We start from the raw sequence: 113,970 nt of genomic DNA on the forward strand, positions 1-113,970 counted from the left end.
TGATATAGTTCGCCTTGCGGATCGCACGCGGATCGATCCCGATCTGGCGCGCGGCCGTGTCGAACAGGCGCTCGACGATGAACACCGCCTCGGGGCGTCCGGCACCGCGATAGGCGCCGACCGGCGCCGTATGCGTCATCACGGTCTTGACCTCGAAATGCACCAGCGGCAGGTCATAGACTCCGGTCTGCACGAACGGCCCGAGCACCAGCGGGATGATGTTGGCTGCGCCCGACGAATAGGCGCCGGTGGCGCCGATCGAACGCACGCGATAGGCCAGCACCCTGCCCTTGGCATCGAGCGCGAACTCGGCCGTCGAGGTGAGATCGCGGCCATGCGTGCCACCGACGAACTCGTCGGTCCGCTCGGCGCGCCAGCGGATTTTCTTGGCCAGCTTGGTCGCGGCATAGGCGACGATGCCGTCCTCCGGATAGAGGTTGGTCTTCTGGCCGAAGCCGCCGCCGATGTCGCCGACCAGCACGCGCACACTTTCCTTCGGCCGCTTCAGCACGGCTTCCGCAAGGACGTCACGGGTCGAGGCCGGCGTCTGCGACTGCACATGGAGCAACAGCCGGCCGGTCTTCTTCTCGATCTCGGCAATGGTCGAGCGCGGCTCCATCGCCGAGGGCACCAGGCGCTGGCTCGTGATGTCGAGCGACACTTTGTGCGCAGCGCTGGAGAAGGCCTCCTCCACCTTGGCGGCATCGCCATAGCTCATCGCGGCAACGATATTGTCCGGCGCCTCGGCCCAGACGACGGGCGCACCCGGCTCGAGCGCCTTCAGCGGATCGGTCACCGCCGGCAGCACCTCGTAGTCCACGACGATCGCTTCCGCCGCTTCCTGCGCGATCGTGCGCGAGGTCGCGACCACGGCGGCGACCGCTTCGCCGGTGAAGCGGACGATCTCGTGCGCCAGCAGGCGGCGCGGCGGCACCGTCATCGGCTTGCCGTCGGGACGCTTGAAGATCGCCAATGTCGGAATGGTGCCGACATCGTCGGCGACGAGGTCCGCGCCGGTATAGATCGCCTGCACGCCGGCGATCTCGCGGGCGGCGGCGGTGTCGATCGACACGATCTTCGCATGGGCATGCGGCGAGCGCAGCACGTAGAGCCAGAGCGCGCCGTCCTCCGCCTTGTCGTCGATGAACTGTCCCTTCCCGGTCAGCAGTCGCTGATCCTCCAGACGCTTGACGGGCTGCCCCGCACCAAACCGCATATTGTTTGGAAGAATGTTCATTCGTCAGTCCTTGGTCAGTTCAAATGCAATTGCATGCGTTTTAGCGGATCGCAGTTCCGCTGGCCAAGCCGTGATTGTGCTGGTGCGGCATACCACACTGTCATGCCCGGGCTGGACCCGGGCATCCACGACTTCGTTTCCGCTTGGCATGGATGGCCGGGTCGGCACGGCCATGACGGCAGTAAGGATCCTGGCATTACCCCAGGCTGCTGAGGACCTCTTCGACGACCTTGCGCTGCTCGAGCGTGAGCGGGGCCTGGGGCGGCACGGGATCGCCGACGTCGTAACCCTGGATCGACAGGCCGGCCTTGATGCAGGCCGCGAGGTTGAAGCGGGCGAAGGCCTCATTGACGCGCCACAGCTTCTTCTGCAGCAGCATCGCATCGTCCCAGCGGGACGCCTTGCAGAGATTGTAGAGTTCGACGCTCTGGCGCGGGATGATGCAGGCCGGCCCGGCCATCCAGCCCTTGCCGCCGATCAGCATCACCGCCGCCGGAATGTGCGAGGACGCAGCGAACACCTTGATGGCGTCGCCGCAGCGAGTGATGATCGACAACAGCCGGCCGGTGTTGGTGGACGCGTCCTTGATGTAGTTGATGCGCGGATGCTCGGCGAGGCGCGCAATGACATCGAGCGACAGGTCCGAGCGCTGGAACTGGGGATTGGTGTAAATGACGATGGGAACGTCGACCGCATCGGCAATCGCCCGGAAATACGCCTCGATGCCGGCGTCGTTGACCGGGAAGTAGGCTTCGAGCACCGCCAGGATGCCGGTTGCGCCGCGCTTCTGGTAAGCCTTGGCCTGCGCCACCGCGTCAGCGATCGCGGTCGAGGCCACGCCTGCGATCACGGGAACGCGGCCCTGGGCCGCATCGATGGTCGTCTCCACGACGGCCATGCGCTGGGCGCGATCGAGATAGGCGAACTCACCGGTGGAGCCGAGCGGCGTCAGGCCGTGCACACCGGCATGGATCAGGTCGTCGCACAGACGCCCCAGCACCTCCGTACGGATCGTGCCATCCGCGCCGATCGGCGAGGCCAGGTAGGGAAAGACACCGTGAAATTCAGCCATGCGGCCGGTATAGCGGCCGGGCCGCTGGTTCCGCAAGCAGGCGCCTGATCGCGGGCGGCTTCCGCTGCACGGAGCGTTTCCAAAAACGGCGTCCGCCCTGGCGGAACCTGGCTCGCGCGGGCGGGTGAGCGACGGTGCCACACTGCTGCGGCAATCGCATGTTGTCGCAAATAACTGACCTGCCAATCAGCTCCCGTTAAATCCGGCTTCAAACTTTCTCTTCACCATAGAGGAAGATCCGGCGGCGGAGGCGGCTAGAGAGCAGCGACTCAATCTGAGATTGCGCGCTCCATGACGAGGAAAGACGAGCGCGATGGCTCAAACACGGCAAAAATGGCTACGAACTTCGCCATTTTCAGTCATTTTTCCGCCGGATTGACCAACCATCATGCCAAGCGGAAACAGTTAGTACGAGTGCTCCAGCGTAAATTCGCCGTAGGAATTTCGATCGGAGACGAGGGAAGCCTGCAGCGAGAACGACGATGAAGACGCTTTACGATTTACTCGGAGCTCTTCCGGACGATGACGCTGACGATATCCGGGTGGCCTTCCGCAAAGCGGTCAAAGAGAGCCACCCCGACGTCAATCCCGGCGATCCGGACGCCGCGCTGCGGTTTCGACAGATCATCCGCGCCAACGACATTCTTGGCGACAAGGAGCAGCGCACGGCCTATGACCGGCTGCTCGGCGCCGCGCAGGACGAGCATCGGCAGGATTCCAAGCTCGCCGTCGTTGCCAAGGTGCACAAGGTCGCGTCCGGCGTGATGGCGCTGGCCGGCGCGTCCGCCTTGGCGCTGACGGGCTACCTCCTATTCACCCACATGTCCTCGGCATCCGTCGCGCCGCTCGAGCCGATCGTGGTTGCGACCAACAAGGTAAAGCCGAACCAGGTTCCCGCCAGGCCGATCGATAGCCTCACTGACGCGGCGACGGCCAGCGACGCGGCCGCGAATCCCGGTAGCGACCCGGCTGCCGGCACGACGGTCGGCAACGGCAATGCGTCGAGCAACAATGCCTCCGCTCCCGCCGAGCCGCTGCCGTTGCGGGTCAGCAAGGTGGACGTGGTCTATTCGGCCGAGCAGGAGCGTACGCCCTGCGCGGCGGGCGCGACCGCGCCATGCACGGCAGATGCAATGCTCGCCGGCGGCACGGCGTCGAGCGAGGCCCAGGCCCGTCACGATCGCGGCATGGCCGCGTTCCAGAAGGGCGATTTCGCGGCGGCGCTGGCCGATCTCGACGCCGCGATCCAGCTCGATCCCCGTTACCACGAGGCCTATATCGACCGCGGCATCGTGTTCTATCGCATGCGCAAGTTCGACCGCGCCTTTGCCGACGTCGCGGCCGCAAAGCGCATCGAGAAGACCAACCGCGCCGTGCTCGACGCGATGGCGAAGCGTCAGCCGCTGCGGCCGCTGAAGCTCGAGCCGCCCAAATCCGACATCAAGGCGGAAACGCCGAAGGCCGAGGCGCCGAAAGTGGCGGCGGCGGCGCCGATGCCCTCGCGAATGTCGACGGCGACGCCGATCTATCCGACCACCGATCCCAGCCGCGCGCCTTGAGCGATTGACGGATTGACGGATTGACGAAGATTTAAGGTAACTTCGAACCTTCGTCGCGCGAATCGTTCAAGCCCATCAACTGTTAGGAAAGGTGTCGCATGGTGTCCCCATGGGACACGGGCTGCTTTCCAGATTCATCCATCCGAACCCGGCGATCCGGCGCGAGCTCGTCGATCTCCTGTACACCTCTCTGCCGCAGGTCATGTCGATCAATGCGGCCGCCATCACCGGCTCGGTCACGCTTGCGGTCCTGCACGACGATCCCGGCTACATCGCGATCTCGTTCGCGATCATCGTCAACGCCATCGGTCGCGTCGTCAGCCTGCTGCGCTACAAGCAATATGCGGGGCGCCTGTCCGATCGCGACGTGATCCTCTGGGAGAAGGTCTACGCCGCGGGCGCCGCCGCCTTCGGCCTTGCACTTGGCGCTCTCACCTTCCGCGCGTTCCAGCTCAACGATGCTCCGGGCGCATGGATCGCCTTCGGCCTGTCGATGTCTTATTGCGTCGGCATGGTGTCCCGCGCGGCGATCCGCCCGTGGGTCGTGCTGACGACCACCGCCGTGCTGCTCGCCCCGACGCTGATCGCCGGATTGATGCGCCCCGAGCTGCCCTATCAGCTCGGCGCCGTTCTGCTGGTGCTGTTCTGGTTTTCGATCCGCGAGGCATCGCGTCATCTCAGCACCGCTTTCATCGAACGGCTCGAGGCCAAGCACGCACTGGCCCGCCAGGCCAACCATGATTTCCTGACCGGCCTGCCGAACCGCGCCGCCTTCCTGGCCGCGCTTGAACGCGCGGTCGGGACCATCGCGATCATTGCCATCGACCTCGACGGTTTCAAACCTGTCAACGACCGCCACGGGCACCACGCGGGCGACGAGCTGTTGCGGCAAGTCGCGACCCGGCTGTCGAGCTGTGTCGGCCCGGGCGGCCTCGCCGCGCGCTTCGGCGGTGACGAGTTCATGCTGCTGAGGCCGGTCGCGCGCGGCGCGAACGGACGCGACGAGGCGCTGGGGCTCGCGCGCGAGGCGGTCCGCTCGCTATCGATGCCGTTCCTGCTGTCCGACATACCCGTGGTGATCGGCGCCAGCGCCGGCCTGCTGGTGAACGACCGGCCGCTCACGGACGAGGCCATGGACGAGGTGCTGCGCGAAGTCGACAGCGCGCTCTACACCGCCAAGCGCGCCGGGGGCGGCTGCTGCACCTGGGCCGAAGCCGCCGACGGCGCATTGCGGCAGGCGAGCTGACGCGCGCCCTTCGATCTCAAACGACGACCATCTCGCGCAGCAGTGCGTCGATCTCGGCGGCGTCGAGCTCACCTTCGCGTCCGATCAGCACGAGCTGGGCCGTGAGGCCGTCCGCGGGCGGCACTGGCGATGGCGCCAACGTGCCGCGCGTCGCCACCGACTGAAACAGGATCGGCTGTCCCGGATGGTCGGTGAACAGCAGGATGCCCTTGATGCGCAGCGTGCGCGGCGCGAGCTTGCCGATCACCTGCTGAAAGCGGGCCAGCGACAGCGGGGCCTGGGAGGTCCAGGTCAGGGTTGCGAAAGGTTGCGACATCGTCGGCACCTGGTTGGGCAGCTCTCGCGGCGCGCGAATGTCGCGGCTGAACAGCAGGTCCGGCGCGACGATGCCATGGGCGATCTCGAAGATCGCCGATTGCGGCTTGGTGCGGCCCACGACGGCGCGGACCTCGTCGAGGGCGGCGCGGTCGAGCAGGTCGGCCTTGCTCAGCAGCACGAAATCGGCGGCGCGCAGCTGCGAGCGCCACAGCGCGTCGTGCTCGATCTCAGGATCGTCGCGCAGCCGCTGCGGATCGACCAGCGTGACCACGGTCTCGAGCGGCGCGACCTTGAAGATCACGGGATCCATCAGGTTGCGAATGATCTCGGCCGGATCGGAAATGCCCGAGGTCTCGATCGCAATCGCATCCGGGGCCGGATCGCGCTTGATGACCGACGACAGCGTGCGCAGCAGGTCGCCCTGCAGCGAGCAGCAGATGCAGCCGTTCTTCAGGCTGATCACCTCCTCCGTCACCGTGCCGAGCAGTTGGGCGTCGATGTCGACCGTGCCGAAGTCGTTGACGATGGCGGCGATGCGCCGCCCGTCCGGATTGGCGAGCAGATGATTGAGCAGGGTCGTCTTGCCGGCGCCGAGCGATCCGGCAACCAGCAGGACCGGGACGATCATGACAGGATCGGACGGCGCACCGCCTGTCCCGGCCTGACATCGCGAACAAGATCACCATTTGCGATGACGGCGCGGCCATGGACGAGCAGATGCCGCACGCCCTCGGACGGCCGGTTCATGTTGAGGAAGTCGGCGCGGTCGCGCAGGCTGGCGAGATCGAGCACCGCGATGTCGGCGTCGCAGCCGGCCTGCAGCCGTCCCTTCTTTCGCATCGCGGGCGTCGATGGTTCCAGAATCCGGGCCGGGATCAGCGTGCACTTGGCGAGGCCCTCCATCAGCGGCACCGCCTTGCGGTCCAGCACCCATTCGCGCAGGAATTTTGTAAACGTCGCCGACGAGCGCGGATGCGACACTGCGTCGTCCGGCAACGGCCAGGCGTCGCCGGTGTAGTCCGTGCCGTTGGACAGGATCCACGGCATCGCGTCCGACGCGATGGCGCCCCCTGGAAACAGCACAGAGACGTCGAGCAGGTCGCGGTGGCGCTGGTTGACGGCGACATCGAGGAAATGGATCAGCACCAATGCGCCGGGATCTTCCTGCTGCCGCGCGAGCAATTCGTCGCGGCTGCCGAGACGATGACGCTCGGCGACCATCTCGATCGCGTCATAGCCGGTGCCCATGCGCTGGCAGAACGCCGGATCGGCGAAGAAGCCGGCGCCGACCACCGTCGAGCCGGTCCCGTAGGGATAGGCTTCAGTCGTGACTTTGAGGCCCTGCGCCTGCGCGGTCTGCACCAGCTCGGCGCAGCGCTCGACATCCTGCAGGCTGGTGCTGTTGAAATGGCAGATGTGCATGTGGGCACCGGTCGAGCCGGCAAGCCCGATCAGCCGCGTATAGGCGTCGACCGAGCTGCGCGGATCGACATTCGACATGTAGGCAATGTGCGTATAGGTCGGCACGTTCTGCTTGGCAGCCAGGCTGCACAGCTCCGACAGCTCCTTCATGCCGGTGCCGGGCGCATACGCATTCGGGAAGGCGATGCCAAGGCCGCCCTGCTCCAGCCCCTGCCGGGTGCGCTCGACGATCTCCGCGGTCTCGGCCGCAGTCGCGACCTCCTCGACCCAGCGCTTGTCGCGCATCGCCTCGCCCATGCCGGCGATGCTGGATGCGGTCTGCTGCGTCGTCATCGTCGCGATGCGCGCGAACACCCAGCCAGAAGCGGCGCCATAGTTGAGAAGGCGGCCGATCGCCGCCTGCTCGTCATACCATCGTGCCACCGGCATGACGCCGATCTCGAGCTCGAGCGTCGTGGTGACGCCGTCGAACGCCTGCATGCGGTCCGCCGGGAGCGACTGGCCGTGCGCGTGCAGATCGATGAAGCCGGGCACGACGGCAAGGCCGGCCGCATCGATGACCTGATCCGCCGCTCCGGTGACGTCGCCGACGGCGGCAATCGCGCCATCCTTGATCGCGACGTCGGCGGTGACGTCGAGTTGCGTTTCGGGGTCGAGCACGCGGCCGCCGCGAATGATCAGATCGTAGTGAGGCATGAATCAGCTGGGCTCGCAAAGTGGAACTGCGCGCAGGCCTAACACAGATGCGCGGCGATGAGAACGCGGCGGGAGAGATCGATGCTCTCCGAGCCATGCGTGACGCACTTATCAGTTCGTCGAACTGGGGCGCCGCTCTTCCCCTTGCGCAAGGGATCGGTCAGGATTGCGAAAACGACCTCTCGGCATCCGCCGTTCGACAGAGGAGACCCGAATGGCTTCGCCCACACGGCGCATCGCCGACTTCACCTGCGAGAAGCAGCCGGCGACGGGCTCGCGCGGGATGGTCGTCACCAACCATCCGCTCGCCTCCAGCGCCGGCGCCGAGATGCTGATGCGCGACGGCAATGCGATCGATGCCGCGGTCGCTTCCCTGTTTGCGCTCACCGTGGTCGAGCCGATGATGGTCGGCATTCTCGGTGGCGGCCTGTCGCACATCCGCCTCGCCGACGGCCGCCACGTCGTGCTCGACGGCCTGAGCACCGCGCCGTCGCGCGCTGACCCCGGCATGTATGATCCGGTCTCCGACGAGATCGCGCTGGCGCGCGAGACCCGCGGCCGCCGCAACGTCGCAGGCGCGCTGGCGGTCGCCGTGCCCGGCGCGCTGAAGGGATGGTGCGAGGCGCTGTCGCGCTTCGGCCGGCTGCCGCTGGCCGAGGTGATGGCTCCGGCGATCCGGCTCGCCGAGCATGGTTTCATCGCCAGCCCCTATCTCAACGACTGCGTGCGGCTGGTCGCGGACGACCTCGCGGGCGATCCGCATCTCGCCGCGCTGTTCCTGCCCGGCGGCGCGCCGGTCAGGCCCGGCACGCGCGTGATCCAGAGCGACTACGCCGCCTCGCTGCGGCTGATCGCCAAGGAAGGACCTGCAGCACTCTACGGCGGAGCGCTCGGCGCCGCGCTGGCCAGCTACATGGCGGAGAACGGCGGCCTTATCGACGCCGCGGATCTCACCGCCTACCGCGTGACCGAGCGCGCGCCGATCCGCGGCCTCTATCGCGGCCATGAGATCATCGGCCCGCCGCCGCCCTCCTCCAGCGGCGTGCACATCGTGCAGATGCTGAACATCCTCGAAGGCTTCGATGTCGGCGGGCTCGGCTTCGGTTCGGCCGATGGCGTGCATCTGCTCGCCGAAGCGCTGAAGATCGCCTTCGCCGACCGCGCGGTCGCCACTGCCGATCCCGCTTTCGTCGACGTGCCGGTCGAGCGGCTGACGTCGAAGGCCTATGCCGCGGAGCGGCGGGCGCAGATCGACATGAGCCGGGCTCGGAGTTTCGCCCCGGGCCTTGCGCCAACGGAGTCCGCCAACACCACCCATGTCACGGTCGCCGATGCCGAGGGCAACGTCGTCGCGGCGACCCAGACCATCAACGGCCTGTTCGGCGCCTGCGTGCAGATCCCGGGCACCGGCATGACCGCCAACAACTACATGTACAATTTCGATCCGCATCCGGGCCGTGCGCTGTCGATCCAGCCGGGCAAGCGCGTCTTCACCTCGATGGCGCCGATGATGGCGCTGCGCGACGGCCGCTTGCGCTATGCGCTCGGCCTGCCCGGCGGCTTGCGCATCTTTCCCTCGGCCTTCCAGGCGCTGGTCAACCTGATCGACCATGGCATGTCGCTGCAGGAGGCGGTGGAGGCGCCGCGGCTGTGGACCCAGGGCGGCGTGCTCGAGCTCGAGCCGGCGTTTCCCGAAGCCGTCGCGGCGGAGCTTGCCGCACGCGGCCACGAGATCAAGCGCGAGCCGGTCGTGGCCGGCGGCATGAATGCGATTGCGTTCGGCGACGACGGCACGCTGACGGGAGCCGCGTGCTGGCGCGCCGACGGCACGCCGATCGCGATCTCCGGCGGGCGCGCCCGCGCCGGGCTTCGCTTCGCCATCGCGTGAGCTCTACAGGCGCTCTCGCATCATCCGCGCGATCGCCTCGCCGATCACGACGGTGGTGAAATGCGTGTTGGCGCGGCAATCGGACGGCATGATCGAGGCGTCGGCGACCCGCAGCCCGGCGATGCCCTTCACGGTACCATCCGGATTGACCACGCCATCGTCATCGTTGACGCCGCTCATGCGGCAGCTCCCCGCCGCATGCTGGATGTCGCCGGTGACCTGCCGCAGCAGCGCATCGAGCTCGACATCAGGCAGCGCAGCCGCCTGCGGCAGCGTGAGCTCCGTATCGCCGAGGCGAATCCAGTCGGCGATGTCGCGCAGCGCCGGCTGCACCGTGATCAGCGCCAGCCGCTTCACCGCGTCGCGCATCCGCGCGATGTCGCGCGGATCAGCCAGCATGTTCTCCTCGACGATCGGATCGTCGCTCGGATCGGCCGAGGCGAGCTTGAGCGTGCCGCGCGAGAAGGCGTTGAACAGTCCGGCGCCGATCGCGCCGGGCACGCCGATGCCGCGATGGTTGAACGCGATCAGGATCATGTCGCGCTTGCCGCCGCCGGCAAGGCCCGATGAGTAAGTGACGCAGCAATTGGTATGGCGCGTATCGCGATCGGTCGGACGCAGCGCCTCACGCAACTGAATGGTGGTGCGGAACAGCGGGTGATCGAAGAAGTACCGGCCGACGGGAAGATCGCGCACGACTGCAAGCCCCATGGCCTGCAGATCCGCCGCGGGGCCGATCCCGGAGCGCAGCAGGATCGCGGGGCTATGGATGGCGCCGGCGCACAGCACGACCTCGCGCGCCGCGATCTCCTTGACGCCTTCGCCCTCGACATGGACGCGCACGCCGGTGACCCTGTCGTCGCTGATCAGCAGCCGCTCGACCAGGGCCCGGCCGCGGATCTCCAGGTTCGAACGGCCGCGCGCCGGCTCCAGATAGGCCTCGTTGGTGGAGATACGACGGCCGTTGCGGCTGTTGATCGGATAGCAGGCGACGCCTTCGCCGTCGGGCCCGTTGAGATCGTCGCACCAGGGATAGCCGCTCGCCAGCGCAGCATCGCGCAAGCCGCGGTCGATCGGGCCCCACTTGTCAGGCGGTGCGCGGTAGACCGGAAGCGGGCCGCCGCGACCGTGCCCCTCGCGATCGCCAAGCGCGAGATCGTCCTCGATCACCGAGAACAGCGGCATGACCTCCTTGGCTGACCATCCCGTACAGCCATTGGCCGCCCATTCGTCGAACGCATCGGCCACACCGCGGATCGCGATCTGGCCGTTCATCATCGAGCTGCCGCCCAGCCCTTTGCCACGCCAGTAGAAGCGCATGTCCTGCCCGGCGACGCGGCGGGACATCAGCTGCGGCCACTGCCATTTCTCCTGGAAGGCGCGATCATGGATGATCGGAATCGGATTGGGCGTCACGATCTCCCACGGCGCGTCGTCCGCGCGCCAGTCGGCGCCGGCTTCCAGCAGCAGGACCCGCGTCTGGGAGTCTTCCGACAGGCGCGCAGCGACGGCCGCTCCCGCCGAGCCGCCGCCGACGACAATGACGTCATACATGGACTGAATTCTCGCTGTTCTCAGGCATCGCAACCATGACCACCAGCTTGCGCTGCCGGGAGCGATCCGTGAAGCCCTCGAAAGCTCAAGCCACCAGCATGCCGACGCAGAGCTGCGGCACGTCCTCGGGAACGAGACAGGAAGCGACGGCGATCACCTCGCGCGCCGATTTCCAGGCGCCGCCGCCGCCGGCCGGGCCATTGGTGTAGAGCGTCTCGACCTCGTTGCCGATGCGGACCGCCTCCGCCATCGTCTCGGTCCGCCCGGCGACGCGAACGCGCACCTCGTAGGGCTCGGCGACTTGTCCGCGATCGTCGCCATGCAGCGCATTCATCCCGATCAGGTCGCAGCGCAGCTCGCTCGTCGCCACGCCGATGAGTGCGAGGCGCTCACGGACGATATCGAGCGCGAGGCGGCCACGCGCGACTGCGCCAGGGCCGGCATAGGAGATCTGCCCCTCGCCGACATAGCTATCGAGATAGCCCACCGAGGTCTTCAACAGTCCCGTCTTCGGCCGGCCGCGGCCGCCGACCACCCTGACCCGGTCCGGACCAAGCTCCTCGACGGTCACCTGCGAGAAATCCGCCACGACGTCGGGTTGGAAATATTGCTCGGGATCGTGGATCTCGTACAGCAGTTGCTCCTTCACGGTCGCCGGCGTGACGCAGCCGCCGGAGCCCGCGACCTTGGTCACGATCAGTTCGCCATCCTCGCGCACCTCGCCGATCGGAAAGCCGAGCCGGGCGAGATCGGGAACATCCTTCACTCCGGGGTCCGCGAAATAACCGCCGGTGATCTGCCCGGCGCATTCGAGCAGATGACCGACGACGGTGCCCTGCCCGAGCCGGTCCCAATCATCCAGGGCCCAGCCGAACTCGTGGATCAGAGGTCCGAGAAACAGCGCCGGGTCGGCGGCGCGCCCGGTGATCACGACATCCGCGCCGGCCGCGAGCGCCTCCGCGATCGCGCCCGCCCCGACATAGGCGTTGGCCGAGACGACCCGATTGCCGAGGGCCCGGATCGTGTCGCCGGTGTCGAGCACGACATCCGCTGTCTTCAACGGCTCAAGAACATCGTCGCCGGTCACGGCCGCGATCTTCAGCCCCGCCAGTCCAAGCCGGCGCGCCATGGTGCGGGTGGCTTCGGCCGCGGCGACCGGATTGGCCGCACCCATGTTGGTGACGATACGGACGTTGTTGGCGCGGCAGATCGGCAGCACGGCCTGCATGCGCGCCGCCAGCAGCGGATCATAGCCGGCGGCCGGATCCTTCATGCGCGCCTGCTGCGCCAGCGCGATCGTGCGCTCCGCCAGGCACTCGAACACGAGATAGTCGAGGCCGCCCTTCGCCGCGAGCTCCACCGCAGGCTCGATCCGGTCGCCGGAATAGCCCGCTCCGGCGCCGATCCTGATGCTCCGCATCGGCCGCTCCTCCTGACATCATGCCGTTCGTCGGCTTCTGCCGATCACACTAGCGGCCGCGGTCCGACCTTGCCAGCGTCCGCATGGAACGGTCAGGCATGCTGCTAGTCCGCGAGCGCCAGCGTCGGCGCCTCGCTGCTTGCCGTGCATGTGACGGCAACGGCGATGTGCTCGTCAGCCCAGCACCATCGCTGGCCGCCGGCGCGCTTGGCCGCATAGAGCGCGCGATCGGCCTGGTCGAGCAGAGACTCCGTGTCGGCCTGCCGATCATCGGTAACCAGAATGCCGGCGCTGGCACTGATCTGAACGCGCATTCCGGTCAAGACAAACGGTTGCGACAGTGCCGTCACCGCGGCTTGCGCCAGCACGAGCGCGGCGTCGCGTCCCACCGCAGGCAGCAGCAGCATGAATTCGTCACCGCCGAACCGCGCCGCAAGGCCGGCGTCCCCGAGACAGTCCTGCAGGCGTGCGCCGACCTGACGCAGCAGCTCGTCACCGGCCTGATGGCCGAACTGGTCGTTGACGAGCTTGAAACCGTCGAGATCGACCGCGATGATGGCGACGGGGCGATCGCAACGGCCGAGTGCGGCGATGAACGCGGCGCGGTTCGGCAGGCCGGTGAGGAAATCGCACAGCGCCTGCCGCGCCAAGGCCTGCTGCGCCGTGATCCGCTCGGTGAAGGCAGCCGTGAGTCGATAGGACGTTCCGCGCAGTGTGATCCAGAACAGCACCACCATGCCGGCGCCCATCCGGTACACTGGCTCGGGCTGCATCAGGCAGGCCACCACGGTCGGAATCAGCAGCACCGCCGAGGAGGTCATGACGATCCATGGGCTGACACGCGACACGATGCCGACGCAGAAGGCCATCGACAGGCCGAAGCACATCCAAATGCCGGGCCCGTCGCCGATCTGAAACGCGCGTGCCGACAACGCACCGACGGCCAGACCGAAGGCGGCAGCGCCGAGGCCGTAGAGGCGTTCCCAGCGAATGATGCCATCGTGATCGAGCCGATCGAAGCGCGCCGCGAACATCCGCAGCTTGATCACACGAAGGGCACCGATCACCAGCAGCACCACCGTGATCGCGGCGTAGCCCGGATCGCGCGCAACCCAGGCCATCACGCTGCCGATCACGACGGCGGCGGCCGAGATCGTCCCGACCAACGGCATCGAGCTGTACAGCAGATGCGCGAGATCGCGACGAATGTCCGGGTCCAATCGATGCATCGCAATTCCAGTTCGCCAGGCGCGCGCACTCTCGTACCCACGCCTTAACGAAATCTCGCTGCACCCGCGAAGGGCTGCCATGCGCGGCGGATGCTTAAGAGAACCTCACCACGACGACGACAATGCGAATGATGGCAGGCGCACGGCGCGCAAGACCGATGCTGGCGCCGGATCAGCTCGCCCAATTGTCTCGGAATTCGCCGAACAGCGTAATGCCGCCGCACGCATAGATCGTCTGCCCGGTGATGTAGCTCGCCTCGGCCGAGGCGAGAAAGGCGAACACGCCGGCGATCTCTTCCGGGCTCGCCACCCGCCCCATCGGAATATGAGACTCGACCGCGGCGCGCTTCACCGGGTCCCCGGTCCAGGCCGCGTTGATCGGCGTGTCGACCGCACCGGGCCCGACCGAATTGACGCGGATGCCGCGCCCGGCGAATTCGAGCGCCAAGGTCCGCGTGAGGCCCGCCATCGCGCTCTTGCTGATCGAATAAGCGAGATAGCCCGGCTTCGGAATGATCTGGTGCACGCTCGAGGTGTTGATGATGTTGCCGCCGCCGCGCGCGACGAAATGCGCCAGCGCGTGACGCGCGCAGAGCACGGCGCCGTTGAGATTGACCTCGAGAATCTTGCGATACGTGTCGACGTCGAGCGCCTCGCTGGGCGATTCCCGCTGGAAGCCGGCATTGTTGACCAGGCAGTCGAGCCTGGGCCAGCGCTTGAGCACCGTCTCGAACATCTCGGCGATCTCGGCCTCGACGCCGATGTCGGCCTTCACGGCGAAATGATCACGTGCGCCGTGACCGTGCGCGGCGGAGACCGCCTGCACCAGCGCCAGGGTTTCGTCGCCGGACGGCGACGGACCGCCGAAATTGATCGCAACATGCGCGCCCTCCTCGGCGAACCGCACCGCGATCGCGCGGCCGATGCCTTGCGTTGCGCCCGTCACCAGCGCGTAGTGTCCGACGAGACGCGACGCCCGTTCGGCTGGTTGATCAGATGGCTCCATGTCTCGACTCCTTGAAAATGATCTCGCCTCGGCACGCTGCGATGACTCGCGTTCGGATGACAAGGCTATCAGGAGTCTGGTATCGCTCCACTCCGTATCCGTCATTGCGCACGCAGGCGTGAGGCGTCATGTATCTCGGCATCGATCTTGGAACATCCGCGGTCAAGACGATCATCGTCGATGACGCGCAGCGCGTCGTTGCGAGTCGCAGCCACGCCCTGGCGATGGACGTGCCGCGACCGGGCTGGGCCGAGCAGGACCCCGCCGCGTGGATCGCCGCGGTGTTCATCACGCTCGATGCGCTCAAGGTCGATCATCCCGGCGCGGTGGCGGCGGTGGAAGCCATCGGCCTGTCGGGCCAGATGCATGGCCCGGTACTGCTCGATACCGCCATGAATCCGTTGCGGCCGTGCATTCTCTGGAACGATGGCCGGTCGGAGCGCGAATGTGTCGCGCTGGAGCAGCGCTGGCCCGCTTTGCGCAAGATCACCGGCAACAAGGCGATGCCCGGCTTCGCCGCGCCGAAGCTCATGTGGATCGAGGCGCACGAGCCGGAGATTTTCGCGGCCACGCGGCTGGTTCTGCAGCCGAAGGCCTATGTCCGGCTGGTGCTGTCGGGCGAGGCGATCGAGGACATGTCCGATGCGTCCGGCTCGCTCTGGCTCGATGTCACCAGGCGCGACTGGTCGGACGAGGGCCTTGCCGCCACGCGCCTCACGCGTGCGCAGATGCCGCGCCTCGTCGAAGGCTGCGCACCGGCAGGTCGGTTGCGCAGCGACCTCGCGGAACGCTGGGGCATGACGAAGCGCCCAACCATCGCGGGCGGCGCCGGCGACAACCCGGCCGGCGCCGTCGGCATCGGTGCTGTCAGGCCGGGCGCCACGTTCATCACGCTCGGCACGTCCGGCGCCGTGATCACGCCGGTCGACACCGTCACGGCCAATCCCGAGCGGGTCGTTCACACCTTCTGTCATGCGATCCCAGCGATGTGGCTGCAGGCCGGCGCGATGCTGTCGGCGGCCTCATGCCTCGCCTGGGTCGCGCGGCTGCTCGGCGCGAGCGAGACCGAGCTGCTTGCGCCGCTGGGCACCCGGCCCGCCATGCCATCGCCGGTCAGCTTCCTGCCCTATCTTGCGGGCGAGCGGACGCCGCATGACGATCCCCATGTCCGCGGCCTGCTCGACGGCCTGAGCCATGCCACCGACCGCAACGCCATCGTTCAGGCGGTGCTCGAGGGCGTTGCCTTCGCCCTGGCCGACTGCCGCGACGCGTTGACGGAAACCGGCCTTGTGATTGCCGAGGCGGATGCGATCGGCGGCGGATCGCGCTCCGACCTTTGGCTCGCGATCCTGGCGAATGTCCTCGACATTCCCGTTCATCGGCTGGCCGAGGGCGAGACCGGCGCCGCCTTCGGCGCGGCGCGGCTGGCACGTCTTGCCGTCACCGGCGAGGACATCGGCGCGGTCTGCACGCCGCCGGCGCGCGTGCGGACCTTCGCTCCGGACGTCGCGCTGTCGGCAGCCTATGCCGAGCGGCGGCCGCGCTGGCGACAGCTCTATCGTCGGCCGAGCTGAACGCATCTCCGAGCTGCCGTCGCCGCGACGTGTTGCAGCGGCGTCTCTTTCATATTGTATTCGGCAACAGCCTCTAGTTTAATGGCTTCCCGCGCCAGCGATCAACGAGCCGCGGACGACAAGACGACGTGCATTGGGAGGCACGATGAGCGGTCCGATCCTCGAGATGCGCGGGGTGTCGAAGTCATTCTTCACCATCAAGGCCCTGCACAAGGTCGACCTCACCGTCTACGCTGGCGAAGTCCATGCGCTGATGGGCGAAAACGGTGCCGGCAAATCCACGCTGATGAAGATTCTCTCCGGCGCCTATCGCCCGGATCCCGGCGGTGAGATCCGCATTGAGGGCCGGCCGGTGCACATCGAAGGGCCGATGGGCGGCCGCAACGCCGGCATTTCGATCATCTACCAAGAGTTGTCGCTGGCGCCGAACCTGACGGTCGCCGAAAACATCTATCTCGGACGCGAGCTGTCGCAGAGCGGCCTGCTCGCGCGCAGCACCATGCGCGAGGGCGCTGGACCGATCCTGGACCGGCTCGGCGCCGATTTCACAGCCTCCACCTTGGTGGCCGAGTTGTCGATGGGCCAGCGCCAGCTGGTCGAGATCGCCCGCGCGCTGCATGCACGATCCAAGATCCTGATCATGGACGAGCCGACCACCTCGCTGTCGGCCGGCGAAAGCGAGAAGCTGTTCGCGCTGATCCGCCAGCTCCGCGCCGAAGGGCTCGCCATCATCTACATCTCGCATCGCATGGACGAGGTCTATGCGCTCGGCGACCGCGTCACCGTGCTGCGCGATGGCCGGCTGGTCGGGTCGCTGGACAAGCCGGAGATCCGCGCCGACAGCATCGTCCGCATGATGGTCGGCCGCGACGTGTCATCATTCTACAAGAAAGACCACGACCCGCACGCCAAGCGTGATCGCGCGGTGCTCAGCGCCGTCGATCTCGGCGACGGCCGTCGCGTCAAGAACTGCTCGCTGACCGTTCACGCCGGCGAGGTCGTCGGCCTCGCCGGGCTGATCGGCGCCGGGCGCACCGAGCTCGCGCATCTCATCATCGGGTCTGCGCCGAAGACGACGGGACACATCGAGCTCGACGGAGAGAAAGTCAGCATCGCCACGCCGCGCGATGCGCTCGATACCGGCATCGCCTATCTGACCGAAGACAGGAAGGCGCTCGGGCTGTTCCTCGACATGTCCTGCGCCGACAACATCAACCTTGCCGTGATCGGGCGTGACGCGAAGCTCGGCGGCCTTCTCGACCGCGACAAGGCGCGCGCACGCGCCGACGAGGCGTTCAGCGCGCTGGGCATTCGCGCCCCCAATCCGGGCGTCACCGTCGGCGGCCTGTCGGGCGGCAATCAGCAGAAGGTGCTGCTGTCACGCCTGCTCGCGACCGCGCCGAAGGTCCTGATCCTCGACGAGCCGACCCGCGGCGTCGATGTCGGCGCCAAGTCCGAGATCTACTCGATCATCGACAATCTCGCCAAGTCCGGCACCGCAATCCTGGTGATCTCGTCCGACCTGCCCGAGATTCTCGGCATCTGCGACCGCGTGCTGGTGATGCGCGAGGGACATCTGGTCGGCGACCTGCAGCAGAGCACGACATCACCCATCACCCAGGAAGACATCATGGCGCTGGCCACCGGGACGGAGCACGTCGATGCCTGACAACAGCCAAGCTCAAGCCAAGCCCGCGCCAGCGCAGATCAAGGCCGCGCCGGCACCGAGCCTCGCGGCATCGGACAACAAGCAGCAGCGGCTGCGGCTGATGATCCGCGCCGCCGGCATGCTGCCGGTGCTGCTCATCCTCTGCGTCGGCTTCCATATGCTGTCCGAAGGACGATTCTTCACCGGACAGAATCTCGGAATCGTGCTGCAGCAGGCCGCGGTGAATACCGTGCTCGCCGCCGGCATGACCTTCGTCATCCTGACCGGCGGCATCGATTTGTCGGTCGGCTCGATCCTCGCCGCGGCTGCAATGGCCGGCCTGACACTGTCGAAGATGCCCGATCTCGGCGCACTGTGGCTGCCGGCCGCGGTGCTGACGGGCCTCGCCTTCGGCGTCATCAATGGCGCGCTGATCGCGCTGTTGCGGCTGCCGCCCTTCATCGTGACACTCGGCTCGCTCACGGCGGTGCGCGGTCTCGCCCGCCTGATGGGTGGCGACACCACCGTGTTCAACCCATCGATTCCCTACGCCTTCATCGGAAACGCCTCGCTGACGATCATCCCCGGCGTCGTATCGATCCCCTGGCTGTCGGTGATCGCGCTGCTGGTGATCCTGGGCTCCTGGCTGATCCTGCGCCGGACCGTGCTCGGCGTGCACATCTATGCCGTCGGCGGCAATGAAAGCGCGGCGCGGCTCGCCGGCATCAAGGTCTGGGCCGTGCTGATCTTCGTCTACGGCATGTCCGGCCTGCTCGCCGGCCTCGGCGGCGGCATGCAGGCGGCGCGGCTCTATGCGGCGAACGGCCTGCAACTCGGCCAGTCCTATGAGCTCGACGCCATCACCGCGGTCATCCTCGGCGGCACGTCCTTCGTCGGCGGCATCGGTTCGATCTGGGGCACCTTGGTCGGCGCCCTCATCATCGCCGTGTTGTCGAACGGGCTCATCCTGGTCGGCGTGTCCGACATCTGGCAATACGTCATCAAGGGCCTTGTGATCATCGGCGCCGTCGCGCTCGACCGCTACCGGCTGCAGGGCTCGGCCCGCACCTGAGACAACATGGCAGGCATCACCAGAGCCCGCCGCAACGGATTCTTCCACGGCCACTGGTCCGCCGTGCGTAGACGAACAGGAAGGACCAGGGAGGAAACACATGGTCAAGTCGATGTTATCAGCCGGTGCCGCGCTGGCGCTCGTGATGAGCTCCGCGCCGTCATCGGCCAAGGAGCTGAAATCGGTCGGCGTGTCGCTGGGCTCGCTCGGCAACCCGTTCTTCGTCGCGTTGTCGAAGGGCGCCGAGTTCGAGGCCAAGAAGACCAATCCCAACGTCAAGATCACCGCGGTCGGCTTCGAATATGATCTCGGCAAGCAGGTCACCCAGATCGACAATTTCATCGCCGCCGGCGTCGACATGATCCTGCTCAACCCGGGAGATCCCAAGGCGATCGGCCCCGCCATCAAGAAGGCGCAGGCGGCCGGCATCCTCGTCGTCGCGGTCGACACGGCGGCCGAGGGCGCCGACGCCACCGTAACGACCAACAACGTGCAGGCCGGCGAGATCTCGTGCCAGTACATCGTCGACAAGCTCGGCGGCAAAGGCGACGTCATCATCGAGAACGGGCCGCAGGTGTCGGCGGTGATCGACCGCGTCAACGGCTGCAAGAGCGTGTTCGCCAAGGCTCCCGGCATCAAGGTTCTCTCCAGCGACCAGGACGGCAAGGGCTCGCGCGAGGGCGGCCTCACGGTGACGCAGGGCTATCTCACCCGCTTCCCGAAGATCGACGCCATCTTCGCCATCAACGATCCCCAGGCGATCGGCACTGATCTCGCCGCGCGTCAGCAGCAGCGCACCGGCATCATCATCACCGCGGTCGACGGCGCCCCGGACATCGAAGCCGCGCTGAAGGATCCGGCCTCGCAGCAGATCCAGGCCTCGGCCTCGCAGGACCCGTTCTTCATGGCGCGCCGGGCCGTGCAGATCGGCGTCAACATCCTCAACGGCCAGAAGCCGGCCTCGACCGTCGAACTGCTGCCGTCCAAGCTGATCACGCGCGACAATGTCGGCGAGTACAAGGGCTGGACCTCCGAGCGCAAGGAGTAGAATTCGGCCGCTTCGCTTCTACCAAGCCCCCCGGCAACGCCGCCCTCACGGGCGGCGTTCTTCTTGGAACGAACCGCTGGACGCGCTCTATCAGGTTCTGAACGGCGCAGGCCGTCGTCAAACTCGGCGACGACATCAAGGCCGGAACGACGAACCTGCCCTTGAAAGTCCGCTCAAGGTCGCCAATGCGGTGAATGCTCGACGAGCCCGGCGCGGAGCGCCTGTTCGGCAAGGGCGACCTGCTGTGCGACCTCGGCCGCGGCCTGGTCCGCGCGCCCAGGGCCTGTTTATTCCCCAAGCGGAATTCCTCGCCGCGCTCGGCCGCAAATAGGTCCGCGCCATCCACCGGTGTGTCGCGTTTGCGACAACGCCCCGCTGTTTGTTGCTGCTTTTCGCTGGTCCGGAATTTGCGTGAGCCTGCCTGACGGCACCAATCAGCAGGCGATCCGATGGCTTTCACCGCAGTCTGTCCGACAAGCGCCATGACCGAAGGCGGCATGGGCCTGTACCAGGTCGGCAAGAAGAGCGTGCTGCTGCTCTGGCCTCACGGCGGCGAGCTGAAGGCCTATCGCGGCCGCTGCCCGCATGCCGACGTGCCGCTGACCGAGGCGACGTTCGACGGCAAGACCATCACCTGCCCGCACCATCAATGGGGCTTCGACGGCGTGAACGGCAAGTGCGTCACGCATCTCGTCCGCAACGCGCTGCACGGCTATCCGCTGCAGGTCGAAGGCGGCGAGATTCAGGTCGACGTCGGTCCGGTCAAGCAGGCCCGGTCGCCGGCTTGATCGGCCCATCGAAGATGGGAACAAACGCCGGGCACTCCCCTGTCCGCGTTGCGGAGGGAGGCCGTATCGACGAGTTCAGCAGCATGACGGGCGCCGCCGAATGGGTGATCTGGAATGGGTCGATAGGGATCGTCGACACGGTCCGGCTCGGCTCCATCACCGACGGCGCAACGGGACGGCTCGCACGGCTCGCGCCACCCTACGACGTCGTCGGGCCGTTCAGCCTCGACGAATTGGAGACCCACGGCCGCATCGTCTTCGGCTCCTGCCTCGTCATGTCGCAACGACGCTGGCGCGAGGATCAGGATGCGTTGCGGATCGAGGCGCGGGCCGCGCGTCGCGCCCTGTGGGATCGGCTCGCGCGCGACCAGAACGACGACGCCTTTCGCGCAATCCTCGAACTACCCCTGCAGGGTATGCTGACGGCTACACACATCAAAGCTGCGTTCCGCCGGCTGGCCAAGTCCGCGCATCCCGACGCCGGCGGCAGCAATGAACTTTATCGACGCATTTCCGAGGCACGCGATGCGCTGCTGGCGCGGTTGGAGTGACGATCGCGAGCGATGACGTGACCGACAGCCACGAAATGACCAAGCGGAGCGAACCAGGAGCGGGATCCGAGCCGGCGCCCGAGCCAGCCGGACGCTCTCGTGCGACCGGCTGACATGCAGTCAAAAAGAGCAAGCCGGTCGGGGCGCTCATGCCCGACCGGCCCGGCTCCCAGCCTTTAGAAGAAGCCGAGCTTCTTCGGGCTGTAGCTGACCAGCATGTTCTTGGTCTGCTGGTAGTGGTCGAGCATCACCTTGTGGGTCTCGCGACCGACGCCGGACTGCTTGTAGCCGCCGAACGCCGCATGCGCCGGATAGGCGTGATAGCAATTGGTCCAGACACGCCCCGCCTGGATATTGCGGCCGAAGCGGTAGCAGGTGTTGGCGTCGCGGCTCCACACGCCGGCGCCAAGGCCGTAGAGCGTGTCGTTGGCGATCGCCAGCGCCTCGTCCTCGGTCTTGAAGGTCGTGACCGAGACGACGGGTCCGAAGATCTCCTCCTGGAACACGCGCATCTTGTTGTGCCCCTTGAACACCGTCGGCTTGACGTAGTAGCCGCCGGCGAGATCGCCGCCGAGCACGTTGCGCTCGCCACCGATCAGGAGCTGCGCGCCCTCGTTCTTGCCGATGTCGATGTAGGACAGGATCTTGGACATCTGCTCGGCGGAGGCCTGCGCGCCGATCATGGTCGCCGGATCGAGCGGGCTGCCCTGCACGATCGCGCCGACACGCTGCAGCGCGCGCTCCATGAAGCGCTCATAGATCGATTCGTGGATCAGCGCGCGGCTCGGGCAGGTGCAGACCTCGCCCTGGTTGAGCGCGAACATCACGAAGCCCTCGATCGCCTTGTCGAGGAAGTCGTCGTCCTCGGCGCAGACGTCCTTGAAGAAGATGTTGGGCGACTTGCCGCCGAGCTCGAGCGTGACCGGGATCAGGTTCTGCGAGGCGTATTGCATGATCAGCCGCCCCGTCGAGGTCTCACCGGTGAAGGCGATCTTGGCGATGCGGTTGGAGGAGGCCAGCGGCTTGCCCGCCTCTAAGCCGAACCCGTTGACGACGTTGAGCACGCCCGGCGGCAGCAGGTCGCCGACGATCTCCATCAGCACGAGGATCGAGGCCGGGGTCTGCTCGGCCGGCTTGAGCACGACGCAGTTGCCCGCGGCGAGCGCGGGCGCGAGCTTCCACGCCGCCATCAGGATCGGGAAATTCCACGGAATGATCTGACCGACGACGCCGAGCGGCTCGTGGAAGTGATAAGCGATGGTGTCGTGGTCGATCTCGGCGATCGAGCCTTCCTGCGCGCGGATCACGCCGGCGAAATAGCGGAAGTGGTCGATGGCGAGCGGGATGTCGGCCGCGGTGGTCTCGCGGATCGGCTTGCCGTTGTCCCAGGTCTCGGCGAGCGCCAGCCTGTCGAGATTGGCCTCCATGCGGTCGGCGATCCTGTTGAGGACCATCGCGCGCTCGGTGACGCTAGTGCGCGCCCAGCCGTCCTTGGCGGCATGCGCGGCGTCGAGCGCTGCCTCGATGTCGGAGGCATCGGAGCGCGCGATCTCGCACACCGGCTGGCCGGTGATCGGCGAGATGTTGTCGAAATATTTGCCGGCGTTGGGGGCCTTCCAGGCACCGCCGATGAAGTTGTCGTAACGCGCAGCGAAAGGCGGCTTGAACGCCGCATTGACGTCAACCTTGGTCATCTCTCTCTCCCATTCACGCCGATGCACACGGCGTTGGAGAGAGGCTCGATCAAACAGGCGCGACAGACCAGAGGCCGCAACGAGCGCGTCCGAGGAAGTGTCGCAGTTCTGCGACATGTTGGCTGCGATTCGACAGCCGCGGCGCGTTCACCGCTCGAGCCCGAGCCGCTTCATCTTCCGGTGCAGGGTGGCGCGCGACATGTCGAGCTCCTTCGCCGCCTTCGAGACGTTGCCGCCGGCGCGCGCCAGCGCGCGCTTCAGAACGGCACGCTCGGCGGCGTCAATGTCGTCGCCCCCGGTGGTTGCATCCTTGATCAGGTCGCCGGCCGGCACCGGACGCGCCAGCGCGGACGGAGAGAGGTTGAGCGCACGGCGCGCCGCCCGTGTGGCACCGACGACGAGGTCGTTGCGATCGACCGCCAGCAATGAGTTGATCTCGCGCTCGCTGTCCGGCGTGAGCACGATGCGGGCATGCGGAAAGGCCTGGCGGAAATTCTCCGCCTCGATCAGGCGCGCGGCATCCGCGACGGTGGTCGCGATCAGCCGACTGAAGCCTTCGGTCAGATCGGCGCGACAGGAGGAGACGTCGAGCGCGGCCTTGAGCTGGCCGTGCTCGTCGAAGATCGGCGCCGTGGTGCAGAACAGCCGCGCGTTGCGTGACAGGTAGTGCTGATCGCGGTCGATGGTCAGCGGCCGCTTCTCGACCAGGCAGGTGCCGATAGCATTGGTGCCCTCGTGCCGCTCGCTCCACACCGCGCCGGTCCACAGGCCCCAGGATTCGAAGGTGGCGTCGTCCCCGCGGGCGCCGCGGCGCTCGAGCACCGTGCCCTCGGCATCGGCGAGCAGCACCGAGCAGCCGACGCCCCCAACCGCCAGGAACAGCCGGTCGAGGCTCGCCTGTGCGATCGCGAGCAGCCGCCCGAGCCGGGCGCGCGCGTCCGCGATCTCGGCCGCCGTCAGGCGGGCCGGCAGCTTCGGCGTGGCGGGATCGAGCGCATGGAGATGGCCGGAGCGCCGCCATGATGCCGCGAGCGCCGAGACCGCCGGTGCGCCTCGGTCGGCTCGGCTATCGGCTCTACCGTCAGCGTCAGCCTTGGCATCCCCCTTGGCCAAGGCCTCCAGGACGCGATCCGAATGGGCATTCCCGGGCGAACGCCCCATGTCCCTCCTCCCGGCATTGCCCGCGTTGGCGCGGCTTGTTACTAGACTAGCGCAACTACAGCACCGCGGTTTGACCGGCGTCAAGGAATGCGGACCAATCGGTCACCCACCTGTCGCGTGACCGTAGCCGCCTGAGGGAGGACGTCGGCAAGTTCCTCAGCTCGGTGCGCGCGAGCTGAGCACCAGCCCACAAAACCGAAAAGGCCGCCTGGACGAACCAGGCGGCCTTGCCGTGTTGCGTGACCGGCGGCGTGGCGTCCGCCGCGGGCCTCAGCGGGCGCCGCGCGACAGCATCTCGAAGCGGTAGTTGACACCGATCATCGCCGTGTGGAGCTGGGTCTTCTGGCTGACGACGTTTGGTCCTCCTGTGATCGCGGCGGCGCCCGGCAGCGTGCCGGTCGCGGTGCCGAAATCGGCGTAGTCATATTCGGCGAAGGCCGACCAGTTGCGGGCGAACATCCACTCGACGCCGGCGCCGACCGTCCAGCCGCTGCGGTTGAACGCCACGCTGGCGGACTGTCCGGTGGCGGTGTTGACGACCGAAACGTTGGTCCGCGTCCACGCCGCGCCACCGCGCACATAGGCCAGGATCTCAGGCGTCACCAGATAGCCTGCGCGCACCGTGGCGGTGTAGAGGTTGCTGGTCCGCGTGTTCATCGTCAGCGCCGGCCCCAGCGGGCTCGACGCGTTGATGATGCCGAGATCGGCCATCGCCTGGATGCCGACGACGAAGCGGTCCATCTGGTAATCGCAACCGAGCTGCAGGCCGCCGACGACGTCGCTGCCATTGCTGGAGACGGCGGTCGGAATCTGCACGGCCGCGACGGGCAGCGGCGCCACGTTGCCGCCGCCGGTCACCGGCGGGTTCTGCGCCGGCGGATTGCCATTGTTGCCCTGCGGCGGCGGGTTCGGCTGGCCGCCGCCATTGTTCGGGGGTGGATTTTTCGGCGGCCAGCCGGGCTTGTCCGGATGATGCGGCCATCCGCCATGATTGTAGTTGCCGCCGTGCTGCTGCTGCCAGTGGTCCTTGTCGGGCTGCTTGTCGCCATAGCCGCCCTTGCCGTCATCATTGTCGTGCGGCTTGCCGCCCCAGCCGTAGCCGCCATGCTTGTCGTCGTTCCGGTCATCCGGCTTCAGCCAGGCGTAGCTGTCACGTTCGCTCTTCAGCGGCTGCTTCGACCACCCGAAGCCAAGCGGCTTGTCGTAGCCGTCGTCCTTCTTCGCGCCCCAGCCGGTGGCCGGCTTGTCATGATCGTTCTGCTGGTCATGTCGCAGCCAAGTATATTTGTCGGAGTAACCGTTCGAATGGAGCTGCGACCAGCCGCTCGACTTGCCATGGTCATCGTCGTGAGGCTTGTCGAACCAGCCGCTGCCATATTTGACGTCGTTGTAGTTGTCGTCCTTGGTCTTGGATGGCGCCGACGGCCAGGAAGACTTGTTGTCGCCGCCTTTCGATCCAACCTGTGGCCAATGATGACCGCCGTCGTGATCGGGCTTGTAGGACGGCTTGTCGTGCGGCCAGCCGTGATCCTTGTCGCCATGATACTGCTTGCCGGGCTGCCACCAGCCCTTGTCGTTGCGCTCACAGATCGGGGGCTTGCCCGGCGGCTTATGCGGCGGCGGCTTCCATCCGCCGTTGTTCCCGCCGGGGTTGTTCGGCGGCGGCGGGTTTGGCGCTGGATTTGCGACCACAGGCGGCTTGACCACAGGCGGGTTGTTTGCATTGCCGACCGGCTGCTGCACAGGCTGAACGGGCGCGGCGGCGGCATTGGCGACCTGGGTCCACGTCTGCTGCTGGCGTGACCAGGCCATCCCGGCGTTCGCGCCGGCATGGCAGCCACTCCACCTGTAGGCGAAGACGTCAGGCGGCGGGAGCGGGGGAGGCAGGGCGAGATCAGTCGCCCAGACCGATGTCGTACTTCCTGCGAAAGTAGATAGGCAAAGGCATACGCCAAATACGCGACGCATCGAACTCACAACTCCTGAACACGTGCCGCAACAAACGGCGGCCGCATCAGGAGGGTGAGATTGTGTCGCGAACTGAATTGAAAAATGTCATTCGGAAGGAATGCAGATCGCGACGCCGACGCGATCGAAGTTCAGCTTTGACTGTTGCACGCAAGATGCAGGATTCCGGCGAAAAGAAGCAGCGCGACACGATTGCGACAAACAGCGCAATGCGCGATGCCGCCGCGGCTCATGAGTTCATTAGTAGACGAATGTGCGCACCGAACTCACTGGATGCGCAGCGCGTCGGCGCCGCGCTCGACGGCATGCGTCCTGATCGCGCGCACCTCGCGATCGTCGGCCTTCGCGTCGACAACACGCCCTGATTGCATCACGTCGAACATGGCGGCACATCGGCTGCACGGCCGCCACCGCCTTCGACGCGCCGACGCTCGGCTGTCCACGCGTGTCGACAACCCCTGCTCTTGGTTTCGCCGTTATCGCGCGGCTTGTGCGACGTCATCGATCGGGAGAGAAAGCGGCGAATGCCGTCGCAATCGCGCTGAATGAGGCAGGGCTTCGTCAACGTTGCGGCAACTCATCGGGATCGCGCGCCGCGAAGCATCCATAATTGCGGCCGGTTGTGTCGTGCTCGCTCGCCGGGCTCGAAGGCCCGACCGTATCCATCGATCCGATCCTGCACTCCGCACAGATGCACCCCATTCCCGTTCGTTCTGGATTGCGATCAGGATGGAACGAAGCTAGGTCACGGCCGATCGCGACCGGAAATACGGATTTGAGCTCGCCGCCAAATCGTCCGGTCATCGGCACAAGCGCCGCCCGCAGCGCGCAGCATCATGGCTGGGCTCGCCTCAGCCACGATGACAGACTGAGGCCCGTCGGGCGGATCAGCGCAGCCTGATCCGCCGCACCGCGCGTCGCGCGTCACGTCATCATCACGGATTGCGCCGGGAGAACGAGATGGCGTAGGCGCCGTTGCGGATGTCGATCATCGGATCATCCGACGCCTCGACGCCGTCGGTGAGCTGGCCGGGCAGGAACAGCAGCTTCTTCTGCGCCCCGTCGCTGTCTTCGACCGCCTTGTCGATCGTCAGCACGCCGAGCTCGACCAGCTTGCGATCGCCAGGCCACGGCTTGGCCGGATCCTTGGTGTCGTCGCCGGCCGCAGCGAGCTGCGCCTTGAAGCGGAACGTCACCGGCCCCTGCTTCAGCCGCGCCGGCAGCTCGGACATCAGGAAGTCCGGCGCGCGTTTCGCCGCGTCCTCCTTGTCGATATGCACGACCTTCTCCGGCAGCATCTGCCAGCGCACCGCCTGCTTTTCGCCGGCCTTGTTGACGAGCACGAAGGCGTTGACGCCGAAATAGGCCTCGTCGGCAAGACTGTCCGGCGTCGCGATGGTACCGAGCGCCGCCGGCACCGAGGGATGGCTGGCGATGAACTGCTCGAGCCTGGTCGGCTTGGCCGCGTTCGGTCCAGAGTCCGCGATCGCCAGGAACAAATCGCGCAGCTCCGCGCCGGTCGAGACGGGGAAGAATTTCAGCGAGTTGATCACGAGGTCCATGTCGCTGCCGTCGGCGAGATGAAACTTCACCGCCATGCCATGCGGATTGGCGTCGCCGGAGCCGTCCGGCAGGTTCGGCACGCCGGTGGAGTCCGAGAACCGCACCGTCACGGGAATTTCGCCGCCGCTGAACAGCGAAGCCTTGCTCAAGGTCGCCGCCTCGGTCGACGGCTTGAACTTGCCCTCGACCACGACGCCCTTGGCGTGATTGGCGCGAAAGCCGGCGTGCACGCCGAACACCTTGTTCATTGCATTGACGAGCTGCTCCTCGACCGGCGGTTCCTGCGCGAGGGCAGCGGCGGGCAACGCGAGGGCAATCCCGGCCAGCGCGGCAACGAGCGTGCGTGTCGTCATGAGCGGCGTCCTCCTGTATGAGCGGTGCAGCATAGCAGCATGAATTGACGCGCAAGCGACTTTCGTGCGCGACCGATGGGGCGCCCATCACAGTCGCATGATTCACCTTGCCGTCTGACAGGAGACATTCCGCCCCGTCACCCGCTCCTTGCGGCGAGATGGCGAATGTCTCTATTGTAGCCGCGCGTGCCCGGTCTGCCTCCGCTCCGCGCTGCCGTGCGGATCGGGGGATCGTGCCCCCTCCGACCCTGGCGCTGGACGGCGCGCGCCCACGACGGAGTTTCGACTGTGTCCGCACCGGAAAGCTTCCCCATCGACAAGATCCACGTCCCCGACAGGAAGCGCAAGGCGCTGAAGCAGGACGCGGTCGACGCGCTGGCCGAAAGCATTTTGGAGGTCGGCCAGCGCGAGCCGATCCTCGTCCGCCGCGACAAGGACCATTTTGTCCTGATCGAAGGTCTGCACCGCCTCGAAGCCTGCAAGGCCCTCGGCGAAAGCGCCATCATGGGTCTGCTGATCTCCGCCGAGGAAGCCCGCCAGCGCGAGCTGCCACCGCCGCCCGTCGATCCGGAGCGCGAGAAGATGGAGCGGCTGCGCAAGCTGCGGCTGGAGAAGGAGGAAGCGGAGAAGCTCGCCACGGCGCCGAGAGGCGTCCCGGGCGCCCATGCCGCGACGCATCCGCGCGGGCCGACGGAGACGACGAACCGGAGCAACAGGACTGCCACCGCGAAACCATCGCGCCCCGGACAGGGATCGACGCCCCGAACCCTGTCGGATTGGATCAAGCAACAAGAGCGCAGCGGCGGGCGATACTGACGGTTTCGACGCGCGATTGCCCCCGGCCAAGGTTTGATTGAGCGGCAGTCCGTAGGGCGGATCAGCGCAGCGTGATCCGCCGCCACGCGCCGCATCCGCTGCGCAAATGGCGTGACCGACTGGACGGCGGCGAGGTCGCGATCGCTGGCGGGCACATCTTCATCCCTCCACTCGTCCGGCCGTCAGCACCAGTTTATGCGAGGTCCGCCTTCATCAGGTCGCGCAGCGCTCTCGGTATCGGCTGCGCCCTGCCGCCGCTGATGAACGCGACTCTCACGTCGGCCTTGACGAGCACCTCCTCGCCGCGCCTGACCTCCTGCGCCAGCGTGATCGACGCGCCCTTCACCGCCACGGGCCAGGTGACGACGTCGAGCACGTCGTCCATGCGCGCCGGCCGCAGGAAGTCGAGCGTCATCGAACGCACGACGAAAGCGAAGCCCGGCATCTCGCTTTCTGCCTCTGCGAACAGCGCGTGCTGCTCGGCGCCCATCAGCCGCAGATGATTGGTGCGGCCACGCTCCATGAAGCGGAGGTAGTTGGCGTGATAGACGATTCCGGAGAAATCCGTGTCCTCGTAGTAGACCCGCACCTGCATGTGGTGGCGGCCGTCGCGGATCTCGCCGTCGAGATGTTGGTGGGTCAAGGGAAGCCCTCGATCGTCGGAAATGGCGATCGTTTCGCCCAGTTCAACGGCCAGCGCAAGAGCAGGCTAGCAAGAGCAGGCTACGACGTCACCTCCACAGGTTCCCTGCCGACGGTGACCAGCACGATCTCCGGCGGCATGCCGATCCGGACTGGCATGATGCTGCAGCCGAGGCCGCCGGAAACGATCACGTCGCATTGGGTGCGGATGTGGCCGTAGGCCAGATTGACGCCATTGCGCGCGGGAACGGCCGGCGACCAGCCGAGCACACGAACCTGCCCGCCATGCGTATGCCCGGAGAGCTGCAGCGCCACCCGCGACGGCACCCGGAGCGCAACGTCGGGCTCATGCGCCAGCAGGATCACCGGCGCGCTGTCCGTCACCTTGCGCAGTGTGCTCGCGAGATCATCGATGCCGATCCGCGGCACGGACCGGAAGCGCCTGGCCGGCATGTAGGCCAGCTGATCGCCGAGGCCGGCGAGCCAGAAGGCATGACCATTCTTGCTGAGCCGCACCACATCGTTCTCATAGACGGGAATGCCGGCGGCCTCGAGCGCCTTCTGGGCATACGGCGCGCCGCGGCCATCGCGCTGCACGGTTCGATCATCCCAGTAATCATGATTGCCCAGGATGGCGTGCACGCCCAGCGGCGCCTTGAGGCCGCCGAGCACCGGCGCCCACTCCGAAGCGTCGATGCGTCCGATGTGATGCCGATGACCAGCGACATAGTCGCCGAGCAGAACGATCAGATCCGGCTGCAGCGCGTTGGTCCGCTGGACGATCCCGTCGATATGCGCCAGCGACATCCAGGGATCGCAAGCGTGGATGTCGGCGATCGCCGCGATCTTCAGCTTCAGGCCGGCCGGCCAGTCGTGCGGATGGATGTGATAGTCGGTGACGCCGAGGCGCAGCGGCTCGACGCCGACGCCGTAGGTCGCGGTCGAAAAACCGGTCGCGGCAAGACCGCCTGAGAATGACAGAAAGCGACGGCGTGACAGCATGGACGAACTCCTCGCACGCAATCCTTTTCTTCGATCATTGCAACCGATTTCGGGTGCGTCCGTGCAGATTGTCAGCAGATTCGTTAAGCATCGTCCTCACTGCCGAACAGGCCGAACTGGCTGGGATCGCGGTTCGGCTCGGCCATGCCGAGATGCCGGAACGCATGCGAGGTCAACAGCCGGCCGCGCGGCGTGCGCTGCAGATAGCCGCACTGGATCAGATAGGGCTCGATGATGTCCTCGATCGCGTCGCGCGGCTCCGACAGCGCCGCCGCCATGGTCTCGACGCCGACCGGCCCACCGCCGTAGTTCAGGGCGATGGTCGAGAGATAGCGCCGGTCCATTGCATCGAGCCCGGCGGCATCGACCTCCAGCGCGCTCAAGGCATGATCAGCGATGGCGCGATCGATCGCGCTGGCGTTCGCCGCCGAGGCGAAGTCACGCACCCGGCGCAAGAGCCGGCCGGCGATGCGCGGAGTGCCGCGGGCGCGGCGCGCGATCTCGTTGGCGCCGTCGGCGGTCATGCCAACGCCGAGCACGCGGGCACCGCGCGTCACGATGCCCTCCAGCTCCTCGACCGTGTAGAAGTTCAACCGAATCGGGATGCCGAAACGATCACGCAGCGGATTGGTCAGCAGGCCTGCGCGCGTCGTCGCGCCGACCAGCGTGAACTTCGACAAGTCGATCTTGACCGAGCGCGCCGCCGGCCCCTCGCCGATGATGAGGTCGAGCTGAAAATCCTCCATCGCGGGATAGAGCACCTCCTCGACCGCCGGGCTGAGACGGTGGATCTCGTCGATGAACAGCACGTCGCGCTCTTCGAGGTTGGTCAGCAGCGCCGCGAGGTCACCAGCCTTGGCAATCACAGGTCCCGACGTGGCGCGGAAGCCGACGCCGAGCTCGCGCGCGACGATCTGGGCCAAGGTGGTTTTGCCAAGACCAGGAGGACCGACGAACAGCACATGGTCGAGCGCCTCGCCGCGCTTGCGCGCCGCCTCGATGAAGATCGACAGATTGGCGCGCGCCTGCTGCTGGCCGACGAACTCGGAGAGCTGCTGCGGACGCAGCGCGGTGTCACCGACATCGTCGGAGCGCCGCTCCGGACTGACCATGCGCGCAGGCGGCTTCATTCGTTGCCGCGCCTGTATTTGTTCGGCAGCAGCTCGCCGATCGTCACCGCCGCAGGCCCCTTACCGTTCGACGGCACGATGACACGCGCCTTCGCATCGTAGTCATGGATCAGCTCGCGGCAGGTGCCGCAGGGCGAGACCACGGCGACCTCGCCGGGCTCACCCGGCTTGGGATGACGCACCGCGACGATGGTCTCGATGCCGTGATCGCCGTGCTCGGTGATGGCGCGGCCGATCGCGATCGCCTCGGCGCAGACGGCGTTGCGGCCGAGATAGGCGTCGATGTTGACGCCGGTGATGATGCGGCCGTCGCGGGTGCGCACGGCCGCGCCGACCTCCTGCCAGTCGTTGCGGTAGCGGCTCTTGACCGCTGATGCGGCCGCCTCGATCAGCTCCTTGTCCTTCTTGCTCACCATGGGGGAAATGATTGTCCTTCTGCTCGCCCGGCCGAGCGACGATAGCCTATTTCGCCAGCTCCTTGAGGCCGAGGCGGATGAGTTGCGCGGTCTCGGCCTTGTCGCCGGCCGCGCGAGATGCTGCCGCGATCGCGGCGGCCGCCTGCGGCTGGCCATAGCCGAGATTGATGAGCGCGGAGATGGCATCCGCGATGGGCTGCGGCGCGCGCTGCTCCTCGATCGCACCAGACAGCCTGACCACGCCGGGATCGACATCGGCGAAGGCCGGCGCCTTGTCCTTCAGCTCGGTCACGATGCGCTCGGCGACCTTGGGGCCGACGCCCGGCGTGCGCGCCACCGCCGCCTTGTCGCGCAGCGCGATGGCGTTGGCGAGATCGGCCGGCGGCAACGTGCCGAGCACGGCGAGGGCGACCTTGGCGCCGACGCCCTGCACCGTCTGCAAAAGGCGAAACCATTCCCGTTCGACATCCGAGCGAAAACCGAACAGCTTGATCTGGTCCTCGCGCACATAGGTCTCGATCGACAATGTGGCGGCTTCACCCGGCGACGGCAAGGCCTGCAGCGTCCGCGCCGAGCAGTGCACCTGATAGCCGACGCCGCCGACGTCGAGGATGACGAAATCCTCGGTGGTGGAATCGATCAGCCCCTTGAGCTTGCCGATCATAGCCCCGCCACCTTCATGCGCAGCGCCTGGCCCTGGCGGTGATGGGCGTGGGTGATGGCGATGGCGAGCGCGTCCGCCGCGTCGGCCGACGGCGGCTCGGCCTTGGGCAGCAGGATCTTCAGCATCACCGCGATCTGGCCCTTGTCGGCGTGGCCGGCGCCGACCACGGTCTTCTTGACCTGGTTGGGGGCGTATTCGGCCACCGAAATCCCGAACATGGCCGGCGCCAGCATGGCGATGCCGCGGGCCTGGCCGAGCTTTAAGGTGGCAACACCATCCTTGTTGACGAAGGTCTGCTCGACCGCGGCTTCCATCGGGGCAAAGCGGCCGAGCACGGCCGAAAGCCCCTCATGGATCGCCAGCAGCCGGCTCGCCAGCGGCAGGTCGTCGGGCGGCTCCACCGAGCCGCAACCGACATAGATCAGCCGGTTGCCTTCGCTCTCGATCACCCCCCAGCCGGTGCGGCGGAGGCCGGGATCGATCCCAATGATACGGACGGCTGCGCGAATCGGCTGGGCTTTCATGGGATAGAGATAGCCTTGCGCCACACCGATGGAAACATAAACGGAACGGACGAACGACGTGGTTAAGCGTCCGTCAACCGCCCATCTTCGCCATCAGCGCGTCCGAGATCTCGAAATTGGCATAGACGTTCTGGACGTCGTCGTGCTCGTTCAGCAGATCCATCAGCTTCAGCAGCTTCTCGGCGGTCTCGTCGTCGACCGCCACGGTGTTCTGCGGCTTCCAGGTCAGCGCCGCCTTGCGCGGCTCGCCGAACTTGGCCTCGAGATTCTTGGCGACCTCGCGCAGGCTCTCCGGCGAGGCATAGATCTCGTGCCCCCCCTCGCCCGAGATCACGTCGTCGGCGCCAGCCTCGATGGCGGCGTCCAGCACCGCGTCATCCGAGGCGACGCTGCGGTCGTATTCGATGATGCCGACGCGGTCGAACATGAACGACACCGAGCCGGTCTCGCCGAGATTGCCGCCGGATTTGGTGAAGTAGGAGCGGATGTCGGAGGCGGCGCGGTTGCGGTTGTCGGTCAGCGCCTCGACGATGACGGCGACGCCGCCCGGGCCATAGCCCTCGTAGCGGATCTCGTCGTAATTGTCGCCCTCGCCGCCGAGCGCCTTCTTGATGGCGCGCTCGATGTTGTCCTTGGGCATGTTCTCGGCCCGGGCGGCGACCACGGCGGCCCGCAGCCGCGGGTTCATCGCCGGGTCCGGCGTGCCGAGCTTGGCGGCGACGGTGATTTCGCGCGCCAGCTTGCCGAACAGCTTGGACTTCATCGCATCCTGCCGGCCCTTGCGATGCATGATGTTCTTGAATTGGGAATGGCCGGCCATGCGAGGTCTCTTGAAATCGTAGGGGATCAGGTGGGGGAAGCGCGGCCTTATAGGCCGGGAATCGTCAAAATCAAAGATTTGAGGTGGATTCAGGGTGGCCGCCCCCTTCGAAGAGCCGGTTGGCTGCCCTGCACCATAAGCCAAATGTTAACCACGGCTTCACAGTCAAGTGCAACGATGCCGCCCCTCTGCACCTTTTCACCGCACCGGGGCCGCCCCATGGCGTTTGGTTTCCTTGCAAGACGACCCTCTGCGCCCGATCCGGTGGCTGAACCGAAACCGGTGGCCGCGCCGGAGCCGCCGGCGTCGTCGGATACCGATTCGGCCAAGGCCATCCTCGACCTGCTGGAGCTGGAACTCGGCGGCATGATTCGCCAGCTCGAGCGCGCCGCCGATGCGGTCGCCAGCGGCGCCGAGGCGACGGCGGGGACGCTGATGGACATTCGCCAGCGCGCCGATGCGCTGAACGGCCGCAGCAGCGCCGCGCAAGGAACGGCGGCGACGTTCGCCCACGCCGCAGAGAAGGTGACCCAGTCCGCCCACGGTATCCGTGCCCAGGTCCAGGACGGCGGCCAGCTCGCCGACCAGGCCAGCGCCGCCGCCACGGAAGCCCGGGCCAACGTCGACCGCCTGCGCGAATCCTCGGCGGCGATCGGCAACGTCGTCAACCTGATCTCCCAGATCGCGCGCCAGACCACCCTGCTCGCGCTCAACTCGACCATCGAGGCCGCCCGCGCCGGCGACGCCGGCCGCGGCTTCGCGGTGGTGGCGACCGAGGTCAAGGCGCTTGCCGTCCAGACCCAGAACGCGACCGAGGAGATCACCCGCAAGATCGAGGCACTGCAGAAGGACGCCGCCGGCTCGGCCGACGCCGTCCACCGTATCGCCCAGGCGATCGAGGCGATCCGCCCGGTCTTCACCAACGTCAACGGCGCCGTCGCCGAGCAGAACCAGACCACCGGCGCGATGTCGAACAATGCGGCGCAGGCCTCGCAGTTCATATCCTCGGTGGTCGACAGCGCTGCTGACATCAGCAGCGCCACCCAGCAGGCCGAGAGCTATGGCGAGCGCGTCACGAACGCCGGGCGCGCCGTAACCATGTACGCCCAGAAGCTGAAGGCGCGCTGTGCCGTGCTGCTGCGCCAGGGCGATCGGCCCGTGCGCAGCGGCAGCGAGCGCCTGCCTTGCCATCTCAAGCTCGAGATCAAATCCGGCGCCCGCACGATCACGGCCGCGGTCTACGAGATTGCCAACGACGGCGTGCTGATCACCGGCCCCGACGCGAGCCGTCTCGCCGTGAACGAGGGGTTCGACGCCGTGCTGGAGGACGTCGGCCCGTGCCGCCTGCGCGTCACCGAGCAGGTGAAGGCCGGCGCCCAGGCGCGGTTCGATGCGCCCAATGCCGAGCTGCGCGAGAAGATCGAGGACAAGCTCTGGGCGCTGCACGAGGAGAACAACGAGTTCGTCACCCGCGCCATGGAAGCGGGCACCGAGCTGAACCGGATGTTCGAAAGCGCTGTCGCGCGCGGCGAGATCACGCTCGAGGACATGTTCGATACCAACTATGTCGAGATCCCCGGCACCAATCCGCAGCAGCACCGCAGCCGGATTCTCGACTGGGCCGAGCGCGTGCTGCCTTCGTTCCAGGAGGCCTTCCTCGCCAAGGACCAGCGCATGGCGTTCTGCGTCGCGATCGATCGCAACGGCTATCTGCCGGTGCACAACCGGATCTATTCGCATCCGCAGCGGCCGGGCGACGCAGCCTTCAACACCGCCAACAGCCGCAACCGCCGCATCTTCAACGATCCGGCCGGGCTCGCCGCCGGCCGCAACCAGCGGCCCTATCTGATCCAGAGCTACGCGCGCGACATGGGCAACGGCAACACCGTCATGATGCGCGAAATCGACGTGCCGATCCGGGTCCGCGGCCGGCACTGGGGCGGCTTCCGCACCGCCTACAAATTGTGAGCCGAGCGGTGATTTTCTGATCCTTTCGAGCCCGGGAGCCTGGACATGTCGGTCGCGCAACGCGCCATTCTGGAAAGTCACGACGCGCGCACCGGCGCCGAGCGGCTGATCGACGAGATCGCCGACCGCATCGGCGGCCTCGGCGTCGAGCTTGCCGACGTCGCCGGCAACGTCCAAGAGGTCGCCGCCCGCGTCAGCTACCAGTCGCAGCGGTTCGGGCATCTGCAGGCCACCGCCAAGACCATGGTCGCGGCCAATCACGACATCGCCACCGCCTCGCAGGCGGTGCAATCGGCCACCACCGCCGCAGTGGGCGACATCGCGCAGTCGCGCAACGTGGTCGACGCCGCGGTGCGGCACATCGCCGAATTGGTCGACTCCGTGGAGCGGATCGAGCAGCGGCTCGGCTCGGTCGGCGATGCGCTGTCGCAGGTCGCCAAGGTCTCGGTCGCGATCGAGGCGATCGCCAAGCAGACCAACCTGCTGGCGCTGAACGCCACCATCGAGGCAGCCCGTGCCGGCAGCGCCGGCCGGGGCTTCGCTGTCGTCGCCAGCGAGGTGAAGTCGCTCGCCGAGGCGACTCGCCAGGCCACGCAGCAGATCGGCGACACCCTGCGCGGGCTCGACTCGCAGGTGAAGAGCCTGCTCGGCGAGAGCGGCCAGGCCTCGTCGCGCGCCAAGACGGCGGGTGAAGGCGCCCAGCAGATCGGCGGCATCATCGTCCGCGTCCAGGACGGCTTCACCAGCGTCGGCCAGGAGATCGACGGCGTGGCGAAGGCCGCGACCTCCAACCTCGCGCATTGCGACGCCGTGATCAGCGAGCTCAACGAGCTCGCCAAGGGCGTCGACCAGTCCTCGGTCGAGCTCAAACAAGCCGACAGCCGGATCGCCAAGCTGCTCGATCATTCCGAGGCGCTGATCGGGCTGATCGCCGAGAGCGGCGTACAGACCACGGACGCGCCGCTGATCAAGTCCGTCGTCGACACCGCCCGGCAGATCTCGGCGACCTTCGAGGCGGCGATCGACCGCGGCGAGATCACGCTCGCCGACCTGATGGACGAGAGCTATCGCGAGATCCCCGGCACCAATCCCAAGCAGTACATGACGCGCTACGTCGAGTTCACCGACCGCGTCCTGCCGGCGATCCAGGACCCGATCCAGGGCAGCGACCCGCGCATCGTGTTCTGCGTCGCCTGGGCGCGCGGCGGCTATCTGCCGACGCACAATCCGAACTACCGCAAGCCGCAGGGGCCCGATCCGGTCTGGAACAACGCCAACTGCCGCAACCGCCGGCTGTTCGAGGACCGTGCGGTGAAGAAGGTGGCCGCCGCCAGCAACAAGCCGTTTCTGCTCCAGACCTACCGCCGCGACATGGGCGGCGGACAGTTCGTGCTGATGAAGGACCTGTCCGCGCCGATTGTCATCAAGGGCCGTCATTGGGGCGCGTTCCGGATGGGTTTTCGCCTCAAGGCCTGACGCAGGCTCTCATTCTCCCCAGAACGCCGGCCTCGTCGGCGACAGCCGGCCGCCGATGCGCACCGGCGCGACCTTGATCGCAAGCCCGGTGCCGTTGTCGGTCTCGACCGCCACACCGCTCAACGTCGCCTCGCCGGAGGCCGGCTCGAAGCGCGCCGACGGGATGCCCGACTGGAAGCGGCGCAGCGGCTCGTCCTTCTGCATGCCGATAATGGAGTCGTAATCGCCGGTCATGCCGGCATCGGTCATGTAGGCGGTGCCACCGGGTAGGATCCGGTGATCGGCCGTCGGCACATGCGTATGGGTGCCGACGACAAGGCTGGCGCGGCCGTCGCAAAAATAGCCCAGGCCCTGCTTCTCGCTGGAGGCCTCGCAATGCACGTCGACCACGATTGCATCCGCCGCCTCGCGCAGCGGACAGGCACCGAGCTCGCGGCCGACCGCCGCGAATGGATCGTCGAACGGCGTCATGAACACGCGCCCGAGCACGTTGACCACCAGCGCGCGGGCGCCGTTCTTGGCGTCGATCAGCGCGGCGCCACGGCCGGGCGTGCCTGCCGGATAGTTCGCAGGGCGCACCAGGCGCGGCGCGCGCTCGATGAACACCAGTGCCTCGCGCTGATCCCAGGAGTGGTTGCCGAGCGTGACCGCGTCGGCGCCGGCATCGACGAGCTCCTGATAGATCGCCTCGGTGATGCCGAATCCGCCGGCCGCGTTCTCGCCATTGACGATGACGAGATCGAGCGCCCAATCGTGGATCAAGCCTGGAAGGTGGTCCGAGACGGCGCTGCGGCCGGCCCGGCCGACGACGTCGCCGACGAAGAGAATTCGCAACTCAATTGCTCCGGAAATCCAAGGTCTCGCGCTCGGTTAGCACATAATCCAGCGCCGCGTCGTGGGCCAAGGCCGGGATGGCCTCGGTTTCCTGAATGGCGAAGCCGAGGCCGACGCCGATGACGTGATGCATCTTCCGCAGGTGCGAAAAGGTGTAGTCGTAGTAGCCCCCGCCGTAACCGATGCGGTGGCCGGTGCGGTCGAAGGCGGCGAGCGGCACCAGCATCACATCGGGCACCAGCTCGGCGGCTGCCGGCGACGGCTCGGGGATGCCGAGCGACCCGAGCGTCAGCCGGTCGCCCGGCGCGAAGGCGCGGAACGAGAGCGAATGGCCGCGCGCCAGCACGACCGGCAGCGCCAGCCGCGCCCCCTGCCCCGCCAGCTCACGCAGCAACGGCATCGGATCGAGCTCGTTGCGGACCGGCGCATAGCCGGAGACGACCGTGCCGGGCTCGAATGCGAAGGGGAGCCCGCGCGCGGCGATCGCCCGCGCGGCCGCGCTCCGCGTCTCGTCGCTCAACGCGTCGCGCGCGACAAGGGCTGCGGCTCGGAGCTGCTGCTTGGTGTGCTGAGCGGCCTTCATCGGCATGCGACGTGACCTCCGTGACGGGCGGGCGGACGCGGGCACGCAAACGTTGCAGAAACGCAGCAGGTCGGCAACCGAAGGGGAGAGGAGAGACGGAAAACAAGCGCGAAGCCGCAATCGCCGTTGAAACGCTCGATCCCGGAGTTCCCTACGAAAGTAGGTGGGCACCATATGTCCAGGTCCACAGACCTGGCCAGGGACAGTTCCCTAAAGGATCGATAAGGCCCCGGGGATATGTTGGTTCCGGACGCGCGTCGCAGCCTCGCAGTTGCAATGTAACCATCACGGGATGATTTTGCCAGCGGTGGAAGCGGATCGAGGCGCGACACGGTTGCCAACATTCGGCGTCGTCGCCCGGCCCGACCGGGCGCGCAGTACGCCGTGACGGCGATGGCGAAATCGAGGGACCGCGGCGCACACTGCGCCGGCGATGACAGCGATGGGGCGGCGGCAACACAACAGAACATGGCATGGGCTCGCGTCCTCGCGACGCGTTGCGTCCGAGCTGTTGATCTCGATCGCCCCCCTCAAGACAGAGGGCACAGGGAAGGCCGGGCGTCGGCTGACGCCCGTGGCCCGCCTGCTCAAAAAAATGCAGGCGGCAGGTACCACAGGTGCAGCCGGAAACACCCGGCCTTCCCTGCGCGACGGTTTGAACGGCTGCTTCGCGATCTCCTTGGTGCGCCGGGCTTGTTGGCCACCATGCGCGACAACGCGCTTGCGCGCATTGCGCGGGACACCAGCATCGGGGTGTCAGGACCACGCGACTTGACCGTACGTGCATCGCCGTTCGTCCGCGCGAAGTGACTCACGCTGCGGCAATTCACGCCCATCGCATCCCACTGCCAACGGTCCGTGACGGTCGCGAAACGCCCCTCATGCGGCAGCAGGACGGGCGGAAAGATCGACCTGATTTGCCCGACGTGACAAGCCGCGCAGCCTGCGACATCGTAACGCGACGGGCAGTTTGCGCATGATGGATATGTGCGGATTGCCCGTCATGCAGTTTACGACGTGCATCTGCGCGCGTGCCGCCAGCCCAGCATTCCGCCGTCGTCCCGGCCTAGCGCGCCCTTGCGCCCAAGCAATCCAGGATCTCTCCGCAGATGCAGTCTTGATTGCTTCGCTGCGCTCGCAATGATGCCGCGGCGATGACGGCGCTCCCGCGGCAGCGCCGTGTCGGCAGCGCATAGTGTCGCCACGATTGGGGCTCATCGGTCGAAGCTGAGGTTGTGGCAGATCATGCCCACATCCCAATGCCGTGTATCGTACATTGGAGTCCAGGCATGCGCTTCGATCTCAAAACTGTCACGGCCGCCTGCGCGCTACTGATCGCGTCGGCTGCCGCGAGCCTCGCCGCCGACGTCAAGATCCATCGCGTCTCGATCCAGGTCGATCAGAACGATCCGGCGATCATGAATCTGGCGCTGAACAACGCCACCAACATCATGGAGACGTTCAAGGAGAAGGGCGAGGAGGTCGAGATCGAGCTCGTCACCTATGGACCCGGGCTGAACATGCTGCGCGAGGATACCTCGCCGGTGAAGGACCGGCTCAAGCAGATCGCAGAGCTCAGCTTTCCCGCCAAGATCAGGTTCTCCGCCTGCAACATCACCAAACGCGGCATGGAGAAACGCGAAGGACATCCGATTGCGATCGTCGCCGAAGCGAGCCTGGTGCCCTCGGGCGCAGTGAGGCTGATGGAATTGCAGGAGAGCGGCTGGAGCTACCTGAAACCTTAGGTAGTTTTTGCCCCAAAACTGCCAGGTTTAGGGCTCATTGAGATACGATCTTGGATTGATCTGTGTCATCAGTCTGCTCGGGGGAATGGCGAGCAGACGCGATCGGGGACTAGTCACATGCACAGAGTACTCGCCCGGCCAGCGCTGCTGGTGCTGGCAACGCTTTCGGCTGCCTTGCTCACCCCCGTCGGCGCGGTGCGGGCGCAAGAGCAGTCCGCCGCTCCGCTCTCGATCAAGCCTGCGCGCGCGTCCGAACGGCGGGCCGTCCAGCGTCGGGTCTCCGAGACCCGCGCGCCCGAGCCACGGAGCACCTCGGATGAAGCCGCCATCAAGACGCGTATGAACCAATGGACCGTCGGCCTGGCCGCGGGCCTGCCCGACGGCGGCTTCGTCCGCCTCGCCAGCGAGATGGCGCGGACGATGGACGATGGCGACAACATGCGCCTGATCCCGATGGTGACGCGCGGCACCACCTCGAACATCGCCGATCTCCTGTATCTGCGCGGCGTCGACGTCGCCGTCACCTACGCCGATGCGTTCGACTTCTACGCCAAGCAGGCCGGCCTTTCCAACATCAACGACCGCATCCGCTACGTGCTGCGCTTCTTCATCTCCGACGTGCACATCTATGCGCGCGAGGAGTTCAAGTCGCTGCAGGATCTGAAGGGCCAGAAGATCGCGGTTGGAACGGCCGGCGTTGCCGCCGCGCATACGGGGCAGCTGATCTTCCGGCGCCTCGGCATCGACATCGAGCCTGTCGCCATCGGTGGTCCTGTTGCGCTGGAGAAGCTGCACAAGGGCGAGATCGCCGCGATGGTCTATGTCGCCTCCAAGCCCGGCGAGCTGTTCAGCGGCAAGAAGGCGGATCCTGGATTCCACTTCGTGCCGGTGCCGTACACGCAGCAATTCTCGGATTTCTACTATCCGACCAGCATCAAGGCCGACACCTATCCGGGGCTGGTCGCACCTGACACCGCCGTGGAAACCATCGCCGTGCCGTCGGTGCTGGCCGTCTACAACTGGAAGCCGGGCAGCGACCGCGCCGACCGCGTCAATCGCTTCGTCGATGCGCTGTTCACCAACCTCGCGCGGCTGCAGCAGCCGCCGTTCCATCCGGGCTGGAAGGATCTCAATCTCGAGGCCCAGGTGCCGGGCTGGCAGCGCTATCCCTATGTCGACGCCGTGCTGGAGCGGATGAAGAACGAGGCCAATGTCGGCCTGCCGCCCGCCGCGACCGGCAGTCTGTCGCAGCAGGAGCGCTTCGAGGCCTTTCTCGAATCGCAGGCCAAGGCGCCGACGTCGAAGGCGGAGAAGGAGGAGCTGTATCGCTCGTTCTTGGACTGGAGCCGCAAGCGGCAGGGGAGGTGAGGCGATCGGGCTCACAGCGATCGCCTCTACGCCGGATGACGTCATTGCGTGGTGGCACGCAGGCTGAGCGGGATCAGCTCAACAACAACACCATGCCCGGGTCCCCCTTGGCCATGGCGCGCTGATAGGCCGGGCGGGCGCCGATGCGCGCGAGGTAGGCGCGGATGTTCGGGAACGGCGCGAGGTCGTAGGGCAGGAAGTAGCGCATGGTGGTGAGTGAAAACACCGTCATGATGTCGGCGGCGGTAAGCGCGCCGCCTGCCAGATAGTCCGCCTCGCCGCAGCGCGTCTCGACGGCTGCAAAGGCGCGGTCGAGCCGCCCCCTGATAGCGCCGAGCACGGGATTGTCGTCCGGCAGATTGAGCCGGTTGAGGATCATGAGCCGGCCCATCGCGGCTTGCAGGGTGCCGTTGGCGAAATGAAGCCAGTAGAGGAACGGCGCGAAGCTCGGATCGTCCGGCCTGGGCCGCAACCGACCGTGGCCGTATTTGGCGATGATGTACTCGACGACCGCGCCGGACTCGGCGAGCACCAGCTCGCCGTCGGTGATCACGGGCGCCGCGCCGATCGGATGCAGCGCCTTGTACTCGGGCGGCGCCAGCATCGTCCGGGCGTCGCGCGTGTAGCATTTCAGTTCGTACGAAATTTCCAGCTCCTCGCAGAGCCAGACGATACGTTCGGACTGCGACTTGCCGAGGTGATGAACCGTGAGCATGCGCTATTTCACCATCGCGCCATAGACGATGTCCTGCACCTGCTCCCGATAATATTTGCGCAAGTCCCCAGGCGCCGCCGTGCCGACCACGACGACGAGACGCTCCCTGGGATCGCAGAAGAACTGCGTGCCATAGGCGCCGTTCCAGCTGAACTCGCCGGGATTGCCGGGCACCGCCGACAGGCCCTCGCTGACGCGCACGGCGACGCCGAGCCCGAAGCTGAATCCGGCGCGATGCGGCTCCACATTGGCGACGGTGTTCTTGATCTCGGGCCCGAGATGGTTGGAGGTCATGTGGTGCACCGTCTTCGGACTCAGGATCCGCGCGCCGTCGAGCTCGCCGCCATCGAGCAACATCTGGCCGAAGCGGACGTAGTCGCCGATGGTGGCGAACGAGCAGGCGCCGCCGCAGTCCGACCTGGTCGGCGTGTCCAGCAGCTTGATCGCCTGCGGCTTGCCGGTCAGCGGATTGTTCGGAAACGGATGCGCCAGCCGCGGGCGCTGTGCGTCGGTCGGCGCGAACGTCGCATCGGTCATGCCGAGCGGCTTCCAGAGATTGGCTGACAGATATTCCCCGAGCCGCTGCTCGCTGACCTTCTCGATCACGGCGCCGAGCACGTCGATGGAGAAGCCGTATTCGAACTGCGTGCCCGGCTGATGCGCCAGCGGCAGCTTGGTGATGCGCTCGATGAAGGCCTGGGTGTCGCCTTCGATCGCAGGCGCGGTGCCGTCGGGATAGAGCCGCGCCACCGCGCTCGAGCTGTCCGGCCGGCCGCCATACATCAGGCCCGAGGTGTGGCGGTAAAGATCGTGGATCAGGATGGGGCGGGCCTGCGGCACCAGCAGCAGCGCGCCGTTCTCCTGGGTGACGCCGACCTTCATGTCGGCGAAGGCCGGATAGTAGTCGGCGAGCCTGGCCTGCAGCGGCAGCCTCCCCTGCTCCATCAGCATCAGCCCGCCGACCGCAGTCATTGGCTTGGTCATCGAGGCCAGGGCGAATATCGCGTCGAGCGGCATCGGCGTGCCCTTGACCGGATCGAGCTGGCCGTAGGCCTTGTAATGCACGAGCTTGCCGTCACGCGCGATCGCCACGACCGCGCCGGGCACGCGCTTGGCGGCGATCTCGCGGGCGAAGAAATCGTCCATGCGTGCAAGACCCGCCGGCGAGAAGCCGACCTCGTCGGGCTTGGCCTCCGGCAAGGGCGCGGCGGCGAGCGGCGCAATGATCGTTGTGAGCGCGACGGCTGCCGCCGCGAGGATCAGCTTGTTCAAGTGCACCTCCCTGATGTGCGGACGATCCCGCTTATGGCTTGCGAGATTCGATAGCTCCGCGCGTCGAGGCTAGGTCAGCCAGCGGAGAACGACAAGCGCTCGCAAAGCGATCGCATCGCGATGAATTGATCGGCTTCGCTGCTGCACAATGGGCAGTGGTGAGACGTATGAAGAAGGGGACGGGCGAGATCGTGGAGGCTGCGAGGCCACTCATGCTGAGCAAGATCAAGCTCGTCATCCAGATCCTGTGGACCAGCAGCATGCTGATCCTGTGCACCGCAATCGGCGCCAGCTACGGCTTCAGCCAGCACGGCATCAGCGGCGCCATCGCGCTCGGCTTCGTCGGCCTGTGCATCGGCGCGCTGGCAGCGGCAGCGCCGGACGTCGCGCTGGAGATCTTGGTTTCGGGGATCTGGTAGTCCGGTCGTGGAGAGTGGGCAAAGGTGCGCTGGCACGCTGGCTCGGCTTGCACCATTGCTCGGCGCGCCGTGCCCACCATTGCCACCGCGCGTGATAGCGGTGGGCACAGCGCGCGGGAATCTGCGTATGACGCAGCAGCATTGCACGCGCGCCTTTGCCCACCCTACTACTACCGCACCTTATGAAGGAGAATGCGGTTTGATCAAGATCTCACGATCTGGCGCAAATCGATCGCCGGTGGTCATAGTTGGACCATGGGCCTTCAAGTTCGCGCGCAACAAATACGGGCGACGCTGCAATCAGTTCGAAGCGGACTTGTATGCGAGCTGCACCGAACAACAGCGAAGATCGCTGTGCACCGCAGTCTGGGTATCGTCAGGCGGGCTGCTGTTAGTCATGGCTGCAGCCAAACCACTAACTTCGCCACTGTCGCTCTCACAACTCAACGAGCTTTATCGCGATTGGGCTGAATGTCCGTTCGAACCAGGCGCACGGAATTGGGGCATCTACAAGGGTCGACACGTTGCTATCGACTATTCGGCAACCGTCCTCGAAGAGTGAATCAATAAATGCTAAAAAACTCCCACGGCGCTGGTTGAGCACCTCATGGAGTACGCCCTCACCCGATCGCCACGCCACCACCGATGGTGCGGTTCAGCACCTGCGTGGTGCGCTCGATGCGCTCGGCGGCAGCGTTCAGCGCTTTCGCCACCGCGACCTGAGTCGCACGAGCGCGGTCGGCGGACTGGTTGCGCACGTTGCGCAGGCCTTCGAGCTCCTGCTCCAGCACCTGCACGCGCTGATTGGCATCGATCAGCTCATCGCACACGGTGAGCGCGGCCATCACCGTGAGCCGGGCGTCGCCGATCTCGCCGAACTTGCCGCGCAGATTGGTGATGCGCTGCTCGAGACTCTCGGCGAGCTTGAGCAGCCTGAGCTCCTGGCCTTCCTCGCAGGCCATGCGATATTGGCGGCCGTTGATGGTGACGTTGATGTGGCTCATTCCTCGTCCTCATCGTCTTCAGCGGCGTTCTGCCCGTCGCCGCCAGCGAGCACGGTGCGGATGGTGCCGATCGCGGTGTCCAGACGTTCGGCGATCTCGCGATTGGTGCGCTCGAGCCGTCGCGTCTTCATCAACGAGCCGTCGAGCTCGTCGGCGAGGCGCGAGCGGTCGGCGCCGAGCGCCTGGATGCGCGTTGCGAGCTCGTCCTCGTCACGATCCGCCTCGCGCCGCCGCTCGACCGCGCTCTCCAGCGCGTCGAGGGCCGTCATCAGTCGCCGCGTCGCCGCCTCGAGATCGGCGGCGCCGGGTTCCACCTGGCCGGTAAGATTGGCAGGGTGATCGTTCATGGCACGGATGCGAGGCCCTCGGAGCCAGCGGGATGCGACAAAAGCGCTGTCCGGCAAGCGGTTACGGGCAAAATCTTACGTGCTGGGCGAGCCAAGCGCAACGCTCGGCCGAAACTATGCACTACTAAGCAACTTTTGGGAGGTTCCCGGCGTTGCAGAACCTTTGATTCCCGGAACCGAGGTGCTAATCAGCCCGCAAAATCCCGGCCCGCCAGCAATACCGGCGGCGCTCCTGTCATCAGCATTTCACGTTTGGACGGATTCCAGCATGACGCAGGTCGATCATTCCCGCATGGCCAACGCCATCCGCGGGCTCGCAATGGACGCCGTCGAGAAGGCCAAATCGGGCCATCCGGGCCTGCCGATGGGCGCGGCGGACGTCGCCACCGTGCTGTTCACCCGCGTGCTGAAATACGATGCCGCAGCGCCCGCTTGGCCGGACCGCGACCGCTTCGTGCTCTCCGCCGGCCACGGCTCGATGCTGCTCTATGCGCTGTTGTATCTCACCGGCAACGAGGAGATGACGCTCGACCAGATCAAGCGCTTCCGCCAGGTCGATTCGCTCACCCCCGGCCACCCGGAGAATTTCCGCACCAAGGGCATCGAGACCACCACCGGCCCGCTCGGCCAGGGCATCTCCACCGCGGTCGGCATGGCGCTGGCCGAGAAGATGCTGCAGGCCGAATACGGCAAGAAGATCGTCGATCATCACACCTATGTGCTGGCGTCCGACGGCGACCTGATGGAGGGCATCTCCCAGGAAGCGATCGCGATGGCCGGGCACTGGAAGCTCAACAAGCTGATCGTGCTGTGGGACGACAACGGCATCTCGATCGACGGCCCGCTGTCGATTGCCGACTCGGTCGACCAGGTGAAGCGCTTCAAGGCGTGTGGCTGGGCGGCCGAGCTGATCGACGGCCATGATCCCGAGGCGATTGCCGCCGCGATCGCACGGGCCCAGAAGTCGTCGAAGCCGTCGCTGATCGCCTGCAAGACCACGATCGGCTACGGCGCGCCGACCAAGGCCGGCACCTCCAAGGTGCATGGCGAGGCGCTCGGGGCAGAGGAACTGAAGGGCGCCAAGGAGAAGCTCGGCATTTCGCAGGAGCCGTTCTCGGTGCCCGACGACGTGCTCGCCGCCTGGCGCGAGGCCGGCCGCCGCGGCGCGGCTGCGCGCGGCGAATGGGAGACCCGGCTTGGCGAGATGGGCCCGCGCAAGCGCGCCGAGTTCGAGCGCCGGCTGCGCCACGAGCGGCCCGCCGCGCTGGCGAAGGCGCTGAAGGACCACAAGAAGGCGCTGCTGGAGACCCCGCTCAACGTCGCCACCCGCAAATCGTCGGAGGCCGCGATCGAGGTGATCGCAGCCGCAATGCCGTTCGAGTTCGTGGCCGGCTCGGCCGACCTCACCGGCTCCAACAACAACAAGGCGAAGTCGGCCGTCTCGTTCTCGGCCAAGACGCCGAAGGGGCGCTTCATCCATTACGGCATCCGTGAGCACGGCATGGCCGCCTGCATGAACGGCATCTTCCTGCATGGCGGCTTCGCGCCCAACGGCGCCACCTTCCTGGTGTTCTCGGACTATGCGCGCGGCGCTATCAGGCTGTCGGCGCTGATGGGCGCCGGCGTCGTCTACGTGCTGACGCATGATTCGATCGGCCTCGGCGAGGACGGCCCGACGCACCAGCCGGTCGAGCATCTGGCCGCGCTGCGCGCGATCCCCAACATGCGGGTGTTCCGGCCGTGCGATGCGGTCGAGACCGCCGAATGCTGGGAGCTGGCGCTGAACCGCACCAACGGTCCGACCGTGCTGGCGCTGACGCGGCAGAACCTGCCGCAGCTGCGCACTTCAGCGCCGTCGGATAATCCGTGCAGCCGGGGCGGCTACGAGCTCGTCGCCGCGCAAGGCGAGGCCAAGGTGTCGCTGTTCGCGACCGGCTCCGAGGTCGAGATCGCCGTGGCCGCGCAGAAGCAGCTCGCTGAGCGTGGCATCCCAGCCCGCGTCGTCTCGGTGCCGTCGCTGGAGCTGCTGCTGGAGCAGCCGGCCGAGACCAGGGCAAAGATCGTCGGCAACGCGCCGGTCAAGATCGCCGTCGAAGCCGCAGTGCGCTGGGGCTGGGACGCGGTCATCGGCCAGGACGGCATCTTCATCGGCATGCATTCGTTCGGCGAAAGCGGCCCGGCCAAGGAGCTCTACAAGCATTTCGGCATCACCGCCGAGGCGGCTGTCGCGGCGGCCGTACAGCGGCTGGCGTAAAGGCCCGCTCGAACCTGCGCGGCGGTTCACCAAATCAGGAGCGCCGCACGAACGTGCTTCGCGACGGTTGAGCGATCGCAAAAAAAGGACTACGAAAGGACCATATCGTCCGCTCCCGCCCGGCAGAACCGGGCGGCAACAGTTCCAAAACCCTCGTGGGGCCCGTGAGAAGGCTGCCGACGGGGATGAGAAACGTCATTGAAGGAGACGAAAATGGCAGTCCGGGTCGGGATCAACGGGTTTGGCCGCATCGGCCGCAACGTTCTGCGTGCCATCGCGGAATCGGGCCGCAAGGACATCGTGGTGGTCGGCATCAACGATCTCGGCCCGGTCGAGACCAATGCCCATTTGCTGCGCTTCGACAGCGTGCACGGCCGCTTCCCCCACACCGTGACCGTCGACGGTGACAGCATCGACATCGGCAACGGCAAGATCAAGGTGACGGCCGAGCGTGATCCGTCGAAGCTGCCCTGGAAGGATCTCGGCGTAGACATCGCGCTGGAATGCACCGGCATCTTCACCTCAAAGGACAAGGCCTCAGCGCACCTGACCGCCGGCGCCAAGCGCGTGCTGGTCTCCGCGCCGGCCGACGGCGCCGACGCCACCATCGTCTACGGCGTCAACCACACCGCGCTGACCAAGGAGCACCTCGTCGTCTCCAACGGCTCCTGCACCACCAACTGCCTGGCCCCGATCGCCAAGGTCTTGAACGACACGGTCGGCATCGAGACCGGCTTCATGACCACGATCCACGCCTACACCGGCGACCAGCCGACGCTGGACACCATGCACAAGGATCTCTATCGCGGCCGCGCGGCGGCGATGTCGATGATCCCGACCTCGACCGGTGCGGCCAAGGCGATCGGCCTGGTGCTGCCCGAGCTCAAGGGCAAGCTCGACGGCGTCGCGATCCGGGTGCCGACGCCGAACGTGTCGGTGGTGGATCTCAAGATCGTCGCCAAGCGTAACACCGATCCGAAGGAGATCAACGAGGCGATGAAGCGCGCCAGCGAGCAGGAGCTCAAGGGCATCCTCGGCTACACCACGGCGCCGAACGTCTCGATCGACTTCAACCACGATCCGCACTCCTCGACGTTCCACATGGACCAGACCAAGGTCATGAACGGCAACCTCGTGCGCGTGATGTCCTGGTACGACAACGAGTGGGGCTTCTCCAACCGCATGGCCGACACCGCCGTCGCGATGAGCAAGCTGCTGTAACTATCTCCACCGTCATTCCGGGATGGTCCGTAGGACCAAACCCGGAATCTCGAGATTCCGGGTTCGATGCTTCGCATCGCCCCGGAATGACGGGCTAAGGAAGCATCATGACCCTTCCGCACTGGCTCGGAATTCCGGGCGCGATCCTGCTGATCGGCTTGATCGTCTACGGTTTCCGTCAGGGCAGCAAGGTCACGTCCCAGCAAGAGGGCAACCCGCCGGAGAGTCTCCCCCCGGGCTCCTCATGATGTCGGCCAACAAGCGAGCATGACATGAAACAATTCCGCACCCTCGACGATCTTCCCGCCGATGTCGGCGGCAACGTTGCGCTGGTCCGCGTCGACTTCAACGTACCGATGGCTAACGGGCAGGTAAGCGATGATACACGCCTGCGCGCGGCTATTCCGACCGTGAAGGAATTGCAGGCCAAGAACGCAGCGGTTGTCCTACTGGCGCATTTCGGGCGTCCCAAAGGCAAGGTCGTCCCAGAGATGAGCCTTCGGCCGATTGTTGCGCCGCTTTCGACGCTGCTCGGCACTGAAGTTAAGTTCTGCGACGATCTTGATCAGCCGCATCTCACGACCGAGAATCTCGAACCCGGCGAAGTCCTGCTGCTGGAAAACCTGCGCTTCAAGGCCGGCGAGGAAGCGAACGACCCAAAGTTCGTCGATGTTCTCGCGCAGTGCGGCGACATCTGGGTCAACGACGCCTTCTCCGCCGCCCACCGCGCCCATGCGTCAACGGAAGGCCTCGGCCACAAGCTGCCCGCCTATGCCGGCCGCACCATGCAGGCCGAGCTCGACGCGCTCGACAAGGCGCTCGGAAAGCCGGCCAAGCCTGTCATCGCGATCGTCGGTGGCGCCAAGGTCTCGACCAAGATCGACCTGTTGGAAAACCTCGTCACCAAGGTCGATGCACTCGTCATCGGCGGCGGCATGGCCAACACCTTCCTGCATGCGCAGGGCGTGCAGATCGGCAAGTCCTTGGCTGAAAAGGATCTGGCTGCCACTGCTCTCAGGATCATGGACAAGGCGGAAGCCTCGAACTGCGCCATCATCCTGCCGGTGGATGCTACCGTCTCCTACCATTTCGCGGCCAACTCGCCGTCCTTCGCCTACGGGCTCGACGCGATCCCGCCTGACAGCATGATCCTCGACGTCGGCCCGCAATCGACCGCGCGCATCCACTCCGCGATCGACGACGCCGCGACGCTGGTGTGGAACGGCCCGGTCGGCGCGTTCGAGCTCGCTCCGTTCGACCGCGGCACGATGGTCGCGGCCAAGCACGCCGCCGAGCGCACCAAGGCCAAGAAGCTGATCTCGGTGGCCGGCGGCGGCGACACGGTCGCGGCGCTCAACCAGGCCGGCGTGGCCTCCGACTTCACCTATGTCTCGACCGCCGGCGGCGCCTTCCTAGAGTGGATGGAAGGCAAGCCGCTGCCGGGTGTCGAGGTGCTGAAGGCCTGATGTTTCGACGCTTGTCGGCCATGAATGTTTCTGTTATGTTCCACTTATGGCCGAGACACCGACAGACGCGGTCCACCATATCCTGATCAATATCCAGGAGAGCATCGCTGCGCTCCGGACCGAGGTCGGGCAGTTCAGGCAGGACAATCGCGCCGAACACGAGCGGATGGAAGCTTTGATCCGCAAGCAGCGTCGCGACTCCGCCGGCATGCTGGTCATGATGCGTGCGGCTGCCAGTGACTTCGACGAGCGCGTCAGCGACGTCGAGGAACGCATGGCGGCTCTTGAAGCCAGGAAGACCTGATCTCCCATCGTTGAGCTACCGGCAACGCGCCAGCCCTATGCGCTAACCCTAGACATATCCTGATCGCCGCCTCCTCCGGGCTGCGTCGCCGCCACCCTTGGAATCTCCCCACCACCGCGTTATGCACGGTGCAGCAGTTTCGGCGCGTGCGCATCCTGCCGCACGGTCCAATCCTTAATCTCAGGGAGTTCCAGCCATGGCTCGTATCACGTTGCGTCAATTGCTCGACCACGCGGCGGAAAATGACTACGGCGTCCCGGCCTTCAACATCAACAACATGGAGCAGGCGCTGGCGATCATGGAGGCGGCCAATGCGGTCGACGCGCCCGTCATCATCCAGGCCTCGCGCGGCGCCCGCTCCTATGCCAACGACGTCATGCTCAAGCACATGATGGACGCGGTCACCGAGATCTATCCGCACATTCCGGTGTGCGTGCATCTCGATCATGGCAACGGTCCCGACACCTGCATGACCGCGATCCAGTCCGGCTTCACCTCGGTGATGATGGACGGCTCGCTGAAGGCCGACGGCAAGACCCCGGCTGACTGGGACTACAATGTCGGCGTCACCAAGACGGTCGCCACCATGGCGCATCTCGGCGGCATCTCGGTCGAGGGCGAGCTCGGCGTCCTCGGCTCGCTCGAGACCGGAATGGGCGACAAGGAGGACGGCCACGGCGCCGAGGGCAAGCTGTCGCACGATCAGCTGCTGACCAATCCCGACGAGGCGGTGAAGTTCGTGCGTGAGACCAAGGTCGACGCGCTCGCGATCGCGATGGGCACCTCGCATGGCGCCTACAAGTTCACGCGCAAGCCGGACGGCGACATCCTCGCCATGAACGTGATCGAGGAGATCCACCGCAAGCTGCCGAACACGCATCTGGTGATGCACGGCTCATCGTCGGTGCCGCAGGACCTTCAGGAGATCATCAATTCCTTCGGCGGTAAGATGAAGCCGACCTGGGGCGTGCCGGTCAGCGAAATCCAGCGCGGCATCAAGAACGGTGTGCGCAAGATCAACATCGACACCGACAACCGCATGGCGATGACCGGCCAGATCCGCAAGGTGCTCTCGGAGCACCCGGAAGAGTTCGATCCGCGCAAGTACCTGAAGCCGGCGATGGAGGCGATGGCCAAGCTGTGCAAGCAGCGCCTGCAGGAGTTCAACACCGCCGGCCAGGCTTCCAAGATCAAGCGCGTGCTGACGACCGCCGAGATGGCCAAGCGCTACGCCAAGGGCGAGCTCGATCCGAAGGTGGCGTGAGCCGGCGTTTACAGCCCACTCAGCCCGCTGAGCTTGCTAGACCTCGGTGGTCACCGCGACGGCAGTGAGCTCCCCTCCCCCTTGCGGGGAGGGGTCGGGGGTGGGGGTCTCCGAGTGATCCTATCAGTGATGGGCTCGATAGCACGTGTCGGCGATCTTGCAGTTATGAGTTATGAGCGACACAGCGAAGGCCTGACCGCGCGCACCCCCATAGCGATTGACGAGGGACGATTGTAGACGCAACTCACTGAATTCAGCGCGCGTGGACCCCCACCCCCAACCCCTCCCCGCAAGGGGAGTCGGCTGCCTTTGACGCGACAGGTCGTCTGATCAGCAATCTCTCCTTCACCTCTGCGAGAGCCTGCCTTGGCTGTGGCCAATGTTTGCTCGGCATCCGCCCGAGAACCGTCTATTTTGATGGGCAGGGCAGGTGCGTCTGGAGCCAAGCATGAATCTCTCCGCACTGAACAGCACGGCCCTTGCCATGGTCACGCCGGGCAAGGGCATCCTCGCCGCCGATGAATCGACCGGGACGATCAAGAAGCGCTTCGATGCCATCAAGGTGGAATCGACCGAACAGAACCGCCGCGACTATCGCGAGATGCTGTTTCGCAGCGCAGGCATGTCGTTCATCTCCGGCGTCATCCTCTATGACGAAACCATCCGCCAGAACGCCGCCGACGGCACCCCGCTGGTGAAGCTGATCGAGGCGGCCGGCGGCATTCCGGGCATCAAGGTCGATGAGGGAACGCAGCCGCTACCCGGCTGCCCCGGCGAGCGGGTCACGGTCGGCCTCGACAGGCTTGCGGATCGGCTGGCGACGTACTACGCGCTGGGTGCGCGCTTCGCCAAATGGCGGGCCGTGATCGATATCGACAAGGACAATATCCCTTCGATGACAGCGATCCATGTCAACGCGCATGCGCTCGGCCGCTATGCCGCCCTGTGCCAGGCCGCGAACATCGTGCCGATCGTCGAACCGGAGGTGCTGATGGACGGCGATCATGACATCGGTCGCTGCTTCGACGTCACGCGCCGCGTCCTGAACGAGGTGTTTCGTGAATTGCGCATCCAGCGCGTCGCGTTGGAAGGCATGATCCTGAAGCCCAACATGGCGGTGCCCGGCAAGCAGTCGCCGGACCAGGCCGGGGTGCAGGAGGTCGCCGAAAGGACCGTCCAACTGCTGAAGGAATGCGTGCCCGCGGCGGTGCCCGGCATCGCCTTCCTGTCCGGCGGACAATCGGACGAGAGTGCCACCGCGCATCTCGACGCGATGAACCGGCTCGGGCCGCTGCCCTGGAGGCTGACCTTCTCCTATGGCCGCGCGCTGCAGGCGGCGCCGCAACAGGCATGGGCCGGCAAGGCGGCGAACGTCCCCGCCGGCCAGCGGGCCTTCACCCACCGCGCCCGCATGAACGCGCTTGCAAGCCGCGGCCAGTGGACCGCAGCGCTCGAGAAAGAGGCCGCATAGTGTCCGGCAAGACGACTTCCGCGCGGCCCGCACCGCGCCTCTATCTGGCAACGCCGGTCGTGACCGATGCGGCGGCGCTTGCCGCCGACCTGCCGGCGATCCTCGCCAACGCAGATGTCGCGGCGGTGCTGGTGCGGCTGAAGGACAGCGATCCGCGCAGCATGATCACGGCGGTCAAGACGCTGGCGCCGGCGATCCAGGGCGCCGGTGCGGCGCTGCTGATCGACGGCCATCCCGACATCGTGGCCCGCGCCGGCGCCGATGGCGCGCATCTGACCGGCGTCGCTGCGCTGGAGGAGGCGCTGCCGGGGCTGAAGCCGGACCGCATCGCCGGCGGCGGCGGCCTGTCGACACGCCATGATTCGATGCGTGCCGGCGAACTCGGCGCCGACTATGTGCTGTTCGGCGAGCGCGATGCGCAGGGACGGCGGCCGTCGCCGGATGCCGTCAACGAGCGCCTCGCCTGGTGGGCGGAGCTGTTCGAGCCGCCCTGCGTCGGCTATGCGATCTCGCTCAAGGAAGCCACCGACTTCGTCGCGGCCGGAGCCGATTTCGTGCTGGTCGACGACCTCGTCTGGAACGACGCCCGCGGTCCCGCCGCGGCGCTTGCAGAGGTCAGCACCGCGATCCGGAGCGCATATGCGGCCGCGCCGGCCGACGCGCCGGGACAGAGCTGAACGGGGCCGATGACGATCCTGCGCCTGACATGTGTTGTTGCTGCGCTCGCCATGGCGATGACGGGCGCGGCCGCGCAGATCTCGTTGACGCCGCCGGCTCTGCAGCCGCCGACGGAAAAGCCCAAGCCGATCGAACGGCCGGCGGAGAAGGCGACTGAGAAGCCCAGGCCGCCGGCACCGCCCGCGGCAAAGAAGCCGGCCCCTTCCCCCTCCGGCAAGCCGGCGGCTCCTGCACCGGCCACGACGCCGCAGCCCGCCGCCAATGATCCCAATGTCGACCTGGTCTACGGCGCCTATCAGCGCGGCCAGTACAAGACCGCCTTCGACCTGGCGTCGCCGCGCGCCCAGGCCGGCGATCCCAAGGCCATGGCGATGCTCGGCCAGCTCTACGAAAACGCCATGGGCATCCGCCGCGACTACGACAAGGCGGCGACCTGGTACAAGCGCGCCGCCGAGGCCGGCGACCGCGAGGCGATGTTCGCGCTGGCGATGATGCGGCTGGCCGGGCGCGGCGGCCCGATCGACAAGCCGGAGGCGGTGAAGCTGCTCGCTTCCGCCGCCAAGCTCGGCGAGCCCAAGGCTGCCTACAATCTCGCTTTGCTCTATCTCGACGGCCAGACCCTGCCGCAGGACCTCAAGCGCTCGGCCGAGCTGCTGCGCATGGCGGCCGACGCCGGCAGTCCCGAGGCGCAATATGCGCTGGCGACGTTCTACAAATCGGGCACCGGCGTCCCGCAGGACCCGGAGAAGGCCGCCCGCCTGCTGCAGGCCGCCGCGATTGCCGACAATGTCGACGCCGAGGTCGAATACGCCATCGCGCTGTTCAACGGCACCGGCGTGCCGAAGGACCAGCCCGCGGCCATCGCGCTGCTGCGCCGGGCCGCGCGGCAGAACAGCCCGGTCGCCCAGAACCGGCTGGCATGGGTGCTGCTGTATGGAATCGCCACCCAGATGGACAAGGTCGAGGCCTACAAATGGCACCTAGTGGCCAAGACGGCCGGCAAGGGCGATCCCAAGCTCGACGAGAAATTCGCCGACATGCCCCCCGAGGACCGCGCCAAGGGCGAGCAAGCCGCCAAGCGCTGGCTGGGCACCATCAAGTGATCGGCCGCTGATCCGGCCTTGACGCGGCGGCCCCGGCAGGGCACCCACAGCCAGCCATTTCACCCGCCTTCGTCCGCTTCCGGGGAAGGCGCGCACCGCAAGGTGCGGTCAGCCCAGCGCATCGAGCTCATGATCCATTCCGCCCTCATCAATGTCATGGTCAAGGCCGCGCGCCGGGCCGGCCGCAACCTCAAGCGCGACCTCGGCGAGATCGAGCATCTGCAGGTGTCGCTCAAGGGGCCTGCGAACTTCGTCTCGCGCGCCGACAAGAAGGCCGAGGAGATGCTGTACGAGGATCTCTCCAAGGCCCGCCCCGGCTACGGCTTCATCGGCGAGGAAGGCGGCAAGCGCGAAGGCAGCGACAAGTCGCACACCTGGATCGTCGATCCGCTCGACGGCACCACCAATTTCCTGCACGGCATCCCGCAATTCGCGATCTCGATCGCGCTCCAGCGCGACGACACCGTGATCGCCGGCGTGATCTACAATCCGGCCAATGACGAGCTCTACATCGCCGAGCGCGGCAAGGGCGCGTTCCTCAACGACCAGCGGCTGCGTGTCGCCGCGCGCCGCCAGCTCCACGAATGCGTCATCGCCTGCGGCCTGCCGCATATCGGCCGCGGCGACCACCAGCTGTTCCTGCGCGAGATGACCTCGCTGCAGGTCAAGGTCGCGGGCCTGCGCCGCTTCGGCGCCGCCTCGCTCGACCTCGCCTTCGTCGCGGCGGGGCGCTTCGACGCCTATTGGGAGCGCGACCTGCAACCCTGGGACATCGCCGCCGGCTTGATCATGGTGCGTGAGGCCGGTGGCACCGTGTCGGGCATCGACGGCAAGGAGGACGCGCTGGCCACCGGGCACGTCGTGTGCGGCAACGAGGTCATTCACCGCGAGCTGGTGAAGGTGCTGAAGGCGGCGGCGTAGTTCGAGCCTCCGATCGGGTCTTCAGTCTGCACTCTGCGGGCCTGGCGCGAGCTCTGGCCTCACACATGGTGTCCGTCCCGGCCTTGAGCCGGGACCCAGCCACCGGCTCTCGTGCCTGAGCAAGACTGGTCGACCAGTGTGCCTCAAACCTCTCCCTGGGGGTATGGGTCCCGGATCGGCGCGCGCGTGCCGCGCGCTTGTCCGGGACGACCCCGAGGGTGTCGTTTGGTTGCCGGGCTCTACCGCCGCCCGCTGGTGAACGCCTGGGGCGTAGCACCTGGCAGCGCCGGCGAGTTGATGTCGCTGTCGACGCGGTCGGACGACTGGCCGGCATAGCTGAAGCCGAGCGACAAACTGACGTTGCTCGTCGGCTTGAACTCGACACCGCCGTTGATCGCATAAGCGGGCGTCGAGGTGGAGCGCGAATCGAACGTCGCGAACGGGCCGCCGAGGCCGGGATTGTACTTCAGCGCCTCGAAGCCGCCATAGAAGCTGACGCCGCTCTTGAAGGTGTAGCCGTATTGCGCGCCTTCGGTCGTGTACGAGCCGAGCGAGCCGTAGCGATTGACGATGTTCGAGCTCAGGCCGACTCCCGAAAGCGCCGCCCAATTGTTCGTCACGCTGTAGCGCCGCGAGAAGAAGCCGCTGTCGCTGCCGTTCGTCGTGAAGCTCGGAAAGTTGCCGTAGGAGTCGAGGCTGCCGGAGTCGCTGAAGCCGACCGGCCAGCCCGGCAGCCAGTATTTCACGGGGCCAGACTGGGCGTGAGCCCCGGGAGCGCCGAGGCAGAGGCCAGCCAGCAGAAACGCGAAAGCCAATTTGCGTGGGAACATCGACATGCCGTTACCGCTTCACGTCGGCGGATCATACACGCGGAGAGTGGCGAACTCCAGACAGAGAGGGGATTTCGAGCGCGGCCGCGAAGCCGGTGCGCTCCCCTCCCCCTTGCGGGGAGGGGTGGGGGTCCACGAGTCACGCTCGATGTGATGACCCACCGCCCAATTCATGTGTGCGCAGTCGGTCCGCTACAGATCGTGCGCTTCGCACCGATGTCCGCTGACTGACTCTTGAACGGAGCATGCCACGACGTTCGGCGTTCGGCGCCCCCAACCCCCAACCCCTCCCCGCGAGGGGGAGGGGAGCAGACCGGCCGCGCGGCAGGATGTCGGCACAATCCTCCGGACAGATTATTCATGATCGCCTACGACTTCGCCGGCGCCGGTGGCCCATAGGCCTCACGCTCCGCCACCGGCTCCGTCTTCTCCCGATCGCCTGCGAGCACGCGCTGCACCGAGACGAAGAACACCGGCACCATCAGCAGCGCCAGGATCACCACCGCGATCATGCCGCCCATCACGTTGGTGCCGAGCGCCTGCTGGCTGGCGCCGCCGGCGCCCGTCGCCATCGACATCGGCAGCACGCCGCAGACGAAGGCGAGGCCGGTCATGATGATCGGGCGGAAGCGCAAGGAGCAGGCCTCGATCGTCGCCGCGACCAGCGGCTTGCCGTGGGCGCGCAGGTCCTTGGCGAACTCGATGATCAGGATCGCGTCCTTGGCGGCGAGTCCGATGATGGTGATCAGCGCCACCGTGAAGTACACGTCGTTGGACAGGCCGCGCAGATTGGCGGCGACGACGGCGCCGAGGATGCCGAGCGGCACGGTCAAGAGCACCGCGAGCGGGATCGTCCAGCTTTCGTAGAGCGCGGCCAGGCACAGGAACACCACCAGTGCCGACAGGCCCAGCAGCAGCGGCGCCTGCGAGCCCGACAGCTTCTCCTGCAGCGACTGTCCGGTCCATTCATAGCCGAAGCCGCGCGGCAGCTTGCCGGCGAGCCGCTCCATCTCCTTGAGCGCATCGCCCGAGGTGTAGCCCGGCTTGGCCTCGCCGGAGATGCGGATCGCCGGATAGTAGTTGAAGCCGGCGATCTGGCTCGGCCCCCTGGCCCATTGGATGGTCGCGAAAGAGGAGAACGGCACCAGCTGCCCCTTGGCGTTCTTGACGCTGTAGTTGAGGATATCGTCCGCGTTCATGCGGCTGATGCGATCGGCCTGCACCACGACGCGCTGCATGCGGCCGCGGTTGGGGAAGTCGTTCACGTAAGTCGAGCCGAGATTGGTCGAGATCGTGTTGTTGATGTCCTCGAAGGTGACGCCGAAGGCGCCGGCCTTCTCGCGGTCGATCATCAGATTGACCTGGGGTCCCGGCGGCAGGCCTTCGACATAGACCTTCTGCAGCACGGGGCTGGCATTGGCCTCCGCGATCAGCTGATCTGCGGCCGCGGTCAGCGCGGCGTAGCCCTTCTGGCCGCGGTCCTGCAGGCGGAAGCTGAAGCCCGAGGAGTTGCCGAGATTGTCGATCGGCGGCGGCTGCAGCGCCGTGATCTTGGCGTCGCGCAAGCCGGCGAGATCGCGGTTGATGTCGGCGACCAGCGCCGCGGCGCCGTCACGCTTGCTGCGCTCCGACCAGTCCTTCAGCGAGATGAAGGCCTGGGCGGTGTTGACGCCCTGGCCGGCATAGCTGAAGCCGGTCAGGAAGGTGACGTTCTCGATCCCTTCGCGCTTGGCGAGATACTTCTCGACCGCCTCGACGGCCGCCTGCGTCCGCGCATAGGAGGAGTCCGCCGGTGTCTGCACGTCGGTGGTGATGAAGCCCTGGTCATCGACCGGCAGGAAGCCGCCCGGCAGCCGGATGAAGGCGAAGGTCAACCCGACCAGGAAGATCGCATAGATCAGCATCAACCGCCCGGTGCGCTTCAGCGCACCGCCGACCACGCCGGCGTAGCGGTTGCGGCTGTTGCCCATGAAGCGGTTGAACCAGCCGACCACGCCCTTCTTCGCATGGCCGTGGCCGGCCGCGACGGGCTTCAGCAGGGTCGCGCACAGCGCCGGAGTCAGCGACAGCGCCAGCAGCGCCGAGAAGCCGATCGCGGCGACCATGGTGACCGAGAACTGCCGGTAGATGATGCCGACCGAGCCGGGGAAGAATGCCATCGGCACGAACACCGCCATCAGCACCAGGGTGATGCCGATGATGGCGCCGGTGATCTGGCCCATCGCCTTGCGCGTCGCCTCCTTCGGCGACAGCCCCTCCTCGGTCATGATGCGCTCGACGTTCTCGACCACGACGATGGCGTCGTCGACGAGGATGCCGACCGCGAGCACCATGCCGAACATCGTCAGCATGTTGATGGAGTAGCCGACCAGCATCAGCGTCGCGCAGGTGCCGAGCAGCGCCACGGGGACGACGATGGTCGGGATGATGGTGTAGCGGATGTTCTGCAGGAACAGGAACATCACCACGAACACCAGCACGACGGCTTCGACCAGGGTCATCAGCACCCGCTTGATCGAGGCTTTGACGACCGGCGTGATGTCGTAGGGGATTTCATAGCTGATGTTGGACGGGAAGAAGCGCGACAGCTCCTTCATCTTGGCCTCGACCGCGCTCGCGGTCGCCAGCGCATTGCCGGTCGGCGACAGCAGCACCGAGAGACCCGCGGTCGGCTTGCCGTTGAGGCGGGTGTTGAACTGATAGCTCAAGCCCCCGATCTCGATGCGGGCGACGTCGCGCAGCCGGACCGTCGAGCCGTCGGCATTGGCGCGCAGGATGATCGATCCGAACTCGTCGGGCGAATCGAGCTGGCCCTTGACCAGCACCAGCGCCGAGGTGCGCTGCGAGGTCGTCGCGGGCTCGGCGCCGATGCTGCCCGAGGCGACCTGCGCGTTCTGCGCGCCGATCGCCTTGGTGACGTCGTCGGCGGTGAGGCCGTAGCCGACCAGCTTGGCCGGATCGAGCCAGACGCGCAGCGAGCGCTCGGTCGAATACAGCGTGGCGCGGCCGACGCCGGGAATGCGCCTGACTTCGCCGAGCACGTTGCGGATCATGAAGTCGCCGAGGCCGACCTCGTCGAGGCTGCCGTCGGTCGACTGCAGGGTGATGATCTGCAGCACCGCGGCGGAGGCTTCCTCGACCAGGATGCCCTGCTGGATGACGGCGCGCGGCAGCCGCGCCTCGACACGCTTGAGGCGGTTCTGTACCTCGACCGAGGCGTCATTGGTCGACGTGCCCGGCACGAAGTTCGCGGTGATCTCGACCTGGCCGAGCGAATCGCTGGTGGATTCGAAATTGAGAATGCCGGAAGCGCCGTTGAGCTCCTCCTCGATCAGCCGCGTCACGCTGTTGTAGAGGTTCTCCGGCGATGCGCCGGGATAGCTCGTCGAGATCGAGATCGAGGGCGGCGCGATGATCGGATATTGCGCCACCGCCAGCAGCGGAATCGCGATCGCGCCGATCAGGCAGATGAACAGCGCGACGACCCAGGCGAAGATAGGCCGGTCGATGAAGAAGCTCGGCATGCGACTTACCGCGTCGCCGACTTCGATTCGAGCTGCGTCGCGGCGCTGACCTCGGTCCAGACCTGCGGCGCGACCCTGTCGCCGGCGGCGAACTTCTGGAAGCCGTCGACGACGACCTTGTCGCCGGCGCGCAGACCGTCGGTGATCAGCACCAGGCCATCCTGGGTCGGGCCGGTGCGGACCGGCCTGGCGATCGCGCGGTTGTCGTCGCGGATGACGTAGACCTCGGACCCGCCGGCCGCGTTGCGCTGCACCGCCTGCTGCGGCACGCCGACGGAGTCGCTGTCGATGCCCTGCTCGATGCGGACGCGGACATACATGCCCGGCAGGAGCTCGCGCTTCGGATTGGCGAACTCGCCGCGCAGGGTGACCTGACCGGTGGCGGCATCGACCTTGGCGTCGGAGAACAAGAGCTTGCCCGGGATCGAATACGGCGTGCCGTCGTCGAGCACGAGACGGACCTTGATCGCGTCGGGCGAGATCTGGTCGAGGTCGCCGGACTCGAACGCCCGGCGCAGGCGGTTGAGCTCGCTCACCGACTGGGTGAAGTCGGCATAGATCGGATCGAGCTGCTGGATCGTGACCAGCGAGGTCTCGTTCTGGACCGCGATGGCGCCCTCACTGACCTGGGCCGCACCGACGATGCCGTCGATCGGCGCGCGCACGGTCGCATAGTCGAGATTGAGCTGGGCACGCGCGAGATCGGCCTTGCGGGCCTCGATGTCGGCCGCGGCTTCGCGCTCGCTCGCGACCGCCTTCTCCTGCTCGACCTCGGGCGCAGCGCGCTCCTTGAACAGCAGGGCGATGCGGCGCGCCTGCTGCACCGCGCGCTCATGCACCGCCTCGGCCTTGGCCAGCGCCGCCCGGCTCGACAGGATCTCCACTTCGAACGGCTTCGGATCGATGCGATAGAGCGGATCGCCCGCCTTGACCTCGCTGCCCTGGCGGAACAACCGCTCGACGATGATGCCCGAGACGCGCGGACGGACGTCGGAGACGCGGGTCGGCGCGATGCGGCCGGGCAGCTCGCGCACGATCGCTCGCGCCTTCTGCTCGACGGTCACGATGCCGACGTCGGGGATGACGATCTGCTCATTGGCGGAGGCCTGAGCCTGGATGGGGTCGTTACAGCCGGCCAGCAGCGGCGCGGCGGCCGCGAGCACCAATGCACTGCTGACCAGCGACGCGCGAAAACGAGACATGGGTGGAGGAGCCCCTCAATGATGATGAAAACCGGTCGACCGGATGGCCCAGTCATGGCGCCATTCTGGCGCTCGCCTTGCCTGCAACATAGAAAAGAGCTGCTGCGACGCAACGCGGAACCCGGGCGGCTTGATGTCACACGAACTACGTGACTGATAGATCAAGATTTTTTTGGACTCACCTAATTGTGAGTGCTTTGTGGCAGCAGGTTCCCCGCAGAATCCGCACAGTGAAACGCGAATCTCCTTCGGAGCTGCGGCATCCCGCCGCAGCGAACAAATTAGTTCGCCGGCCGCAGGCGGTAGTGACTGACGCCCCATTCACGGCCTTCGTCGTGCCCGAACAGACCCGCGGTGGCGAGGAAGAACCAGCGCCAGCGGCGCATCCACAGCGCCGTGTCGTCGCCATAGACCGGCTGCAGCACCTGCAGGACGCGGTTGTAGTCGGCATCGAAATTGGCGAGCCAGTCCCGTGCCGTGCGCTGATAATGCGTGCCGCTCCAGCACCATTCCTTCTCGACCGCGAACAGATCCACGTACTGCCGGATCAAGGTGTGGCTCGGCATGATGCCGCCGGTGAAGAAATGCTGCGCGATCCAGTCCTCGCGATCGTTGCGGTCGAACAGGTAGGATCCGGCGCGGTGGGTGAAGATGTGCATGAACAGGCGGCCGTCCGGCGCGAGCCATGATCTGACCCGCGACAGCAGCTCGCGCCAGTTCATCATGTGCTCGAACATCTCCACCGAGACGATGCGATCGAACTGCGCGTCGGGAGCGAACCCGTTCATGTCGGCGGTGATGACCCGCAAATTGAGCAGGCCGCGCGCGGCCGCCATCTCCTCGATCGCGCGGCGCTGCGAGTGCGAGTTGGACACCGCCGTGATCTTCGCATGCGGGAACTGCCGGGCCATGAACAGCGACAGCGAGCCCCAGCCGCAGCCGAGCTCGAGAACGCTCTGGCCGTCCTGCAGATCGGCATTGGCGACGGTCTGGCGCAGCGCCTCCTCCTCCGCCTCCTGCAGGGTCGAGACCGGCTCCTTGTAGAAGCAGCAGGAATATTTGCGGTTCGGCCCGAGCACGCGGGCGAAGAACGCCGCCGGCACCTCGTAGTGCTGGCTGTTCGCCGCGTCGGTATGCTCGGCGATCGGGCGCGTCGTCAGCACGCGGGCGAATTCTGCATCACCCATTGCATCGGCCCCGCCCAGCCGCGCCGCGGTGCGTGCGCACAATTCGGAGATCGCTGAGCGGATGACGGCGTCGGGCAGCGGCACACGCTCGGCGGCGCCGATGATGGTCGAGATGAAGCTCATGCAGTGGCTCCGTTACTTCGTAAAAGGATTTGGCGGCAGGGGAAAGAACGCGCTGGTGCGCGCCTGATAGGCCCGGTAGCGATCGCCGCGCGAGCGCAGCATCTGCTGTTCCAGCGGCGGGATGCCGGTGACGTGGACCAGGATCCAGTACATGAACAGCGGCGCGAGCAGGCTGGCGAAGCCCCACGGATGGTCGAATGACAGCGCTATGACCGGGTAGGACAGCCAGCACACCCATTCGAAGAAATAGTTGGGATGGCGCGACCAGCGCCACAGGCCGACGTCGCACACCTTGCCCTTGTTGGCGGGATCGGCGCGGAACGCCTTGAGCTGAGCGTCGGCGACGCCCTCGCCGGCGATGCCTGCGAACAGCACGAGGATGCCGAGATCGTCCTGCAGACGCAGCTCGGCGGCCGGCGCATGGGCCGCGACGAACATCGCGAACACCAGCGGGATCGAGCCCCAGGCCTGCTGCTGCAGGAACAGGAACATGCGCCGCGGTGCGGCCGCGCCCCATTGCCGGGCAAACTCCGCATAGCGCGGGTCGTCGGACATGCCGCGGCTGCGTGCCGCGACATGGCCGCCGAGCCGCAGCGACCAGACCGCCACCAGCACCGCGACCAGCCACTGCCGCGCGTTGGGGGCCGCGCTGCCGGCGGGCCAGATCGCGCCGGCGGCGCCGACCAGCCCGACGGAAATTGTCCAGATCGTGTCGACCCAGCCGGAGTTGCCGCTGCGCTGCTGCACGACCCAGGCGAGCCCCATCAGCACCGACATCGCCGCGGCCATCGCCAGGAGCGCTTGCAGATATTCAACGACGGTCATGACAAAGCCAGGGCGTTCCCGCTAGATATGAGCCACGGGACTAACTACGCCGCGGATGCCCGCCGGTTTCAGCCATAGTTCCGCGCAGGGGACGGGGATTGCGCCGATCGCGGCTTTTTTCCCGCTGCTGCTGTGCCATAGTGGATTTTAGGGACCGGTCCCCGCAACGGATGTCATCGACAATGCCTCAAGGCTCCCCTTCCCGCTCCGCGATGGACGTCGAAATGACCAAATTGTCCTCGCCCCGGATCTTCCTGGTGCGGATGCTGGTCTTCCTGGTGCTGTGCGCGCTGGTCGGCGTCGTGCTTTACAAGCAGATCATCATGGCGTTCTTCGCCAACCCCGGCCTCAACGCCCTGATCGGGGCGGTGCTGCTGATCGGCGTCATCCTGTCGTTCCGACAGGTGGTCCGGCTCTATCCGGAAGTGTCCTGGGTCAACAATTTCCGCATCGCCGATCCCGGCCTGGCGGTGCCTCGTCACCCGGTCCTGCTGGCGCCGATGGCCGCCATCCTCGGCCGCGAGCGCTCGGGGCGGATGTCGATCTCACAGCAGACCATGCGCCATCTGCTCGACTCGATCGCTACGCGCCTGGACGAGGCCCGCGACATCTCCCGCTACATGACCGGCCTGCTGGTGTTCCTCGGCCTGCTCGGCACGTTCTGGGGCCTGATCGAGACGGTCGGCTCGGTCGGCAAGGTGATCGAGGGCCTCAAGGTCGGCGGCGACGCCGGCGCGCTGTTCGATACGCTGAAGGGCGGCCTTGCCGCGCCGCTGGGCGGCATGGGCATCTCGTTCTCGTCCTCGCTGTTCGGCCTCGCCGGCTCGCTGATCCTCGGCTTCCTCGACCTGCAGTCGAGCCAGGCGCAGAACCGCTTCTATACCGACCTGGAAGACTGGCTCGCGGGCACCGTGCGCGAATATGGCGGGACGGGCGATACCGGGGCCGATCTCTCGGTCGCCATCGAGCGGCTGCGCACCGCCATGGAGGACGGCTCGAACCGCGGCGCCACCGCGGCGATGGCCAACCTCGCCGAGGCGATCCAGGGGCTGGTCGGGCACATGCGCACCGAGCAGCAGATGATCCGCGAATGGGCCGACGGCCAGGGCGAGCAGAACCGCGAGATCAAGCGGCTGCTGGAGCGGCTCGCGCGGCAGACCGAGAAGAGTTGAGCTGCTCCACCGGCCGGCCGAAGACGAACTAGGAGACGCTGAATGGCGCTTGCCCGTACCCGCCGTGGAGATTCCGGCCTCAACTACTGGCCGGGCTTCGTCGATGCGCTGTCGACGCTGGTGCTGTCGATCGTGTTCCTGCTGACCGTGTTCCTGGTGGTGCAGTTCTTCCTGTCGCAGGAGGTCACCGGCAAGGACAAGGCGCTGGAGCGGCTCAACGCCAAGATCGCACAGCTCAACGAGATGCTGTCCCTGGAGAAGCTCGGCAAGCTCTCGCTGGACGACCAGGTCGCGCAACTGCGCGCCGGGCTCGCAAGCGCCGAAGCAGAGCGCGACCGCGTCAAGGGCCTCTATGACGGGCTCGCCAATGCCGGCAGCAATGCCGCCGGCCGCGCCAACGAGCTCAACCGGGCGCTCGACTCCGAGAAGCAGGTCACGGCGCGGGCGCTGGCCCAGATCGAGGTGCTCAACCAGCAGATCAGCGCATTGCGCCGCCAGCTCGCCGCGCTCGAGGATGCGCTCGATGCCTCGGAGAAGCGCGACAAGGAATCGCAGAGCCGCATCGCCGATCTCGGCTCGCGCCTCAACGTCGCGCTGGCACAGCGGGTGCAGGAGCTGACCCGCTACCGCTCGGAGTTCTTCGGCCGGCTGCGCGCCATCCTCGGCAACCGTCCCGACATTCGCGTCGTCGGCGACCGCTTCGTGTTCCAGTCCGAGGTGTTCTTCGACACGGGGCAAGCCACCCTGCTGCCCGAGGGCCAGCAGGAGCTGAACTCGGTGGCGACGGCGCTGGTCGATCTCGACAAGCAGATCCCCGCCGAGATCTCCTGGGTGCTGCGGGTCGATGGCCACACCGACGTTCGTCCGATCAACAGCCCGGTGTTCAAGTCGAACTGGGAATTGTCCTCGGCGCGCGCCATCTCGGTGGTGCAGTATCTGATCTCGCTCGGCGTGCCTGCCCAGCGCCTGGTCGCGGCCGGCTTCGCCGAATTCCAGCCGCTCGACCCCGCGAATACCGAGGAGGCCTTCCGCCGCAACCGGCGCATCGAGCTGAAGCTGACGGAGCGGTGAGTTGAGACGACACGCCTCTCACCACGTCATGGCCAGGCTTGTCCCGGCCATCCAAGCCGTCGGAGGTCTCCAGGCTGGAAAGGCGTGGATGCCCGGCACGAGGCCGGGCATGACGACCTCATCTTGACCGTGCCCTTCACTCTTCGCCCCTATCGCGCCGCCGACGAGGACGCTGCGATCGCGCTGTGGCAGGAGACGTGGCAGCTCGCTTATCCCGCCATCGACTTTGCCGCGCGGGTGCCGTGGTGGCGCGAGCGCTGGCGCAGCGAGCTGGTACCGAAGGCTGAGGTGATCGTGGCCGAGACGGAGGGCACCCTCGCCGGCTTCGTCACCATCGATGCTACCGGCTATCTCGATCAGCTCGTGGTGTCGCCCCAGCATTGGGGCTCGCCGCTGGCGACGCAGCTCGTCGACGTGGCCAAGCAGCGTTCGCCCGGCGGCATCACGCTGTTGGTCAACAAGGACAACGCCCGCGCCATTCGCTTCTACAAGCGCTGCGGCTTCGCGGAGGCCGGCGAGGACGTCAACCCGACGTCGGGCCGTCCGGTGCTGCGAATGGCGTGGACGCCTTAGAAGCGATTGGATTGCACTGCGGCGACACACACCACTGTCGTCCCGGACGACCGAGCGCAGCGAGGGCAGATCCGGGACCCATACGCCGCGGCAGAGGTTTTGCGACGAGTGGGTGTCCCTGGCATTCGGGCGCCAAACATCGGTCTGTGGTTATGGGCCCCTGCGTTCGCAGGGGCGACACCGAGGGTGCAGCGATCCGCAACTACACGCCGCGAAACAGCACACCGATCGTCAACACCACGAACGCAATCGCCAGCGCATCGAAGGCGTGCGCGGCCGACAGCAGCGGCACCGAAGCGTGCATGTAGTGCGCGAGCATCGCGACGAGGGCGAGCACCAGCGCGATTGCGAAGATCACGAACGAGGGCGGCGTGAGGGCAAAACTGCCACGACGATAAGGCATGTCCGTTGCTCCTGTTAGGACCAGGCACGCCTGCTACGAGCGGCGCGCCATCTGTTCCGGCAGGGAACGTACAAGGCGGGAGAAAGGTTGCAGGGTCGGGAACGAGAATTCGAGGGTGTTGCCGGCCGTCCACGGTGTTGCAGGAACTACACGCCCTCGAACTGCAGCCGGGCCAGCCGCGCATAGAGACCGTTGGCCGCAACCAGCGACGTGTGGGTGCCCTGCTCGACGATGCGGCCGCGGTCCATGACCAGGATGCGGTCGCAGGACAGCACCGTGGCGAGTCGATGCGCGATCACCAGGGTGGTGCGGTCCTTCATCAGCCCCTCGAGCGCAGTCTGTACCAGCGTCTCGCTCTCGGCGTCGAGCGCCGAGGTCGCCTCGTCGAGCAGCAGCAGCGGCGCATCGCGCAGGATGGCGCGCGCGATGGCGATGCGCTGGCGCTGGCCGCCCGAGAGCGTGACGCCGCGCTCGCCGAGCGAGGTGTCGAAGCCGTTCGGCAAGCGGCGGATGAATTCGCTGGCATGAGCGAGATCGGCGGCGCGCTCGACCTCGGCGTCGGTCGCCTCGGGCCGGCCGAAGCGGATGTTCTCGCGCGCACTGGCGGCGAACACCACGGATTCCTGCGGCACCAGCGCGATGCGCTCGCGCATCTTGCGCGGGTCGGCCGCGCGCACCGGCACACCGTCGAACGAGATCGAGCCGGAGGCGGGATCGTAGAAGCGCAGAAGCAGATGGAACAGCGTGCTCTTGCCGGCGCCGGAGGGGCCGACGATTGCGACCTTCTCACCGGCGCGAATGGAGAACGACACGTCCTCGAGAACGCGGACGTCTGGGCGACCCGGATAGGCGAAGCTGACCCGCTCGAAGCCGAGGTCGCCACGCGCCGGCTCCGGCATCGGGCGCGGTTGCGCGGGCGCCGTGATTTCCGGCTGCACGTGCAACAGCTCGAACAGCCGCTCGGCCGCGCCGGACGCCGCCGACACTTCGCCCCAGACCTCCGAGAGCTGGCCGAGCCCGGCGGCCGCGAAGGCCGCGTAGAGCACGAACTGACCGAGCCGTCCGGCGCTGATCGCACCGGTCAGCACGTCGTGCGAGCCGACCCAGAGGATCGCGACGACGCTGGAGAACACGATGAAGATGATGATCGCGGTGAGCACGCCGCGCGCCTGGGTCGAGACCCGCGCCGCCTCATAGGCCTGCTCGACCTCTCCGCCGAAGCGCGCCGCCGCGAGCCTCTCGCTGGTATAGGCCTGCACCGTCCTGATCGAACCGATCAGCTCGGACGCATAGGCCGAGGCGTCGGCGAGCGTGTCCTGGGCGTTGCGCGACAGCCGCCGGACCCAGCGCCCGAACGCCACCAGCGGCAGCACGATCAGCGGGATCGCCAGCAGCACGAAGCCGGACAGCTTCGGGCTCGTGATCACCATCATTGCGGTGGCCCCGATGAACAGCAGCAGATTGCGCAGCGCGATGGACACGGAGGCGCCCGCCGCCGATTTGATCTGGGTGGTGTCGGCGGTGAGCCGCGACACCAGCTCGCCGGAGCGCGCGGAATCGAAGAACGACGGCGACAGCGACATCAGATGCGCGAACACGTCGCGCCGGAGATCGGCGACGATGCGCTCGCCGATCGTCATGACGAGGTAGTAGCGGGCCGCGCTTGCCAGCGCGAGCACCGCCACGACGGCGATCATGACGCTGAAATAGCTGTTGATCAGTTCGATGCCTTTCGGCGTGAAGCCGAAATCGATCATGCGGCGGACCGCGATCGGCACCAGCAGCGTGGTCAGCGCCGCGACCGTGAGCGCGATCAGCGCCAGGAGGGCACGGCCGCGATAGCGCAGGACATAGGGAGACAGCGCCAGCAGCGGGCGCAGCTTCGAGCGCCGCACAGGGCTTGCCGGCTCGGCCAATGCCTCGACGGCCGCAACGGCATCTCCGACCGGATCCTGCCCTGGGGCAGCGCCCTGCCGCTCGTCAAGCCGTTCCACTACGCTCATGGGCCACCTGAGAATTCTTCCAAATACCGATCTGCCGTCCTGATAGGCCTGCCGGGCCGGGCTTGGCAAATCCGGAAACGTACCAAGGTTGTTCATCCGCGACCTTGGCTTGTTTTGGGCAGAACCTTGGGCTATAGAGCCCGCCAATTGTCCCCCTTCAGTGACGACAGGATCAGGCGCGGCCGCGCCGCATCATGTCTTCGCATCGTGCCGTAGGATCAGCCATGAAAGCCGACATTCACCCGAATTATCATACGATTACGGTCGTGATGACCGATGGCACCGAGTACCAGACCCGCTCGACCTGGGGCAAAGAGGGCGACAAGCTCAACCTCGACATCGACCCCAAGTCGCACCCGGCCTGGACCGGCGGCACCCAGCAGCTGATGGATCGCGGCGGCCGCGTCTCCCGCTTCCAGAAGAAGTTCCAGGGCTTCCTCAAGAAGGATTGATGCCTTCTTGCCCCGGTACCGGCCTTCCTGGCCTGCGCCTGATGGACAGCTCACAGCAAAACGCCCCCGGAGACGGGGGCGTTTTTGTTTCTGGGCTGGTCGCAACGAGACCTTCGGCTGGGGGGAGCGGCCCGGCGGGGCCGCCCGATGCCGGGGCCTACTGCTCGAACGCGGCCTTCAGCCGGTTGAGATGCGGCACCAGCGGATTGCCGATCGCGCTCTGGTCCGGCGGCGGGGAATGAATGGTCGAGTCGAGCCGGCGGACCCGCACCTGCAGGCTCATCGAGCGCGAGATCAGGCTCTGCAGCTGCTGCGGCAGCTTCTCCAGCAGATCATCCGGCCCGGGGTCTGCAGCGGTCAGCTTGACCTTGGTCTTCTCGCGGTTGGCCTGGCTCAGGGTCATCTCGCCCTCCTTCACCGCGCGGTGCAGGAGCAGCCAGGACGCCAGTTGCATCAGGCGGGTGGTGAGACGCATGCTCTCGGTCGCGTAGGTCAGGCTGACGGCGCGGTCGAGCGCCTTGGCCTCGTTGCGGCCGTCGCCATCGAGATAGGCGGCGGTCTCCTCGACCAGATCCATGCCTTCCCGGAACAGCGCGCCGAATGCAGCAGAATTGGTGAGCCGCTCGTTGAACTGAACCAGAGCGCCATCGCCCAGCAAACGGTCCGACATGGTTAACGCCTCTTAAACGCGACTGTTTACGCAACCCGGCAACGACGCCGGTATGATGAACAAATCATTGCGCGGCCGGTTTCGAGAGTCCAGCAGCAACGCCTTTTATGGTTTCCACGGCGTGGGCCATGCCGTGCCCTCGTACCATTTGCGACTGCAACACGGCCGATCGCGGCCGAGTCGCACGATCAGCTCAACTAGCAACCATGATCACGGCAATAGTTTGCAGTCGTCGAACGAGGGTCGTCACGCCTGCCGCGGCGCACAGGATTTTCGCGCGCGACCTGCTGGCGACCGAAGACCGGCACGGGCGCAATGAGCAGGCACGACGTTCGTTCCACGATCGCCGCCTGCGCATGGGGGAGCGCGCCAAGGACGACCGCCCGGTTCGCCCGGCTCGGCGCGGGCGCAAAAAAAAGAGCCGCCGTTTCCGGCGGCTTTGAAGTTGATAACAGGGAGGCGTCAAACAGAGTGGACAGGAGCCACTCGGTGTCCAAACGAGGACGGTTTCGGTTGTAAACGCGAAAGCTTAATCAACCGTAAATGGCGAAAATTTTTCAATCTTCGTTAGCCATGTCGGCCACTGGCCGACCGTGTTTCTACGGCCGCGAGGTTCACGACTTGAAGATGCTGGCGGCGGCATCACGCGAGGCGCGCTTTTTCGCCACCGCCTGCTCGATGCGCTCGATCTCGGCACGGAGCAGCGCCACCCGGCTGGTCAGTTCCTCGACCGACAGCATCGACAGATCCTGCCCGATCTCGTGCGAAACGGCCTTGCGCGGCCGGTCGTCGTCCTCGTTTGCCATCTCACCCTCCTCCCGGTTGCCAGCCATGCCCCGGCTGGCTTAAGCACGCGGCAGCACCCGCTTTCAGCCCTCGCCGAAGGATTTCTCATGGAACAGCTGCCCGCGCAAATGACCGTGGTCGCCATCAGCCAGCCGGGCGGACCCGAGGTGCTCAAGCCGGAAACCCGGCCCGTGCCCAAGCCCGGCCCCGGCGAGATCCTGATCAAGGTGAAGGCCGCCGGCGTTAACCGTCCCGACGTCGCCCAGCGCTCCGGGAGCTATCCGCCGCCGCCCGGCGCCAGCGACCTGCCGGGGCTGGAAGTGGCCGGGGAGGTCGTGGCGCTCGGCGAGGGCGCCGTCCGGCACAAGCTCGGCGACACCGTGATGTCCCTGGTGGCCGGCGGCGGCTACGCGCAATATTGCATCGCACAAGATGCGCAGGCGATGGCGGTCCCCTCCGCGCTCTCAATTCTGGAAGCCGGCGCTCTGCCCGAGACCCTGATGACGGTCTGGCACAACGTGTTCGAGCGCGGCGGCCTCAAGCAGGGCGAGACCCTGCTGGTGCATGGCGGCTCTTCCGGCATCGGCACCATGGCGATCCAGCTCGCCAAGGCGTTCGGCGGCAAGGTGCTGGTCACCGTCGGCTCGCAGGACAAGGCCGACGCCTGCGTCAAGCTCGGCGCCGACCGCGCCATCAACTACAAGACCGAGGATTTCGTCGCCGTGGTCAAGGAGGCGACCGGCGGCAAGGGCGCCAACGTCATCCTCGACATGGTCGGCGGCGACTACATCGAGCGCAACTACGACGCCGCGGCCACCGATGGCCGCATCGTCCAGATCGCCTTCCTGGGTAGCCCGAAGGCGACCGTCAATTTCGTCAAGCTGATGGTCAAGCGCCTGACCCATACCGGATCCACGCTGCGCCCGCGCAGCAACGCCGACAAGGCGGCGATGGTGGCGGCGATCGAGGCCAAGGTGATGCCGTTCCTGCGCGAGGGCCGCATCAAGCCGCTGATGGACTCGACCTTTCCCCTCGTGGATGCAGCGAAAGCGCATGCACGCATGGAGACGAGCCAACATATTGGCAAAATTGTGTTGGAAATCTAGGTGCAGTCTAAACAGAGCGTGTTTGGAAACTCTTTGATTCTCCTCGCTTTCGTGCCAATGATCGCGCACATCTAAACCGTGCCTGGAACGGCTCCAATTAGCCCGGCGACGACCTCTTTCGATTTGGCTTGTTTCGCTTTGGATTGGTGTCGAACGCGGAGATTTGACATTGCGTCTGATCAGGTGCCTCGCGTCGTTGGCGGCGCTGGGCCTCGTGATGTGTGGTGCCGCTGCCCCCGCTCAGGCCGTTGACGCCGTCAGCGTTCGCAGCGACGCGCCTGCGATCGACCTCACGGGCATCCTCGATCATCAGCGCAGCGAGAACGACCGCATCCAGGTCTCGACCGCGCCCGGCACCGACGGCATCGTCCGCCGCATTGAGGTGCGGGCGCGCGAGGGCGGCCAGAACTGGATCGTGTTCGCACTGGCCAACAATACCGACGACCAGCTCGACCGCCTGATCGTGGCACCGCACTACCGCGTGGTCGGCTCCGGCGTGCTCTGGCCCGATCTCGGCCTGTCGCGCATCGCCACCATCACGCCCTCGGTCGGCGACCTGCCGGAGCGGCAGGAGAGCCCGACCGCCGACGTCTTCCGCGTCACCCTCGATCCCGGCTCGGTCGTCACCTTCGTGGCCGAGCTGCGCACCGACAAGCTGCCGCAGCTCTATCTGTGGGAGCCCGAGGCCTACAAGGACAAGGTCAACTCGTTCACGCTGTACCAGGGCATCGTGATCGGCATCTCCGGGCTTCTCGCGCTCGTGCTCACGATCCTGTTCGTGGTCAAGGGCAGCATCATGTTCCCGGCAGCCGCGGCGCTGGCGTGGGCGGTGCTGGTCTATATTGGCGTCGATTTCGGCTTCTGGGGCAAGGTCCTGGACATGTCGAACAATGCCGAGCGCGTCTGGCGCGCCGCGGGCGAGGCGATCCTGGCGGCGACCCTGCTGGTGTTCCTGTTCGCCTATCTCAATCTGTCGCGCTGGCACGTTCGCTATTCGCACATCACGCTGGGCTGGCTGTTTTTCCTGGGCTCGCTGGTCGCGGTGGCGCTGTTCGATCCGGCGGTCGCCTCGGGCATCGCACGGATGTCGCTGCTGCTGATCGCGGTCCTTGGCTTCGCACTGATCGTCTATCTCTCCAGCCACGGCTTCGACCGCGCGGTGCTGCTGATCCCGACCTGGTTCCTGCTCACGGTGTGGGTCGCCGCCGCCGGCATGACGGTCGCAGGTCAGGTCACCAACGACATCGTCGGCCCGGCCCTGCTCGGCGGCCTCGTGCTGATCGTGATGCTGATCGGCTTCACCGTGATGCAGCACGCCTTCGCCGGCGGCGGCGCCACCACCGGCATCGTCTCCGACGTCGAGCGCCGCGCGCTGGCCCTGGCCGGCTCCGGCGACCTGATCTGGGACTGGGACGTCTCCGCCGACAAGGTGTTCACCAGCCCGGAGACCGAGAGCCTGCTCGGCCTGAAGCGCGGCACGCTGGAAGGCCCGGCCGCGAAATGGCTCGAGGTGCTGCATCCGCTCGATCAGGACCGCTTCCGCGCCGCGCTCGACAGTGTCCTCGACCAACGCCGCGGCCGCCTGGTGCAGGACTTCCGGCTGCGCACGCCCGACGGCCATTTCATGTGGTTCGCGCTGAAGGCGCGCCCCGTGGTCGGCTCGGACGGCGAGGTCTCGCGCGTGGTCGGCACGCTCACCGACGTGACCGAGTTCAAGAATGCCGAGGAGCGCCTGCTCCATGATTCCGTGCACGACAATCTGACCGGCCTGCCCAACCGCAAGCTGTTCATCGATCGTCTCGCCGCCGTCGCCAATTTCGCCAAGTCGATGCCGGCGATGCGGCCGACCCTGATGGTGATCGATCTCGACCGCTTCAAGCAGGTCAACGACTCTGTCGGCATCGCGGTCGGCGATTCCATCCTGCTGACCCTGGCGCGGCGGCTGTCGCGCATCCTCAAGCCCCAGGATACGTTGGCCCGGCTCGCAGGCGATCAGTTCGGCCTGATCCTGCTGTCCGAGCAGGACCCCGCCCGCATCACCGCGTTTGCCGAGACCATCCGCAAGACCATCCGCGCGCCGATCGCCTTCAACGAGCGCGAGATCTTCCTGACCGCCTCGATCGGGCTGGCGCTGTCCGACCCGCAGACGCAGCTGTCGGAGGACATCATCAAGGATGCCGAGCTTGCGATGTACCACTCCAAGCGCATCGGCGGCGACCGCATCGACGTCTACAAGCCGGCGATGCGGGCGCGCAAGAACGACCGCCTGACGTTGGAGAGCGAGCTGCGCCGCTCGATCGAGCGCCAGGAGATCACGATCCTGTACCAGCCGATCGTGCGGCTGGAGGATCGCTCGATCGCCGGCTTCGAGGCCTTGGCGCGCTGGGATCATCCGAAGCTCGGGCGGATGTCACCGATCGAGTTCATCACCATCGCCGAGGAGATCGGCCTGATCGTCGATCTCGGCACCTTCGTACTCGACCAGACCGCGCGCCAGCTCACGGTGTGGCAGCGCGCGACGCGGCTGCGCGAGCCGATCTTCGCCAGCGTCAACGTCTCCTCGCGCCAGCTCCTGCGCCACGACCTGATCCACGACATCCGCTCGGTGCTGGCCCGCTCCTCGGTCGCGCGCGGCTCGCTCAAGATCGAGCTGACGGAATCGCTGGTGATGGAGAACCCGGAGCACGCCGCGCAGATGCTGACGCGCATCCGCGAGCTCGGCGTCGGCCTGTCGATCGACGATTTCGGCACCGGCCATTCCTCGCTCGCCTATCTGCAGCGCTTCCCGTTCGACACCTTGAAGATCGACCAGTCGTTCGTGCGCACCACCGCGCGCGGCACGCGGCCGGTGATCCTCAAATCGATCATCGCGCTGGCGCACGATCTCGGCATGGACGTGGTGGCGGAAGGCGCGGAGACCGACTCCGATGCCGTCGAGCTCTATCAGCTCGGCTGCGAATACGCCCAGGGCTACGCCTTCGGCGAGCCGATGGACGCCGACGCCGCGATGCGGCTTCTCACGGAAGAGCGGCTGGAAGCGGCGAGCTGAGAGCTGCAATGCATCCAGCATGGCAACAGCCTCAGGATGCATCTTTCATTTTGCTTCGTTTGAGGTAGAGTTACCGCGGTACCGCGTAAAGGGTGCCGTGTGAGTGATGACCAATGCGTGCTTGCGGGGCAGAAGGCTCGCGACATGGCCCGTTCGCGACGAGCCTAGTCCGTCTCGAACTGCGACAGCGCCGTGAGCGCGCGGCGATAATTGTCGCCCCCGAGCCGGCGTGCCACCCGCTTCTCGTGCGCGGCGACCAGTGCATTGGCCTTCTTGAGAATCAGGCGACCACGCGGCGTCAGGCCGAGCGCATGGGCCCTGCGGTCGTGCTCGGAGCGTTCGCGCACGATCAGCCCGGCCTGCTGCAGGTCGTCGAGCAGCGCGACCATGCGCGCGCGCTCGATGCCCAGCGCGCCGGCGATCGCGATCTGCGCGGCGCCGGGATTGGCCGCGATCGTCTCCAGGATCGAATAGAGGATGACGTCGAGGTCGACGGCCGCGAGCGCGGCGTTGACGTCGCGGAAGATCCAGTGCTGCAGGCGGCGGACGAAATAGCCGAGATGGCTCTCGAGCTCACCGAGACCGATCCCGGAAACCCGGCTGGCTGCGTCTCGCTGCGCTCCGGCGCTCGCGCTCTTGGGCATGCTGGCTCGCTGACATGAAGCATCCCTGCCTAGACCGATGCCGTCGCAAGGGCAAGCCGCCGCAATTGGTCACATCCACAATAATTGCAAAATACAACCATTCTGTTAGTCTCGCGATCAACGACTACAACATGGGAGGGAGACGCATGCCGTCATTCATGGCGACGGCTGCCTGCATTGCGACCGCAATGCGGCGGCACATTGCACCCGATCGCAGCGCCTGTTGCGCAGCATTCTCCTTCCCCACGCCCTCCCGCATTGCATCGTCCGCAATCACGGCCCGCAGCGCGGAGACGCGCCATGGTTGATGCAGAACGCCGCCCATCCGGGCCTGCGATGTTCGCCGAGCCGTCGATCGAGGCCGTCAGGCGTGACGACGGCGCGATCATCCTGCGCTCGCGCATGCCGTTGCAGCCGGCCGCGCGATGCACCGGCGAATGGCTGGAGCATTGGGGCCACCATTTCCCGGATCGCACGTTCCTGGCCGAACGCCGTGGCGACAACTGGACCTGGCTGACCTACGGCGAAACATTGATGCAGGTCCGCGCCGCCGCGGCCTGGATGCTCGCGCAGGGCCTTGGTCCGGAGCGTCCGCTCGCGATCCTCTCCGACAACAGCATCGCCCATGCCGTGCTGGCGCTCGCAGCGCAGCATATCGGCATCCCCGTCTGCGCGATCTCGCCGGCCTATTCGCTGATGTCGACGGATCACGAGAAGCTGCGCGCGATGATCCGTCTGCTCGATCCGGGCGCCATCTTCGTCGCGCAGCGCGAGCCGTTCGCGCGCGCGCTCGCGGCTGTCGACGGCCTGCATCGGGCAACGATCATTGCCGGCGACGGCGATGGAACGAGCGCGGTGCCGCTGCAGACCCTGCTCGCAACGAAGCCCGGCGCCGAGGTCGACCGCGCCTTCGCCGCGGTCACGCCGGACACGGTGGCCAAGCTGCTGTTCACCTCCGGCTCGACCGGGCAGCCGAAAGCGGTGATCAACACGCACCGGATGCTGACGATGAGCCAGCAGGCCAAGGCGCAGCTCTGGACCTTCCTGCGCGAGGTCGAGGGCGGCCCCGTCATCGTCGATTGGCTGCCATGGAGTCACACCTTCGGCGCCAACCACAATTTCAACCTGGTGCTGAGCCACGGCGGGTCGATCTACATCGACGGCGGCAAGCCGGCGCCCGGCCTGTTCGAGACCTCGCTCGCCAATTTGCGCAGCCTGGTGCCGACGATCTATTTCAACGTGCCGCGCGGCTTCGACATGCTGGTCGCGGCACTCAGGGCCGATGACGATCTGCGCCGCAGATTTTTCTCCGGCGTCAGGTGCATCCTCTATGCGGCCGCGGCCCTGCCGCAAAATCTGTGGGATGCGCTCAACGAGATGAGCCGGGCCACGATCGGCCGTCCCGCACCGCTGGTGTCGGCGTGGGGCGCCACCGAGACATCGCCGCTCGCGACCGACTGCCACTTCTTCGCCGAGCGCGCCGGCAACATCGGCGTGCCGATCCCCGGCACCGAGCTCAAGCTGGTGCCGACCGGCGAGAAGCTCGAGGTCCGCGTGCGCGGGCCGAACGTGATGCCGGGCTATTGGAAGGCGCCCGAGCTCACGGCCGCGGCTTTCGACGAGGAGGGCTTCTACAAGATCGGCGACGCCGTGAAGCTCGCAGATCCCGAGCATCCGGAGCGCGGCCTGTTCTTCGACGGCCGCATCACCGAGGATTTCAAGCTCAGCTCCGGGACATGGGTGAACGTCGGCGCGCTGCGCATTGCCGGCATCGCGGCGCTGGCGCCGTTGGCGCAGGATATCGTGATCGCCGGCCACGGCACCGACGAGGTGCACTTTCTCATCGTGCCCAACATCGCAGCGTGCCGCGGCGCCGCTGGGCTGACCGAGACGGCCCCGGCCAGCGACGTTCTGGCGCATCCGTCGGTGCGCACCGCCATCGCGCGAGGATTGGCCAAGCTTCGCACTGAGGCGGTCGGCTCGTCGCGCTATGCGACCCGTGCGCTATTGATGGCCGAGCCGCCCTTGCTCGATGCCGGCGAGATCACTGACAAGGGCTATGTCAACCAGCGCGCGGTGCTCACCCGCCGCGCCGATCTGGTCGCACGACTGAAGGATGAAACTGCGCCCGAGCTGATCAGGCCCGACATGTCCTGACCCAGAACTACGCAACTACTCAACACTCACAAGATGGCGTCCGTACAACTGCGGAAACGCCCCCGCGCGTACGGCAACTAGTTGCCATCCGCACTTAACCGGGCATCAACTGCGAATCCTTAAAATGGCTCGCATCTAGATTCCTCACATGTCCGGACCGCCCCATGGCTCAGTTGAGGTCTCTCGCGAGGCCAGCGAGGCCGGCCGGCGCTCGACCGACATCCGCGACGGCTCGACTGTTGTCGCCGACAAGGTGCAGCGACTGCGCACCGAACTGGTGCGGGTGATCCGGACCTCGACTGCCGAGGTCGATCGCCGGCTGTCGACGCGGCTCAACATCAACCGCGCCGGCACGCTGCAGGTGAATGGCGAAGCGATCCCTGTCACCGTGCGCAACCTCTCGCTCGGCGGTGCGCTGCTCGAAGCCGTTCCGGTTCGTCTGACGATGAACACGTCGGTGACGCTTGCCGTCACCGGCATGGTGTCCGATCTGCCGGGGACCGTGACCCGCGTCGGCGACCGCACCGTGTTGGTCCAGTTCGCACTGAACCCGGAGCAATCGGTGCGGCTGACGGCGCTGGTCTCGGACCGTCAGGCGGCGTAACGCGCCGCCCCCTGCCTCAACGGAAATGGCAGGCGACGAGATGCCCCTCGGCGCTTGCCTTCAATGGCGGCACTTCCTTGCTGCAGACGTCCTTGGCGATCGGGCAGCGGGTGTGAAAGTGACAGCCCGACGGTGGATTGATCGGGCTCGGCACCTCGCCCTTGAGCCGCACGCGCTTGCGCTTGACGCTCGGATCCGGGATCGGCACAGCCGACAGCAGCGCCTCGGTGTAGGGATGCTTCGGCGTCGAATAGAGCTGGCGCGACGGCGCGGTCTCGACGATGCGGCCAAGATACATCACCGCGACGCGGCGGCTGATGTGCTCGACGACCGAGAGGTCGTGGGCGACGAACAGATAGGCGATGCCGAACTTCTGCTGCAGATCCTCGAGCAGGTTGATGACCTGGGCCTGGATCGACACGTCGAGCGCCGATACCGGCTCGTCGCAGATGATCAGCTTGGGCTCGACCGCGATCGCCCGCGCAATGCCGATGCGCTGGCGCTGGCCGCCGGAGAATTCATGCGGATAGCGGGTCATGTGGTCGGCTTGCAGGCCGACGGTCTCCAGGAGATGAACGATGCGGGCCTCGTATTGCTGGCGTGAGGTCGCCAGCCCATGGATCGTCAGCGCCTCGCCGATGATGGCGCCGATGGTCATGCGTGGATTGAGCGAGGCGTAGGGATCCTGGAAGATGATCTGGATGTCGCGGCGCAACGCGCGCAGCCTGTCGCCGGACAGCGCGATGACGTCCTTGCCCTCGAAGCTCAGCTCGCCCGAGCTCGGCTCGATCAGCCTGAGGACGCAGCGCCCGGTGGTCGACTTGCCGCAGCCGGACTCGCCGACGAGGCCGAAGGTCTCGCTCGGCTCGATGTGGAAGTTGACGCCGTCGACCGCGCGCACGCTGCCGATCTGGCGCTTCAATAGTCCACCGCGGATCGGAAACGCCTTGGTCAGGTTGCGCACGCTGAGCAGCGGCGCGGGGGCGGCGGGCGTGGCAATCGCAGCTTCGGTCATCACAGCAATGTCTCTTCGGCGCGGATGCACGCCACCTTGTGGCCGGGCTCGATCTCGCGCAGCTCCGGCTGCGCGCGCTTGCAATCGGGAATGGCGAAGCGGCAGCGGGAAGCGAAGCGGCAGCCCTCCGGCGGATTGACCAGCTTCGGCACGCTGCCGGGGATGCTCTCCAGCCGGCTCTTCCTGACCGCCGCGAGATCAATACGCGGGATCGAGCGGATCAGGCCCTGCGTATAGGGATGGCGCGGATTGGCAAACAACCGCTCGACCGGCGCCTCCTCCGCTACCCGGCCGGCATACATCACCACGACCCGCTGCGCGACCTCGGCCACCACGCCCATCGCGTGGGTGATCAGCATGATCGACATGCCGAGCCGCTCCTTCATATCGAGCAGCAGATCGAGGATCTGCGCCTGGATCGTGACGTCGAGGGCGGTCGTCGGCTCGTCGGCGATCAGGAGCTTGGGATTGCACGACAGCGCCATCGCAATCATCACGCGCTGGCGCATGCCGCCAGAGAAATGATGCGGATAGTCGTTCACGCGGGCTTTCGGATTGGGGATCTGCACCAGCGCCAGCATCTCGGCCGCCCGATCCATCGCCGCCTTCTTCGACAGGCCCTGATGCAGCCGGATCACCTCGGCGATCTGGTCGCCGACGGTGTAGACCGGGTTGAGCGAGGTCATCGGCTCCTGGAACACGATCGCGATCTCGCTGGCGCGGATCTTGTTCATCTCGGACGAGCCGAGCGGCACCAGGTCACGGCCCCGCCACAGGATCTGGCCGCCGGCAATGCGACCGGGCGGCATCGCGATCAGCTTCAGCACCGACATGGCCGTCACGGTCTTGCCGGAGCCGGACTCGCCGACCACGCACAGGGTCTCGCCGCTGCCGATCGAGATGTCGACGCCGTCGACGGCCTGGACCTCGCCCTCGTCGCTGTTGAAATAGGTCTTCAGCCCCTTGATCTCGAGGAGCGGAGCTACGCGGGCATCCATCACATCACCTTCCGCGGATCGAGCGCGTCACGCAGGCCATCGCCGATGAAGTTGATCGCGATCACGGTAAGGAAGATCGCGCCGCCGGCGAACAGCGCCCAATGCGGCGCGATGTCGAGATAGTCCTTGGCGTCGAACAGCAGCCGGCCCCAGGTCGGAATGTCCGGCGGGAAGCCGAGACCGAGGAACGACAGCGTCGATTCCGCGATGATCGCGGCCGCAACGTCGATGGTGCCGGCGACGATCACCGGCCCCAGCGCGTTCGGCAGGATGTGGCGGACGACGAGACGGGCGTTGGAGGCGCCGAGCGCGCGCGCGGCCTCGACGAATTCCTTCTCACGCAGCGACAGGAACTGCGCGCGGACCAGACGCGCCACATGCATCCAGCGAAAGCCGCCGATCACGAGCACGATGAGCACGAAGACGCCGCCTTCCGGGCCGAGCCAGCCCTTCAGGAAATCGCGGAACAAATAGATAATCAGGAGCAGCAGCGGCAGTTGCGGCAGCGACAGAAACAGATCGGTCAGCCACATCAGCGCGGCATCCACCGGTCCCTTGGCCGAGCCGGCGATCGCACCGACGAGAATGCCGACGAACAGCGCCACGCCCATCGCGGCAAAGCCGACCGCAAGCGAGATGCGGCCGCCATAGATCATGCGCGCCAGCAGATCCTGGCCGAGATCGTCCGTGCCGAACGGATGCTCCCAGGACGGCGGCGCGAGGCGTGCCGTGAAGTCGATCTCGTTGATCGGAATCCGCCACAGCCACGGGCCGAGCAGGATCGAGAGCGCGAGCAGCAGCAGCACGACGATGCTGGCGGCCGCGAGGCGGTGACGGAGGAAGCGGCGGAGCGCGTCGCGGCCCGGCGAGAAACGCCGTTTGGGCGATGCGGCGACCGGCGCCGTCTCAACGGAAGGAGATGCGTGGGTCAAGCCAGCCATACAGAATGTCTGCGATGAGGTTGAAGAGGACGACGAGGCAGGCGAACACGAAAGTCACCGCCATGATGACCGGCGTATCGTTGGCGAGGATCGCGCTGATCAGGAGCGAGCCGATGCCGGGAATGCGGAAGATCTGCTCAGTCACGATGGCGCCGCCGAACACGGTCGGCATCTGCAGCGCCACCAGAGTCACCACCGGGATCAGCGCGTTGCGCACGACGTGCTTGACGATCACCTTGCGCTCGTCGAGGCCCTTGGAACGCGCGGTCGTGACGTAGTCGAGCTTGATGACGTCGAGCACGGCCGAACGAACATAGCGGGTGTAGGACGCCGCCTGATAGAGGCCGAGCACCGTGACCGGCATGATCGCCTGCTTGATGCTCTCCCACCACCATTGCCAGCCGGTGGCGCTGAGGTCGGCGCGATAGACGAACGGCAGCCAGCCGAGATTGACGCTGAAGATCAGGATCAGCAGCAGGCCGGTGAAGAAGGTGGGCAGCGAGAAGCCGATGAAGGCGAAGGTGTTGGCGATCTGGTCGAAGATCGAATAGGGCCGCCGCGCCGCGAGCACGCCCACCGGCAGCGCCACCGCCAGCGCCAGGATCTGCGCGGTGCCGACCACGTAGAGCGTGGTCGGTATCCGCTGCAGTATCAGCGTGTCGACGTTGACGCGGCTGGCGAATGAGAAGCCCCAGTCGCCCTTGAACATGGCGACCAGCCAGTGGACATAGCGCAACAGCACGGGATCGTTCATCCCGAACTTGATGCGCAGCGCCTCGCGCACCTCGGGCGGCACGTTCGGGTTGCTCGCGAGCTCGCCGAATGGATCGCCCGGTGCCAGCGCGAGCAGCACGAACAGAATGAGACTGATGCCGAGCAGGCTCGGCACAGCGACGATGAGGCGCCTGAGAAGATAGTTTCCCATCGCTCCACCCCTACGATGTCTGGCTGGTCATGCTGGCCGCGCGTCAGCTCGCCCGATACCAGGTGGCGATGAACGCCAAATCGTTGTCCCAGCCGCTCTTGTACAGCACCATGCCGTTCTTCACGCCGATCGCATTGAGCCGGTTGATCTCCGGCAGGACGTAGTTGTCGCGCACGACGAGATCGTTGAGCTTGATGAACAGCGCGGCGCGCTTGACCGGATCGAGCTCGCTCTGGGCCAGCTTGTAGGTCTCGTCATACTCCTTGTTCTGCCAGCGGCAGATGTTGCGGCCCTGCCACTTGTTCTCCTTGGTCGCGGCCTCGGTGGACACGAACTGGTTCATGAAGAACTGCGGATCCGCCTGCGGCATCGTGGTCTGATACATCTGCATGTCGCAGTAGAAATGCGAGTAGGTGTCGGGGTTCGCGACGTCCGAGGAGAAGAACACCGACGCGACCACCGACTTCAGCTCGACCTCGATGCCGGCCTTCTGGAACGCCTGCTTGATGATCGCCTGGTTCTTCTGACGCGGACCGTTGATCGAGGTCTGGAATACGAATTTGAGCGGCTTGCCGTCCTTCTCGCGGATGCCGGAGGCGCCCTTCTTCCAGCCGGCCGCATCGAGGATCTGGCTGGCCTTTTCGATCGAGAACTCGAAGCTGTTGTTCTTCGAACGGAAGCGTTCGGGATTGTTGAGGAAGTTCGGCGTCGCGACGCCGGCGCGTCCATAGATGAACTTCTGCACCGACGCACGGTCGATCAGCAGATTGATCGCCTTGCGCACCTCGGGATCGGAGAACAGCGGGTGCTTGGTCTTCAGGCTGGCGCGCTCGCCGTCGACCTCGACATTGGGATCGGTGACGTTGAGGCCGATATATTCGATGTTGCCGGTCAGCGTCAGCTCGGTCTTGCCCTGGCCGCCCGCCTCGAGCTTGGTCAGGATCTCGTCCTCGACCTGCAGATTGTAGGCGTAGTCGTATTCACCGGTCTGCAGCACCGCGCGCGCAGCGGAGACGGCATCGCCGCCGCCCTTGATCTCGACCGTGTCGAAATAGGGCTGCGTCGGCACGTGATAGTCCGGGAAGCGCTTGCCGGCGACGGTGTCGCCCGGCTTGAAGTCCACGAACATGTAGGGACCGGTACCGACCGGCTTCAGGTTCGCCGGCGCCTCGCGCGACTTCGCGCCGATATAATCCGCAAAGTGATGCTTGGGGATGATGCAGCCGAACGAGGCGACGAAGGCATCGGCCCAGAACGGCGTCGGCTGCGGAAAGATCAGCTTCACGGTCAGATCGTCGATCTTCTCGATCGACTTGACGTTCTTGTAGCTGCCGATCGAGACCGCCGAGGTCTCGGGGTTGTTGGCGTATTCCCAATTGAAGATGACGTCGTCGGCGGTGAACGGCTTGCCGTCGTGCCATTTGACGCCCTTCTTCAGCTTCCAGGTCACCGACAAACCGTCGGCCGCAAGACCGCCATTCTCCTTGCTCGGAATCTCCGCGGCGAGAATCGGCACCAGATTGCCGTCCTTGTCCCATCCGGCCAGCGGTTCGTAGAACAGGCGGCTGGCCTCCTGGTCCTTGGTGCCGATGGCGAAATGCGGATTGAGCAGCGTCGGCGCCTGCCAGAGCAGCAGCTTGAGCGGACCGCCGCCACCGGCCTTGGTCGGCTTGTAGGCGATGGCTTGGGCGGCCACGGCGACGCCGGAATGGGCGAGCATCGCGCCGGCCATCGGCGCGGTCAGCCCCACGGCAATCATCCGCTGCACAAATTCGCGCCGTGACAGGCGTCCTGCTTTGACATCAGCGATCTGGCTACGGAGGTCACGCTCGTTCATCAATCGACTCCAAAGGTGGTGCTGAATGCCAAAAAACGCGTCCCCGTCTTGCATCGATCGGGAACTGCATAAAATTGGATCAGCCTTCGAAGCGACTGTCAAAGCAGAATCCGGGCCAATTCCGCAATAAAGAACGGATCGATTGTCGCACTTCGCAGATGCGGAAAGATTGACTGCGAGTCACATCCCGGAAAATGGAACTACGTCGCTGGCGACGGTCGCCACACACCGGAATGTTCTGCTTCGGCATGAACGCTCTCGATGTGCGCTCAGCTCTCGCGACACCAGTTCGGCAACTGCCAGAGGTCGTTGTCCCATTCCGAGGAACGGCTCTACAAACCTTTGCGGATGCCGCTGACGCGCGTACCCGGCGACGCCATCGTGATCATCAGCATCTCCATGTCGCAGTAGACGTGCGTGTAGGTGTCGGAATTGGCGACGTCGCTGGAGAAGAACGCCGAGCCACCACCGACTTCGGCTCGAGCTCGATGGCCGCCTTCTGGCAGGCCTGCGTGACGATGACATCGTTCTTCGGCCGCGGGCCGTTGGTGGAGGTCTGGACTACGAGCTCGAGCGGCTTGCCGCCCTTCTCGCGAATGCCGCTCGCGCCCTCCTTCCACCCGGCGTTCTCCAAAATCTCGATCGCCTCGTCGACGTTGAACTCGAAGCGCGTCACCGCCTGGAAAGCAGGATGCAGGCCAATTGCCACGGGCACGGATGCAGCTCAGCGCTCCGGCTTCAGCTTGCGGAAGCGGACACCCTTGCCATCCGGCAGCCGGGTCGCGACATAGCCTGCCGCCAGGCAGGCCTCGCGCTGCGGCATTTTCTCCTGCGGGCTCCGCAGGCTGTCCCACCACGAGGCGCGCTGCGCGGCGCGCGGCAGGCTGTCGCCGATCAACTCCTCGATCTCGTCGAGGCTGAGCACCAGCTCGGGGCGGGTCTGCCGCTTGAGGTAATCTCGAAGCGCATCATAGTCCGGCAAGTCTCGACTCCATCGTACCAGCGCGTGTGCGGCCGCCTTGACGACAGGCACCGCGAACGCAACGACTCGTTAACCTAACATGCGTTACTTCGGCTTTATCCGTCAGTCTACGGATGGGACTCCACGGGGACGGGACGATCCGATGCGCTGGAAACGCCGAACGGGCCGGGCGACGCAGCCCTGGCGGGTCTCGGCGCGCACGCTGATCACCTGCTCCATCTCGACCATCATCGGTTTCTCCGCCATCTGCGCCAGCGTCATGATCGACCTGCGCCGGAGCGAGGAGGTCCGCGCCCGGCAGGCGCTGGAGAACATGGCCGCCAGCATCGGCGCCGACATCAGCCGCAACGTCGAGCTCTACGATCTCTCGCTGCGGGCGGTGGCCAGCAACATGTTGCTGCCCGAAATCAACGAGGTCAGCAAGCCGGTCCGCCAACTGATCCTGTTCGACCGTTCGTCCACCGCGAAGAATTTCGGCACCATCCAGGTGTTCGATGCCCGCGGACGGCTGTCGCTCGAGTCGTCGACGCTCGACCCGCTGCCGGAGGACCGCAGCGACGCCGATTTTTTCCAGGTGCATCGCGACCGGCCCGACACCGGACTCTATGTCGGGCGGCCCGCCCAGCATCATGGCCAATATTCCATCGTTCTCAGCCGCCGCATCTCGACGCCGGACGGGCGCTTCGCCGGCGTCGTCGCCGGCTCGATCCGCCTCGGCTATTTCCGCGACCTGTTCGCACGGCTCACGCTCGGGTCGGGCGACAACATCACGGTGCTCCGGCGCGACGGCACCGTCGTCGTCGGCGCGCCGTTCGATTCCGCCGCGATCGGCCGCAATCTGGCGCGGGCGCCGGCCGTGACCCGCGCGCTCACCGAGCCGTCCGGCTGGTCGAGCAGCTATGGCGCACTGGACGATCTGCCGCGGCTCCTGGTCTGGCGCAACGGCAATGAGCCGCTGGTCGTGATCGCCAGCAAGTCGTGGGACAGCGTCTACGCATACTGGCGCAACGAGGCTGCAGAGATCGGGGCAATGATGCTGGCGCTGATCGTGTTCGTCCTGGCCGCGACGCAGGTCGCCGCGCGCGAGATCCAGCTCCGGGCGAAGATCGAATCCAGGCTGGAGCAGCTCGCGACCACGGATCCGCTGACGGGCCTGAAGAATCGGCGCAAGTTCGACGAGACGATCGAGCTCGAATGGTGGCGGGCGCAGCGCACCGGCGCGCCGCTGGGGCTGCTGATGATCGATGCCGATCACTTCAAGAGCTACAACGACACCCATGGGCACCAGGCCGGCGATCAGGTGCTGGTCGGCATTGCCGTGTGCATCTCCGATTCGGTGCGGCGCGCCGGCGACTGCGCCGCGCGTTATGGCGGCGAGGAGTTCGCGGTGCTGCTGCCCGGGACCTCGGAAGCGGATGCGCTGCGCGTCGCGGAGACGATCCGCAGCAAGGTCAAGCTGTGGGCGGGAGAAGCGTGCACCACCTCGATCAGCATCGGCGCCGCCAGCGTCACGCCGTCGCGCGACACCGATTGGACCGGCCTGCTGAACGCCGCCGACCGCGCCCTCTACATGGCCAAGGCCGCGGGCCGTAACCGCTGCGCCAGCGCAGCGGTGCGTCACCCGTCACCCGCGGCCTCGCTGGCGGCGTGATGCCGCCAACCGCCTCGAAGGCGCGGCACTTCTCGCCGGCTTGGCCTCAGCCCTTGCCTTCGAGATAGCGCTTCATGTCCTCGCGCAGGCCATCGCGCAGGTCGGCGCGCGCCATGCCGAAGGCGATGTTGGCGCGCAGGAAGCCGGACTTCGAGCCGCAATCATGCCGCTCGCCGTCGAAATCCACGCCATAGAATTTCTGTGTCTTCGACAGTCCGATCATCGCATCGGTAAGCTGGATCTCGCCGCCGGCGCCGCGCTCCTGAGTCGCCAGGATCTGGAAGATCTCCGGCTGCAGGATGTAGCGCCCGGTGATCGAGAAGTTCGACGGCGCGGTGCCCTTGGCCGGCTTCTCGACCATGCCGTCGACCTCGAAGATCTTGCCGTCGCGCTTGCCGACGCCGCAGATGCCGTATTGATGGGTCTGGTCGGCGGGCACTTCCTGCACCGCCAGCACGTTGCTCTTCTCCGGAAGCTTGCTCGCCGCCGCGATCATCTGCGCCAGGCACCCCGGCGAGTTCAGCACCAGCTCGTCCGGCAGCACCACCGCGAACGGCTCGTCACCGACGATGTCGCGCGCGCACCACACGGCATGGCCGAGGCCGAGCGGCGCCTGCTGACGGGTGAAGCTGACCGCGCCAGCCTCCGGCTGGTCGCGCGCCAGGATCTCGATCTCGGTCTTCTTGCCGCGCGCCGCGAGCGTCGCGTCGAGCTCGTACATGCGGTCGAAATGATCCTCGATCGCGGTCTTGTTGCGCCCGGTCACGAACACGAAATGCTCGATGCCCGCCTCCTTGGCTTCGTCGAAGACATATTGGATGAGCGGCCTGTCGACGATCGTCAGCATTTCCTTCGGCATCGCCTTGGTGGCGGGAAGGACGCGGGTGCCGAGACCGGCGACCGGAAAAACGGCTTTGCGGATCTTCATGGGGATGACTAGACCTTGTGGCGATATGAATGCGAAATCGATCGCATTTTAGGTAGCTCGTTTGCAGCCGAGAACAAAGGCGGATGTTGGGTCCAGTGTTCCGCTCGACACGAACCGAACGGCTAAATTTCGCTGCGGAAATCGTTAACCTTGTTAATCTCCCGTTAAGCAGGACCGGGCCTCGTGGAGCCCGATCTTCCATGCGATCTGGATCGAGACATGATGCGACGGAACGTGATGCTGACAGCTCTGAAGGCCGGTGCTGGCGCGGCGGTTCTGGTCACGGCGTTGACGGTGGTGTCTGGTTCCGCTGTCGCGCAATCCGGCGGCGGGCCGCTGAACTTTCTCGACGGCCTGTTCACGGGCACCCCGACCAAGGGCAACCCCGCCCCCAACCAGCCCCCCGCCGCCGGCGGGCCGCAGCCGTGGAGCGGCGAGGACGGCGCCTCCGGCCATCCGCTGATGACGGCGGCCGCGATCCGCGAAGCCGCCGGCAATTTCGACAATTGCGTCGCCGGCATGTGGCCAGATGCCGCACGGCGCAACATCACGCAGGACAATTTCCAGCGCTTCACCGCCGGCCTGTCGCCGGACCTGCGCATCATGGACCTGCTCGACGCGCAGCCCGAATTTACCAAGTCGATCTGGGACTATCTCGACATCCTGGTGAACGACAACCGGCTGGCGAAGGGCCGCGAGGTGCTGGCGACGTACAAGCCGCAGTTCGATGCGGCCGAGCGCGCCTATGGCGTCGACCGTTACATTATCGCTTCGATCTGGGGCATCGAGTCCAACTACTCGACCCAGATCGGCGACCGCAGCGTGCTTCAGTCGACCGCGACGCTCGCCTGCATCGGCCGCCGCCAGGCCTATTTCAAGGATGAGTTCCTCTCCGCCCTGGAGATCCTCAATCGCGGCGATTTGCGCCCCGAGCAGTTGCGCGGCTCGTGGGCAGGCGCCTTCGGCCCGACTCAGTTCATGCCGACCGCGTTCAAGCGCTTCGCCGTCGATGCCGACGGCGATGGCCGCCGCGACGTCGTCGACAATCCGGCCGACCTGATCGCCTCGACCGCCAACAATCTGAAGAAGGACGGCTGGCAGAGCGGCCAGAGCTGGGGCTACGAGGTCGTGGTGCCCCAGGGCTTCAACTACATGCTCGCTGACCGCGCCAAGAGCATGAGCTTCGGCCAGTGGGAACAGCTCGGCCTGCGGCGAGCCAATGGTCAGCCGTTCCCGGCCAGCGCCGAAAAGGCCTATCTGCTGGCGCCGGCCGGCGCCCAGGGCCCCGGCTTCCTGATGCTGCAGAACTTCCGCGTCATCATGAAATACAACCCGGCGGAAGCCTATGCGCTGGCGATCGGCCACTTCGCCGACCGTCTGCGGGGCGGACCGCCGTTCGTTCAGGCCTGGCCGCGCGAGGAGCGGACGCTGTCGCGCGGCGAGCGGCTCGAGCTGCAGCAATTGCTCGCCGAGCGCGGATTTTACCGCGGAACGCCGGACGGCCAGTTCGGTGGCCAGACGCGCGAGGCGCTGCGGAACTTCCAGGCCTCGATCGGGGCGCCGGCGGACGGATTTGCCACCTCGGATGTGCTCGAACGGCTGCGGGCGCGCTGATCACAGCCCAATCTGCCCTGCCGGTAACCGTGTGGGGCGATTACCGATGCCATCAACACCATCCGGTGAATGCCCGTTTGCGGCCTGATTCGCGTCCTATTATATGGATCGTCACGATCTCGCCGCGCGACGGGTGCGCATGTCAAAGCTGAAGTCCATCCTCAAGCTGTTGAACGAGCCCGGCCCGCTGGTCGTGCTGGCGGTCGTCATCGCCATGCTCGTCGGCATCGCCGGCCCCGCCTCGGCCCAGTTCTTCAACTTCAACCCGTTCGCCTCGCCCCGCCCGGCGCCGCGCGGCGGTGGAGGTGGCGGAGGTTGGTTCGGCGGCGACTTCTTTACTCCGTTCCCGCAGCAACAGCCGAAGAGGGTGATCCAGGACTATTCCAAGGCGCCGCCGCCGGAGAAGCGTGACGGCGCGCCGGACCGCTATGTGCTGGTGCTCGGCGACGCCATGGCCGACTGGCTCGCCTATGGCCTGGAAGAGGCCTATTCCGAGCAGCCCGACATGGGCGTGACCCGCAAGATCAGGACCACTTCGGGCCTCATCAAGTACCAGCCCAAGGGCGAGCCGGCCGACTGGGCCGCCGCCGCCAAGGGCATCCTGGCGACCGAGCGCGCCGACGCCATCGTCATCATGCTCGGCCTCAACGACCGCATCTCGCTGCGCGAGCCCGCGATGGAGAAGACCGAGAAGCCCGACGACAAGAAGGGCGACAAGGCCAAGAAGGATGCCAAGGCCAAGCCTGGTGAGACAAAGCCTGGTGAGACAAAGCCCGGTGAGGCCAAGCCGGGCGAAGCCAAGCCGGATGGCAAGGCCGACACGGCGGCCAAGCCCGACGACAAGGCTGCCGATACCGATCTGCCGCAGGACGAGGCCGACAACGACACGCCTGCGGTCGCGGCACCGGAGAAGGCCGCCCGCTCGCCAGGCGGCCTCTATGAGTTCCGGGACGAGCGCTGGGTCGAGCTCTACACGAAGAAGATCGAGGAGATGATCGCGATCGCCAAGAGCAAGGGCGTGCCCGTGCTCTGGGTCGGCCTGCCCGCGGTTCGCGGTCCCAAGGGCACGGCGGACACGCTGTTCCTCGATTCGCTGTATCGCGATGCGGCCGGCAAGGCCGGCATCACCTATGTCGACGTCTGGGACGGCTTTGTCGACGAGTCCGGCCGCTTCCTGCAGAAGGGGCCGGACTTCGAAGGCCAGATCCGGCAGCTGCGCTCCTATGACGGCGTGTATTTCACCAAGCCGGGCGCACGCAAGCTCGCCCACTATGCCGAGCGTGAGATCAACCGGCTGCTCGCGGCCCGTTCAGCGCCGCTCGAATTGCCGAACGAGCCGGCGACGCCGGACGCCAATGCCGTGCCCGGCCAGCCGGCGCCGCGGCCGGTCGCCGGCCCGATCCTGCCGCTGGTGGCGTCATCCGTCGGCACCGACCAGTTGCTGGGCGGCCCCGGCTCCCGACCTGCGGCGGTCGATGCGCTGGCGGCCCGGACCCTGGTCAAGGGCGAGGCGTTGAGCCCGCCGGCCGGCCGCGCCGACGATTTCGCCTGGCCCCGCCGCGAGGTTGGGCGCGAGCAGGCCAAGGAGCCGCCGAAGGAGTTCACCCGGCCGGAGGCGCCAATGGCCGCGACCTCGCCGGCGGAAGCAACTCCGGCCGCGCAGGGACCGGTGCCGCCGCAGCCGAGGCAGAAGCGGCTGACCACGCCGGCGGCGCCCGCTCAGCAGCCGCCAGCCCAAACGCAGCAGCCGAATCAGGGCGTCCGCGACTTCTTTGGCTTCGGCGCGCCTCAGCAGCAACAGCAGCCGGCGCGGCCGCCCGCCGCGCGCAATCCGAACGCGCCGCCGCGGCCGCCAGGATTGGTCGGCCGCTCGGCAGCAGCGCTGGAGACCCAGGGCCGCTGATCGTGACCGCATTTCGGCGCTGGGGGCGATCGACGCGGATCATTCCGGAACAAGATGACCATGACAAATCGGCCCGCATTCGAGAACGAATGCGGGCCGATTTTCATCTGATCGTCCGTCAGCGGGGCTGTTGCAGCCTCAGTAGCGCCAGCGCTGCGGCGGCTGCGGCCGGCTCGGCGAGCGCATCAGCATCGCCAGCAGGAAGCCGATGCCGCCGGCGACCAGGAGTGCACCTATCGGATTGTCCTGAACCCGCTTGGTCAGGGCCTGCGTGCCGTCACGGAGCGTTTCGGAGCCGTTGCCGAACGTATCCTTGGCGAAATCCATCGCCGCATCGCCGGCCTCGCGCGCCGCGTCCCTGGCCTGGCCATACATGTTCTGAACGACGCCCGAAGCCTCGCGTGCACGGCCCGACGCCTGCGTGCTCTTGTCGCCCAACATCTCGCCGACGCCGCCTTCGATCTTGCCTGCGACATCCTTGGCCGTACCGGTCAGCCGATCCTGATCCATTGCCGCTCTCCTTCTCTGCATTGTGCGGGATTGCTGGCCTGCTAGAGCGTGATGTTTTTTGCCGGAATCAGGATTCCCGAGTCGGTGAACTTCTGATTCAAATTCCATGCTGGAGCCGGAGGCCAGCACGGATGACACGTCCCTATTCTGAAGACATTCGCGAACGCGCTCTGGCGCGCGCGGATGCAGGCGAGACGGTCCGCTCGATAGCGCAGGCGCTTCGGATCAGCCCGTCCTGCATCAGCAAGTGGAAGAACCTCAGACAGCAGACTGGAGGCGTCGCTCCGGGAAAAATCGGTGGCCACAAGAAGCGGACATTATCCGGGGCCCATGCCGAATGGCTTCGCAAACGTATCCGTTCCGGTCCATTCACCTTGCGCAAGTTAACAGCTGAGCTGGCCGAGCGTGGCATCCGGACTGATGTGCGGGCCGTGTGGACCTTCGTCCACGCCGAAGGCCTGAGCTTCAAAAAAAACGATGCGGGCGGCGGAGCAGGATCGTCCTGATATCGCTCGTAAACGAGCGCGCTGGAAAGCTCACCAAGGCAAGATCGATGTATCTCGCCTGGTCTTTATCGATGAGACCTGGATCAAGACCAATATGGCCCCGCTGCGTGGTTGGGGACCATGCGGGCAGCGGCTTGAGGCATCTGTGCCGTTTGGTCACTGGAAGACGATGACATTTATCGCAGCACTGCGCTGCGATCGGATCTCGGCACCCTGGGTCATCGATGGCCCGATCAACGGCGAACTCTTCACGCTCTATGTCGAGAAGGAGCTGGCTCCAACCTTGGTCAAGGGAGATGCCGTGATCCTCGACAATCTCGGAAGCCACAAAGGAAGAAGAGCTCGCGACCTCATCCGTGCAACAGGAGCGCACCTGCTCTTCTTGCCTCCCTACAGTCCTGACCTCAATCCGATCGAGCAGGTCTTCGCCAAACTCAAGCACCTGATGCGAGATGCAGAACCTCGCACCATCGAAGCGACTTGGCGAAAAGCTGGAGATCTCCTCGATCTCTTCTCGGAAAAGGAGTGCGCCAACTATCTCAGAAACTCAGGATATGTTTCCGTATAAATACAGCATGCTCTAACCGGCCAGCACGGCGCAGGTTCCGGACCACTACAAAATCAGGCCGCCGTCGACGACGAGGGTCTGGCCGATGATGTAGGACGACAGCGGCGAGGCCAGGAACAGCGCCGCACCGGCCATGTCCTGCGGCGTGCCCAACCGCCGCAGCGGGATGCGCTGCAGCGCGCTCTCGAGGCGCTTCGGATTGGCGGTCGTCACCTTGGTCATCTTGGTGTCGACGAGACCGGGCGCGATCCCGTTGACGCGGATGCCGTCCTCCGCCCACGCCTCCGCCAGGGTTCGCGTCAATCCCATCGCACCGGTCTTCGAGGCGTTGTAGGCCGGGTTGCCCATGGTGGAATGATAGGCCGCGGTCGACGAGACGATGATGAGCGCGCCCTTGGCGTCGCGCAGCCGGCCGTGAAATTTCGTCGCACAGGCCATCAGGCTGATGAGGTTGACCTCGACCACCTTGCGGAAGCCGTCCATGGCGAACTCGCCGCGCCGGTAGAGCACCGCGCCTTGCGCCAGCACGAGCACGTCGAGACGATCGAGTTGCGGTGCGAAGCTCTCGATCGCGCCGGGATCGCTCACATCGAGCTGATGGTAGTTCAACCCCACGAGATCGGAGCCCTCGTCTGCGGCATAATCGGCAGCACTCGGTCGCGTGCCGCTGATATCGACGCGCGCGCCCTGCGCGCGAAACGCCTGCGCAATGCCGTTGCCGATGCCGCTCGAGCCGCCGATCACCAGCACCGAGCGTCCCGTGAAATCGAGCGCGTTCATCTCCCCACTCCTTCTATTGTTATTTGTCGGATGGTGTGGGGATCGGCGCAGGCCCTGTCAACGGCATCGCGGCTGTGGCGACACCGGCATCGGCGCCTTCGCATCAATGCTGCTGCGCAGCTACTTCATCGGTGTCAGCCGCAGCAGGCGGCCGGGCGAGTCGTCCTCGATCACCCAGACGGCGCCGTCCGGCGCCACGGCGACATCGCGGATGCGCTCGCCCATGTCCCAGCGCTCGGCCTCGTCAGGTTGACCATCGGGCCGGAAGGCGACGCGGACCAGCGCGTGAACCCGCAAGCCTCCGATCAGCGCCGATCCCTTCCATTGCGGAAACATCGGACCATCATAGAAGACCAAGCCGGCCGGCGCGATCACAGGATCCCAATAGAGCGGCGGCGGCGCGAGGTCGGGCCGCGTCGCATGCCGCGGGATCGGCGTGCCGTTGTAATTGTCGCCGTTCGACACCAGCGGCCAGCCGTAGTTCTTGCCCGGCTCGATCAGGTTCAGTTCGTCGCCGCCGCGCGGTCCCATCTCGTGCAGCCAGAGCTTGCCATCTGATGCGAAGGCGAGCCCGTAGGGATTGCGGTGGCCGGTGGTCCACGTCTGGGCCGGCACGCCCTTGTCCTCGGCCATGGGATTGTCCGACGGAGTCGCGCCGTCGAGATTGAGCCTGAGCACCTTGCCGCGCGCCTGCCGCGGATCCTGGGCGCTGTTCGGCTGCATGCGGTCGCCGACGGTCAGGAATAGATGCGCTCCCGAGGGATCGAACGCGACGATGCCGCCGGGCTGCCCGCCGCCGCCGGCCGGCGTCTGGCGCCAGATCACAGTGCGGTCGGTCAGCGTGGCGCTATCGTTCGCGAACGACAGCACGGCGCGGGTCAGTACGAGTCGGCTGCCCTCGCCGCTCGGCTCGGTGTAGGTGAGATAGATCTGCGACGTCGTCGCGAAGCTCGGCGACACCGCGATATCGAGGAGGCCGTTCTGTCCGCGCGCCGCGACCGCGGGCACGTTGCCGATCTGGAGCTTCTTCCCACCTTGCGTGACCAGAAAGATCCGACCCGGCTTCTCCGTGACCAGCATCCGCCCATCGGGCAGGAAGGCAATGGCCCAGGGCGTATCGAACTCGGCAACGCTCCGCGCGTCGAACGGCCGCAACGCGCTGGCCCTGCGGCCGCCGGCATTGATGCCGTCGGCATGCGCTGCCGTGGTTGCGATCAGTCCCACCACCAACGCCAAGCGCATGAAGATCTTGGAGAGCGCCATGATCACTCCGGTTTGTTGATCGCTGTCGTAGGCAACGCAAATTCGGCCACGCCGGATGAGTGCCTACCGAATGCGTCCGATCAGTGTTAATCTCGACGGCGCGCATGCGATGCGCATTTTTCCGTGAGCCGCAAATATGCACCAGCACAGGCAACTCAGCCGCTCGGTCAAGGGATTGACCGTCCTGATCACCGGCGCGGCGTCGGGGATGGGGCGCGCGACCGCGCGCGTGTTCGCCGATGAAGGCGCCAGCGTCGCAGTCACCGATATCGGTGAGGACGGGGCCGGCGCCGTGGCGGCGGATATCCTGGCCTGCGGCGGAACAGCGCGCGCGTGGCGGCTCGACCTCGCCGACCGCGACGCCATCAGCGCCGTCGTCGGCGAGGCCGCGGCGCATTTCGGCGGGCTCGACATCCTCGTCAACAATGCCGGCATCTCGGTCCGTGTCGCGATCGACGACGAGGCTTACGACGAGGCCTGGGCGAGAGGGCTTGCGATCATGCTGACGGCGCAGCAGCGCGTCATCCGCGCCGCGCTGCCGCATCTGCGCCGCTCATCCAGCCCGCGCATCGTCAACATCGCCTCGACCGAGGCGCTCGGCGCAACGGCGCTGCACAGCGCCTATTCCGCGACGAAAGCAGGCGTGACTGGATTGACGCGCTCGCTCGCCGTCGAGCTCGGCCGCGACGGCATCACCGTCAACTGCATCTGCCCGGGCCCGATCACGACCGCGATGACCGCGCGCATTCCTGACGAGCAGAAGGCGGTCTACGCGCGGCGCCGCACCGCGCTTGGCCGCTATGGCGATCCCGAAGAAGTCGCGCACATGACCTTGAGCCTGTGCCTGCCGGCCGCCTCGTTCGTCACCGGAGCGGTGATCCCGGTGGACGGCGGGCTGATGGCCCGCAACGCATGACGTCTGACGCGCCGGCATGACAGCCGTGCGCGCGGCGCTCCGCGCCTTGCGTTGACTTCGCACATCGCCGGCGTAGCCTCTTGCTTCAGAAGAAGCGGACAGGAGTCCGCCGTCATGAGGACGTGAGGAGGACACCATGGCGATCGCCATCCGGCAGCTGCATCCGCATTTCGTCGGCGAAGTGTCCGGTGTCGATCTGCGCAAGAGTCTCGCTCGGGACGAGGTCGCGCAGTTGCAGGCCGCGATCGATCACTACGCCGTTCTCGTATTTCACGATCAGGACGTCACCGACGAGCAGCAGCTCGCCTTCGCGCTCAGCTTCGGCGACCGCGAGCAGGCGCGCGGCGGCACGGTCACCAAGAAGGAGGATTACCGCCTCACCACCGGCCTCAACGACGTCTCCAATCTCGGCAAGGATGGCAAGCCGCTGCCATTAGACCATCGCACGCATCTGTTCAATCTCGGCAACTGCCTGTGGCACTCCGACAGCTCGTTCCGGCCGATCCCGGCGAAGTACTCGATCCTGTCGGCGCGAATCGTGAATCCGAAGGGCGGCAACACCGAATTCGCCGACATGCGCGCCGCCTATGACGCGCTCGACCAGGACACCAAGGACGAGATCGAGGATCTCGTCTGCGAACATTCGCTGATGTATTCGCGCGGCTCGCTCGGCTTCCTCGACTACATCGATGAGGAGAAGGAGATGTTCAAGCCGGTCAGGCAGCGGCTGGTCCGCACCCATCCGGCGCATGGCCGCAAGTCGCTGTATCTGTCGTCGCATGCCGGCGCCGTGCTCGGCATGAGCATGCCGGAAGGGCGGCTGCTGTTGCGCGACCTCACCGAGCATGCCACGCAGCCCGAGTTCGTCTACGTCCACAAATGGACGCTGCACGATCTGATCATGTGGGACAACAGGCAGACCATGCACCGCGTGCGTCGCTACGATCAGTCGCAACCGCGCGACATGCGCCGCGCCACCGTGGCCGGCACCGAGCCGACGGTGGCGCAGCAGGCGGCGGAGTAGTTCTGCCTTCAGCAGAGATGCGCGGCCTCATCCCTCTCCATGTCGTCATTGCGAGCAACGAAGCGCAGAGGCAATCCAGACTGCATCCGCGGTGGACATTCTGGATTGCTACGCTGCGCTCGCAATGACGACGGAGAGGCAGAGCGCCCATTAAGCCTTCTCTGATCCCAGCGAGCGCGGGGGCTCCAACCGGACGATAAGGCCTATGCGTGCCCGGCGGCGTTGGACAGCATGCCCGGATCGATGCCGATCTTGCGCAGCGCGAGATCGTATTTGGCGTCGACATTGTCGCCGAAGATCAGCTCCGGATCGGCGTCGCAGTGCAGCCAGCCATTGTCCTGGATCTCTTCCTCCAGCTGACCCGCGCGCCAGCCGGCATAGCCGAGGGCGAGGATGGCGTGCTTCGGACCGTCGCCCTTGGCGATCGCCTTGAGAATGTCGATCGTCGTCGTCAGGCAGACGCCGTCGTTGATCTTCAAGGTCGCGTTGGCGATGAAGTAGTCGCTCGAATGCAGCACGAAGCCGCGTCCGGTATCGACCGGGCCGCCGCTCAGCACCTTCATGGTCTCGGCGCTGTCGGGCAGGCTGATCTGATCGCTCTTCTCGATGATATTCAGTTGCATCAACAGCTGAGGGAAGTCGATGCTGCCCGCCGGCCGGTTCACCATGATACCCATGGCGCCCTCAGCCGAGTGCGCGCAGAGATAGATCACCGAGCGCTCGAAACGGGAATCGCCCATCACGGGCATTGCAACCAGCAGCTGGCCGTCGAGGTAACCACCGTGAGAGGTGTGATCCCCGATCCCTGTCACTTTGCGGCGAATGTCGCCCAGCCTTTTTGCCTCAGGATTCATCCGCAAGGACTCTCATGATCATTGATATCCTGATATTGGGATGCGCATCTGTCAATCAAGGTTCAGGTCCTCGCGAGGAAATCTGCTCACAAGCATTTCAATGGTTTGCGCCCGAACCGCACTCTAAAGACGTCTCATGTCCGCCTTGGTTCCTCACCACTCTGCCACACTGCTCGTCGCGACCGTCGTATCATCCTGCCTTGCGTTCGGTGCGCAGGCGCAGGATTCCTCGCCCTGGCAGCGCGACAGCCACTCCGCGGTGCGCCTGCTCGCGGGCTCGCGCAGCGGTCCGGTCATGCTGGGCGGCATCGCCCTTGCGCTGCAGCCGGGATGGAAGACCTATTGGCGAACGCCCGGCGATTCAGGCGTGCCGCCGAGGTTCGACTTTTCCAAGTCGGAGAACGTCGAAGCGGTGACGGTTCTGTGGCCCGCGCCGACAAAGTTCGACGACGGCGCCGGCGGACACTCGCTCGGCTATCATGATCAGGTCGTGCTGCCGCTGCGCATCGTCGCCAAGAACGCCGACAAGCCGATGACCCTGCGCGCCGACATCAGCTACGCGGTCTGCGAGAAGATCTGCATTCCCGTCGAAGCGAAGGCCGAGCTCGCCTTCACCAGCGTCGCCAGCACCGAGGATACGGCGCTCTCGGCGGCCCTCGACACGGTGCCGAAGCCGGCCACCGTCGGCGATGCCAATCCCTTGACGATCCGCGACGTCAAGCGCGACGGCCAGAAGGACGTCATCGTCGACGTGGCCGTCGCCGATCCGCGCAGTGTCCAGCTCTATGTCGAGGGGCCGACGCCGGACTGGGCGCTGCCGATCCCGACCGTGCGCGACAGCGGCATACCGGGCATCAAGCGCTTCGCCTTCGAGCTCGACGGCGTTCCGCCCGGCGTGAAGCCGGACGGCGCGGCCCTGAAATTCACGCTGGTCGGCCCCGACAGGGCCTACGAGTTCAACTTCAATCTGCCCTGACGGCGGCTGCGCCGGGCGAGCGACGCGGGGCCGGTCCAACTCAATCTTAACGTTGCGTTGATAGGGAAGCAGCATCGCCGCCATCCGCGCGGCCGTGGAGCCGGACCCCGCCGTGGCCGTGATGGATGCCCGCAACGCCCCCGCATCGACCGGCCTCGCAGGCCGGCTGAAGGCGCGCTTGGCTGCGCTCGGCGGCAGCGGCGAGGCGTCGCTGACGCGCCGCCTGGCCGGCACCATCTTCCTGATCCGCGTGCTCAGCGCGGGCCTCGCCTATCTCAGCCAGATCCTGCTCGCGCGCTGGATGGGCGGCTCGGACTACGGCACCTACGTCTATGTCTGGACCTGGGTGCTGCTGCTCGGCAGCATGCTGGATGTCGGCATCGCCTCCTCGGCGCAGAAGATCATTCCGGACTACCGCACCGCGGGCCAGCAGGCGCTGCTGCGCGGCTTCCTCTCCGGCGGACGCTGGCTGACGCTGGCGACGTCCACCGCTGCGGCGCTGCTGCTCGCCGGCCTGATCGCGCTGCTGTCGCCGTGGATCGACGCCAGCGAGCGCATGCCGCTCTATCTCGGCTGCCTGACCCTGCCCGCCTTCGTCGTCGCCAACACCCAGGACGGCATCGCCCGCTCGCACGACTGGATGACGCTCGGGCTGATGCCGCAATTCATCATCCGCCAGACGCTGATCATCGGCTTCACGGCGGGCGCCTTCGTGCTCGGCCTCGATCTCGGCGCGACCGCGGCGATGGCCGCGAGCGCGGCCGCGGTGTGGCTCGCGATGCTCGGCCAGATGCTGGTGCTGAACAACAGGCTCGGCCGCCACATCGAGCCGGGCCCCAGACAATATGATCTCCGCGGCTGGCTCGCGATCTCGCTGCCGATCCTCCTGGTCGAGAGCTTCTATCTGCTGTTGTCCTACACCGACGTGCTGGTGCTGCAGCAATTCCGCTCCTCGGAGGAGGTCGGGATCTATTTCGCCGTGGTGAAGACGCTCGCGCTGGTGTCGTTCATCCACTACGCGATGTCGGCGACGACGGCGCATCGCTTCGCCGAGTACCACGCGCTCGGCGACAAAGCGCGGCTGTCGGCCTATGTCGCGCATGCGATCAAGTGGACATTCTGGCCGTCGCTCGCGGCGACCCTGGTGCTGCTCGCGCTCGGCAAGCCGCTGCTGTTTCTGTTCGGCGCGCAGTTCACCGCCGGCTACGACATCATGTTCATCGCCGCGATCGGCCTCGTCGTGCGGTCGGCGATCGGTCCGGTGGAGCGACTGTTGAACATGCTGGGCCAGCAGCGCGCCTGCGCCATGGCCTATGCGGCGGCCTTCGTCATGAACCTCGTGCTCTGCATCCTGCTGGTTCCGCAGTTCGGCGGCTACGGCGCCGCGGCCGCGACCTCGCTGTCGCTGGCCTTCGAGACCGTGCTGCTGTTCCGCATCGTCAAGCAGCGGCTCGGGCTGCACGTCCTCGCCTTCGGCAAGGCATCTTGAGGGAACCATGTTGACGCATCTGTTGCGTCATCTTGGCCTCGCCTTGTCGGAACTGCGAGCGCAATGCCGCCCCACCTCGTCCCGCGCGGCGATCACGCAAGTGTTGGGTGCAACGCCTTGATATTGGCGCGATCCTCCGGGCAGGTGACTTGATCGCGCGCTGGGGGAGAATGAGATGTCGAGACTGGGGGTCGCACTCTCGCTGGCCGGAACCCTGATGCTGGCCGGCTGCATGGAAGCGACGCTGTCGCCATCGACCGATGCGGCGTTGACGCCGCGCGACCGCCAGTTGCTTGCGCACGCCCCCTATGCCGAGGCGCAGATTCCGCAACAGTTCCAGCGCCACATCGTCGAATACACCCGGCAGGAACAGCCGGGCACGATCGTCGTCGATACCGACGCGCGGTTCCTGTACTACGTGCTGCCCGACCGCAAGGCGGTCCGCTACGGCGTCGCCGTCGGCGAGGAGGCGATGGCCTTCTCCGGCGTCGCCACGGTCGGCAAGCTCGCCGAATGGCCGGACTGGGTTCCGACCGCCGACATCCAGGCGCGCCTCGGGCCGTATCCGAAGCGCGTCGCCGGCGGCCCGGCCAATCCGCTCGGCGCCCGCGCGATCTATCTCTACGAGGGCAACAAGGACACCCTGTACCGCATCCACGGCACCAACCAGCCCGAATATATCGGCCAGGCGATCTCGTCCGGCTGCATCCGCATGACCAACACCGACGTCGCCGACCTCTACAATCACGTCCAGCTCGGATCGACCGTGGTCGTGCTGCCGCCGGGACAGAGCGTCGCGTCCACCACCGCGAGCGTGTTCGCGCGCCGCAGCTGATATCGCGACGTTCTGCGACGCGCGCGCGGGTTACGGCGCGGGGTCGACGCTCAGGTACTCCGGAGGCACGTGGTCGGTCAGCCAGACGCCGTTGTCCGCAACGAAGAACTTCAAGCGATCCCGATGCATCGCTGCGGCATCGACGCGCAGCACGATGGGCTCGCCGTGCCGGCGCCCGACATTGACGGCCGTCGCCTCATCCAAAGACAGATGCACCTGCTGGCGTGACTGCGGCCTCAAGCCTTCTGCCATGATCGCTTCGACGAAGCGCGTCGCCGTTCCGTGATACAGCACGGCGGGCGGCTCGCGCGGGGTCAAGCCAAGCTCCACCGCCACCGAATGTCCCTGCGCCGCCCGAATGCGCTGCCCGTCCTGCGAGACCGTGAAGCGCTTCTTGTCGCTGGTCACAACCACCTGCTCCAGATCGGCCCGGCTGAGGACGGTCCCCGCCGCCGCCGCGCGCGCGATCAGATCATCGATGATCGCCCAGCCCTGCGCATCCAGCACCAAGCCGATTGCATCTGGCTGGTGGCGCAGCACGAGACTGAGGAACTTGCTCAAGCGGACCGGATCGAAGGCCATCGTCTGCATCCTAGCCGTAGCGCAGCTTCAGGCCGAGGATCGCGGCCACCAAGCCCAGCGTGATCGCGTTGGCGACGACCAGCGGCAGGTCGCTGATCAGCGCGCCGTAGAGCAGCCACATCGAGTTGCCGGTGGTCTGCAGCACGAACATGCCCATCGAGATGTCATGGGTCGAGCGCGACCGCCAGGCCTTGATGACCTGGGGCAGGAACGAGCTCGTGGTGCAGATGGCGGCGCCGAGGCCAATGATCGTGGTCAGCAAGGTCAGGGGTCCGTGCGCTGGTCGTGGAAACGCACGCTTGTAGAATGGACCGCGCCGAAGCGAAACCCGCCTCGGCGCGAAACTGGTGCCTCGTTCAGCGCTCTCTGCGATCGTTACGCCGCAGTCCAACCGCCGTCGATCGAGAGGTTGGTGCCGGTGATCTGCGCCGCATCGTCGCCGCACAGGAACAGCGCCAGCGCCGCGACCTGCTCGGAGGTCACGAACTCCTTGGTCGGCTGCGCCGCCAGCAGCACATCGTTGATGACCTGCTCCTTGGTGAGGTTGCGCGCCTTCATGGTGTCCGGAATCTGCTTCTCCACCAGCGGCGTCCAGACATAGCCCGGCGAGATGCAGTTGCAGGTGATCTTGAAGGTCGCGAGCTCGAGCGCCACGGTCTTGGTGAGGCCGGCGATGCCGTGCTTGGCCGAGACATAGGCCGACTTGAACGGAGATGCGACCAGCGAGTGTGCCGAGGCGGTGTTGATGATGCGGCCCCAGCCGCGCTTCTTCATGCCGGGCACGGCGGCACGGATGCCGTAGAACGCGGACGACAGATTGATCGCGATGATCTGCTCCCACTTCTCCGGCGGAAAGTCCTCGACCGGCGAGACGAACTGGATGCCGGCATTGTTGACGAGGATGTCGACCGAGCCGAACGTGGTCTCACCGAGCGCGATCATGCCGGCGATCTCGGCCGGCTTGCTCATGTCGGCCGGCGAGTGCACGGCCTTGACCTTGTAGTCGCTCTCGATCGCCGCGCGCTCCTTCTCGATGTCGGCGGGGGCGCCGAAGCCGTTGAGGACGATGTTGGCGCCGGCGGACGCGAAGGCGCGGGCATAAGCGAGCCCGATGCCGCTGGTGGAGCCGGTCACGACCGCGGTCTTGCCCTTGAGGTTCGTCGTCATTGCTTCACTCCTTCTTGGCGGCAGCGAGACTGCCGTCCTGCGTGAGATCGTAGGTGACCATGGTCTCGCCGGACTGCGGCCGCTCCAGCCAGTCCTTATGATGCATCGACTGGTGGACGTCGCGAACGCCCGCCTCCCAATGCTCGACCATCGCAACATGGGAGAAGTCGTAGTCCTTCGACGAGCTCTCGTAGCTCTTGCTGCGGTAGATCAGGTGCACCACCGTGACGGTGTTCTCCTGTGCTGCCTTGCACAGGATCTCGAGCGACGGATCGTTGCGCAGCTCGTCCGGCAGCCTGGCATAGAGCACGCGCAGCGCTTTGCGCGTGTTGTGGATCATGCGGTTCTTGTCCGTGTTCATCCGCGTCCGGCTGGAATAGCGGATGTCCTTCTCGCGCTCGGCGGCCTCCAGCAGCGTCCTCGGCAGATCGCCACGTGCGGAGAACAGATCGACCTGGAAGATCAGGAGATCACGATCGGTCTCGGTGTCGAGCACGTAGTCCAGCGGCGTATTGGAGGCGATGCCGCCGTCCCAATAATGCTCGCCGTCGATCTCGACCGGCGGGAAGCCGGGCGGCAGCGCGCCAGACGCCATGATGTGCTCGGGTCCGATCCGCTTGCCCTGCTTCTTGAATTCGACATTGTCGAAATAGGTGAAATTGCCGGTGGTGACGCCGACGGCGCCGACGGAGAGGCGTGTCTTCAGATCGTTGATGCGGTCGAAATCGACGAGTCGCTCCAGGGTCCGCTTGAGCGGCGCGGTGTCGTAATAGCTGACCGATTGCGGCGTGCCGGACGGCCACAGCGGCGCCGGCGGAAAGCGCGGCGTGAAGAAGCCGGGCACGCCGAACGCTGCGATCAGCCCGGCGCTGACCTCATTGAAGGCCGAGCGGTGATGATCGCCATTGAGCAGCGGCTTCCACGGCACCGGCGACGACACCATCTCCCAGAATTCCTTGAGACGGCCGATGCGTTTGTCCCGGTCGTTGCCGGCGATGATCGCGGCGTTGATGGCGCCGATCGAGATACCGGCGACCCATTCCGGCTCGAAATCGAAATGACACAGCGCCTGATAGGCGCCGGCCTGATAGGAGCCGAGCGCGCCGCCGCCCTGCAGGACGAGGACACGTTGCGATTCGCTGGGGGTTGCAGGCAGCGGGGGAAATGGATGTTGCGTCATTACTGCGGTCATTAGCAAAGCAAGGCGCCAACGTGGCGTCACTTCGCGGTGACGTCAATCCACCCCAAAGGCTAGGTCGGCCCTGACTCGCGCGAGCGCCGCGCATGCGGCCTGCGCAGGGCGGCGGCAGCCCTGCCTGTCAGGAGGGCTTCTTGCCGTCCGGCGCGGCCAGGATCATGGTCCAGAACACTTTGTACTTGGTATTCGGAGCATAGCTCGCTGCGATGCCTATTTTTGTGACACCATTCTTCAGCATGTTGGCGCGATGCGGCGGCGAGTCGCGCCAGCCGGAAAACGCTTCCGCCAGCGTGTGATAGCCGGCCGAGACGTTCTCGACCGCGACGACAGCGTCATAGCCGGCACCGGTCAGGCGCTTCGCCAGCGGGGCGCGCACGTCATGATCGAGCTTGTTCTTGTCGGCCATGGCCTGCGACTGCGATTCCGCGAGCCGCATCAGCTCGGGATCGACCTCGACCATGCCGAGCCCGTTGTTCTGGCGGTATTGCGAGATCATCGTCGCGGCAGCGACAGCATCGAGCTTCGCGCCCGCGACCGCCATGTCGGCATACATGGTCGGCGCCTGCACCACCGGCGTCTCGGCCGCGCAGCCGGCGAGCAGGAATGCAACGGAGAGAGCGAGTGCCAGATGCTTCAATGAACCAGTCCCTATGCCGACGAGAGAGGCGGGTTGTTGCACATCAACCGTGGCTGAAAGGTGAATCGGAGGTAAGTTCCATCGCGACAATTGCGGCCAATCCTGCCGGCAACGGTTCGTCAACCATAACGTCCGCGCGGTCAAGCGCCGTGGCGGCGCGGACCGTCCGTGCGATCACGCCAAGGACGGCGCCACAATTTTAGTGTCGCACCGGGACCCAGACGCCGCGGCGGTCGTGGCGAGAGGCGATGCCGGTCGAGCGGGCTCAACAACGGACGTCACGGCGTATGGGTCCCGGATCGGCCCCCGCCAACGCTACGCGCTGTCGGGCTTGTCCGGGACGACACTGGTTTTTTGGTTGAGGTCTACGGCTCAGAGCTGCAAGTGCTCGGAGCTCGCGGCATACATCGCCGGATCGAGCTGGCCGCGGCCCACGCGGCCACGCGCCCTCACCCCGCAAAGATCCGATAATGCCGCGGCTTCAGTCCGACCCGCTCGCCGATCCTGAGCTCGCGGTCACGCGGGGCGTCGATCTCGATCGTCGCGACGCCCTCCGCCAGCGCGATTTCGGCGCGCTGCACCGGGCCGAAGCTGCGGACATGAGTGATGTCGCCGTCCAGCGTTCCGCTGCCGGCCGGACCGATCACCATGTCGTGGCGGCGCACGAACAAGGTGGAGGCCCCGGCCGCCGCGCCTTCGGCCGCGAGATCGAGCGGGCGTCCCTTGAGGTGCACCGCGCCGCCGGTGATCTCGACCGGCAGCATGATCGACTCGCCGATGAAGCCGTGGACGAACGCCGTCGCCGGCGCGTCGTAGACGTCGCTCGGCGAGCCGACCTGCTCGATCCGGCCCTTGTCCATCACCACCACGCGATGCGCGACCTCGAGCGCCTCCTCCTGGTCGTGGGTGACGAAGATCGAGGTGACGTTGATGGAGTGATGCAAGGTGCGCAGCCATTGCCGCAGCTCCTTGCGCACCTTGGCGTCGAGCGCGCCGAACGGCTCGTCGAGCAAGAGGATGCGCGGCTCGATGGCGAGCGCACGCGCCAGCGCGATGCGCTGGCGCTGGCCGCCGGAGAGCTGGCTCGGATAGCGATCGGCGAGCCAGTCGAGCTGGACGAGATCCAGCAGCTCCTTCACGCGCGCGCGGATCTCCGCCTCGCTCTTGCGGACGCGGCGCGGCTGCACGCGCAGGCCGAAGGCGACGTTCTCGAACACGTTCATGTGCCGGAATAGCGCGTAGTGCTGAAACACGAAGCCGACATGGCGCTCGCGCGCGCCGCGATCGAGCGCGCTCTCGCCGTCGAACAGGATCTCGCCGGCATCAGGCCAATCCAGCCCGGCGATGATCCGCAGCAAGGTCGTCTTGCCCGACCCGGACGGGCCCAGCAGCGCCAGCAATTCGCCGTCGGCGACCTTGAGATCGACGCCGTCGAGCGCCTTGAACGTGCCGAACGTCTTGACGACACCCCTGACTTCAATGGTCATGCTGACCTCCCTCATCGAGTTGCCGTTCGAGGACGGTTTTGACGACCAGCGTGATCAGCGCGAGCATCGCCAATAGCGAGGCGATCGCGAACGAGGCGACCATCTGGTATTCGTTGTAGAGGATCTCGACCAGCAGCGGCATCGTATTGGTCTCGCCGCGGATATGGCCGGACACCACCGAGACGGCGCCGAACTCGCCCATCGCGCGCGCGTTGCAGAGCAGCACGCCATACAGCACGCCCCATTTGATGTTCGGCAAGGTGACGCGGAAGAACGTCTGCAGGCCGGACGCGCCGAGCGAAATCGCCGCCTCCTCCTCCTGCGTGCCCTGCTCCTGCATCAGCGGGATCAGCGCGCGCGCGACGAACGGGAAGGTCACGAACACGGTGGCCAGCGCGATGCCGGGAAAGGCGAACAGGATCTGCAGGCCATGGCTCTGCATCCACGGACCGAAGAACCCCTGCGCGCCGAACAGCAGCACGAACACGAGGCCCGATATCACCGGGCTCACCGAGAACGGCAGATCGATCAGGGTGATCAGGAACGTCTTGCCCGGAAAGTCAAACTTGGCGATCGACCAGGCGGCGCACAGGCCGAACACGAGATTGGTGCCGACCGAGACCAGCGCCACCAGCAGCGTCAGGCGGATTGCGTCCCACGCCTCGGCGTCGGCAAGCGCGATAAAATAGGCAGCGATGCCCTTGCCGAACGCTTCCACGAACACGACGATCAGCGGCAGCACCACGAACACCGACAGGAACGCCAATGCCAGCGTCGTGATGACGATGCGGACCAGGCGCGGCTCGGTGCGCGGATCGGGGCGGCCGGCCTGCGCCAGGCGCGGGCTGGTCGCGGACGATGCCACGGACGGCGCCTGCAGGGTCATCTCCACGCTCATGTCGGGTCCTAGTTCAAGGGCGCCCGGCTCTGCGCCCAGCGCTGCAACCGGTTCACGGCAAAGATGATCAGGAACGCCACGACGAGCATGACCACCGCGATCGCGGTGGCATCGGCGTAGCGGAATTCGGACAGCCGGATCACGATCAGCAGCGGCGCGATCTCGGAGACGTTCGGCAGATTGCCGGCAATGAAGATCACCGATCCGTACTCGCCGACCGCGCGCGCAAAGGCGAGTGCGAAGCCTGTGAGCAGCGCCGGCGTCAGGCTCGGCAGGATCACGCGGGTCACGATCTGCCAGCGCCCGGCGCCGAGGCTCGCCGCCGCCTCCTCGATCTCCGGATCGAGATCGATCAGCACCGGCTGCACCGTGCGGACGACGAAGGGGATGCCGATGAAGATCATCGCGACGAAGATGCCGAGCGGCGTGAACGCCACCTTGATCCCCATCGCGGCGAGCGGCGCGCCGAGCCAGCCCTTCTGGGTGAACAGCGCAGTCAGTGCCACGCCGGCCACTGCCGTCGGCAGCGCGAACGGAACGTCGACGATCGCGTCGAACAGTCGGCGCCCCGGAAAGCGGTAGCGCACCAGCGCCCACACGACGATGGTGCCCATCACGAGATTCACGCAGGCTGCGGCGAAGGCGAGGCCGAATGAGATCTTGAGTGCGCTCAACGTGCGCCGGCTGGTGACGATGTCCCAGAACTGGTCGAGGCTGAGATCGGTCGAGCGGACGAACAGCCCCGCAAGCGGAATCAGGACGATCAGAGACAGCCAGGTCAGCGTCAGTCCCATGGTGAGACCAAAGCCCGGCAAGGTGCTGCGACGTGGTGCAAGTACGCTCAAAAAAAGGCCTGGTCCGTTGATGATCGGTGTCGATGGGCTTGAATCGATTGTGGTGTCCGCCCGCCGCCCCCAGCCTCGTCTCGGCAAATCGAGACCGGGGACAGCGTCTCATGCGCAATGTCGCAGATCGCCGCAACGCCAGCTTGTTGCCTTACTGTCTCGAAGCCGTATCAGACCGGCTGCCACCAACTCGTTCCTTCCGATTCGATCAATTCTTGTAGATTTGATCGAAGATACCGCCTTCCGCAAAATGCTCCTTCTGGGCCTTGGTCCAGCCGCCGAACACCTCGTCGATGGTGAACAGCTCGACCTTGGCGAAGGCCGCCTCGTACTTCTTGGCGACCTCGGGATCCCGCGGACGGTAGGAGTTGCGTGCGGCAATTTCCTGACCTTCCTTTGTATACCAGTATTTCAGGTAGGATTCAGCCACACTCCGCGTGCCCTTCCTATCGGCCACCGAATCGACCACCGCAACTGGTGGTTCGGCCAGGATCGACAGCTGCGGGGCGACGATCTCGAACTTGTCCTTGCCAAACTCGCGCAGCGCCAGATAGGCCTCGTTCTCCCAGGCGAGCAGGACGTCGCCGACACCGCGCTCCACGAAGGTCACGGTGGCGCCGCGGGCGCCGGTGTCGAGCACAGGGACGTGCTGGTAGAGGTCGCCGACGAACTGCTTGGCCTTGTCGACCGAGCCGAACTTCTTCAGCGCATAGCCCCAGGCGGCGAGATAGTTCCAGCGCGCGCCGCCGGACGTCTTCGGATTGGGCGTGATCACCTCGACGCCCTTCTTGAGCAGATCGTCCCAATCCTTGATGCCCTTGGGATTGCCCTTCCGGACCAGGAAGACAATGGTCGACGTATAGGGCGAGGCATTCTGCGGCAGCCGCTTCTGCCACTCCTTGTCGAGCAGACCCTTGCCCGCGATCGCGTCGATGTCATAGGCGAGCGCCAGCGTCACGACATCGGCCTGCAGGCCGTCGATCACGCTGCGGGCCTGCGCACCGGAGCCGCCATGGGACTGCTTGACCTCGACGCTCTTGCCGGTCTCCTTCTGGTAGGCGGCTGAAAACGCCTTGTTGAACTCGACATAGAGTTCGCGGGTCGGGTCGTAGGACACGTTGAGCAGGTTTACGTCGGCAGCAACGGCCGACCCCGCCCATGCCAGGCCCGCGACAACAGCCAGAACACGCCGCATCATCCAAGCTCTCCATTCCCTTGACCAAAGCCCGCAATGCTGCAGGCGCGCACTGCAGATCGCCGGATGTACGGCGCAGAGTCAACGAAACCGGATTCTTTTGTTTCCGGCGGGACATCGGCATTTTGCTACGGAGCGAGGCGCTACGGGATAGCTGTTCTTCTCCGCGACGCATTGTCGTCGTGAGGGCGCGAAGCACAGCGAATGGGCCTGATCCAACTCGCATGACACCCGATCGCGCTTGACTTTGTTCATCGCTTGTTCTCGCCACGGAATGCACACCCTGAGTGGGAGCGTGTGGCGATGTTGAAGACGCGCGGCTGGAGTGCCGTCGGCAGAGGTGGTCCGGGCCTCATCCTTCGAGACACCCGCCTCGGGGCGGGCTCCTCAGGATGAGGGGTGAAGCAGTCCGCGAGGCCAAGGACGTCGTTCGATATCCGCGCTGTCCTTCTCCACGAGCACGATGTTCATGGCCGCATGCAGCCTACACCGACGACGTCGCCACCGTGTGGATGCCGCACTCCGTCTTGCCGCGGCCGCGCCATCGCCCGGCACGGTCGTCCTCGCCGGAGTCCGAACGGCTGGTGCAGGGCATGCAGCCGATCGAGCGGAAGCCGGAGGCGACCAGCGGATGCTGCGGCAGGTTGGCCGAGCGGTAGATTTCGGCGATGTCCTCTCGCGTCACGTTCGCAAACGGATTGAACTTCACGCGCGCGCCGTCCTGCTCGACGACCGGGATGGCCGCACGTAGTCCGCCCTGGAAACGCTTGCGGCCATTGATCCAGGCCGCGAACGGCGCCAGCGCGCGTGCCAGCGGCTCGACTTTGCGGATGCGGCAGCAGGCGTCGGGATCAGAGAACCACAACTCGTTGTCGGCATCCTCGCGCGCCAGCGCCGCGGCGTCGGGCTTGATCGAGCGTACGTCCCGCAGGCCGAGAATCTCGATGAGCTGGTCGCGATAGGCCAGCGTCTCCGCGAACATGTGCCCGGTGTCGAGGAAGATCACCGGGATCGCCGGATCAACGTCGGCCGTCACCTTCAGCAGCGCCGCCGACTCCGTTCCGAACGACGACACCACCGCCAGCCGCTCGCGACCGATCGCCTCGAGAGCAGCGGCAATGACCTCGCGCGGCGCGGCCGTGCGCAGCGCGGCGTCGAGCGCCGCGACCGGGATCTCCGCAACCGAAGGCGATGCAGCCAGCGTGCTCACAGCCCGGCACTCTCCGAATGGCGCAGTTGCAGGCGCTGATGCAGCGCCGAGATACGGCCGTCGCCGGTCGGCTGGTAGAACACCGAATAGCGTTTCACGGTCTCGGTGAAGGCCTCGGCATCCGCCTGCTTCTTGACCTCGAAGGCATCGAAGCCGGCGCGCAGCATGAACACGAACTGGTCGCGCAGCACCTGCCCCGTCGCGCGCAACTCGCCGCGATAGCCGTAGCGCTCACGCAAGAGACGCGCCTGGGTGTAGGCGCGGCCGTCGCGGAAGCTCGGAAACACCAGCGCGATCAGCGCGAGCCGGTCGAGATAGGGCACGAGATCGTCGACGTCGCGATTGTTCGGCCAGATCACGCCGAGCTTGCCACCGGTCCGGCTGACCAGCGCGTCAGGGCCGGCGAGGAAGCGCGTCTCCGAGACGAGGATCGCGCCCTGCGCCGGCAGCTCGGCATCGTCGGTGAGGCGGACGAACGCGTCCGCGATGATGTGTCCGCCCTTAACGAGTGGCATAAACCCGCTCCCTGAATGGTTCGACCCCGAGCCGCTTCACCGTATCGACGAACAGCTCCTCAGGGCTCGCGCGCAGCGCAAGATAGGCCTCGACGATGTCCTCGACGACGTCGGCGACCTCGGCATAGGGCACCGCGGGTCCGATCAGGGTGCCGAGCGCGGCGCCCTCATCGGCGCGGCCGCCGATCGTGATCTGATAGAATTCCTCGTTGTTCTTCTCGACGCCGAGGATGCCGATGTGGCCGACATGGTGGTGGCCGCAGGCATTGATGCAGCCGGAGATGTTGATGTGCAGCCGGCCGATCAGGTTGGCCGTGTCGTGATTGGCGAAGCGGCGCGTGATCTCCTGCGCGATCGGGATCGAGCGCGCGTTCGCCAGCGAGCAGTAGTCGAGCCCCGGGCAGGCGATGATGTCGGAAACGAGATTGACGTTGGGGATGGCGAGGCCGATCGCCTCGAGCGCCTTCCACACCGCCGGCAGATCACGCTTGCGCACATGCGGCAACGCAAGGTTCTGCTCATGACCGACGCGGATCTCGCTGGACGAATATTTGTCGGCGATCTCGGCAAGCGCATCCATCTGGTCGGCGGTCGCATCGCCCGGCGGCTTGCCGACCGGCTTCAGCGACACGACCACGATCGCATAGCCCTGCGCCTTGTGCGGGAAGACCGCGTTCTTGCGCCAGGCCTCGAACTTCTGATCGTGCGCGGCCTGCTTCAGCTCCTCCGGCATGTGCGGCAGCGCCTCGTAGGCCGGATAGAAGAAGCGCGAGCGGATATCCTCGATGATCCCCTGATCGAGCTTGAGCACGCCGTCGCGGATCTGCTGCCACTCCTCCTCGACCTCGGACGCGAACTTCTCGATGCCGAGCTCGTGCACCAGGATCTTGATGCGCGCCTTGTAGATGTTGTCGCGGCGGCCGTACTGGTTGTAGACGCGCAGGATGGCCTCGACATAGCTGAGGATGTCGTGGCCGTGGACGAACGGCTTGATGGTCTTGGCGATGAAGGGCGAGCGGCCGAGACCGCCGCCGACCAGCACCTCGAAGCCGGTCTCGCCCTGCGCGTTCTTGAGCAGACGCAGGCCGATGTCGTGGATCTTGATCGCAGCGCGGTCATGCTCGGACGCCGTGATCGCGATCTTGAACTTGCGCGGCAGGAACGAGAATTCCGGATGCAGGGTCGTGAACTGGCGCAAGAGCTCGGCCCAGATGCGCGGATCCTCGATCTCGCCCGGCGCCACGCCGGCCCACTGGTCGGAGGTGACGTTGCGCATGTTGTTGCCGGAGGTCTGCATCGACTGGATGCCCACTTCCGCAAGGTCGGCCATCGCATCGGGCAGCTCGGCGAGCTTGATCCAGTTGAACTGGATGTTCTGCCGGGTCGTGAAGTGGCCGTAGCCGCGGTCGTAGCGGCGCGCGACATGGGCCAGCCGGCGCAACTGGTTCGACGACAGCGTGCCGTAGGGAATGGCGATGCGGTACATGTAGGCGTGGAGCTGCAGATAGACGCCGTTCTGCAGCCGCAGCATCTTGAACTCGTCTTCGGAGAGCTCGCCCGACAGGCGCCGCTTCACCTGGTCGCGGAATTCGGCGACGCGCTCGTTGACCAGGGTCCGATCGATTTCGTCATAAGCGTACATGAGAGAGCCTTCAGGCTTGAGCCGGGAGCGCGATGGTGGCGCCCGTCAGCCGGATGTGTTCGCGCATATTGCCGGGCTTGACCGCACCGTCGGCAGCGACCTCGACCGGCGCGATATAGGGACCGATCGCGCCGAGATCGTCGGCCACCGCCTCCGACAACAGCGTACGTGCCTCGTCGGCGGTGCGCACGATCGCAGCATCGCTCAGCTCATCCGACCAGCTCTTGGTGCCGGTGCGGTAGATCACCGCGCCGTCCCAGGTCCGGTTCGCGGTGATGATCGAGGGACCGGTGATCTTGATCTTCTGTTGCAGCGGAGAGGTCATTCAGACGGGTTCCAGGAGTTTTGCGATCACGCCACTGAGGTTCTGCTGACGCCACGGCGCCGAATGCGCCACGACATCACCGATGATGAGAATGGCCGGACCGCCATCGATCTTGGCCACGAGGTCAGGCAGTTGATCCAAGGTGCCGACCACGGCCTGCGCGTCGGGGCGCGTGACCTTGGCGAACACACCGACCGGCGTCTGCGGCGAGCGGCCGGCGGCGAGGAGCCCGGTGCGCACGGCAGGCGCGGCCGTCATGCCCATGTAGACCACGACCGTCATCTTGGTGTCCGTCAGCGCCGACCAGTCCACCGCCTCGGCATCGCGCTCCTTGTGCGCGGTGAGGAAGGTGATGCGCAGCGCCTTGCTGCGGAAGGTCAGCGGCACCTCGAACTGCGCGGCGGCACCGAGGCCGGCGGTGATGCCGGGCACGATCGTGTAGGACACGCCGGCGTTGCGCAGCGAGTCGACCTCCTCGCCGCCGCGGCCGAACACGTAGGCATCGCCACCCTTGAGACGCACCGCGCGCTTGCCGTCGCGCGCCGCCTCGATCAGCAGCCTGTTGACGGCATCCTGGCCGATGCCGGGCTTGCCGACGCGGCGGCCGACCGGCACGCGCGAAGCGTCGCGGCGAATGCGGTCGAGAATCTCGGGCGTGACCAGCTCGTCATAGAACACGACGTCGGCATCCTGCAGCGCGCGCAGCGCCTTGATCGTCAGCAGGTCCGGATCACCGGGGCCCGCACCGACCAGGGTCACATGGCCTTCGCTGCGGCCCGCATGATCCGCGCCCGCGAACGCGGTCGGATCGGCGATGCCATGCAGCGCCGCCGCGGCCTCGTGCTTGCGCCCCGCCAGTACCAGCGCGCCGATCGGGCC

104 protein-coding genes, 1 other RNA gene and 1 pseudogene (2 of these 106 running past the window's edge) are annotated in these 113,970 nt (G+C 66.3%); 44 read left to right on the forward strand and 62 right to left on the reverse strand.

What is annotated here, in order from left to right:
• Together QX051_RS05470 and QX051_RS05475 are read right to left on the reverse strand one after the other, a co-directional pair.
• Positions 1-1,237, reverse strand: partial view of a xanthine dehydrogenase family protein molybdopterin-binding subunit gene (locus QX051_RS05470; RefSeq protein ID WP_315775384.1) — the 5' portion only. It extends 1,103 nt beyond the left edge of the window; the window shows 1,237 of its 2,340 coding nt (coding positions 1-1,237); the start codon lies at positions 1,235-1,237; the stop codon falls past the left edge of the window.
• 196 nt (positions 1,238-1,433) lie between these two features.
• The gene (locus tag QX051_RS05475) at positions 1,434-2,309 is read right to left on the reverse strand and encodes a dihydrodipicolinate synthase family protein (protein WP_315775385.1); all 876 of its coding nucleotides are present in this window, start codon (positions 2,307-2,309) and stop codon (positions 1,434-1,436) included.
• A gap of 482 nt (positions 2,310-2,791) precedes the next feature.
• Here QX051_RS05475 and QX051_RS05480 point away from each other — a divergent pair, with 482 nt between their 5' ends.
• The gene (locus QX051_RS05480; protein WP_315775386.1) at positions 2,792-3,868 is read left to right on the forward strand and encodes a J domain-containing protein; all 1,077 of its coding nucleotides are present in this window, start codon (positions 2,792-2,794) and stop codon (positions 3,866-3,868) included.
• A gap of 109 nt (positions 3,869-3,977) precedes the next feature.
• Positions 3,978-5,114 carry a GGDEF domain-containing protein gene (locus tag QX051_RS05485; protein ID WP_315775387.1) on the forward strand — a complete coding sequence of 379 codons (1,137 nt, stop codon included), beginning with the start codon at positions 3,978-3,980 and terminating at the stop codon, positions 5,112-5,114.
• A gap of 16 nt (positions 5,115-5,130) precedes the next feature.
• On the opposite strand, the gene QX051_RS05490 is transcribed toward QX051_RS05485, so the two are convergent.
• Both QX051_RS05490 and QX051_RS05495 read right to left on the reverse strand, forming a co-directional pair.
• Positions 5,131-6,060 carry a GTP-binding protein gene (locus QX051_RS05490; protein WP_315775388.1) on the reverse strand — a complete coding sequence of 310 codons (930 nt, stop codon included), beginning with the start codon at positions 6,058-6,060 and terminating at the stop codon, positions 5,131-5,133.
• Positions 6,057-7,550 carry an amidohydrolase family protein gene (locus QX051_RS05495; RefSeq protein ID WP_315775389.1) on the reverse strand — a complete coding sequence of 498 codons (1,494 nt, stop codon included), beginning with the start codon at positions 7,548-7,550 and terminating at the stop codon, positions 6,057-6,059. Before QX051_RS05495 ends, QX051_RS05490 begins: the two co-directional genes overlap by 4 nt.
• Before the next feature lie 214 nt (positions 7,551-7,764).
• Here QX051_RS05495 and ggt point away from each other — a divergent pair, with 214 nt between their 5' ends.
• On the forward strand, positions 7,765-9,438 hold the full coding sequence (ggt, locus tag QX051_RS05500) for a gamma-glutamyltransferase (RefSeq protein WP_315775390.1): 1,674 nt from the start codon (positions 7,765-7,767) through the stop codon (positions 9,436-9,438).
• 3 nt (positions 9,439-9,441) lie between these two features.
• On the opposite strand, the gene QX051_RS05505 is transcribed toward ggt, so the two are convergent.
• From QX051_RS05505 to QX051_RS05520, 4 genes are all read right to left on the reverse strand, one after another.
• Entirely contained in the window at positions 9,442-10,992 is a 1,551-nt protein-coding gene (locus QX051_RS05505; RefSeq protein WP_315775391.1) for a GMC family oxidoreductase, read from the reverse strand.
• An 85-nt stretch (positions 10,993-11,077) separates the two neighbouring features.
• Positions 11,078-12,412, reverse strand: coding sequence for an acyclic terpene utilization AtuA family protein (locus QX051_RS05510; protein WP_315775392.1), 1,335 nt, complete (start codon positions 12,410-12,412; stop codon positions 11,078-11,080).
• Positions 12,413-12,516: 104 nt separating this feature from the next.
• Positions 12,517-13,641: a GGDEF domain-containing protein gene (locus QX051_RS05515; protein WP_315775393.1), complete on the reverse strand. Its 1,125-nt coding sequence runs from the start codon at positions 13,639-13,641 to the stop codon at positions 12,517-12,519.
• A 172-nt stretch (positions 13,642-13,813) separates the two neighbouring features.
• Positions 13,814-14,647, reverse strand: a complete 834-nt coding sequence (locus QX051_RS05520) for an SDR family oxidoreductase (protein WP_315734340.1) — start codon at positions 14,645-14,647, stop codon at positions 13,814-13,816.
• Positions 14,648-14,775: 128 nt separating this feature from the next.
• Here QX051_RS05520 and xylB point away from each other — a divergent pair, with 128 nt between their 5' ends.
• The 6 genes from xylB to QX051_RS05550 all read left to right on the forward strand — a co-directional run bounded on the left by xylB (position 14,776) and on the right by QX051_RS05550 (position 21,328).
• Positions 14,776-16,221 carry a xylulokinase gene (gene xylB / locus QX051_RS05525; protein ID WP_315775394.1) on the forward strand — a complete coding sequence of 482 codons (1,446 nt, stop codon included), beginning with the start codon at positions 14,776-14,778 and terminating at the stop codon, positions 16,219-16,221.
• Between the two features lie 145 nt (positions 16,222-16,366).
• Positions 16,367-17,890, forward strand: a complete 1,524-nt coding sequence (locus QX051_RS05530) for a sugar ABC transporter ATP-binding protein (protein WP_315775395.1) — start codon at positions 16,367-16,369, stop codon at positions 17,888-17,890.
• Positions 17,883-18,941 carry an ABC transporter permease subunit gene (locus QX051_RS05535; RefSeq protein WP_315775396.1) on the forward strand — a complete coding sequence of 353 codons (1,059 nt, stop codon included), beginning with the start codon at positions 17,883-17,885 and terminating at the stop codon, positions 18,939-18,941. Before QX051_RS05530 ends, QX051_RS05535 begins: the two co-directional genes overlap by 8 nt.
• Before the next feature lie 100 nt (positions 18,942-19,041).
• Positions 19,042-19,989, forward strand: coding sequence for an ABC transporter substrate-binding protein (locus QX051_RS05540; RefSeq protein WP_315771756.1), 948 nt, complete (start codon positions 19,042-19,044; stop codon positions 19,987-19,989).
• Positions 19,990-20,438: 449 nt separating this feature from the next.
• Positions 20,439-20,777, forward strand: a complete 339-nt coding sequence (locus QX051_RS05545) for a Rieske 2Fe-2S domain-containing protein (RefSeq protein ID WP_315734353.1) — start codon at positions 20,439-20,441, stop codon at positions 20,775-20,777.
• A gap of 83 nt (positions 20,778-20,860) precedes the next feature.
• Positions 20,861-21,328 carry a J domain-containing protein gene (locus QX051_RS05550; protein ID WP_315734355.1) on the forward strand — a complete coding sequence of 156 codons (468 nt, stop codon included), beginning with the start codon at positions 20,861-20,863 and terminating at the stop codon, positions 21,326-21,328.
• A gap of 176 nt (positions 21,329-21,504) precedes the next feature.
• Here QX051_RS05550 and adh read toward each other — a convergent pair whose 3' ends face one another.
• From adh to QX051_RS05565, 3 genes are all read right to left on the reverse strand, one after another.
• Positions 21,505-23,022 carry an aldehyde dehydrogenase gene (gene adh, locus QX051_RS05555; protein ID WP_315775397.1) on the reverse strand — a complete coding sequence of 506 codons (1,518 nt, stop codon included), beginning with the start codon at positions 23,020-23,022 and terminating at the stop codon, positions 21,505-21,507.
• A 147-nt stretch (positions 23,023-23,169) separates the two neighbouring features.
• Positions 23,170-24,183: a helix-turn-helix domain-containing protein gene (locus QX051_RS05560; protein ID WP_315775398.1), complete on the reverse strand. Its 1,014-nt coding sequence runs from the start codon at positions 24,181-24,183 to the stop codon at positions 23,170-23,172.
• Between the two features lie 270 nt (positions 24,184-24,453).
• A complete protein-coding gene (locus QX051_RS05565) occupies positions 24,454-25,995 on the reverse strand; it encodes an outer membrane protein (RefSeq protein WP_315775399.1) in 1,542 nt (513 codons plus the stop codon).
• A gap of 311 nt (positions 25,996-26,306) precedes the next feature.
• Between QX051_RS05565 and QX051_RS05570 the strand changes: the two genes are divergently transcribed.
• Entirely contained in the window at positions 26,307-26,516 is a 210-nt protein-coding gene (locus QX051_RS05570; RefSeq protein WP_315775400.1) for a hypothetical protein, read from the forward strand.
• A 570-nt stretch (positions 26,517-27,086) separates the two neighbouring features.
• On the opposite strand, the gene QX051_RS05575 is transcribed toward QX051_RS05570, so the two are convergent.
• Positions 27,087-28,067 carry a catalase family peroxidase gene (locus QX051_RS05575; RefSeq protein ID WP_315775401.1) on the reverse strand — a complete coding sequence of 327 codons (981 nt, stop codon included), beginning with the start codon at positions 28,065-28,067 and terminating at the stop codon, positions 27,087-27,089.
• A gap of 288 nt (positions 28,068-28,355) precedes the next feature.
• Here QX051_RS05575 and QX051_RS05580 point away from each other — a divergent pair, with 288 nt between their 5' ends.
• Entirely contained in the window at positions 28,356-28,883 is a 528-nt protein-coding gene (locus tag QX051_RS05580; RefSeq protein ID WP_315775402.1) for a ParB N-terminal domain-containing protein, read from the forward strand.
• Positions 28,884-29,076: 193 nt separating this feature from the next.
• On the opposite strand, the gene ybgC is transcribed toward QX051_RS05580, so the two are convergent.
• From ybgC to QX051_RS05615, 7 genes are all read right to left on the reverse strand, one after another.
• Positions 29,077-29,526: a tol-pal system-associated acyl-CoA thioesterase gene (gene ybgC / locus QX051_RS05585; protein WP_315734369.1), complete on the reverse strand. Its 450-nt coding sequence runs from the start codon at positions 29,524-29,526 to the stop codon at positions 29,077-29,079.
• Between the two features lie 80 nt (positions 29,527-29,606).
• A complete protein-coding gene (locus tag QX051_RS05590; protein WP_315775403.1) occupies positions 29,607-30,527 on the reverse strand; it encodes a metallophosphoesterase in 921 nt (306 codons plus the stop codon).
• 83 nt (positions 30,528-30,610) lie between these two features.
• Positions 30,611-31,657, reverse strand: a complete 1,047-nt coding sequence (ruvB, locus tag QX051_RS05595; protein WP_315753251.1) for a Holliday junction branch migration DNA helicase RuvB — start codon at positions 31,655-31,657, stop codon at positions 30,611-30,613.
• Positions 31,654-32,073, reverse strand: coding sequence for a cytidine deaminase (locus QX051_RS05600; protein ID WP_315734375.1), 420 nt, complete (start codon positions 32,071-32,073; stop codon positions 31,654-31,656). The genes ruvB and QX051_RS05600 overlap by 4 nt, the downstream gene beginning before the upstream one ends.
• A gap of 46 nt (positions 32,074-32,119) precedes the next feature.
• Positions 32,120-32,737: a Holliday junction branch migration protein RuvA gene (gene ruvA / locus QX051_RS05605; protein ID WP_315775404.1), complete on the reverse strand. Its 618-nt coding sequence runs from the start codon at positions 32,735-32,737 to the stop codon at positions 32,120-32,122.
• Entirely contained in the window at positions 32,734-33,261 is a 528-nt protein-coding gene (gene ruvC / locus QX051_RS05610) for a crossover junction endodeoxyribonuclease RuvC (protein ID WP_315775405.1), read from the reverse strand. The genes ruvA and ruvC overlap by 4 nt, the downstream gene beginning before the upstream one ends.
• Before the next feature lie 73 nt (positions 33,262-33,334).
• Complete coding sequence (locus tag QX051_RS05615; RefSeq protein ID WP_315734381.1) at positions 33,335-34,081, reverse strand: YebC/PmpR family DNA-binding transcriptional regulator; 747 nt, start codon at positions 34,079-34,081, stop codon at positions 33,335-33,337.
• 219 nt (positions 34,082-34,300) lie between these two features.
• On the opposite strand from QX051_RS05615, the gene QX051_RS05620 reads away from it, so the two are divergent.
• Both QX051_RS05620 and QX051_RS05625 read left to right on the forward strand, forming a co-directional pair.
• On the forward strand, positions 34,301-36,049 hold the full coding sequence (locus QX051_RS05620; RefSeq protein ID WP_315775406.1) for a methyl-accepting chemotaxis protein: 1,749 nt from the start codon (positions 34,301-34,303) through the stop codon (positions 36,047-36,049).
• A 45-nt stretch (positions 36,050-36,094) separates the two neighbouring features.
• Positions 36,095-37,525: a methyl-accepting chemotaxis protein gene (locus QX051_RS05625; RefSeq protein WP_315775407.1), complete on the forward strand. Its 1,431-nt coding sequence runs from the start codon at positions 36,095-36,097 to the stop codon at positions 37,523-37,525.
• Between the two features lie 9 nt (positions 37,526-37,534).
• On the opposite strand, the gene QX051_RS05630 is transcribed toward QX051_RS05625, so the two are convergent.
• The 3 genes from QX051_RS05630 to ssrS all read right to left on the reverse strand — a co-directional run bounded on the left by QX051_RS05630 (position 37,535) and on the right by ssrS (position 39,211).
• Complete coding sequence (locus QX051_RS05630; protein ID WP_315775408.1) at positions 37,535-38,359, reverse strand: TIGR00282 family metallophosphoesterase; 825 nt, start codon at positions 38,357-38,359, stop codon at positions 37,535-37,537.
• 1 nt (position 38,360) lies between these two features.
• Entirely contained in the window at positions 38,361-38,942 is a 582-nt protein-coding gene (locus QX051_RS05635) for a 5-formyltetrahydrofolate cyclo-ligase (RefSeq protein ID WP_315775841.1), read from the reverse strand.
• 107 nt (positions 38,943-39,049) lie between these two features.
• A non-coding RNA gene (ssrS, locus tag QX051_RS05640) (6S RNA) lies at positions 39,050-39,211 on the reverse strand.
• Between the two features lie 1,020 nt (positions 39,212-40,231).
• Here ssrS and QX051_RS05645 point away from each other — a divergent pair.
• On the forward strand, positions 40,232-40,687 hold the full coding sequence (locus QX051_RS05645; protein WP_315775409.1) for a DsrE family protein: 456 nt from the start codon (positions 40,232-40,234) through the stop codon (positions 40,685-40,687).
• 117 nt (positions 40,688-40,804) lie between these two features.
• Positions 40,805-42,055: a TAXI family TRAP transporter solute-binding subunit gene (locus QX051_RS05650; protein ID WP_315775410.1), complete on the forward strand. Its 1,251-nt coding sequence runs from the start codon at positions 40,805-40,807 to the stop codon at positions 42,053-42,055.
• 73 nt (positions 42,056-42,128) lie between these two features.
• On the opposite strand, the gene QX051_RS05655 is transcribed toward QX051_RS05650, so the two are convergent.
• On the reverse strand, positions 42,129-42,770 hold the full coding sequence (locus tag QX051_RS05655; protein WP_315775412.1) for a glutathione S-transferase family protein: 642 nt from the start codon (positions 42,768-42,770) through the stop codon (positions 42,129-42,131).
• A gap of 3 nt (positions 42,771-42,773) precedes the next feature.
• Entirely contained in the window at positions 42,774-44,042 is a 1,269-nt protein-coding gene (locus tag QX051_RS05660) for a serine hydrolase domain-containing protein (protein ID WP_409998068.1), read from the reverse strand.
• 212 nt (positions 44,043-44,254) lie between these two features.
• Here QX051_RS05660 and QX051_RS05665 point away from each other — a divergent pair, with 212 nt between their 5' ends.
• Positions 44,255-44,461: a hypothetical protein gene (locus QX051_RS05665; RefSeq protein WP_315775413.1), complete on the forward strand. Its 207-nt coding sequence runs from the start codon at positions 44,255-44,257 to the stop codon at positions 44,459-44,461.
• A 127-nt stretch (positions 44,462-44,588) separates the two neighbouring features.
• The gene (locus tag QX051_RS05670; protein ID WP_315775414.1) at positions 44,589-45,023 is read left to right on the forward strand and encodes a hypothetical protein; all 435 of its coding nucleotides are present in this window, start codon (positions 44,589-44,591) and stop codon (positions 45,021-45,023) included.
• Between the two features lie 58 nt (positions 45,024-45,081).
• On the opposite strand, the gene QX051_RS05675 is transcribed toward QX051_RS05670, so the two are convergent.
• Positions 45,082-45,465, reverse strand: coding sequence for a cell division protein ZapA (locus QX051_RS05675; protein ID WP_315734404.1), 384 nt, complete (start codon positions 45,463-45,465; stop codon positions 45,082-45,084).
• Complete coding sequence (locus QX051_RS05680; RefSeq protein ID WP_315771745.1) at positions 45,462-45,812, reverse strand: DUF4164 domain-containing protein; 351 nt, start codon at positions 45,810-45,812, stop codon at positions 45,462-45,464. Before QX051_RS05680 ends, QX051_RS05675 begins: the two co-directional genes overlap by 4 nt.
• A gap of 268 nt (positions 45,813-46,080) precedes the next feature.
• Here QX051_RS05680 and tkt point away from each other — a divergent pair, with 268 nt between their 5' ends.
• The 10 genes from tkt to QX051_RS05730 all read left to right on the forward strand — a co-directional run bounded on the left by tkt (position 46,081) and on the right by QX051_RS05730 (position 56,494).
• On the forward strand, positions 46,081-48,066 hold the full coding sequence (gene tkt, locus QX051_RS05685; RefSeq protein WP_315775415.1) for a transketolase: 1,986 nt from the start codon (positions 46,081-46,083) through the stop codon (positions 48,064-48,066).
• Positions 48,067-48,279: 213 nt separating this feature from the next.
• Entirely contained in the window at positions 48,280-49,287 is a 1,008-nt protein-coding gene (gene gap / locus QX051_RS05690) for a type I glyceraldehyde-3-phosphate dehydrogenase (protein ID WP_315775416.1), read from the forward strand.
• A 107-nt stretch (positions 49,288-49,394) separates the two neighbouring features.
• Positions 49,395-49,535, forward strand: a complete 141-nt coding sequence (locus tag QX051_RS05695) for a hypothetical protein (protein WP_315775417.1) — start codon at positions 49,395-49,397, stop codon at positions 49,533-49,535.
• Positions 49,536-49,559: 24 nt separating this feature from the next.
• The gene (locus QX051_RS05700) at positions 49,560-50,753 is read left to right on the forward strand and encodes a phosphoglycerate kinase (protein ID WP_315775418.1); all 1,194 of its coding nucleotides are present in this window, start codon (positions 49,560-49,562) and stop codon (positions 50,751-50,753) included.
• A 46-nt stretch (positions 50,754-50,799) separates the two neighbouring features.
• Positions 50,800-51,057, forward strand: a complete 258-nt coding sequence (locus QX051_RS05705) for a hypothetical protein (protein WP_315775419.1) — start codon at positions 50,800-50,802, stop codon at positions 51,055-51,057.
• Positions 51,058-51,253: 196 nt separating this feature from the next.
• Positions 51,254-52,321 (forward strand): class II fructose-bisphosphate aldolase, encoded by a 1,068-nt coding sequence (gene fba / locus QX051_RS05710; RefSeq protein ID WP_315775420.1) that lies wholly within the window; start codon positions 51,254-51,256, stop codon positions 52,319-52,321.
• 448 nt (positions 52,322-52,769) lie between these two features.
• Positions 52,770-53,792: a class I fructose-bisphosphate aldolase gene (locus tag QX051_RS05715; protein WP_315734421.1), complete on the forward strand. Its 1,023-nt coding sequence runs from the start codon at positions 52,770-52,772 to the stop codon at positions 53,790-53,792.
• Positions 53,792-54,469, forward strand: a complete 678-nt coding sequence (locus tag QX051_RS05720; RefSeq protein WP_315775421.1) for a thiamine phosphate synthase — start codon at positions 53,792-53,794, stop codon at positions 54,467-54,469. The genes QX051_RS05715 and QX051_RS05720 overlap by 1 nt, the downstream gene beginning before the upstream one ends.
• A gap of 9 nt (positions 54,470-54,478) precedes the next feature.
• On the forward strand, positions 54,479-55,573 hold the full coding sequence (locus QX051_RS05725; RefSeq protein ID WP_315775422.1) for a tetratricopeptide repeat protein: 1,095 nt from the start codon (positions 54,479-54,481) through the stop codon (positions 55,571-55,573).
• Between the two features lie 129 nt (positions 55,574-55,702).
• Positions 55,703-56,494: an inositol monophosphatase family protein gene (locus QX051_RS05730; RefSeq protein WP_315775423.1), complete on the forward strand. Its 792-nt coding sequence runs from the start codon at positions 55,703-55,705 to the stop codon at positions 56,492-56,494.
• A gap of 239 nt (positions 56,495-56,733) precedes the next feature.
• On the opposite strand, the gene QX051_RS05735 is transcribed toward QX051_RS05730, so the two are convergent.
• From QX051_RS05735 to QX051_RS05755, 5 genes are all read right to left on the reverse strand, one after another.
• Positions 56,734-57,240, reverse strand: coding sequence for a hypothetical protein (locus QX051_RS05735; RefSeq protein WP_315775424.1), 507 nt, complete (start codon positions 57,238-57,240; stop codon positions 56,734-56,736).
• A gap of 452 nt (positions 57,241-57,692) precedes the next feature.
• Positions 57,693-60,848: a multidrug efflux RND transporter permease subunit gene (locus tag QX051_RS05740; protein WP_315775425.1), complete on the reverse strand. Its 3,156-nt coding sequence runs from the start codon at positions 60,846-60,848 to the stop codon at positions 57,693-57,695.
• Positions 60,849-60,853: 5 nt separating this feature from the next.
• The gene (locus tag QX051_RS05745) at positions 60,854-62,050 is read right to left on the reverse strand and encodes an efflux RND transporter periplasmic adaptor subunit (RefSeq protein WP_315775426.1); all 1,197 of its coding nucleotides are present in this window, start codon (positions 62,048-62,050) and stop codon (positions 60,854-60,856) included.
• Between the two features lie 281 nt (positions 62,051-62,331).
• A complete protein-coding gene (locus QX051_RS05750; RefSeq protein ID WP_315775427.1) occupies positions 62,332-63,360 on the reverse strand; it encodes a cyclopropane-fatty-acyl-phospholipid synthase family protein in 1,029 nt (342 codons plus the stop codon).
• A gap of 12 nt (positions 63,361-63,372) precedes the next feature.
• The gene (locus tag QX051_RS05755; RefSeq protein ID WP_315775428.1) at positions 63,373-64,185 is read right to left on the reverse strand and encodes a DUF1295 domain-containing protein; all 813 of its coding nucleotides are present in this window, start codon (positions 64,183-64,185) and stop codon (positions 63,373-63,375) included.
• A 182-nt stretch (positions 64,186-64,367) separates the two neighbouring features.
• Here QX051_RS05755 and QX051_RS05760 point away from each other — a divergent pair, with 182 nt between their 5' ends.
• The 3 genes from QX051_RS05760 (at position 64,368) to QX051_RS05770 (ending at position 67,001) form a co-directional block, all read left to right on the forward strand.
• Complete coding sequence (locus tag QX051_RS05760; RefSeq protein ID WP_315734443.1) at positions 64,368-65,357, forward strand: flagellar motor protein MotA; 990 nt, start codon at positions 64,368-64,370, stop codon at positions 65,355-65,357.
• 42 nt (positions 65,358-65,399) lie between these two features.
• On the forward strand, positions 65,400-66,428 hold the full coding sequence (locus QX051_RS05765; RefSeq protein ID WP_315775429.1) for a peptidoglycan -binding protein: 1,029 nt from the start codon (positions 65,400-65,402) through the stop codon (positions 66,426-66,428).
• A 123-nt stretch (positions 66,429-66,551) separates the two neighbouring features.
• Positions 66,552-67,001 carry a GNAT family N-acetyltransferase gene (locus QX051_RS05770; protein ID WP_315775430.1) on the forward strand — a complete coding sequence of 150 codons (450 nt, stop codon included), beginning with the start codon at positions 66,552-66,554 and terminating at the stop codon, positions 66,999-67,001.
• Positions 67,002-67,203: 202 nt separating this feature from the next.
• On the opposite strand, the gene QX051_RS05775 is transcribed toward QX051_RS05770, so the two are convergent.
• Complete coding sequence (locus QX051_RS05775) at positions 67,204-67,404, reverse strand: hypothetical protein (protein WP_006614616.1); 201 nt, start codon at positions 67,402-67,404, stop codon at positions 67,204-67,206.
• Between the two features lie 146 nt (positions 67,405-67,550).
• Complete coding sequence (locus tag QX051_RS05780; RefSeq protein ID WP_315734450.1) at positions 67,551-69,407, reverse strand: ABC transporter ATP-binding protein/permease; 1,857 nt, start codon at positions 69,405-69,407, stop codon at positions 67,551-67,553.
• 224 nt (positions 69,408-69,631) lie between these two features.
• On the opposite strand from QX051_RS05780, the gene rpmE reads away from it, so the two are divergent.
• Positions 69,632-69,859: a 50S ribosomal protein L31 gene (rpmE, locus tag QX051_RS05785; protein WP_015664357.1), complete on the forward strand. Its 228-nt coding sequence runs from the start codon at positions 69,632-69,634 to the stop codon at positions 69,857-69,859.
• Between the two features lie 157 nt (positions 69,860-70,016).
• Here rpmE and QX051_RS05790 read toward each other — a convergent pair whose 3' ends face one another.
• Positions 70,017-70,529: a DUF1465 family protein gene (locus QX051_RS05790; RefSeq protein ID WP_315713893.1), complete on the reverse strand. Its 513-nt coding sequence runs from the start codon at positions 70,527-70,529 to the stop codon at positions 70,017-70,019.
• A 614-nt stretch (positions 70,530-71,143) separates the two neighbouring features.
• Entirely contained in the window at positions 71,144-71,335 is a 192-nt protein-coding gene (locus QX051_RS05795; protein WP_315713892.1) for a DUF1192 domain-containing protein, read from the reverse strand.
• 87 nt (positions 71,336-71,422) lie between these two features.
• Between QX051_RS05795 and QX051_RS05800 the strand changes: the two genes are divergently transcribed.
• Both QX051_RS05800 and QX051_RS05805 read left to right on the forward strand, forming a co-directional pair.
• Positions 71,423-72,421 (forward strand): NAD(P)H-quinone oxidoreductase, encoded by a 999-nt coding sequence (locus tag QX051_RS05800; protein WP_315775431.1) that lies wholly within the window; start codon positions 71,423-71,425, stop codon positions 72,419-72,421.
• A 169-nt stretch (positions 72,422-72,590) separates the two neighbouring features.
• Positions 72,591-75,470 (forward strand): EAL domain-containing protein, encoded by a 2,880-nt coding sequence (locus QX051_RS05805; protein ID WP_315775433.1) that lies wholly within the window; start codon positions 72,591-72,593, stop codon positions 75,468-75,470.
• Between the two features lie 164 nt (positions 75,471-75,634).
• On the opposite strand, the gene QX051_RS05810 is transcribed toward QX051_RS05805, so the two are convergent.
• Entirely contained in the window at positions 75,635-76,114 is a 480-nt protein-coding gene (locus QX051_RS05810) for a MarR family winged helix-turn-helix transcriptional regulator (protein ID WP_315775434.1), read from the reverse strand.
• Positions 76,115-76,414: 300 nt separating this feature from the next.
• Here QX051_RS05810 and QX051_RS05815 point away from each other — a divergent pair, with 300 nt between their 5' ends.
• Both QX051_RS05815 and QX051_RS05820 read left to right on the forward strand, forming a co-directional pair.
• Complete coding sequence (locus QX051_RS05815) at positions 76,415-78,271, forward strand: feruloyl-CoA synthase (RefSeq protein ID WP_315775435.1); 1,857 nt, start codon at positions 76,415-76,417, stop codon at positions 78,269-78,271.
• A gap of 148 nt (positions 78,272-78,419) precedes the next feature.
• The gene (locus QX051_RS05820) at positions 78,420-78,875 is read left to right on the forward strand and encodes a PilZ domain-containing protein (RefSeq protein ID WP_315775436.1); all 456 of its coding nucleotides are present in this window, start codon (positions 78,420-78,422) and stop codon (positions 78,873-78,875) included.
• Between the two features lie 16 nt (positions 78,876-78,891).
• Here the strand turns inward: QX051_RS05820 and QX051_RS05825 are convergent, their stop codons facing one another.
• The 7 genes and pseudogenes from QX051_RS05825 to QX051_RS05855 all read right to left on the reverse strand — a co-directional run bounded on the left by QX051_RS05825 (position 78,892) and on the right by QX051_RS05855 (position 85,573).
• Positions 78,892-79,890 carry a dipeptide ABC transporter ATP-binding protein gene (locus tag QX051_RS05825; protein ID WP_315753319.1) on the reverse strand — a complete coding sequence of 333 codons (999 nt, stop codon included), beginning with the start codon at positions 79,888-79,890 and terminating at the stop codon, positions 78,892-78,894.
• Positions 79,890-80,888: an ABC transporter ATP-binding protein gene (locus QX051_RS05830; protein ID WP_315775437.1), complete on the reverse strand. Its 999-nt coding sequence runs from the start codon at positions 80,886-80,888 to the stop codon at positions 79,890-79,892. The genes QX051_RS05825 and QX051_RS05830 overlap by 1 nt, the downstream gene beginning before the upstream one ends.
• On the reverse strand, positions 80,888-81,829 hold the full coding sequence (locus tag QX051_RS05835; protein ID WP_315734470.1) for an ABC transporter permease: 942 nt from the start codon (positions 81,827-81,829) through the stop codon (positions 80,888-80,890). Before QX051_RS05835 ends, QX051_RS05830 begins: the two co-directional genes overlap by 1 nt.
• Complete coding sequence (locus tag QX051_RS05840) at positions 81,795-82,754, reverse strand: ABC transporter permease (protein ID WP_315775438.1); 960 nt, start codon at positions 82,752-82,754, stop codon at positions 81,795-81,797. The genes QX051_RS05835 and QX051_RS05840 overlap by 35 nt, the downstream gene beginning before the upstream one ends.
• A gap of 43 nt (positions 82,755-82,797) precedes the next feature.
• The gene (locus QX051_RS05845) at positions 82,798-84,591 is read right to left on the reverse strand and encodes a peptide ABC transporter substrate-binding protein (protein WP_315772575.1); all 1,794 of its coding nucleotides are present in this window, start codon (positions 84,589-84,591) and stop codon (positions 82,798-82,800) included.
• A gap of 269 nt (positions 84,592-84,860) precedes the next feature.
• Positions 84,861-85,261, reverse strand: a pseudogene (locus QX051_RS05850) (peptide ABC transporter substrate-binding protein); the annotation flags it as partial.
• Between the two features lie 54 nt (positions 85,262-85,315).
• The gene (locus QX051_RS05855; RefSeq protein WP_315734477.1) at positions 85,316-85,573 is read right to left on the reverse strand and encodes a hypothetical protein; all 258 of its coding nucleotides are present in this window, start codon (positions 85,571-85,573) and stop codon (positions 85,316-85,318) included.
• 142 nt (positions 85,574-85,715) lie between these two features.
• Here QX051_RS05855 and QX051_RS05860 point away from each other — a divergent pair, with 142 nt between their 5' ends.
• Positions 85,716-87,224: a diguanylate cyclase gene (locus QX051_RS05860; RefSeq protein WP_315775439.1), complete on the forward strand. Its 1,509-nt coding sequence runs from the start codon at positions 85,716-85,718 to the stop codon at positions 87,222-87,224.
• Positions 87,225-87,270: 46 nt separating this feature from the next.
• Here the strand turns inward: QX051_RS05860 and QX051_RS05865 are convergent, their stop codons facing one another.
• A complete protein-coding gene (locus QX051_RS05865) occupies positions 87,271-88,152 on the reverse strand; it encodes a UTP--glucose-1-phosphate uridylyltransferase (RefSeq protein WP_315734482.1) in 882 nt (293 codons plus the stop codon).
• A gap of 219 nt (positions 88,153-88,371) precedes the next feature.
• Here QX051_RS05865 and QX051_RS05870 point away from each other — a divergent pair, with 219 nt between their 5' ends.
• Together QX051_RS05870 and QX051_RS05875 are read left to right on the forward strand one after the other, a co-directional pair.
• Positions 88,372-89,766: a lytic murein transglycosylase gene (locus QX051_RS05870; protein WP_315775440.1), complete on the forward strand. Its 1,395-nt coding sequence runs from the start codon at positions 88,372-88,374 to the stop codon at positions 89,764-89,766.
• A gap of 139 nt (positions 89,767-89,905) precedes the next feature.
• A complete protein-coding gene (locus QX051_RS05875) occupies positions 89,906-91,669 on the forward strand; it encodes a DUF459 domain-containing protein (protein WP_315775441.1) in 1,764 nt (587 codons plus the stop codon).
• 138 nt (positions 91,670-91,807) lie between these two features.
• Here QX051_RS05875 and QX051_RS05880 read toward each other — a convergent pair whose 3' ends face one another.
• Entirely contained in the window at positions 91,808-92,179 is a 372-nt protein-coding gene (locus tag QX051_RS05880; RefSeq protein WP_315775442.1) for a CsbD family protein, read from the reverse strand.
• A gap of 131 nt (positions 92,180-92,310) precedes the next feature.
• On the opposite strand from QX051_RS05880, the gene QX051_RS05885 reads away from it, so the two are divergent.
• Positions 92,311-93,253 (forward strand): IS630 family transposase gene (locus tag QX051_RS05885; protein WP_315775443.1). Its coding sequence is split into 2 segments (ribosomal slippage): positions 92,311-92,646 and positions 92,648-93,253, totalling 942 coding nucleotides; the frame shifts between segments, so codons are not numbered across the junction.
• A 45-nt stretch (positions 93,254-93,298) separates the two neighbouring features.
• Here the strand turns inward: QX051_RS05885 and QX051_RS05890 are convergent.
• Together QX051_RS05890 and QX051_RS05895 are read right to left on the reverse strand one after the other, a co-directional pair.
• The gene (locus QX051_RS05890) at positions 93,299-94,033 is read right to left on the reverse strand and encodes an SDR family oxidoreductase (protein WP_315734491.1); all 735 of its coding nucleotides are present in this window, start codon (positions 94,031-94,033) and stop codon (positions 93,299-93,301) included.
• Positions 94,034-94,153: 120 nt separating this feature from the next.
• Positions 94,154-95,296: a PQQ-dependent sugar dehydrogenase gene (locus tag QX051_RS05895; RefSeq protein ID WP_315775445.1), complete on the reverse strand. Its 1,143-nt coding sequence runs from the start codon at positions 95,294-95,296 to the stop codon at positions 94,154-94,156.
• A 136-nt stretch (positions 95,297-95,432) separates the two neighbouring features.
• Here QX051_RS05895 and QX051_RS05900 point away from each other — a divergent pair, with 136 nt between their 5' ends.
• Positions 95,433-96,212, forward strand: a complete 780-nt coding sequence (locus QX051_RS05900; protein ID WP_315775446.1) for an SDR family NAD(P)-dependent oxidoreductase — start codon at positions 95,433-95,435, stop codon at positions 96,210-96,212.
• Positions 96,213-96,348: 136 nt separating this feature from the next.
• Positions 96,349-97,236, forward strand: a complete 888-nt coding sequence (locus QX051_RS05905) for a TauD/TfdA family dioxygenase (RefSeq protein ID WP_315775447.1) — start codon at positions 96,349-96,351, stop codon at positions 97,234-97,236.
• Between the two features lie 203 nt (positions 97,237-97,439).
• Here the strand turns inward: QX051_RS05905 and QX051_RS05910 are convergent, their stop codons facing one another.
• A complete protein-coding gene (locus QX051_RS05910) occupies positions 97,440-98,090 on the reverse strand; it encodes a YqgE/AlgH family protein (RefSeq protein WP_315713870.1) in 651 nt (216 codons plus the stop codon).
• A 136-nt stretch (positions 98,091-98,226) separates the two neighbouring features.
• Between QX051_RS05910 and QX051_RS05915 the strand changes: the two genes are divergently transcribed.
• The 3 genes from QX051_RS05915 (at position 98,227) to QX051_RS05925 (ending at position 101,390) form a co-directional block, all read left to right on the forward strand.
• Positions 98,227-99,066, forward strand: coding sequence for a protein-disulfide reductase DsbD domain-containing protein (locus tag QX051_RS05915; RefSeq protein ID WP_315775448.1), 840 nt, complete (start codon positions 98,227-98,229; stop codon positions 99,064-99,066).
• A gap of 112 nt (positions 99,067-99,178) precedes the next feature.
• Positions 99,179-100,555 carry a lipopolysaccharide biosynthesis protein gene (locus QX051_RS05920; RefSeq protein ID WP_315775449.1) on the forward strand — a complete coding sequence of 459 codons (1,377 nt, stop codon included), beginning with the start codon at positions 99,179-99,181 and terminating at the stop codon, positions 100,553-100,555.
• A 175-nt stretch (positions 100,556-100,730) separates the two neighbouring features.
• Positions 100,731-101,390 (forward strand): L,D-transpeptidase, encoded by a 660-nt coding sequence (locus QX051_RS05925; RefSeq protein ID WP_315734502.1) that lies wholly within the window; start codon positions 100,731-100,733, stop codon positions 101,388-101,390.
• Between the two features lie 30 nt (positions 101,391-101,420).
• Here QX051_RS05925 and QX051_RS05930 read toward each other — a convergent pair whose 3' ends face one another.
• The 14 genes from QX051_RS05930 to cysG form a co-directional block, all read right to left on the reverse strand.
• Complete coding sequence (locus tag QX051_RS05930) at positions 101,421-101,972, reverse strand: RNA 2'-phosphotransferase (protein ID WP_315775450.1); 552 nt, start codon at positions 101,970-101,972, stop codon at positions 101,421-101,423.
• Between the two features lie 10 nt (positions 101,973-101,982).
• On the reverse strand, positions 101,983-102,234 hold the full coding sequence (locus QX051_RS05935) for a SemiSWEET transporter (protein WP_315713865.1): 252 nt from the start codon (positions 102,232-102,234) through the stop codon (positions 101,983-101,985).
• A 113-nt stretch (positions 102,235-102,347) separates the two neighbouring features.
• Positions 102,348-103,139, reverse strand: coding sequence for a 3-hydroxybutyrate dehydrogenase (locus QX051_RS05940; protein WP_315772584.1), 792 nt, complete (start codon positions 103,137-103,139; stop codon positions 102,348-102,350).
• A gap of 4 nt (positions 103,140-103,143) precedes the next feature.
• On the reverse strand, positions 103,144-104,319 hold the full coding sequence (locus QX051_RS05945; protein WP_315775451.1) for a patatin-like phospholipase family protein: 1,176 nt from the start codon (positions 104,317-104,319) through the stop codon (positions 103,144-103,146).
• 139 nt (positions 104,320-104,458) lie between these two features.
• Positions 104,459-104,974, reverse strand: a complete 516-nt coding sequence (locus tag QX051_RS05950; protein WP_315734510.1) for a CAP domain-containing protein — start codon at positions 104,972-104,974, stop codon at positions 104,459-104,461.
• A 449-nt stretch (positions 104,975-105,423) separates the two neighbouring features.
• The gene (locus QX051_RS05955; RefSeq protein ID WP_315734512.1) at positions 105,424-106,461 is read right to left on the reverse strand and encodes a sulfate ABC transporter ATP-binding protein; all 1,038 of its coding nucleotides are present in this window, start codon (positions 106,459-106,461) and stop codon (positions 105,424-105,426) included.
• Positions 106,451-107,359 (reverse strand): sulfate ABC transporter permease subunit CysW, encoded by a 909-nt coding sequence (cysW, locus tag QX051_RS05960; RefSeq protein ID WP_315772589.1) that lies wholly within the window; start codon positions 107,357-107,359, stop codon positions 106,451-106,453. The genes QX051_RS05955 and cysW overlap by 11 nt, the downstream gene beginning before the upstream one ends.
• A gap of 8 nt (positions 107,360-107,367) precedes the next feature.
• On the reverse strand, positions 107,368-108,204 hold the full coding sequence (gene cysT, locus QX051_RS05965; protein WP_315775452.1) for a sulfate ABC transporter permease subunit CysT: 837 nt from the start codon (positions 108,202-108,204) through the stop codon (positions 107,368-107,370).
• Between the two features lie 208 nt (positions 108,205-108,412).
• Positions 108,413-109,402: a sulfate ABC transporter substrate-binding protein gene (locus QX051_RS05970; protein WP_315734518.1), complete on the reverse strand. Its 990-nt coding sequence runs from the start codon at positions 109,400-109,402 to the stop codon at positions 108,413-108,415.
• A 481-nt stretch (positions 109,403-109,883) separates the two neighbouring features.
• A complete protein-coding gene (locus QX051_RS05975) occupies positions 109,884-110,609 on the reverse strand; it encodes a phosphoadenylyl-sulfate reductase (RefSeq protein ID WP_315775453.1) in 726 nt (241 codons plus the stop codon).
• Positions 110,606-111,124, reverse strand: coding sequence for a DUF934 domain-containing protein (locus QX051_RS05980; RefSeq protein WP_315775454.1), 519 nt, complete (start codon positions 111,122-111,124; stop codon positions 110,606-110,608). Before QX051_RS05980 ends, QX051_RS05975 begins: the two co-directional genes overlap by 4 nt.
• A complete protein-coding gene (locus QX051_RS05985; protein ID WP_315775455.1) occupies positions 111,111-112,766 on the reverse strand; it encodes a nitrite/sulfite reductase in 1,656 nt (551 codons plus the stop codon). The genes QX051_RS05980 and QX051_RS05985 overlap by 14 nt, the downstream gene beginning before the upstream one ends.
• A gap of 10 nt (positions 112,767-112,776) precedes the next feature.
• Positions 112,777-113,091, reverse strand: coding sequence for a DUF2849 domain-containing protein (locus tag QX051_RS05990; RefSeq protein WP_315775456.1), 315 nt, complete (start codon positions 113,089-113,091; stop codon positions 112,777-112,779).
• Positions 113,092-113,970 carry the 3' portion of a siroheme synthase CysG gene (gene cysG / locus QX051_RS05995; protein ID WP_315775457.1) on the reverse strand. 552 nt of this gene lie beyond the right edge of the window, so the window shows 879 of its 1,431 coding nt (coding positions 553-1,431); its start codon lies beyond the right edge, outside the window; the stop codon is at positions 113,092-113,094.

Origin of the sequence: Bradyrhizobium sp. SZCCHNR1053 (assembly GCF_032381235.1) — a bacterium.
Lineage (GTDB): Bacteria > Pseudomonadota > Alphaproteobacteria > Rhizobiales > Xanthobacteraceae > Bradyrhizobium.

What these genes read in the sequence shown, in the direction of transcription:
- QX051_RS05780 (WP_315734450.1), bottom strand. Translation starts at nt 69,407, where the DNA reads ATGAGCGTAGTGGAACGGCTTGACGAGCGGCAGGGCGCTGCCCCAGGG.
- QX051_RS05790 (WP_315713893.1), bottom strand. Translation starts at nt 70,529, where the DNA reads ATGTCGGACCGTTTGCTGGGCGATGGCGCTCTGGTTCAGTTCAACGAG.
- QX051_RS05900 (WP_315775446.1), top strand. Translation starts at nt 95,433, where the DNA reads ATGCACCAGCACAGGCAACTCAGCCGCTCGGTCAAGGGATTGACCGTC.
- QX051_RS05910 (WP_315713870.1), bottom strand. Translation starts at nt 98,090, where the DNA reads ATGAATCCTGAGGCAAAAAGGCTGGGCGACATTCGCCGCAAAGTGACA.
- QX051_RS05760 (WP_315734443.1), top strand. Translation starts at nt 64,368, where the DNA reads ATGCCTCAAGGCTCCCCTTCCCGCTCCGCGATGGACGTCGAAATGACC.
- QX051_RS05875 (WP_315775441.1), top strand. Translation starts at nt 89,906, where the DNA reads ATGTCAAAGCTGAAGTCCATCCTCAAGCTGTTGAACGAGCCCGGCCCG.
- QX051_RS05985 (WP_315775455.1), bottom strand. Translation starts at nt 112,766, where the DNA reads ATGTACGCTTATGACGAAATCGATCGGACCCTGGTCAACGAGCGCGTC.
- QX051_RS05795 (WP_315713892.1), bottom strand. Translation starts at nt 71,335, where the DNA reads ATGGCAAACGAGGACGACGACCGGCCGCGCAAGGCCGTTTCGCACGAG.
- QX051_RS05565 (WP_315775399.1), bottom strand. Translation starts at nt 25,995, where the DNA reads ATGGCCTGGTCACGCCAGCAGCAGACGTGGACCCAGGTCGCCAATGCC.
- QX051_RS05645 (WP_315775409.1), top strand. Translation starts at nt 40,232, where the DNA reads ATGCGCTTCGATCTCAAAACTGTCACGGCCGCCTGCGCGCTACTGATC.
- QX051_RS05765 (WP_315775429.1), top strand. Translation starts at nt 65,400, where the DNA reads ATGGCGCTTGCCCGTACCCGCCGTGGAGATTCCGGCCTCAACTACTGG.
- QX051_RS05475 (WP_315775385.1), bottom strand. Translation starts at nt 2,309, where the DNA reads ATGGCTGAATTTCACGGTGTCTTTCCCTACCTGGCCTCGCCGATCGGC.
- QX051_RS05725 (WP_315775422.1), top strand. Translation starts at nt 54,479, where the DNA reads ATGACGATCCTGCGCCTGACATGTGTTGTTGCTGCGCTCGCCATGGCG.
- QX051_RS05835 (WP_315734470.1), bottom strand. Translation starts at nt 81,829, where the DNA reads ATGGCTGGCTTGACCCACGCATCTCCTTCCGTTGAGACGGCGCCGGTC.
- QX051_RS05715 (WP_315734421.1), top strand. Translation starts at nt 52,770, where the DNA reads ATGAATCTCTCCGCACTGAACAGCACGGCCCTTGCCATGGTCACGCCG.
- QX051_RS05515 (WP_315775393.1), bottom strand. Translation starts at nt 13,641, where the DNA reads ATGCATCGATTGGACCCGGACATTCGTCGCGATCTCGCGCATCTGCTG.
- QX051_RS05550 (WP_315734355.1), top strand. Translation starts at nt 20,861, where the DNA reads ATGACGGGCGCCGCCGAATGGGTGATCTGGAATGGGTCGATAGGGATC.
- QX051_RS05865 (WP_315734482.1), bottom strand. Translation starts at nt 88,152, where the DNA reads ATGAAGATCCGCAAAGCCGTTTTTCCGGTCGCCGGTCTCGGCACCCGC.
- QX051_RS05860 (WP_315775439.1), top strand. Translation starts at nt 85,716, where the DNA reads ATGCGCTGGAAACGCCGAACGGGCCGGGCGACGCAGCCCTGGCGGGTC.
- ggt (WP_315775390.1), top strand. Translation starts at nt 7,765, where the DNA reads ATGGCTTCGCCCACACGGCGCATCGCCGACTTCACCTGCGAGAAGCAG.
- QX051_RS05535 (WP_315775396.1), top strand. Translation starts at nt 17,883, where the DNA reads ATGCCTGACAACAGCCAAGCTCAAGCCAAGCCCGCGCCAGCGCAGATC.
- xylB (WP_315775394.1), top strand. Translation starts at nt 14,776, where the DNA reads ATGTATCTCGGCATCGATCTTGGAACATCCGCGGTCAAGACGATCATC.
- QX051_RS05590 (WP_315775403.1), bottom strand. Translation starts at nt 30,527, where the DNA reads ATGCTGTCACGCCGTCGCTTTCTGTCATTCTCAGGCGGTCTTGCCGCG.
- QX051_RS05940 (WP_315772584.1), bottom strand. Translation starts at nt 103,139, where the DNA reads ATGACGACGAACCTCAAGGGCAAGACCGCGGTCGTGACCGGCTCCACC.
- QX051_RS05570 (WP_315775400.1), top strand. Translation starts at nt 26,307, where the DNA reads ATGCAGGATTCCGGCGAAAAGAAGCAGCGCGACACGATTGCGACAAAC.
- QX051_RS05840 (WP_315775438.1), bottom strand. Translation starts at nt 82,754, where the DNA reads ATGGGAAACTATCTTCTCAGGCGCCTCATCGTCGCTGTGCCGAGCCTG.
- ruvA (WP_315775404.1), bottom strand. Translation starts at nt 32,737, where the DNA reads ATGATCGGCAAGCTCAAGGGGCTGATCGATTCCACCACCGAGGATTTC.
- QX051_RS05930 (WP_315775450.1), bottom strand. Translation starts at nt 101,972, where the DNA reads ATGGCCTTCGATCCGGTCCGCTTGAGCAAGTTCCTCAGTCTCGTGCTG.
- QX051_RS05600 (WP_315734375.1), bottom strand. Translation starts at nt 32,073, where the DNA reads ATGGTGAGCAAGAAGGACAAGGAGCTGATCGAGGCGGCCGCATCAGCG.
- gap (WP_315775416.1), top strand. Translation starts at nt 48,280, where the DNA reads ATGGCAGTCCGGGTCGGGATCAACGGGTTTGGCCGCATCGGCCGCAAC.
- QX051_RS05870 (WP_315775440.1), top strand. Translation starts at nt 88,372, where the DNA reads ATGATGCGACGGAACGTGATGCTGACAGCTCTGAAGGCCGGTGCTGGC.
- QX051_RS05670 (WP_315775414.1), top strand. Translation starts at nt 44,589, where the DNA reads ATGACGCAGCAGCATTGCACGCGCGCCTTTGCCCACCCTACTACTACC.
- QX051_RS05510 (WP_315775392.1), bottom strand. Translation starts at nt 12,412, where the DNA reads ATGCGGAGCATCAGGATCGGCGCCGGAGCGGGCTATTCCGGCGACCGG.
- QX051_RS05880 (WP_315775442.1), bottom strand. Translation starts at nt 92,179, where the DNA reads ATGGATCAGGATCGGCTGACCGGTACGGCCAAGGATGTCGCAGGCAAG.
- QX051_RS05745 (WP_315775426.1), bottom strand. Translation starts at nt 62,050, where the DNA reads ATGTCTCGTTTTCGCGCGTCGCTGGTCAGCAGTGCATTGGTGCTCGCG.
- QX051_RS05830 (WP_315775437.1), bottom strand. Translation starts at nt 80,888, where the DNA reads ATGGATGCCCGCGTAGCTCCGCTCCTCGAGATCAAGGGGCTGAAGACC.
- QX051_RS05980 (WP_315775454.1), bottom strand. Translation starts at nt 111,124, where the DNA reads ATGCCACTCGTTAAGGGCGGACACATCATCGCGGACGCGTTCGTCCGC.
- QX051_RS05740 (WP_315775425.1), bottom strand. Translation starts at nt 60,848, where the DNA reads ATGCCGAGCTTCTTCATCGACCGGCCTATCTTCGCCTGGGTCGTCGCG.
- cysW (WP_315772589.1), bottom strand. Translation starts at nt 107,359, where the DNA reads ATGAGCGTGGAGATGACCCTGCAGGCGCCGTCCGTGGCATCGTCCGCG.
- QX051_RS05575 (WP_315775401.1), bottom strand. Translation starts at nt 28,067, where the DNA reads ATGACGACACGCACGCTCGTTGCCGCGCTGGCCGGGATTGCCCTCGCG.
- QX051_RS05635 (WP_315775841.1), bottom strand. Translation starts at nt 38,942, where the DNA reads ATGAAGGCCGCTCAGCACACCAAGCAGCAGCTCCGAGCCGCAGCCCTT.
- QX051_RS05615 (WP_315734381.1), bottom strand. Translation starts at nt 34,081, where the DNA reads ATGGCCGGCCATTCCCAATTCAAGAACATCATGCATCGCAAGGGCCGG.
- QX051_RS05810 (WP_315775434.1), bottom strand. Translation starts at nt 76,114, where the DNA reads ATGCCCAAGAGCGCGAGCGCCGGAGCGCAGCGAGACGCAGCCAGCCGG.
- QX051_RS05845 (WP_315772575.1), bottom strand. Translation starts at nt 84,591, where the DNA reads ATGAACGAGCGTGACCTCCGTAGCCAGATCGCTGATGTCAAAGCAGGA.
- QX051_RS05655 (WP_315775412.1), bottom strand. Translation starts at nt 42,770, where the DNA reads ATGCTCACGGTTCATCACCTCGGCAAGTCGCAGTCCGAACGTATCGTC.
- QX051_RS05530 (WP_315775395.1), top strand. Translation starts at nt 16,367, where the DNA reads ATGAGCGGTCCGATCCTCGAGATGCGCGGGGTGTCGAAGTCATTCTTC.
- QX051_RS05625 (WP_315775407.1), top strand. Translation starts at nt 36,095, where the DNA reads ATGTCGGTCGCGCAACGCGCCATTCTGGAAAGTCACGACGCGCGCACC.
- ruvC (WP_315775405.1), bottom strand. Translation starts at nt 33,261, where the DNA reads ATGAAAGCCCAGCCGATTCGCGCAGCCGTCCGTATCATTGGGATCGAT.
- QX051_RS05895 (WP_315775445.1), bottom strand. Translation starts at nt 95,296, where the DNA reads ATGGCGCTCTCCAAGATCTTCATGCGCTTGGCGTTGGTGGTGGGACTG.
- adh (WP_315775397.1), bottom strand. Translation starts at nt 23,022, where the DNA reads ATGACCAAGGTTGACGTCAATGCGGCGTTCAAGCCGCCTTTCGCTGCG.
- QX051_RS05945 (WP_315775451.1), bottom strand. Translation starts at nt 104,319, where the DNA reads ATGACGCAACATCCATTTCCCCCGCTGCCTGCAACCCCCAGCGAATCG.
- QX051_RS05955 (WP_315734512.1), bottom strand. Translation starts at nt 106,461, where the DNA reads ATGACCATTGAAGTCAGGGGTGTCGTCAAGACGTTCGGCACGTTCAAG.
- tkt (WP_315775415.1), top strand. Translation starts at nt 46,081, where the DNA reads ATGACGCAGGTCGATCATTCCCGCATGGCCAACGCCATCCGCGGGCTC.
- QX051_RS05545 (WP_315734353.1), top strand. Translation starts at nt 20,439, where the DNA reads ATGGCTTTCACCGCAGTCTGTCCGACAAGCGCCATGACCGAAGGCGGC.
- QX051_RS05490 (WP_315775388.1), bottom strand. Translation starts at nt 6,060, where the DNA reads ATGATCGTCCCGGTCCTGCTGGTTGCCGGATCGCTCGGCGCCGGCAAG.
- QX051_RS05750 (WP_315775427.1), bottom strand. Translation starts at nt 63,360, where the DNA reads ATGAGCTTCATCTCGACCATCATCGGCGCCGCCGAGCGTGTGCCGCTG.
- QX051_RS05905 (WP_315775447.1), top strand. Translation starts at nt 96,349, where the DNA reads ATGGCGATCGCCATCCGGCAGCTGCATCCGCATTTCGTCGGCGAAGTG.
- QX051_RS05480 (WP_315775386.1), top strand. Translation starts at nt 2,792, where the DNA reads ATGAAGACGCTTTACGATTTACTCGGAGCTCTTCCGGACGATGACGCT.
- QX051_RS05700 (WP_315775418.1), top strand. Translation starts at nt 49,560, where the DNA reads ATGAAACAATTCCGCACCCTCGACGATCTTCCCGCCGATGTCGGCGGC.
- QX051_RS05915 (WP_315775448.1), top strand. Translation starts at nt 98,227, where the DNA reads ATGTCCGCCTTGGTTCCTCACCACTCTGCCACACTGCTCGTCGCGACC.
- QX051_RS05775 (WP_006614616.1), bottom strand. Translation starts at nt 67,404, where the DNA reads ATGCCTTATCGTCGTGGCAGTTTTGCCCTCACGCCGCCCTCGTTCGTG.
- fba (WP_315775420.1), top strand. Translation starts at nt 51,254, where the DNA reads ATGGCTCGTATCACGTTGCGTCAATTGCTCGACCACGCGGCGGAAAAT.
- QX051_RS05650 (WP_315775410.1), top strand. Translation starts at nt 40,805, where the DNA reads ATGCACAGAGTACTCGCCCGGCCAGCGCTGCTGGTGCTGGCAACGCTT.
- QX051_RS05505 (WP_315775391.1), bottom strand. Translation starts at nt 10,992, where the DNA reads ATGTATGACGTCATTGTCGTCGGCGGCGGCTCGGCGGGAGCGGCCGTC.
- QX051_RS05820 (WP_315775436.1), top strand. Translation starts at nt 78,420, where the DNA reads ATGTCCGGACCGCCCCATGGCTCAGTTGAGGTCTCTCGCGAGGCCAGC.
- ruvB (WP_315753251.1), bottom strand. Translation starts at nt 31,657, where the DNA reads ATGAAGCCGCCTGCGCGCATGGTCAGTCCGGAGCGGCGCTCCGACGAT.
- QX051_RS05675 (WP_315734404.1), bottom strand. Translation starts at nt 45,465, where the DNA reads ATGAGCCACATCAACGTCACCATCAACGGCCGCCAATATCGCATGGCC.
- QX051_RS05825 (WP_315753319.1), bottom strand. Translation starts at nt 79,890, where the DNA reads ATGACCGAAGCTGCGATTGCCACGCCCGCCGCCCCCGCGCCGCTGCTC.
- QX051_RS05890 (WP_315734491.1), bottom strand. Translation starts at nt 94,033, where the DNA reads ATGAACGCGCTCGATTTCACGGGACGCTCGGTGCTGGTGATCGGCGGC.
- QX051_RS05665 (WP_315775413.1), top strand. Translation starts at nt 44,255, where the DNA reads ATGCTGAGCAAGATCAAGCTCGTCATCCAGATCCTGTGGACCAGCAGC.
- QX051_RS05925 (WP_315734502.1), top strand. Translation starts at nt 100,731, where the DNA reads ATGTCGAGACTGGGGGTCGCACTCTCGCTGGCCGGAACCCTGATGCTG.
- QX051_RS05495 (WP_315775389.1), bottom strand. Translation starts at nt 7,550, where the DNA reads ATGCCTCACTACGATCTGATCATTCGCGGCGGCCGCGTGCTCGACCCC.
- QX051_RS05520 (WP_315734340.1), bottom strand. Translation starts at nt 14,647, where the DNA reads ATGGAGCCATCTGATCAACCAGCCGAACGGGCGTCGCGTCTCGTCGGA.
- QX051_RS05695 (WP_315775417.1), top strand. Translation starts at nt 49,395, where the DNA reads ATGACCCTTCCGCACTGGCTCGGAATTCCGGGCGCGATCCTGCTGATC.
- QX051_RS05800 (WP_315775431.1), top strand. Translation starts at nt 71,423, where the DNA reads ATGGAACAGCTGCCCGCGCAAATGACCGTGGTCGCCATCAGCCAGCCG.
- QX051_RS05540 (WP_315771756.1), top strand. Translation starts at nt 19,042, where the DNA reads ATGGTCAAGTCGATGTTATCAGCCGGTGCCGCGCTGGCGCTCGTGATG.
- QX051_RS05620 (WP_315775406.1), top strand. Translation starts at nt 34,301, where the DNA reads ATGGCGTTTGGTTTCCTTGCAAGACGACCCTCTGCGCCCGATCCGGTG.
- QX051_RS05705 (WP_315775419.1), top strand. Translation starts at nt 50,800, where the DNA reads ATGGCCGAGACACCGACAGACGCGGTCCACCATATCCTGATCAATATC.
- QX051_RS05970 (WP_315734518.1), bottom strand. Translation starts at nt 109,402, where the DNA reads ATGATGCGGCGTGTTCTGGCTGTTGTCGCGGGCCTGGCATGGGCGGGG.
- QX051_RS05730 (WP_315775423.1), top strand. Translation starts at nt 55,703, where the DNA reads ATGATCCATTCCGCCCTCATCAATGTCATGGTCAAGGCCGCGCGCCGG.
- rpmE (WP_015664357.1), top strand. Translation starts at nt 69,632, where the DNA reads ATGAAAGCCGACATTCACCCGAATTATCATACGATTACGGTCGTGATG.
- QX051_RS05680 (WP_315771745.1), bottom strand. Translation starts at nt 45,812, where the DNA reads ATGAACGATCACCCTGCCAATCTTACCGGCCAGGTGGAACCCGGCGCC.
- QX051_RS05755 (WP_315775428.1), bottom strand. Translation starts at nt 64,185, where the DNA reads ATGACCGTCGTTGAATATCTGCAAGCGCTCCTGGCGATGGCCGCGGCG.
- QX051_RS05485 (WP_315775387.1), top strand. Translation starts at nt 3,978, where the DNA reads ATGGGACACGGGCTGCTTTCCAGATTCATCCATCCGAACCCGGCGATC.
- QX051_RS05990 (WP_315775456.1), bottom strand. Translation starts at nt 113,091, where the DNA reads ATGACCTCTCCGCTGCAACAGAAGATCAAGATCACCGGTCCCTCGATC.
- QX051_RS05815 (WP_315775435.1), top strand. Translation starts at nt 76,415, where the DNA reads ATGGTTGATGCAGAACGCCGCCCATCCGGGCCTGCGATGTTCGCCGAG.
- QX051_RS05560 (WP_315775398.1), bottom strand. Translation starts at nt 24,183, where the DNA reads ATGGGGCGTTCGCCCGGGAATGCCCATTCGGATCGCGTCCTGGAGGCC.